We start from the raw sequence: 112,958 nt of genomic DNA, 5'->3' as shown, positions 1-112,958 counted from the left end.
ATGACGCGGAAATACACCACCGCGTTGACCTTGACCGAGACGTTGTCGCGCGAGATCACGTCCTGGCTCGGCACGTCGAACACCACCGTGCGCAGGTCGACCCGCACCATCTGCTGGATGCCGGGAATGATGATGATCAGCCCCGGCCCCTTCACTTTCCAGAAGCGTCCCAGCATGAACACCACGCCGCGCTCGTACTCGCGCAGGATGCGGATGCTGGCGACCAGCAGCGCGATGATGACAAAGACGAGGGTGATCCAGCCGAATTCAAACATGTCCATTCTCCTTTTCCGCTTCCACGTCGAGTATCAGATCGTGCCGGGCGCGCACCTGCACCCGGCTGCCGCGTTGCAGCGGTACCGCGCTGCGCACCCGCCACTGCTCGCCGTGGACGCGTGCCCAGCCTTCATGCTCCAGGTCCTCCAGAATTTCGCCAGTGGCGCCGATCATTTGTTCCGCGCCGGTGACCACCGGCCGCGCCCGCGCCCGGATCGCCATACCGGCGACAAAGAAGCTGAACAGCGCGCTCGCCAAGGCCACCGGAACGATCAGCATCCACGGGATGCCGTAGCCCGGGAGGTCAGTGTCGATCAGCATCACCGAGCCGATGATGAAGGCGACGATGCCGCCCAGCCCCAGCGCGCCGAAGCTGGGAATGAAGGCTTCCGAGATCATCAGCACGATGCCGAGGATGATCAGCGCCAGCCCGGCATAGCTGATCGGCATGACCTGCAGCGCGAACAGCGCGAGCAGCAGGCAGATGCCGCCGACCACGCCGGGAAACAGCATGCCGGGATTGGAGAATTCGTAGATCAGCCCGTAGATGCCGAGCAGCATCAGGATGTAGGCAATGCCGGGGTCGCCGATCACCGCCAGCAGGCGGCTGCGCCAGTCGGGCATGACGCGCTCGATTTCGGCCTGCGCGGTGTCGAGGGTGACGCTCCGGCCACCCGTCTGCTGGCCATCCATCGGCCGGCTTTCCATTGGGATGGCGCGGCCGTTGACCTGTCGCAGCAGGTCGCCGAGATCGGTCGCCACCAGGTCGACCACCTTCAGCTTCAGCGCGTCGGACGCTGGCAGGCTGACGGCTTCGCGCACGGCCCGTTCGGCCCATTCGACATTGCGTCCGCGCAGCTCGGCCAGCCCTCGGATGTAGGCGGCGGCGTCATGCACCGCCTTGCGCATTTTCGGATCGCCCGGCGGGGTTGCGTCGGGCTTGTCCGGCGCGGCCGGCTTGTCGCCGCCCGCCGGCGCCAGCTCGACCGGTGTCGCCGCGCCCAGGTTGGTGGCTGGCGCCATCGCCGCGATGTGGCTGGCATACAGGATGTAGGTGCCGGCGCTGGCGGCGCGGGCACCCTGCGGCGAGACATAGGTCGCCACCGGAACCCTGGAAGCCAGAATGGCCTTGATGATGTCGCGCATCGCAGTATCGAGCCCGCCCGGAGTGTCCATCTCGATCACGATCAGATGCGCCTGGTCGTCGTTCGCCTTCTTGATGCCGCGCAGCAGATAGTCGGCGCTGGCCGGGCTGATCGCCCCCTGCACCGTCAGCACCCGCACCACCGACGCACTCGCTGGGGCGGCCAGCAGCAGCGTCAGGCAGGTAAACAGGACAAGTCGGGACAGGAAGCGCAGCGGGTCGGCCATGGCTTCACTCTAGACCTAAAAAAAGATCCTGCCCCGGCTGCGAGGCTTGAAGCGGCTGATCCGAAATCGGACAGACTGTCCGGGTTCCCGGCCTGATTGCGGCCGCGGCGCGAATATACGTGCAGTCAATCCGCCGGATCGCGCTGCAGGGCCGGGTCCGGCGCGGTCGAGGTGTCCTGAGCGGGGAGGGCGGCGAGCGACTTGACCTTCAGGTGCAGCGCCGCCTTGGCGAGCAGGTGCGCGGAGACCGGCGCGGTGATGAAGAGGAAAAGCGTGACCAGCACTTCGTGCAGGCTGACGCCTTCCTCGCGCACGCTGAAGTGCACGGCGGAGGCGATCAGCAGGCAGCCGACGCCCAGCGTGGTGGCCTTGGTGGGGCCGTGCAGGCGGGTGTAGAAATCGCGCAGGCGCGCCAGCCCGAGCGAGCCGATCAAGGTGAAGATCGCGCCGGTGAGAATCAGCAGGGACAGCAGGATGTCGATCATGGTTGCCCGGTCCTCATTCGATGATGTCGCCGCGCAGCAGATACTTGCACAGCGCCACGGTGCCGACAAAGCCCATCATTGCGATCAAGAGCGCCGCCTCGAAATAGATCGCGCTGCCGAGGTGGATACCGAGCAGCACCAGGAGCGCGATGGTGTTCACGTACAGGGTGTCGAGCGCGAGGATGCGGTCGGGCGCGTCCGGGCCCTGGATCAGCCGCCAGAAGCTCAGCAGGAAGGCCAGGGCGACCAACGCATAGGCGATCGGGATGACGGTCTCCAGCATCATGCGTTCTCCTCTTCGAATACCTGTTTCAGCGGCGTCTCGTAGCGCTGCTTGATTTCGGCGACCAGCGCGGCCGCGTCGCCGGTGTCGAGCGTGTGCACGATCAGGGTGCGCTTGTCCGCGCTCAGATTGGCCGACACCGTGCCCGGCGTCAGCGAGATGGTGTTGGCCAGCAGGCCGATCGCCAGATCGGTCTTCAGCGCCAGCGGCACCTCGACGAAGGCCGGGCGCAGGCGTTTGGGGCCCTTGAGGATCAGCCAGGCGACCAGGAAACTGCCGCGCACGATGTCGATGAAGAACACGCCGAGAAAGCGCAGCAGGACGCCAGTGTGGCGAATGCGGATCCGTTCCGGCCAGAAGCGCGAAGTGGCGAAGGGAATCAGCCAGCCGAGCAGCGCGCCGAGTACGAGCGCGCCGGCGGAGAACTCGTTGACCAGCAGCAGCCACAGGAGGGCGAGCGACAGGCTCAGCAGCGGGTGCGGCAGCAGGCGTCTCATCCCCGTCCTCCCAGCACGGCGTCGATGTATTGGCGCGGGTCCAGCAGCTGCGCCGCGATGGCTGCGGCGTGATCGGACAGCGGCCCGGCCCAGATCACCATACCGATAAGCAGTCCGAGCAGGCCGACCACCGGCGCCAGCGCCGCGTTCGCGGGCGAGGTCAGCGCCGCCGAGTCGTGCGCGGTGTAGGTGCGGTAGAACAGCAGACTGCCGCTGCGCGCCAGCGCGATCACGCTCACCAGACCGGTGACCAGCACCACGCCCCACACCCACGGCAGCAGCGGCGAGTCGAGCGCGGCCTGCAGCAGCATGAACTTGCCGAGGAAGCCCGACAGCGGCGGCAGCCCGGTGATGGCCACGGCGACGATGAAGAACAGCCCGCCCAGCAGGCGTGCGCGCGGCAGGGCGGGGCCGGACTCGAAGCGGTCGTCGCGTTCGCCGCGCGCGCGGGCGATGCTGTCGGCCAGCAGGAACAGCGCGGCCGCGGCGAAGGTGGAGTGCGGCAGGTAGTAGAGACCGGCGGCGAGCGCGCCGGCGCTGCCCAGGCCGAAGGCCAGCAGCAGGGTGCCGATCGAGGCCACCACCAGATAGGCCGCCTGCTGCTTGAGCGAGGTGCTGGCCACGGCGCCGGCCATGCCGAGCGCCAGCGTAATGAGTGCGAGCGGCGCCAGCCAGGCGTCGAGCAGATCGGTCAGCGGCCCGGCCGCTTCGCCGGCCATCAGGCTATAGACGCGCAGGATGCTGTAGGCGCCGACCTTGGTCATGATCGCGAACAGCGCCGCTACCGGGGCGCTGGTGTGGGCGTAGGCGGCGGGCAGCCACAGGTAGAGCGGCAGCAGCGCGGCTTTCAACGCGAATACGCCGAACAGCAGCAGGGCGGCGGATTGCACCAGCGCCGCGTGCTCCGCCGGCGTCGCGGCCAGCTTGACCGCGAGGTCGGCCATGTTGAGCGTGCCGGTGACGCCGTACAGGGTGCCGACGGCGAACAGGAACAGGGTCGAGCCGACCAGGTTGATGACGACGTAATGCAGGCCGGCCTTGACCCGATGGCGGCCGCCGCCGTGCAGCACCAGACCGTAGGAGGCGAGCAGCAAAATCTCGAAGAAGACAAACAGGTTGAACAGGTCGCCGGTGAGGAAGGCGCCGTTCAGACCGAACAACTGCAGCTGGAACAGCACGTGGAAATGCCGGCCCTGGGTGTCGATGCCGCGCACGGCATAGCCCAGCGCAAACACCGCGAGCAGGGCCGTGGTCAGCAGCATCCACGCTGCCAGCCGGTCGGCCACCAGCACAATGCCGTAGGGCGCCACCCAGTTGCCGAGCAGGTAGACGAGATGGGTGCCGTCGGCGGTCGCGTCGTTGAGCGCGAGCGCCAGCGGGATCAGCGCCAGCGCGGCGGCGAGGCTGATGCCGCGCTGCAGCGCGAGCGGCGCGCTGCGCAGCGCCAGCAGCAGGATGCCGATTAAAAGCGGCAGCACCACCGGCAGGATGGGCAGATGGGCGAGCGCGTTCATCAATGCCGGCCCTCGGGGCTATCTTCGTGGTGACCGTCGACATGGTCGTTGCCGAGTTCGGCGCGCGCCTTGAGCGACAGCACGATGACGAAAGCGGTCATGCCGAAGCTGATGACGATGGCGGTGAGCACCAGCGCCTGCGGCAGCGGGTCGGTGTAGCCCTGGGCCGCGTCGCTGATCACCGGCGGCACGCCAATGGCGAGGCGCCCCATGACGAACAGGAACAGGTTGACGGCGTAGGACATCAGGGTGAGCCCGAGCACCACCGGAAAGGTCTGGCCGCGCAGCGCGAGGAACACGCCGCCCGCGGTGAGCACGCCGATGACGAGGGCGATGAGCGCTTCCATCAGCGGGCCTCCTTAGTGCGGGGTTCGCCGCGGTGCAGGCTGCCGAGGCCGGTGAGGATCATCAGCGTGGCGCCGACGACGACGAGGAAGACGCCAAGGTCGAACACCATCGCCGAGGCGAGCTCGAATTTTCCGACCACCGGCCAGTTCATGTAGCCGAAGGTCGAGGTGAGGAAGGGATGGTCGAAGGCCCAACTCGCCAGACCGGTGAAGGTCGCGATGCCCAAGCCCCAGGCGATCATCGGATGGCTGTCGGATGCCATGCGCTGGTGGGTCCACGCGGCGCCGTTGGCGAGGTACTGCACGATCAGCGCCACCGCGGTGATGAGGCCGGCGATGAAGCCGCCGCCCGGCTGGTTGTGGCCGCGCAACAGGATGAACACCGCCACCAGCAGCGCCAGCGGCAGCAGGATGCGGGTGAGCGTGGCCATGATCGCCGGGTGGGCATCGGCATCCCAGCTGCGGCCGGCGGCATCGCGGCTCGGCGCGTTCAGCTGCAGGCCCTGCAGCAGCGCCACGATGCCAAGGCCGGCCAGCGCCAGCACGGTGATTTCGCCGAGCGTATCGTAGCCGCGGAAGTCGACCAGGATGACGTTGACCACGTTGGTGCCGCCGCCGCCCGGCTTGCTGTTTTCGAGGAAGTAGCCGGCGATGGTGTCGTAGGGCCGGGTCAGCACCGCCCACGCCAGCGCTGCGGCACCGCTGCCAGCCACCAGCGCGATCACGCCGTCGCGCCACACGCGTCCGCGGTCTTTTTCCGGTGCCGCCTGCTGCGGCAGGAAGTAGAGCGCCAGCAGCAGCAAAACAATGGTGACGATCTCGACCGACAACTGGGTCAGCGCGAGGTCGGGGGCGGAGAACTTGATGAAGGCGAGCGACACCACCAGGCCCACCACGCCGATGGTGATGAGCGCGATGAAGCGCTGGCGGTGCCACCACACGGTAGCGAAGGTGGCGACGATCAGGGCGCCGGCGGCGATCAGGCTGACGGCGTCGAGCGGCAGGCCTTCGCGGTTGCCGGTGAGCGGCGTGTCGTTCGCCAGCCAGGGCACGATGCCTAGCGTCAGCGCGGCCAGCAGGAACAGGAACACCTGGCGCTGCAGCGAACCGGTGTCGATCAGCCGCGTGATGCCGCGGCTGAGGGCGAACAAGCCATCCTGCAGCGCGTTGAAAGCGATGCGCGCGTCGATGCGATCGAGGGTGCGCTCATGCCACGCTGTCAGCGGATGGCGCGAGAGATAGAGCAGCGCGCCGCCCACCAGCGCGAACAGACTCATGACCAGCGCCGGGTTGATGCCGTGCCACAGGGCCAAGTGATACTCGGGCAGCGCGGCCTGCAGCGTGCCCTCGGCCGCCACGGCCAACAGCGGCGCGACGGTGAGCGCGGGCGCGATGCCCACCACCAGGCACAGCACCACCAGGATTTCCACCGGCACTTTCATCCAGCGCGGTGGCTCATGCGGCGTCTTCGGCAGATCGACCGGCTCGCCGTTGAAGAACACGTCGTGGATGAAGCGGATCGAATAGGCCACCGCAAAAGCGCCGGCCAGGGTGACCAGCGCGGGCAGCAGCCAACCGCCGATATGGCCTTCGGCAATGTGCACCGCCTCGGCGAAGAACATTTCCTTCGACAGGAAGCCGTTCATCAGCGGCACGCCCGCCATCGCGGCGGCCGCCACCATGGCCAGGGTCGCGGTATAGGGCATGAACTTCCACAGGCCGTTCAGCCGCCGCATGTCGCGGGTGCCGGATTCGTGATCGATGATGCCGGCCGCCATGAACAGCGAAGCCTTGAAGATGGCGTGGTTGATGATGTGGAATACACCGGCCACCGCGGCGAGCGGCGTCGACAGGCCGAACAGCAGGGTGATCAGGCCAAGGTGGCTGATGGTCGAATAGGCCAGGAGCCCCTTCAGGTCATGCTTGAACAGCGCGACGTAGGCGCCGAGCAGGAGCGTGGCGAGCCCCGCGCCGCTCACCAGCCAGAACCATTCCGGCGTGCCCGACAGCACGGGCCACAGGCGCGCCAGCAGAAACACGCCGGCCTTCACCATGGTCGCCGAATGCAGGTAGGCCGACACCGGGGTGGGCGCGGCCATCGCGTGCGGCAGCCAGAAGTGGAAGGGGAACTGCGCCGACTTGGTGAACACGCCGAGCAGGATCAGCAGCAGCGTCGGCACGTAAAGCGGATGTTCTCGGATCAGGTCGCCGGAAGCGAACACGTCCGAGAGTTCGTAGCTGCCGACGATGTGGCCGAGCAGCAGGAAGCCGCCGAGCATCGCGAAGCCGCCCAGCCCGGTGACCGCCAGCGCCATGCGCGCGCCGTGGCGGGCTTCCTCGCGATGCTGCCAGTAGCTGATCAGCAGGAAGGACGACAGGCTGGTGAGCTCCCAGAAGATCAGCAGCTGGATCAGGTTTTCCGACAGCACGATGCCGAGCATCGAGCCCATGAACAGCATCAGATAGCTGTAGAAGCGTCCCATGCTGTCGCGCTCGGACAGGTAGTAGCGCGCGTACAGCACGATCAGCAGGCCGATGCCCAGAATCAGCCCGGCGAACAGCAGCGCGAGGCCGTCGAGGCGGAAGGACAGGTTGAGTCCCAGCGCGGGTATCCAGTCGCGCTGCTGGATCAGCATCTCGCCGGCGAAGGGCAGGTGCGCGGACGGCGCCAGCAGCGCCAGCGCCGCCAGCGTGACGGCGCCGGCCGCCCACGCCGAATGCGAGCGGCCGAAGCGGGACGCCAGCGCAACCAGGGCTGCGCCTACGAACGGGGTCATTACGGCGAAGAACAGCGTCATCGATCAGAGCGTGGGGTTGAAGCCGGTACAGGGGCCGACGGACGCGACATTCTAGCGTGACTTGCGGCCACCCAGAACCTGTGGCCCGCATCGGACCCGTGTGATGCGGCCTCAGTCGAGGCTGGGATGCGTGGCCGTCGGCCGGTCGAGGTGATAGCCCTGCGCCATGTCGACGCCAAACTGCGCCAGCATGTCGAGCGTCGCGGCATCCTCGACGAACTCCGCCACCGTGACCTTGCCGAGGCCGCGGGCGACGTCGATCATCGCCTTGACGAAGGCCTGGTTGTCGCGGTTGTTGGGCAGGTCGCGGATGAACATGCCGTCGATCTTGAGGATCTGCACGCTGAGGTACTTGAGGTAGGCGAAGGTGGAAAAGCCGGAGCCGAAATCGTCGAGACAAATCAGACAACCGGTCTGCTGCAGTGCCTCGATGAAGCGTTGCGCATCCTGCATTTCGGACACGGCCGCGGTCTCGGTCAGTTCGATGATCAGCCGCTTCGGCGCGACGCCGTGTGCCTGCAGCTGTTCCTGGATGTAGTGCGGCAGCGTGGGTTCGTCGAAGCTGCGGCCGGAGATGTTGACCGCCAGCGCCGCCAGGTCGGGATGGCTGGCCAGCGTCTCGATGCTGCGGCGAATCACCCAGCGGTCGATTTCGAGAATCTGGCCGTTTTTCTCGGCGATCGGGATGAACTGGCCGGGCATGATCAGGCGCGTGGGATCGAGCGGATCCTGCATCCGCACCAGCGCCTCCAGATGACTGAGGCTGCCGTCGCGGGTGTGGTAAATGCCCTGGAAGTGCAGTTCCAGCCCGCCCTGTGCGAGCGCCTGCGCAATGCGGCTGCTCCAGGTCATGCGCGCCAGCATGGCTTCGGCCACGTTGCGGCTGGCGTCGTAGACGGCCCAGGTGTTCTTGCCGCTGTCTTTTGCCTGATACATCGCGGTATCGGCATGCGCGACCAGATCCTCGGCGTTGTCGCCGTGCTCGGAGAACAGCGCGATGCCGATGCTGACGGTCAGGCGCAGGTTGCTGCCGCGGAAGCGGAAGGGAATCGCCGCGATGGCGTGCACCACGCGTTCGGCCAGCTGCACCGCTTCGTCGCCGCGAAGGAGTTCGACCAGGATGGCGAACTCGTCGCCGCCGACGCGCGCGAACATTTCGCCGCCGCGTACCAGGCTGGCGACTTCGCCTGCCGCCCGCACCAGCACGGTGTCGCCGGCGCGGTGGCCGAAGGTGTCGTTGATGGTCTTGAATTCGTCCAGATCGAAATACAGCAGACCGAAGCGCGCACCGCTGCGCGACGAGGCGCTGATCATGCGCTCCAGATGGTCCTGGAAACGGTGGCGGTTGTAGAGGCCGGTCAGCGCGTCGTGCTCGGCCAGGTAGATCAGCTGCTGCGCGGTCTGCCGCTCGTGGGTGATGTCCTCGTAGATCCACAGCCGGCCGATCACGCGGCCGTCGGGGTCGGACACCGGATAGGACAGCTGGGTGAGGATGCGGCCGTCATAGAGGTCGACCTCGAAGCGCTCGCTGATCTCGTGCGTGTCGAGCACATGCAGGATGTGCTTGGAGGCGTGGTCTGGGCGCGCGAAGCGATGGGTCGAGTGATCGAGCACGGCCCGGGTCGGGCGCCCCACCAGTTCGATGTCGTCCTTGATCGCCCACATGTGGCGGAACGACGGGTTGACGTATTCGACCCGGCCCTCGCGGTCCTCGAACAGGATGCCGATGCTCATCCCCGACAGCAGCGCGGCCATGCGGCCCTGCTCACGTTGGGTCAGCGCCAGCAGTTCGTGCTGGCGCTGCTCGGAGGCGCGCAGCTCTTCCAGGCTGCGCGCCAGCGCCAGTTCGGTCTGTTTCTGCTCGGTGATGTCGAAGATCACGCCGTGCCACAGCACGCTGCCGTCGGGCAGGCGCTCGGGCGAGGCGCGGCCTTCCACCCAGATTTCACCCTTGAGCGGATGGTTAATGCGGTATCGCAGTTGCCAGGGCGTGAGTTCACGCGCTGAGCGCTGGATGTAGTCGCTGATGCGCGGCAGGTCGTCCGGGTGCTTGTATTCAAAGACGATGGCGCCGTCGCTGGCGACCTCCTCGGGCGCCACGCCGAAGATGTCGCGGATGCCTTCGCTGGCGTAGGGAAAGCATGAACTGCCGTCCGGCCGCATCTGGAACTGGAAAATCATGCCGGGCGCATTGCGGCCGATCTTGTTCAAGCGTGCCAGCAGTTCGGCGCGCGCGGTGACGTCGGTGGCAATGCCGAGATAGCCCGTGATGTGGCCGCTCTCGTCGCGCAGTGCCGTCACCCCCAGGTTAACGGTCAGGCGCACGCCGTCGCTGCGGATGTAGGTCCATTCCTGCGGGACCAGGTCGCCGTGCCGGACCGGTTCGAAAAACACGTCCATCCCCTGCAACGGCCGGCCGTACTGGCGGCCCAGCTGCTCGGCGCGCGTCGCCAGTTCGGCGGCGGCGTGGAAGACCTGCGGCGTCTGCTTGTCGACCATGTCTTCCGCCCGCATGCCGAGCATTCGTTCCGCGCCCTGGTTGAACAGCGTGATCCGTCCGTTTTCGTCGGTGGCGATGATCGAAACCTGGGTGGCGGCGTCGATCACCGCCTGTAGTTGGCGGCGCGCGGTCCGGGTAGCCTCATCGGCCATCCGCCGCGCAGTCACGTCCTGGCTCATGCCGTACATCTGCCGCGGGGTGCCGCTGGCATCGCGGCGCACTTCGCCGCGCGCCGTGGTGATGCGGATTTCGCCATTGGGGCGGCGGATGCGAAATTCGGTTGCGTAGGGCGTGTGCTCGCGCATCGCATGGTTGACCTGCGCCACCACCCGGTCGCGGTCCTCGGGGTGGATCGCGTTGATGAACAGCTCGAACGTGGCGGCGACGGCGCCCGGCTCGTAGCCGTAGATGCGGTAGTGCTCGTCGGTCCAGGTGAGCGCGCCGCTGGCGATGTCCCATTCCCAGCTGCCGACATGCGCCATGGCCTGACTCTGGCTCAGCCGCTCGGCGCTTTCGCGCAGCGCGCGGTCGGCGCGCAGCTGTTCGGTGATGTCGATGAACGACGCCATCATGCAGATCGGCGTGCCGGCCTCGTCGCGCACCTGGTTGGCGGAAACCTGCGCATCGAAACAGCTGCCGTCGCGCCGCCGTGCCCGGATCGTTCCTTGCCACAGGCCATCGCGCGTCAGCGCCGCGATCCCGGTCTGGGCCTGCTGTGCGTCGGCCATGAATTCGTGCGGGTAATGGCCGAGCGCCTCGTCCGCGCTGTCCATCCCCCAGAGCGCGAGATAGGCGGGGTTGACATAGGTGATCTGCCCATCCATGCCGGAAATGGCGATGGCATTGATCGACGACTCGATGGCGGCGTCCTTGATACGCAGGGATTCGTTGGCCCGCATCAGCGCGGTGGCGTCGGTGACGTGGCCTTCCAGGTAGCGCAGCCGGCCGTCGCGGTCGTAGATGCCGCGACCGCGTTCGTAGACCCAGCGTAGGGCGCCGTCGCGCGCCTGGATCCGGTACGACAGCTCGAAATCGCGCTGCTCGCCGAGTGCCGTTTGCACGGTGTCCCACACCCGGCGGGCATCGTCGCCATGGATCAGTCCGCCCATGGTGATGCGGCGGCGGACCATGAAATCATCCGTGGTGTAGCCGGTCAGCTCCTCGACATTGCCAGCGAGGTAGACGAAGGACCAGTTGCGGTCATTGTTGCAGCGATAGACGAGGCCGCTGAGGGTGCCCAGGATGCGTTGCAGGTTGTTGTGGCTGCGGCTGCCGGCCTCGCGCACCAGCATGATGAGCGCCAGCGTGGCAAGCACCGCGCTGCCCGCGCGCAAGAGCTGGATCGGCACGCCGGTGACGGCAACAAAGTCTGCTGTGTTGGGTACCTGGATGGCCAGTTCGGATCCCGGCGAGACGACGGGCGTGAGGATGCCATAGCCGATAAGGGCGGTTGCGAGTGCGGTGAGCCAGTGTGCATGATTAGGTGTGCCGTCGGCCCGGGCAGAGGCCATCATGCTGCGCCGCAGCGCGAACAAGCTCCAGCCGCTCAGCAGGGCGCCGGGCAGGCCGACAAAATAGCGCGAGCCCGCCTCGAGGACGGCCAGTGTCGGGGAAATGACCACAGCCAGCGCGACGACCCCCAGTGCCGCTACGCCGTACACCCATACGGCAGGCAGCCGCACGCCGCTGCGCGCCAGCGTGCGGCGGCCGAATTCCAGCAGCGGCACATAGGAGACGGCGAGCAGCACGGGACTCAGTGTGGCGAGCGCGAGGCTGGGCCGGGTCAGCCGTTCCCATTCGACGAATTCGAGCACGCCGTGCAGCAGGCCGAACAGGGCCAGCAGCCACAGGTCGCGCGCAAAACGCAGGGTGGTGTCCTGCCGCGGCAGCACGTACGCCACCACGCCCAGCGTGAAAAAGGCCAGACCGTATACCTGATAGATCAGCCCGAGATGGGAGTTGGCCCAGCCGCTCATGAATGGACGAACGGAACGCGAGAAGCGGGGGCGGAAGAAACGGGAAGGCGCGCGGCGATTCGGGGCAGGTCGGGGCAGGGCGTGTGTGGGACGTCCATCGCGCGTGCGTCGTAGTGAAGTGTTGCGACGTTAACCCGCGCGCCACCAAGGGTCAAGGCCGTTTGTCTCGCAGGTGCCTAGGTCCTGGGGGGCGCGCAACTTGGCGGCCAGGCTTGCGCAGCAATAATGTTTTGTGCAAATATAAATAAGCGCTCCGCCCGTCGCCTGCGCTGGTCCGTGGGATGTCCGGGTGGATGCGCGTCCCCGCGCAGCCTGCTGCCGCTCCCCCAAATGTTCTGCCAGCGCCTTCACTCAGAGCCTGTTTCGGCGCGTGGTGTTGAAATACGAGCAGTCTTCCTGGACAGGGCGGCTGACGCTGTTCCATCACAGCGATTCTTGTTCAGCCTGATTTTCAAGCTGAATGACGTGATTTGAAGGGAATCTTTGTCCGGGCAGGCCGCCCTAGTTAAATTATTGTTCAATATTGTTTTGGTGAACGTGAACCATGAATACGCCGACTGAAATGCGCACGATGCGACCGTTCGACGACAGCTTGCCTGTGGCAGACCAGAGCGTGATCGCCTTTGGCGAAACCCTGGTCGACCAGTTCCGGGACCGCAGCGTGCTGGGCGGGGCGCCCTTCAATGTGGCGTGCCATCTGCGCGCGCTGGGGGCGGATCCGGTGCTGGTGACACGCGCCGGCAAGGATGCGCTGGGCGACCAGCTGCTGCAGGCGATGACCGAACGCGGGCTGGACATGCAAGGCGTGCAGCGCGATCCGGGGCGCCCGACCGGCCGCGTCAAGGTCACTGAAACCGAGCGTGGGCATGCCTTTGACATCCTGTCGGATCAGGCCTACGACCACATTCACCCGAGTCTGGCGCGCATGGTGGGCCTGTCCTCACATCCGCGGATCATCTACTTCGGTACGCTGTCCCAACGCAGCGATTCACGTCGTGCCTTGCATGCGCTGCTTGGCGCGGTCGACGCCTGCGCGTTTCTCGACGTCAATCTGCGCGATCCCTGGGTGGACCCGGACACGTTGCGCTGGTCGTTGCAGCAGGCCCATGTGGTCAAGCTCAACGAGGATGAACTGATCCGCATCAGCGACCTGCTCGCGCTCGATGGCGCCACGCCCCGGGCGCGGGCCGGCGTGCTGGTGTCGGGGTTCGCGCTGGAGCGCGTGGTGGTGACGTGCGGCGCCGAGGGCGCCTGGACGCTCGACCACGCTGGCCGGATTGAAGCGGTGGCCGGCGAGCCGCTGCCGCACCTGGTTGACACCGTGGGTGCAGGTGACGGCTTCGCTGCGATTTTCATGCTCGGCATGCTGCGCGGATGGCCGCTCGCGATGAGCCTGGCGCGCGCCGATGCATTTGCCCGCGCGCTGTGCCAGATCCGTGGCGCAGTGCCGGATACACCGGATTTCTACCAGCCGTTCATACGCGGCTGGAAACTTGAATAGGGAGGGGTGCGTGCGTGATCTCTACGTGCTGATGCTGAGTGTGCATGGCCTGATGCGCGGGCACGACCTGGAGCTTGGGCGCGACGCCGACACCGGCGGACAGACACTGTATGTGATCGAACTGGCGCGGGCGCTGGGGCGGCATCCGCGGGTCGAGCAGGTCGACGTGCTGACGCGCCTGATCGACGACCCCGCAGTGTCGACGGACTATGCGGCACCGACTGAAATGCTGGGAGAGCGCGCCCGCCTGGTGCGATTGCCGTGCGGCCCGCGGCGCTACCTGCGCAAGGAAAGCCTGTGGAACCATCTCGACCAGCTGGTCGATCGCACCATCAGCCATCTGCGGCAACAGCCGCGCCTGCCCGACATCATCCACAGCCATTACGCCGATGCCGGCCATGTCGGCGTGCAGCTGTCGCAGCTGCTCGGCATCCCGCTGGTGCACACCGGGCATTCGCTCGGGCGCTGCAAGCGCCAGCGCCTGCTCGACCATGGCCGCCGAGCGCAGACGATCGAACGGCAGTTCAATTTTGTGCGTCGCATCGCCGCCGAAGAAGCGGCGCTGGCGCAGGCTTCGCTGGTGGTGACCAGCACGGCGCAGGAAAGCGTCGAGCAGTACGGCCTCTACCATCATCACCAGCCGTCGCGCATGGTGGTGATTGCGCCCGGCACCGATACCTCGCGCTTTGCGCCGCCCGGACGCGAGCCGATTCCGCCGCACGTGCCGGCGTTGGTCGACCGCTTTCTCACGCAGCCGAAAAAACCGCTCATCCTCGCCATCTGCCGTCCCGAAGTGCGCAAGAACCTGGGCCGGCTGGTGGCCGCTTACGGCGAATCGCCCGAACTGCGCGAACGCGCCAACCTCGCGATCGTCGCCGGCAATCGCGACGACATCCGTACGCTGGACGAGGCACAGGCCGATGTATTGAAGGACCTGCTGCTCGACGTCGACCGCTACGACTTGTGGGGCAGCGTCGCGCTGCCGAAGCAGCATCAGTCGGACGACATCCCCGCGCTGTACCGGCTGGCGGCGCAGCGGCGTGGCGTGTTCGTCAATCCGGCGCTGACCGAGCCGTTCGGCCTGACGCTGATCGAGGCAGCGGCGAGCGGCCTGCCGGTGGTGGCCACCCGTGACGGCGGCCCGCCCGACATCCTGGCGCATTGCGAAAACGGCGTGCTGGTCGACCCGCTCGATCCCGCCGACATTGCGCGCGGCCTGCTCGCCGTGGTGTCGGACGCGCGCACCTGGCAGCGCTATGCGCGGCGCGGCATCAACGGCGTGACGCACCATTACACATGGGATGCCCACGTCGACAAATATCTGCGGGCGATCGACCGCGTGGTCTACCGCAGCCGCAAGCAGGTGCGGCGCGAACGCGTGGCACAGCAGCTGCATCACAACCCCATGCCTTACGTGCAGCGCATGCTGGTGAGCGACATCGACAACACCCTGATCGGCGACCGCGCCGGACTCGCCGCACTGGTGCGCGTGCTGCGCGAGCGGCCGCCCAGCGACGGCTTCGGGGTGGCCACCGGGCGCCACCTGCCGAGCGCGCTCGCGGAGTTGCGACAGGCGCGGGTGCCGCTGCCCGATGTGCTGATCACCGCGGTCGGCAGCGAGATCCATTACGGCCCCGAGCTCCGTCCCGATGTCGGATGGCAACGCCATATCCAGCATCTGTGGCGGCGCGACGCACTGGCTGCATTGTTCGAGGATCTGCCCGGCCTCACGCTGCAGTCGGGCGACCAGCAAAGCGAATACAAGCTGAGCTTTAATGTCGACCCGGCCACCATGCCCAGCCTGCGCCAGATCGACATACGGCTGCGCGAGCATCGCCTGCGCGCCAACCTGATTTATTCACATCAGGCCTATCTCGACGTGCTGCCGATCCGCGCGTCCAAGGGGCAGGCCATCCGCTATCTGGCCTATAAATGGAGTTTGCCGCTGCGCGCTTTCCTGGTGGCGGGCGATTCCGGCAACGACCTGGAAATGCTGGTGGGCGACACGCAGGCCGTCGTGGTGTCCAACCACAGCGTCGAATTGGAGAAGCTGCGCGGCATGGACCAGGTGTATTTCGCCGACACGCCGTGCGCGTCCGGCATTCTCGAAGGCATGGCGCATTACGGTTTTGTCGGGGAGCCCTTGCCCGTCCCGCAGCCACAGGCCGCCTGATCCCATATCCATATTCCAAGACCCCGGAGGTCGCATGATCGATGCTTTGAAAACCTGGACGGTGGACCACCGTGATCCGGTGGGCGCCTACCTGCGCCATTGCTTTGCCGAAGATCGCGCGCTGCTGCTGCAGAGCGACCTGTGCCATGTGTTCGATGCGCTGGCACGCGACTATGAGACCGACCTGAAGGGCTCACCCCTGCATCAGGCGGTGCGGCACTTTCAGGAAGGCGTGTTCCAGCAGCCGTGGGCCTATTTCGCGCTGCGCGAGGGTGCCGGCCGCTGGCATTACCTGCGCATGCACCTGGAACAGCTGGTGCCGGAGCGCGTATCGGTGAGCGAGTTTCTGGCGTTCAAGGAGACGCTGGTGAAGCCGGCGATCTCGGGCGACAGCGTGCTGGAAATCGATTTCGAACCCTTCGGCCGCCATGTGCCGCGGCTGCAGGAAACGCGTTCGATCGGGCAGGGCGTGCTGCATCTCAACCGGGCGCTGGCGAGCGCGATGTTCACCCGACCCGAGGTGGGACAGGCCAAGCTGCTGCATTTTCTGCGCATGCACAAGATCGACGGCCAGCAGCTGATGCTGGCGCCGCATATCGGCGATGTGGAGACTTTGCGCAATGCGTTGCGCGGCGCGCGCCAGCAGCTCGATGCGCTCGACCCCGACTCGCCGTGGTCGGCGTGCGCGGCGGCGCTGGGTGCGCTGGGATTCGAGCCCGGCTGGGGCGCGACGGCGGGCCGGGCGAGCGAGACCATGAGCCAGCTGGTCGACATTCTGGAGGCGCCGTCGCCTGCCGTGCTGGAGGCCTTTCTTGCACGCATCCCGATGATCTCGCGCCTGCTGATTGTGTCGCCGCACGGCTATTTCGGTCAGGACAATGTGCTGGGCCGTCCCGACACCGGCGGCCAGGTGGTCTATATCCTCGACCAGGTGCGCGCGCTGGAACACGAGATGCGCGCGCGCATGGCGATCCAGGGCGTGACGGTCGACCCGCAGATCGTCGTCGTCACCCGCCTGATCCCCGAAGCCGACGGCACCACCTGCGATCAGTCGCTGGAAAAAATCCAGGGCACCGACCATGCGTGGATCGTGCGGGTGCCTTTCCACCATGCCAACGGCGAGGTTGTCCAGCAATGGGTGTCGCGCTTCGAGATCTGGCCGTATCTGGAAACCTTCGCGCATGATGTCGAGCATGAGGTTCTGGCAAAATTCGGCGGCCGCCCGGACCTGATCATCGGCAACTATTCCGACGGCAACCTGGTTGCCAGCCTGCTGTCGACGCGCATGGGCGTTACGCAGTGCAACATCGCCCATGCGCTGGAGCAAACCAAGTACCTGCACTCGGCCCTGTACTGGGAGGGCAACGAAGCGGCCTATCACTTCGCCTGCCAGTACACCGCGGACATCATCGGCATGAACCACGCCGACTTCATCATCACCAGCACCTACCAGGAAATCGCCGGCACGCCGGACAGCATCGGCCAGTACGAAAGTTACCGCGCGTTCACGATGCCGGGGCTGTACCGCGTGGTCAACGGTATCGACCTGTTCGATCCCAAGTTCAATATCGTGTCGCCGGGCGCCGATGCCACGGTGTATTTCCCCTACACCGAGACGGCGCGCCGCATGCATTCGCTGATGCCCGAGATCGACAGGATGCTCTACGCGCCCGACCCCGGCGTGCCGTATCGCGGCCACTTCGACGATCCCGACAAGCCGCTGCTCTTCACCATGGCGCGGCTCGACCGCATCAAGAATCTGTCCGGCCTGACCGAATGGTTTGGCGCCTGCGAGCGTCTGTCCGAGTCCGCCAACCTGCTGGTGATCGGCGGCCATGTCGATGCCGCCGCCTCGGATGACGAGGAAGAACGGGCGGAGATCGACCGCATGCACGGCCTGATGGACCAGTACCGGCTGGACGGCCGCATGCGCTGGCTCGGCGCCCGCCTCGACAAGAACCTGGCCGGCGAGCTGTATCGGCATGTCGCCGATCGCCGCGGCCTTTTTGTGCAGCCCGCCTTGTTCGAGGCTTTCGGCCTCACGCTGATCGAGGCGATGGCGTCCGGTCTGCCGGTGTTCGCCACCCGCTACGGCGGCCCGCTGGAAATCATCCAGCACGGCATCTCCGGATTTCATATCGATCCCAACGAGGGCGCGGCCGCCGCGACGGCGATGGCCGATTTCCTGCAGCAATGCGAACAGGATCCGGCAAAATGGCAGCGCGTGTCCGAGGGCGCGCTGGCGCGGGTGGCGGCACGCTATACCTGGCAGCTGTATGCCGAGCGCATGATGACGCTGTCGCGCATCTACGGGTTCTGGAAGTTCGTCAGCAACCTGGAGCGTGGCGAGGCCGGCCGCTACCTGCAACTGTTTCACCACCTGCAATACCGACCGCTGGCACGCGCCGTGGGCGAACACTGAAAGGGCAGCACTCGATGTCGTATCTGGATTTAATGCAGGCGCAACTGGGCGAATGGCGCGGCCTCGCACTCACGCTGGTGAATGTCGTCATCATCCTGGCGCTGGCGTGGCTGGCGCTGCGGCTGTCACGCAAAGGATTGGCGCGTCTGCGCGCGCGCATGCAGGCGGGCGGACTGGCCGATTTTGAACGCGTCAAGCGGCTGAACACGCTGGAGCAGGTGTTCCGCTACGCCATCGCGGTGATCATCACCCTGGTCACCGGCATGCTGGTGCTGTCCGAGCTCGGCATTTCGATTGCACCGATCCTCGCTGCGGCGGGCGTGCTCGGCATCGCCATCGGTTTCGGCGCGCAAAGCCTGGTCAAGGATTATTTCACCGGGCTGTTCCTGTTGCTGGAAAACCAGGTGCGCCAGGGCGACGTGGTGGAAGTGGCCGGCAAGGGCGGGCTGGTCGAGGAAATGACGCTGCGCTACATCCGTCTGCGCGATTACGAGGGCAGCGTGCATTACGTGCCGAATGGCACCATCGACAGCGTCACCAACCGCAGCCGCGGCTTTGCCTATGCCGTGATCGACATTGGCGTGGCCTACCGCGAGGACGTCGACGAGGTTTATGCCGTAATGCGCGAAGTCGGCGTGGCGCTGCGTGCCGATCCCGAGTATGCCGGCAAGATCGAGGACGATCTGGAAATTGCCGGCGTCGACAACTGGGCGGATTCCGCGGTGGTGATCCGCTGCCGCTTCAAGGTCAAGCCGCTCGAGCAGTGGGGGGTGCGGCGCGCCTACCTCTACCATCTGAAAAAGGCCTTCGACGCCGCCGGCATCGAGATTCCGTTTCCGCACCTCACTATGTATGCCGGACAGGACAAGTCGGGGCATGCCGCAGCACTGCCGCTGCAAATGCAGCGCCAGCGCCACGAGGCGTGACGCCCAATCAGCGCACGTGCCGCACCGGCATCGCCAGCGGTTCGTCGGCGTAGCGGTAGATGTTGACGTCGCGGCCCTGCTCACGGACGTGCTCGGTCACCCCGGCGAGGTAGCGCTGGAAGCTCGGCTCCTTCTGGTAGTCCTTGCCACTGACGTAATCGAACATGCCCATGGTATGGAACACGCGGAACGCGGACTCCCAGCGGATGACTTCCTTGCCGGCGGGGTTGAACAGCACGATGCCGGGCGCGTAGTTCACGCCGAGCTCGCGCACCCAGTCGCGCACCGCCATGCGCTTGCCGTCGGGGGTGGTGATCATCTCGCGCGACCACATGTCGAAGCGCACGTTGTCGAATTTCGCCAGCGCCTTCCTCACTTCTGGGTCGGCGATCACGCGGTGGTGCAACACCTCGCAGTCGGGGCAGTCCTTCTGTTCGAAGTACACGGCGAGCGGCTTGGCGCCCTGGCCCTTGCGGCGCAGATCGGTGACGTTCTTGAGGAAAAATTCCTGCGAGATCATCTCGCCCGAGCTCTTTTTGGGCGCGCCCTTCTCGCGCTCGGCAACAAAGTCGCGGAAGGCCGTTTTCTTTTCCATCTTGCCACCGACCCAGTCGAGCGCGGCCTGCATGCGCGCCGGCGGCACGTAGCCGTTCAAGCGCAGCACGATCTCGCCCTGCTCGTCGAGGAACATCAGGCTGGGGGTGAACTGCACCTTCATCGCCGCGCCGTAGGATTTTTCGGTGTAGGTCTTGCCGTCGAGCCCGACGACTTCGCGGTCGCCCCACAGGTTCATCGCGATGACGTCGAATTTTTCACGCATCGTGGTTTCGATTTCGCGCTGCGAAAGATTGCGTTCGACCAGCGCCGAACAATAGGGACAGTTGTCTTGGTTGAACAGCAGCATGACGCGCTTGTTGGCCTTGGCGGCTTCCTTCACGTCGTCGCGTAGTACCAGGAAGCTTTCCTTGAACCACGCGGGATACTCGGTGGCCTGGGCGCCGTAGTAGGTGCCGGTGCGGGCGGGGGCCTGGCCGGGTGTGGCGGCCTGCAAGGCAAACGCTGCGAGCAGACCGGTCAATGCAAAAACGTAGCGAATCGTCATGGGGGTCTCCATCCGTTATCAATATCAGTTTTGCTGCAAACCATGTTAGCAGGCGGGGCCAGACGTAGCGTCGCACTGGTATGAATCTACATGCGGCCTTGCAAAGAGACCTTATTCTGCCTCGGCCAGTTCCTGCGTCGCGCTCAGCGGGCCAGCAGTACGATGAAACCGGCGAGCAGCGCCAGCCACAACGCACCGGCCAAGGGCCAGGCGCGCAGGCGCGATTCCAGGCGCGGCGGGCGACGCGCAGCGTGGGTGGGCAACGTGGGCAGCGCAGGGGGACGCAGGTGGGCGAGGCGCCGCGCGAGGGTAGCCAGCAGGCGCTCGAAGGGCACGAGCAGGTCGCCTGCCGGAATCTGCGGCGCGCGCAGACGCAGCCTCAGGGCGATTACGGTCAGGACGAGAGCGGCGAGGATCGGCCACAGGGCGTAAAGGAGCACGCCCGGTTGCAAGGCCGCGGTCCAGCTTGCCGACGGCGCAAGGCCTGCCGTCATCCCGGCGACGCCCGCAAGCATCAGCAGCCACGGCGCCCACAGCGATGCCGGTGCGCCGCCAGCAGTGGGCGCTTCGCGGACCCGTACCAGAAACCGCGCCATCAGCAGCGCGGTGCCGAGCACGCCGACGGCGAGCAGTACCGGCAATACGTCGGCCCACGGCGCGGGCAGCGGGGCGAGTGCGTCCTTGAGGCCGAGCTTGGCGAGCATGCCGCTGCTGAAAGGCGCGCCGGCAAGCGCGAGCGCGGGCAGCGCGAGGCCGGCGAGATGGATGAAGCTTGCGCCGTGGCGCGCGACGACGCCGAGGCCAAGGAATAGTGCCGCCTTGGCGAGGGCATGGTGGGCGGCGTAGACGACGAGCGCGGCGGCGATGAGCGGCCACAGTTCGGGCGCGACGAGTCCCGCGCCAACGCCGAGCGCGAAGTGGCCCATCTGGGCGACGCTCGAATAGGCGAGGATCGCGCCGGGCTGGCGCTGCATCAGGCCGATCACGCTGCCGCCGACGATGGCCGCGCCGCCTGCCAGCATCAGGATCTGACCGGCGTCCGGCAGCGCGGCGTCGCCGAGCGGCAGGAAGCGCAGCCAGCCGAGCAATCCCGCCTTGATCATGGCGCCGGCGAGCACCGCCGCGGCGGGCGCGGGCGCCGCGGCGTAAGCGAGCGGCAGCGAGACGTGCAACAACGGCAGTCCCACCTTCACGCCGAAGCCGAGGAGGAGGCAGGCGACCGCCCACGGATGGTCGGGCGCGAGGCCGAGCGCGAGCAGCAGGCCCGAGAGAATCAGCATTTCGCCCGCGACGGCCAGCACCAGATAGACGCGGCCGGCGCGCCGCGCGACGGCGTTGTTGTCGTGCGCGACGAGGCCGTAGGCGGCGAAGCTCATCAGCGCGTAGAAGGCATAAAAACCTGCGGCGTCGAGCGCGAGGCAGGCGCCGAGATTGCCGGCCTGGGTCAGCAGAAAGAACACGGCGAAGCGCGCGCGGCGCGGATCGTCGGCGAGCCAACCGCGCGCGTACCAGCCAGCGGCGAGCCAGATCAGCGACGTGAACAGCAGGAACACGCGACCGGTGTCGTCCACGCCCAATTGCAGGCCGGTGAGCACGTCGGGTAGTTCGAATAACAGCGGCTCACGCGCGGCGAGCGCGAGTACCAGTGCGGGCAGCGGCGCCCCCGGCGCGAGGGCCAGTGCAACGGCGCGGCTGCGCGGCAGCGCCACGAGCAGCGCGAGCAGCAGCGGCAGTGCGAGGCTGACGAGGATCAGGGTGTCCATTGCAGATACTCGCGTCCGGCAATGAGCGTGGCCCAGTCGAGCGGGCTGAACGCGCTGGCGGCGAACAGGCCGACGATCAGCGTTGCGGCGGCCGTGGCCATCGGTGGCAACAGCAGCAGCGGCGCGGTTTCCCAGCCGCGCCGCAGCGGGATGTGCTCGTGCGGCCAGGTTTCGGGTGGCGGACGGAACCAGGCGCGGTGCAGGATGGGCAGGAAATAGGCGGCGTTCAGCAGGCTCGAAACCGCAAGCACCGCCAGCACCCACGGCATGCCGGCCTCGAGCGCGCCCAGCCCGAGGTACCACTTGCTGATGAAGCCGGCGAGCGGCGGCACGCCGATCATGCCGAAGGCGCCGATCGTGAAGGCGAGCGTGGTCCAAGGCATGCGGCGGCCGACGCCGTCCATTTCGCTCACCTTGTGGATGCCCAGCGTCTCCGCGTAGTTGCCGGCGCAGAAGAACAGCGTGATTTTCATGATGCCCTGGTGCACCAGATGGACGATGCCGCCGATCGTGCCGACTGGGCCGAACAGCGTGACGCCGAGCACGATGTAGGCCACCTGGCTGACGGTGGAATAGGCGAGGCGCCTTTTCAGATCGTCCTGAAACAGCGCGCGCAGGCTGCCCCAGAGGATGGTGATCGAGGCGACGATCGCCAGCGGCAGCAGCAGCGAGAGCGACTGCGCGAACTCGATGCCGTAGACCTCGTAGACGATGCGCACGATGCCGAAGGCGCCGGCCTTCACCACGGCGACCGCGTGCAGCAGCGCCGACACCGGCGCCGGCGCCACCATCGCCAGCGGCAGCCAGCCATGCAGCGGCACCAGCGCGGCCTTGACGCCGACGCCGGCGATCAGCAGCAGGAAAATGATCTGCAATTGTCCGGCAGTGTCCGGTGGCAGCGTGGACAGCGTGCCGCCCGGCGCAAAGTCGACCTGCCCGGCCAGGCCATACAGCCACACCGTGCCGATTAGTAGCAGCGCGCCGCCGCCGAGCGTGTAGGCAAGGTAGATATGGCCGGCGCGCAGTGCTTTCTCGGTGCCGCGGTGAACCACCAGCGGATAGGTGGCGAGCGTCAGCAGTTCGTAGAACAGGAAGAAGGTGAACAGGTTGCCCGCCATCGCCACGCCGACCGTGGCGGTGACGCACAGGCTGAAGAAGCCGAAGAAGCGGCTGCGGTTCGGTGCGCCTTCCAGATAGCCGATCGCGTACAGGGTGGTGAACAGCCATAGCACTGCGGACAGGGTGACGAACAGCATCGCCAGCGCGTCGGCCTTGAGCACCAGATCAAGACCGGGCAACACGGTGTGGGTGAACACGTACTCGTGGTCGTGCAGCACGCCCCACAGCATGACGCCGATCAGCGCCAGCTTGGCGAAGGCGCCGACGAGGTTGAGCGTGGTGCGGAGCCGCACGCGCGATTCGGCGAGGAAGAAAATGAACAACCCCGGCACCAGGGAACTCAGCACCACCGCGACCGGCAGCCAGGTGTCGGCGATCATGCGCCTCTCCCGACCGCGAGCAGGTCCATCAGCGGCGCGCCGAACACGCCCAGCAGGATGGACGCCAGCGCCAGCGCGAAGGCGCTGAATTCGAGCACGCGCGGCACCGGCGTGACGCTGTCGCCCTCGGCCACCGGCAGGAAGGCGCGGCGCAGCACCTTGAACACATAGGCCGCGGTGAGCAGCCCACCGACGACCATCACCGCGACCCACCACCATTGACCGGATTCCAGCGCGGCCTGCAGCAGCAGCCACTTGGCCGAAAAACCGCCCGACGGCGGCAGGCCCATCAGCGTGACGCCGGCCATGCCGAAGGTGAATAGGGTCAGCGGCAGGCGCGCGCCGACGCCGCCGAGGCGGTTGATGTCGTCGCGCCCGGTGGCGACGATCATGCTGCCGGCGGCGGCGAACATCGCCGCCTTGGCGAGCCCGTGCGCCAAGGCCTGCATTACGCCGCCCTGCAAGGCGCTGTCGGCAGCGGCCGGCAGCGTCAGCGTGGCGAGCGGGAACAACAGGAACAGATAGCCGATCTGCGCTACGGTCGAATAGGCGACGAGCATTTTCAGCCGTGTCTGCGTCAATGCGAGCAGCGAGCCCCAGATGATCGCGGCTGCGCCCAGCGCGCCGATCAGCTGCGCGGCGTCGACCGTGGTCAACGGCTCGAACAGGTCGAGCCATAACCGCACGACGAGATAGAACGAGGCCTTGATGACAAGCGCCGAGAGCAGCGCCGACACCGGCGCCGGCGCGCCGCCGTGCGCGGGCGGCAACCAGAAGTGGAATGGGAAGAGCGCGGTCTTCAGCATCAGACCGAGCAGCATCAGCGCGGCGGCCAGCGTGACGGCAAACGGTGCCTCGTCCGTGATCAGCGGCGCCAGCACCTCGAGCGATACGCTGCCGTAGGTGCCGTAGATCAGCGCCACGCCCAAGAGATACGCGCCGGAGCCAAGCAGCGTCGCCAGCAGGTATCGCAGCGCCGCGGTCACCGGCGCAGTGCCGCCGGCGATCGCCACCAGACCCACTGCGGCGAGCCCGAGCAGTTCCAGCGTGACATAGATATTGAACAGGTCGGCGGACACGAACAGCGCGTTGAGTGCGGCGAGCATGAGCCCGGTGATCGGCCAGAACAAATCGCGCCCTTTTGTGGTCGCAGCGAAGTAGCCGCGCGCGTAAACTGCCAGCGGCAGCGCGACCGCCTGCGTCAACAGCAGCATCACGGCGGCCAGCCCGTCGGCGTAGAGATCGATGCCGAGCGGCGCGCCCCAGCCGCCGACCGCGTAGGCGCGCGCACCGGCGTCGACGAGTTGCGCCGCAAGTTGCAGCGCGAGCAGCATCTGCAAAACCAGCGCGACGATGGCGAGACGCGCGCCGCGCCCGGGGCCGAGCACGAAAGCGAGCGTGCCCCACACCAGCGGCAGCACGATCAGCCAGGGCAGGGGATCGAGCCAATCCGTCATCGAATTCCTGCCATACTGAACTGCAGTCGCAGCCTGTTCGTTTCACCCCGTCCTGAGGAGCACACCATGTCCGAACCGAACGATTTTTCCGCGAACGCCTCCACCGGCGTCCTGGGTAAGCTCACCGCCGTCAAGCTGCCGCTGTGGGTGAGCCTCGCGCTCGTGATCCTGTGGGCGATCAGCTTCGCCTGGCAGAGCCTGGCGCAGAAACGGCTGGTGGCGAAACTGGAAACCGACCGCGCGGCGATGACGGCGCAGGCCGACAATGACCGGCAGGCGCTGCTCGGCCAGCTGCGTACCCGCGCGGGGGCGGCGTCCGAGGCATCGTTGCGCGAATTTGGCACGGCGCTGGCGTGGGCGGTGCGCGGCGAGATGATCCGCAACAACCTCGACCAGGTCGACCAGTTCTTCACCGAGATCGTCAAGTTGCCCGGCACCGAACGCGCGTTGCTCGCGGGCGTCGACGGCAAGATCGCGGTGTCGACCGACCGTCGCCATCTGGGCGCGGAAGCGAGCACGCTGGTGCCGCCGGAAGCGCTGCTGCTGCCGCAGGTGACGGTGCGCAGCGAGGCAGACGGCACGCTGCTGCTGGTGGTGCCGGTAATGGGGTTGAACGACCGGCTCGGCACGGTGTTCGTGACCCGCCGCCCGGCCGACGCATTCGAAGGTCTGTAAACCGTTTCACGCATCGTCGGTCTCCGCGTCGGCGCGGTCTTCCGGCAACTGCATGCGGCCGGTGCGTTCGAGCAGTTGCCGCGCCAGCGCCAGGGCAAGCGCGGTGGCGGCGATGGCGACGACGATGCCGGTGAGCACCATCGCCTGCGGCACCGGGTCGACGCTGCCGTCGCGCTGGCCGAGGCCGACCAGGATCAGGAAGGCGCCGCTGCCGAGGATGTTGAAGGCGAGGATTTTCCGCAACAGATGCGGCAATGCCAGCAGGCCCGCGAGCCCAATGGCGAACAGCGCCGCCCCCGCTAGCGCATAAAGCAGGCCGACGCTCACGGCCGCACCTCGGTGCTGGCGAGGTAGAGCGCGGCAAGTGTGAGCCCGATCGACAGCGTCAGCGCCGCCTCGACCATCAGGATCAGGCCGCCAGCCAACGCGGGCGGATAGGTGAGCAGGGTGGCGTGGCCGAGCACCGCCGCGGCGACCGCGACGAATACCAGGAGACCTAGCGCGAGCCCGACGCGCAGCAGCAGCGTGGGCGCCACCCACGCCGGCAGCAGTCCGGCGAGGCGTAGCAGCACGCCAGCGGCGGCGAGTACCGCACCGGCTTGGAACGCGCCGCCCGGTGCGATGGCGCCGACCCACAGCAGGTAGCCCGCGACCAGCACCATCAAGGGCGCGAGCAGGCGCGCCAGCGTCTGCAGCAGCGGATGTGCCGGATGCGCGGCGCGCGCCGCGTGCGGCTTCACCAGCGCCAGCACGCCGAACAGCGCGAGCAGCAGCACGGCGATTTCGAGCAGGGTGTCGTAGCCGCGGAAATTCAGCAGCACCGCGGTGATCGGGTGCGCCACGCCGCTGGCTGCAATGTTTGCCGCGACGTCGTCGGGCAGGCGCACCGCGTGCGGCGGCAGCTCGAGCATCGCGGCGGCGAGCGCCACGCCGAACAGGGCGGCGAGCGCGACGATGGCGACCGGCAGCACGCGTCTCATGCCTCGGGCTCCCGCTTGGCGCGCAGGTGGCCGACGGCGTCGAGCAGCAGCGCGCCGGTCAGCCCGGCGCCGATCGCGGCTTCGGCGAGTGCGATGTCGGGCGCGCCGAGCCGCGCCCAGGCCAGCGCCATCAACAACCCGAACACGATGAACAGCACCACGCCGCGGAACAGGTCGGCGACGGTGAGTGCGCGCGCCGCGCTCCACACCAAGGCGGCGATGATCAGCAGATCGAAGGCGAGCGCCGCACTCATTCGCGGTCTCCCGCCCGCCAGGGCGCGATGCCGTGGCGGCGCGCGCGGCGGGCAATCAGGAAGCCGACCGTTGCGCTGGCGAGCAGCGCCAAGAGCCAGATCAGCACCAGCTTGATGCCCGTCGCCCAGCCCGGCGCGCGCAGCAAGAGGCCGAGCACGACGAGGCCGAGGCCGAGGTTGTCGGCCTTGGCGAGCGCGTGCAGGCGGGTGTAGACATCGGGGAAGCGCAACAGGCCGACGGTGCCGGCGAAGAAGAACGCCGCGCCGGCAATCAGCAGCGCCAGGCTCGCGCCCTCAACGAGACTCATCGTCCGGCACCTCCTCGCGCCAGGCGCGCCGCGCGAACGCGGCGCCGCTGATCGCCGCCAGCAGGGCAAACACAAGGGCGGCGTCGATGAATGCAGTCTGGCTCATCGCATCGGCCAGCAGCAGCAGGATTGCCACCCCGGTGGTGCCGAACAGCAGGGCGGCCAGCAGGCGGTCCGCCGGCGTCGGGCCGCGCGCCACCCGGATCAGGGCAACCAGCAGGTTCAGCAGCAGGAATACGGCGAGCGTGAGGGTTAAATTCATCCAGTCGTGTGCAGGGTGAGGCCGAGCAGGTCCGCGAGGCGGCTTTCGGCGGCGCGTACCTCGGTTTCCGTCGGTGCCCGCTCATCGAGTACATGCAGACACAGACGATTGCCCTGCAGTTCCACGCTCAAGGTGCCCGGCAGCAAGCTCAGCGTGTTGGCCAGCAGCACCCGGCCGATGCCCTCGGGTAGCCGCAGGTCGATTTCGTGAAAGCCGGGCCGCAGCCCCATGCGGGGACGTAGCGCGAACCCCGCAACCTGCGCACCGCCGCGCAGTGATTGCACGATGAAGAAGACGAGAAATCGCAGCAGGCCGATGCGCGAGACATAGGTGTTGACGGGCGGCAGCAGGTAAATACTGACCGTGGTGGCGAACGCGACGCTGACGCTGCCCACCCCCCAACTGTCGGGGCGACCGTCGGTCAGTGCCCACCACAATACGGCGAACAGGGCGCTGCGCCAGAGCACGGCGCGGACGGTGGCGAGCGTAAGCTTCATGGCGCAGGCGGCAGGTCTGCCGCGCGGGGCGGATTCCTGAAACGCACCGTATCGGGCGCATTGGTGCCGCCGGTCATGACGAAGCTCATCGCTTCTTCCATGGTCCAGTCGGTCATCACCACGTCGGCCAGCGGCAGGATTTCGATATAGCCCGAGGTCGGGTTGGGTGAAGTGGGCACGTAGACGACTGCCAGTTCTTCACCGCTGACGGCGTCCCGCATCACCTTGGTGATCAGGCCCACGGCCTTCATCTCCGGCGAGGGAAAGCTGATTAACACTACGCGCTGGCCCTGCACCGGCGGCTTGCTGACGGTATGCAGGAAACGCTTGGTGGCGCCGTAGATGGTCTGCACCAATGGTAGCCGGCCGACCCAGTATTCGAGCGTGGCGATGACTCTCTTGCCAACCACGAACGAAGCCAGGAGGCCAATCAGGTACAGCGCGGCCAGCGTGAACAGGGCAGACAGCGCGTACTGCACGTCGCTGTCGAGCAGCCAGTTCGATAGCGTGTCGGACAGCGGTCGTAACAGGGCCGCCAGCCCCTTGAGAAAAGGCACGCCGGGGCTGGCCAGCAGACCGAACAGGAAATCGAATACCAGCCAGGTTACCCACAGCGGGGCGACGGTGAAAAAACCGATCAGCAGGTAGCGGAACAGGTGCGGATTGCGGCGTCCGGGCGGTGTATTGGGCATGTGCGTATCTAGTTCGCTGGGCCGGCGATGAACACATCGCTGCTTGAGTGCGCCAGCACATGTTTGGTCACGCTGCCGAGCAGCAGTTCCTCCACCATCGACTGGCCGCGCTTGCCCATCACGATCAGGTCGGCGTCCATCGTTTGCTCGTGCCCGATAATCCGCAGGGTCGGCGCCCCATGCTCGAAATGACGCGTCAGCCGGCTGGCCGGCACCTGCAGCTGGGCGACGAAGGCGTCCATTTCGGCGATCGCCGCTTCGCGTGCCTGAATGCGGTAGGCGTGAATCTTGTCGTCCTCCATGCCGGCGAGGCGGAAGGTGGACTCCAGTTCGACCTCGAACGCATGAAACAGCACGATGTCGGCGTCGGGCAGCCAGGCGTGGGCGGCGTTGATGGCGGCGGCGGCGTGCGCGGAAAAGTCGACCGGCGCCAGAATGCGCCGGTAGGGCGATTGCGGCCGCTGCTTGACTGCCAGCAGTGGGCGCCGCGATTTGCGCAGCACGCGTTCGGTGGTCGAGCCGATCAGCAGTTCGCGCACGAAATGCGCGCCGCGCACGCCCATGACCATCAGGTCGATTTGGCGCGTGTCGGCGAGCTCAACCAGTGCGGTCAGTGCCGCGCCCTGTGCCAGCACGGTGTCGATGGTGCAGGGGTGATGCGCAGCCAGGTTGGCTGCCAGTTCGCTCAAGGCTTTTTCCGCCTGGGTGAGCACCTGGGTTTCAAGCGCGGCGGCGTTTCCCGGCAGCATGCGGCGCAGCGTATCGAATGCCGATTGGCTGACGACATGGGCGAGGGTGAGGCGGGCATCCGGATGCGCCTGCGCAAGCATCGCGGCACGCTCCAGTGCGTGCCGCGCAGGGGCGGAAAAATCGGTGGCGGCGAGCAGGGTTCGGGTCATGGCGATTCCTTGTTAGCGGACAGTTCTGCGGAAGCGATGCGGGCAGCCAGATCGAGCGCGGCAAAATCTGCAGCCTGGTTGAACGGGTGAATGACTTCGATGTTGTCGAGCTTGCCCAGACGGGCGGCCTCGTTTTCATCGCGCGCCACGATGGCGATATGACCGTCGTAATGCTGCTCCTTCAGCGCATGCAGCAGCGCGAAGTTGGACGCATAGTCGGGCAGGGTGCTGACGACCCATGGCGTGTGTGCAATAGGCAGACTTTCGATGTAGTCGGGCGCTTCGCCATCGCCGAAGCGTGCATCCATGCCCTGATTCTGCAACGCCCGCACCACCTCGGGGTCGAAATCCACGCCCAATACCCTGATGCCCTGCTGCTTGAGCGTATGGGCCAGCCGGCTGCCATAGCGTCCGAGGCCGAAAACGATGATGTCGGGCTGCACGTTGTTACGTTGTGCATGCTCGACCGCCAGTTCGCGAAAAGGGTGCAGGCGTTCGAACACACCCAGCCACGGCGCCATCCAGGTATACAAACGGTGCGAATAGATGATCATGTAGGACGACAGCGCGATCGTGATGAGGCCGACCAGCGTGGTCAGCCCGAGCGCGTTGTTGCCGATATGTCCGAGGCTGATGCCCATGGCGACGAAGATGATCGAGAACTCCGAGATCTGCGCCACCGTGAGTCCGGCGAGAAAGCCGGTCCGCTTGCGATAGCCCATGTAGCCCATGATCGCCATCACGATCAGCGGGTTGCCGATCAGCACGAACAGCGACAGCACGATCGAGGTGACGATCTCGTCGCCGAGCGTGGAAAAGTCGAGTTTCGAGCCGAGGTCGAGGAAAAAGAACAGCAGCAGAAAATCGCGGATGCTTGCCAGTCGCGCGCTGATCGCTTCCCGGTATGCCGTTGACGCCAGCGAGAAGCCGGCGAGAAATGCGCCGGCCTCCTTGCTGAAGCCGGCGGTCTCGCCCAGTGCTGCCAGCGCGGTGCCCCAGGCGATGGCGAAAATCAGCAGCAGCTCCTGCGAGCGCGCCAGGGTATGGACGATGCGCGGCAGCACATAGCGCATCAGGATGAACAGCAGCAGTGCGGCGCCGGCCAGCCGTGCCAGCAGGGTCAGGGCCAGGGTGCCGCCCCCGGTGCCCTCGTCCATGCCGCCGATCCCGCTCATGACCATCATCGCGATTACCACGGCGAGGTCCTGCACGATCAGAAACCCGACCGCGATGCGGCCATGCAGCGAGTCGAGCTCGCGCTTGTCGGACAACAGCTTGACCACGATGATGGTGCTGGAAAACGTCAGCGCTACCGCGACGTAAAGCGCCTCCATCCAGCCTTTGCCGAGCGCGATGATGATGAAGAAGCCGAACAGAATGGTGAAGGTCAGTTGCCCGAGGCCGGTGGCAAGCGCGACCGCGCCGATGTGGCGGATATGGCGCAGGTCGAGCTTGAGGCCCACCACGAACAGCAGCACGGTGATGCCGATCTGTGCCAGCAGGTCGATCTGATCGTGTGCCGTCACCAGCGAGAAGCCGGCGGGCCCGACCAGGATGCCCACCGCGATGTAGGCGATCAGCACCGGCTGGCGCAGCCGCACCGCCAGTGCGCTGACCGCGGCCGTGATGATCAGCAGCAGGGCGAATTCGGCAAACGGTTCATTCATCGGTCTGGGTTTGTTTTGTCGTCAACATATTCATTCTAGGGTACCGGCCTGTACGTCCGTACGCCCGAGTGGCTGGCTGCAGCGCCGTATTCGGAATGCATGGAAGCGCGCCGAATTGTTGCAGTATTGTTGCGGCATCAAGACATCTCGTCGAGATGGGTCGGAATCCTCAAGCCCACCTGGGTGACGTGACCGTCCGCGACCGTTCGCACCACAAATTCCAGCTTGCCCAGGCGTACGCGATCGCCCACCACCGGGTGGCTGCGCAGCTTCAATGCAAGGAAATCTTCCAGTGTCAGTCCCGTCATGGCCTCCGGCAAAGGCAGATCGTATTGCGCTGCCACCGCCGCCACCTGCGCATCCCCGCGCAGCACAAAGTCGCCATAAAACTCGCGCTTTTCCAGGTAGGTCGGCGCGGCGGGCGTCACCAGCAGATCGCTCAGGGTGGCGCCTACTTCCGCCCGGGCGAGGACGTACAGCGTATCCCCGGTGGCCAGCGGGCCTGCAGCTTCCAGGTCCAGTGCCGCGCTGTCTCGCATGACCGCGACGGGTCGCGCAGCGCCCGGCAAGCGCAGCGCGTGGGCATCCTGCCCGAGCAGCGGCGCGTCGGGCGTCAGTCGATAGCCGAACAGTGCATGTCCATTCGCCGCCCCTGCCGCCAGATCGTGGCGCTCGGTGGGTTCGGGCGCCGGCGGCACCTGCAGACGCAGGTGGCGGGCCAGGGCGGGGATGGTCCAGCCCTGCACGGTGAGCGAGATCAGCACGACGAAGAAGGCCACGTCGAGAATCAGCGTGGCCTCCGGAATCCCCGCCAGCAGCGGAAACAGGGCAAGAATGATGGGCACCGCGCCGCGCAGCCCGACCCAGGAAATGAACACCTGTTCGCGCCACGGAAAGTGGAAAGGCAGCAGACACAGCCACACCGCAAGCGGACGCGCGACGAACATCAGGACCAGCGCAATGGCAAGCGCCGCCGGCGCGTGCTGGATGAGTTCGCTCGGGGTGGCGAGCAGGCCCAGCATCAGGAACATGCCGATCTGCGCCAGCCAGGACAGGCCGTTGTGCACCTGCAGGATGTTGGTTGCCTCACGCGGACTGCGGTTGCCCACCACCACGCCGGCCAGATAGATCGCGAGGAAGCCGCTGCCGCCGAGCACCGTCGTGAGGCTGTAGAGCATCAGTCCGCCGGCGAGGATCAGCATCGGATACATGCCGCGTTCCAGCGGCAGGCGATTGGCCAGCCACACCAGCAGCCTGCCGCCGCCCAGGCCGGCAACGAGGCCGAGGCCCATCTGCTGCGCCAGCAGGCCCAGCGTCTCCCACCCCGGGCTGCGTTGGCCGGCGAGGATCAGCTCGATAAAGACAATGGTGAGCAGCGCCGCCATCGGGTCGTTGCTGCCGGATTCGATTTCCAGCGTGGCGGACACGCGCTCCTTCAGCGCCAGCCCCTTGGCGTGCAGCAGCGCGAACACCGCCGCGGCGTCGGTCGAGCCGACCACCGCGCCGACCAGCATGCCTTCCAGCAGGCCAAAATTGAGCACCCAGGCAGCGAACAGGCCCGTCACCACGCAGGTGACCAGCACGCCCAGCGTGGCCAGCATGGAGGCGGGCTTGAGGCTGGCGCGGAAAGTCTCCGCGCGCGTGTTGAGTCCGCCATCGAGCAGGATGATGGCGAGCGCGACGCTGCCGACGGTGTAGGCGATGCCGCTGTCGTCGAACTGAATGCCGCCCGGACCGTCTTCGCCGGCCAGCATGCCGACCGCCAGAAATACCAGCAGCAGCGGCATGCCGATGCGATACGACAGCGCGCTGGCGAGGATGGCCAGCAACAGCAGCACGGCGCCGGCGAGGACGAACTGGTTGATCAGATCCATGCTGCGTCAGCGCGTGGCGGTGGGCCGGTTGCCGCGGCGGATCACGGCTTTTTCGATTTCAACCACGCTGTAGACGATGAGGCCGAACAGGACGATGCGTCCCCAGGTTGCGAGGTCGAGCGGCGTGGTGGCGAACAGCGACTGCAGCAGCGGCAGGTAGGTGAACAGGCCCTGCAGCACGATCAGCACGCCGATCGCGATCAGCACCGCCCGGTTGCCGAAAAAGCCCGACCAGCCGACGACCGGCGCGGTGAGGCGGCGGCAGTTGAACAGATAGAAAATCTCGCCCATGACCAGCGCATTGATCGCGGCGGTGCGCGCCGCCTCAAGTGGCATGCCGCGCTCCAGTTCCCACAGGAACAGGCCGAGCGATCCGGCCACCAGAAACACCGTGACGAACGTGATGCGCCACAGCATGAAGCGCGTCAGCAGCGGTTCGCGCGGGTCGCGCGGCGGCTGGCGCATGGCTTCGGGCTCGGGATGCTCGAAGGCGAGCGCCAGCGCCAGCGTCACCGCCGTCACCATGTTGACCCACAGGATCTGCACCGGGGTGATCGGCAGGGTGAGCCCGAGCAGGATCGCGATCAGCACCATGCCGGCCTGCGCCGCGTTGGTGGGGAGGATGAACACGATGGCCTTTTTCAGGTTGCCGTAGACGGTGCGGCCTTCCTCGACCGCGTGCGCGATCGAGGCGAAGTTGTCGTCGGCCAGCACCATTTCTGCCGCTTCCTTGGCGGCCTCGGTGCCTTTCTTGCCCATCGCCACGCCGATGTCGGCGCGCCGCAGCGCCGGCGCGTCGTTGACGCCGTCGCCGGTCATCGCGGTGACCTCGCCCAGGCTTTGCAGGGCCTCGACCAGGCGCAGCTTGTGTTCCGGGCTGGCGCGCGCGAACACGTCGACTTCGCCCACCACTTCGCGCAGACGGGCGTCATCGAAGGTCTCGATCTCGGCACCGGTCATTGCGGTGACCGATTCGTCCAGCCCGAGCTGTTTGCCGATGGCCAGCGCGGTGGCGGCGTGGTCGCCGGTGATCATCTTGACCTTGATGCCCGCTGCACGGCAGTCGGCGACCGCACGGATGGCCTCCTCGCGCGGCGGGTCGGCCAGCCCCAGCACGGCCAGCAGGGTGAAGTCGCCGCGCTCGATGTCGTCGAAGTTGAGCGTCGTCGCGTCGTCGCTGCGCCGCACCGCCAGCGCCAGCAGCCGCATGCCTTGGGAAGCGGCCGCTTCCGTGCGGGCGTGCCAGTGCTCGGGGTCGAATGCGTTGTCGCCGTCCGCGCCGCGTTGCGTGGTGCACAGCGCCAGCACGCGCTCCGGTGCGCCCTTGAGATAGAGATAGCCGTGGCCGGCGTGGTCGTGGTTGAGCGTCGCCATGAAGCGGTGCTCGGACTCGAACGGGATGACGTCGGTGCGCGGCAGCGCCTCGCGGGTGCGGCGCAGGTCCAGCCCGGCCTTCAGCGCCAGGGTCAGCAGCGCGCCTTCGGTGGGGTCGCCGGTCAGTTGCCAGCCGTCGCCGGTTTCGCGCAGGTCGGCGTCGTTGCAGAGCAGGGCAGCGTGCGCCAGCTCCTGCAGCAGCGGCTGCGATTCCGGATCGACCTGCGCACCGGCGCGGCTGAAGCCGCCCTCGGGCGCATAACCGCTGCCCGATACGTCGAAGCTGGCGTCGGTGTCGATGACGATCTGCACCGTCATTTCATTGCGCGTCAGCGTACCGGTCTTGTCCGAGCAAATGACGCTGACCGCGCCCAGCGTTTCCACTGCGGGCAGGCGGCGGATGATGGCGTGGCGATGCGCCATGCGCGTGACGCCGATGGCGAGCGTGATGGTCATGATCGCCGGCAGGCCCTCGGGAATCGCCGCCACCGCCAGGCCCACCGCAGCGAGGAACATGTCGTTCGCCGCATAGTCGCGCACCCATACGCCAAAGCCGAACAGCAGCGCCGACAGCAGCAGGATGCCGCCTGCCAGCCACTGGCCGAAGCGCGACATCTGTTTCAGCAGCGGGGTGGTGAGTTTCTCGACGGTCGACAGCAGGGTGCTGATGCGGCCCAGCTCGGTTTCGGTGCCGGTGGCTGTTACCACGCCGGTGCCCTGACCGTAGGTGACCAGCGTGCCCGACCACGCCATGCTGGCGCGGTCGCCGAGCGCGGCGTCTTCCGCCACCGGATCGACCTGCTTGTCGACCGCGAGCGATTCGCCGGTCAGCGCGGCTTCCATCACCCTCAGGCTCTTGATGTCGATCAGGCGAAGGTCGGCCGGCACGCGGTCGCCCGAGGCCAGGTGCACGATGTCGCCGGGCACCAGGTCCTCGGCCGGAATTTCATGGCGTTCGCCGGCGCGGGTGACGATGGCGTGCGGCGACAGCATGTCGCGGATCGCATCGAGTGCCTGTTCGGCGCGGCCCTCCTGGATGAAGCCGATCACCGCATTGATGACGACCACACCGAAAATCACGCCGGAATCGAGCCAGTGGCCGAGCACGGCGGTGATGACGCCGGCTGCCAGCAGCACGTAGATCAGCACATTGTGGAACTGCAGCAGCAGTCGCTGCCAGGCTGGCTGCGATTGCGGCGGCGGCAGTCGGTTGGCGCCGTACTGCGCGCGCCGGGATTCGATCTCGGCCGGATCGAGGCCGCTGCGCGGGGTATCCAGCCGAGTCAGGGCGTCGCTGGCGGGCAGGCTGTGCCAGGGGGGCGGACGGTCGTTTGTTTGCAAGCGAGGTCTCCGTTCGGTTGGCGTACCCTTACAATTCTGGCACACCTCGATGAAATGACCGCGAGGTTCCGGATTGCGCGCGCTGGCGGCGCCCATGTCGTCATGCAGCCGTCATCTGCCAACCGCTTGCAAGTCCGGTAGATGAGCGCAAACATTACGTGGCAGGATTAAACCTTTCTACCGATCAGGCCGTCATAGAAGCTGACATGCCCATTTCGTCCAAAACCGTCTGACCCCCTCATCATGCTGCCCGAGCGTTTTCGCCGTTTCATGCCCGACCCGCACACCCTGCGCAATCACCGTGCGCTGCAGTGGATGGGGCCGATGCTGCATCACCCGCGGCTGTGGCATGTGAATCGCCGTGGCATTGCGCTGGGGCTCGCGATCGGGATTTTCTTCGGTCTGCTGATGCCGGTGGCGCAGATCCTCTTTGCCTCGGGGGCGGCCTTGCTGCTGCGCGCCAATATTCCGGCCGCCGTCGGCAGCACGCTGGTGACCAATCCGATCACGTTCGCGCCGGTGTATTACGCCGCCTATCACCTGGGCGCCTGGATGCTGGGGCACGCCAACGTGCCGGTGACCGAAGTCGACCTCGAACGCGTGGCGGCCAAGACGGCGACTGGGCTGGCGCTGTGGATGGACCGCCTGGCCACGGTGGGCGCGCCGCTGGCGCTGGGCCTGCTGACGCTGGCGATCACGCTGTCGGTGGTGATGTATTTTGCGGTGCACTGGGCCTGGCGGATGCGCATCGTGCGCGCCTGGCAGCGCCGTCGTGCGCGCCGCGCCGCGCGTTAACGCACAGGCTACGGGCTTACGACAGCGGTTTTTGCGCGGCCTGGTAGTCGACCGCGCCCATGTGCGCGATCAGCGTGGCCAGATCCTGATTCAGACGGCTCAAGGTGTCTTCGGACAGCTGGCCGAGGGCGTGCGTCAGCATGCCGGTCAGCGGCTGCGGCGCCTTGTCGAGTGCCTGTTCCCCCTTTTCGGTGAGGTAGAGCTGAACCACGCGCTGGTCGGCGTGCTTGCGCTCGCGCCGCACCAGGCCGGCCCGCTCGATCTTGTCGAGCAGGTTGCTGGCGGTGGAGGTGTGGATCGACATGGCCTGCGCCAGTTCGGACACTTTCATGCCGGGCGACTGGCGCAACGCCGACATGGCCCAGATCTGGGCGCCGCTGACCCCGCAGGCTTTCTCGACGGCCTGGAAATGCTGGCGCACCGCGCTGAAAATCACGCGAAACTGGCGCAAGGCCTCGTGGGCCGGGTTAGGCGATGGGGTCAAGATGAACGCTCCGGATAGGTCAAAACCGTCATCATGGCAGGAATCATTGCGGATCGCACATCACCTGCGACCATAGTGTCCGGACCGCATCGCGGGCGCCGGCTAGGGCCGCCGGCGGCACCCGGGCGTATTCCGCGCCGGAGAGCTTGATGGCGTGCTGCTGGCGGCGCAGCTCGCGGTAGGCGTCGGCGGCGGCCTTGGCAATGTCGGCGGGAATCAGGCCGGCGGCGCCGGCACGCAGCAGCAGTGCGATGTTGCCGACGTTGTCGGCGAGCTCGGGGTGCGCGGCGCAGTGCCGCAGCACCAGATACTGCACGCTGAATTCGACGTCGACGATGCCGCCATTGTCGTGCTTGAGGTCGAACAGATCGGAATCGTTGACGTGGCCGGCGTGCATTTTTTCGCGCATGGCCAGCACCTCCTCGCGCAGTTTTGCGGCATCGCGCGGCAGGCACAGCACCGCGCGGCGCAGCGCCTCGAAGACCGCACCGATCGCCGCGTCGCCGCAGACGAAACGCGCGCGCGTCAGCGCCTGGTGTTCCCACACCCAGGCATGGTGCAGCTGGTAGTCGCGGAAGGCCTCGGTCGAACTGACCAGCAGGCCCGAGGCGCCGTCCGGGCGCAGGCGCAGGTCGGTTTCGTAGAGCATGCCGGCCGGTGTCAGCGTGCCCAGCCAGGTGTTGATGCGCTGCGCCAGCCGCGCATAGGTTTCCTGCGCGCGTTCGTCGGCGTCGTCGTAGAGGAACACCAAGTCGAGGTCGGAGGCATAGCCGAGCTCTTTGCCGCCGAGCTTGCCGTAGCCGATGACGGCGAAGCGCGGTTCGTCGCGGTGGCGCGACTTCAGCCCGGCCCAGCAGCGCGCCAGCGTTTCATTCAACAGCGTGTCGGCCAGATACGACAGGTGATCCGACAGCGCTTCCAGCGTCAGCCGGCCGGCCACGTCCTGCGCCAGCAGGCGCAGCGTCTGCGCCCGCTTGAAGCGGCGCAGCGCATCCATCTGCGCCTCGGTGTCGCCGGGGTGGGCATCGAGTTCGTCGTGCAACTGCGCGGCCAGTTGCGTCCAGTCGGGCACACGCATCAGGTGCTGCGGCGCGATCAGTTCGTCCAGCAATTGCGGCTGCTGCGTGATCATCTGCGCGGCCCACGGGCTCGCTGCCAGCAGGCGCACCAGCTGGCGCAGCGCCGCCGGGTATTCGGCGAGCAGCGCCAGATAGGTGGAGCGGCGCGCAATCGCCTGCACCAGCGCGGCGAAACGCTCCAGCGTGACCGCCGGGTCGGGCTGGCTGCCGATGACTTCGAGCGCCGGCGGCAACAGTGCATTCAGAATGAGCTGGGTCGACTCGGCCAGCCGCGCGGTGCCGTGACGCAGCGCGTCGAGTGTCGCCAGCACCCGCTCCGGATCGTCGTAGCCGGCGTTTTCCAGCAGCGCGTGGATGGTGACGGCATTCGCCGTTCCGCAGCACACGGCGGACAGCGGATGGCTCATCTGGTCGGTCTGCGGTGCCGCGAACACCTGCTCGAAATGGCGCGTGACCTTGTTGCGGTGGTAGTCGAGCGCGGCCAGCAGGGCGGCGTGGTCGGCAAACCCCATCGCCTCGGCGAGCATCGCCTGCGATTCGGCGTCGTCTGGCATCTGCTGGGTCTGCGCGTCGTCGAGATACTGGATGCGGTGTTCCAGCCGGCGCAAAAAATCGTAAGCGGCGGCGAGTTCCTGCTGCGCATCCTCGGTCATCAGCCCGCCCTTCGCCAGTTCGTCCAGCACCGTGAGCGTGGGTCGCTGCTGCAGCGCGGCGATCTGGCCACCGCGGATGAGCTGGAACACCTGCGCGGTGAATTCGATTTCGCGGATGCCGCCCGGCCCGAGCTTGACGTTGTGCGCCATTTCACGGCGCGCCACCTCGCGGCGAATCTGCACGTGCAGGTCGCGGATCGCGGCAAAGGCGCCGAAGTCGAGGTATTTGCGGAACACGAAAGGCCGCACGATCTGCATCAGTTCGTCGTGGCGAGTCCCGGTCAGCGGGCGCGCCTTGATCCAGGCGTAGCGCTCCCACGGCCGGCCCTGCGCCACCAGATAGTCCTCCAGCATCGCGAAGCCCATCGCGAATGGGCCGGACTCGCCCCATGGACGCAGCCGCAGGTCGACGCGGAATACGTAGCCGTCGGCGGTGGCTTCCCCCAGCGCGGCGGTCAGCTTGCGCCCCACGCGGATGAAGAATTCGTGGTTGCTGATCGGCTTGACCGTGTCGTCGTCCGCCGCGGTGTCGCCTTCATCGGGGTAGAGGTAGATCAGGTCGATGTCGGACGACACGTTGAGTTCACCGCCGCCGAGCTTGCCCATGGCCACCACGACCATCTGCTGCGGCTGGCCGTTCTCGTCGCGCGGCTCGCCATGGCGGGCGGCCAGTGCGGCATGGTGGAAGTCGAGCGCCGTGCCGATGCAGACTTCGGCCAGCGTGCTCCAGGTGGCGGTCACCTCGGCCAGGTCGGCGCTGCCGGCCAGGTCGCGCGCGGTGACGATCAGCCAGACGCGCTGGCGCAGCTGCCGCAAACGCTGGTGCAGCGCCGCTTCGTCGCTGCACGGCGGCTCGGCGAGGAAGGCCTGCATCGCCTCGCGGGTCACGGCGCGATCGAACTGTGCGGCCAGGGCGTCGGCCCATTGCGCGTGTGCGGCCAGCAGGCGGCGGCCATAACGGGAACAGCGGGCGACGCGGTCGAGGGCGGGGTGGCTCATGGTGTGGGTCAGAGGGGTTGGGTTTTGATTTAGAATCGACAGCCTAACGAACACTCTATCAGCGGAGAGACTGTATGGCAGCCATCGAATCGATTCTGACCGAAACCCGTGTGTTCCCGCCTGCGGACGCGTTCGTCAAACAGGCCAACGTGTCCGGCATGGAAGCCTACCAGGCGCTGTGCCGCCAGGCCGAAACCGATTACGCGGGTTTCTGGGCCGACCAGGCGCGCCGGACCATCGCCTGGCACAAGCCATTCAGCCGCACGCTCGACGAGAGCCAGGCGCCGTTCTACAAATGGTTCGACGATGGCGAGCTCAACGTTTCCTACAACTGCCTGGATCGCAATCTGGCGACCAAGGGCGACAAGACTGCGCTGATTTTCGAGGCCGATGACGGCACGGTGACGAAAGTGACCTATAAGGAGCTGCACGCGCGCGTGTGCCAGTTCGCCAATGGCCTGAAGTCGCTCGGCGTGAATCAGGGCGACCGCGTCATCGTCTACATGCCGATGAGCATCGAAGCGGTGGTGGCGATGCAGGCGTGCGCGCGCATCGGCGCGAGCCATTCGGTGGTGTTCGGCGGTTTTTCCGCCAAGAGCCTGTTCGAGCGTATCGAGGATGCCCGCGCCAAGGTGATCATCACCGCCGACGAGTCGCTGCGCGGCGGCAAGGCGGTGCCGCTGAAGCGCGCGGTCGACGAAGCGCTGGCGATGGGCGACACCTCGTGCGTCGAGCGCGTGGTGGTGTACCGCCGCTCTGGCGGCGCGGTGAACTGGGGCGCGCGTGACCTGTGGTGGCACGAACTGGCGCAGACGCAGGCCGAGACCTGCGAACCGACTTGGGTCAACGCCGAGCATCCGCTGTTCATCCTGTATACCTCGGGCTCGACCGGCAAGCCCAAGGGCGTGCAGCATTCCAGCGGCGGCTATCTGCTCGGCGCCATCCTGTCGATGGAATGGGTGTTCGACGCCAAGCCGGATTCCGACGTCTACTGGTGCACCGCCGACGTCGGCTGGATCACCGGCCACACCTATGTCGCCTACGGCCCGCTGGCGCTGGGCATGACCGAAGTCATCTTCGAGGGCATCCCCACTTATCCGCATGCCGGCCGCTTCTGGGAAACCGTCGCCAAACACAAGGTCACCACTTTCTATACCGCGCCGACCGCGATCCGCAGCCTGATCAAGCTCGGCGCGCAGGAGCCGGCCAAGTTCGACCTGTCGTCGTTGCGCCTGCTGGGCACGGTGGGCGAGCCGATCAACCCCGAAGCCTGGATGTGGTACCACGAGGTGATCGGCGGCGGCCGCTGCCCCATCGTCGACACCTGGTGGCAGACCGAGACCGGTGCCAACATGATTTCGCCACTGCCCGGCGCGGTGCCGACCAAGCCCGGCTCCTGCACCCTGCCGCTACCCGGCATCATGGCCGCGATTACCGACGAGCACGGCCATCCGGTGGAAAAAGGGCAGGGTGGTTATCTGGTGATCCAGCGGCCGTTCCCGTCACAGCTGCGCACGCTGTGGGGCGATCCCGAGCGCTTCAGGAAAACCTATTTCCCCGAGGAACTCGGCGGCAAGACCTATCTCGCCGGCGACTCCGCGCACCGCGACGACAGTGGCTACTTCTGGATCATGGGCCGCATCGACGACGTGCTGAACGTCTCCGGCCACCGTCTGGGCACGATGGAAATCGAGTCTGCGCTGGTGTCCAACCCGCGCGTCGCCGAAGCCGCCGTGGTCGGTCGGCCACACGACATCAAGGGCGAGGCAGTGGTGGCCTACGTGGTACTGAAAGGCACGCGTCCCACCGGCGACGAGGCGAAGCAGATCGCTGTCGAGCTGCGCGACTGGGTCGGCAAGGAAATCGGACCGATCGCCAAGCCGGACGAAATCCGCTTTGGCGACAACCTGCCCAAGACCCGCTCCGGCAAGATCATGCGTCGCCTGCTGCGCGCGATCGCCAAGGGCGAGGAAATCACCCAGGACGTTTCCACGCTGGAAAACCCGGCCATCCTCGACCAGCTCAAGGAAGCGGTGAAATAAAGCGGCGGGGGCGCGTATCGGGGCTTGAATTTACTGCGCAAGCGCGCAATATTAAGAGCCGTTGGTCTTTTTACTCACGCGCGAAAGGAAATCATGTCTCATTACCATGCCGTCGTCTGGCTCGACCACAACGAAGCCCGCATCATGCACATCAGCCCGGATGACGTCGAGAAATCGGTGGTCAGCCCGGCCTCGCCGCACCGCAACCTGCACCGCAAGCGGGGCTCGGTCAGCGGCAGCCGCCAAGCCGAAGACCCGCACTATTATCACGAGGTCGTCGAGGCGCTGGCCGGCGCGACAGAGATCCTGATCGTCGGACCGGGGCAGGCCAAGCTCGAACTGATCAAGCACATCCACAGCCACGACCCCGCGACCAGCGCGCGCGTGATCGGCGTGGAAACTGTGGATCATCCGAGCGACGCGCAGCTGGTGGCGTTTGCCCGCAAGTATTTCGTGGCCAAGGACCGGCTGCTGCCGCAGTAAGGGCGTACGTCCGACCCATCAAAAAGCCCCCGTTTCGGGGGCTTTTTGATGGGCATTTGATAGGGTATTGAAATAAAAGGGAATTATTTTGAGCGCGGGCCCCGTCCTGGCCTAAAGTTTGTCGAAAAATCGACGTTACTGTTGGTAACCTGTACAAGGGCAAACCCGTCGCGAGGCGGGGACGCAAAGCTTCCGGTCTTGAATCCAAGACAGCGGGGCCGCCAAGAAAGTCCGCATGTGGCATGCGTCGCACCCCGATCAGGCAGTGTCTTGATTAAAGGAGCCCGCCATGTCACATCAATGTCCGTTTCCCGTCCGCTCGACCGATCCCCGTTCTTCCTACCGTGCCGGCAGCGTGCCGGGCCTCGCCCTCGGCCTCGCCTTGATCGCCGCCGCCCTGGCCGGATTCGGCTTTTCCGCCCCCGCGGGCGCCGAGCGGCTGTCTGAGCAGGCTGTCGCCCAGCCATACAGCGGTGGGGCAGCCGCCTTGTCGCCTTCCCTTGCCCCCTTTCTGAGATCGCCGTCCCTGCCGGCCTGACCCGCCGACAGCAGCGATGTTTCGTTGGCAACCCTGGGTTGCCGCTCTGCAGCCGTGTGTCTCCTCCTTGCGCCCTTCGGGGCGCTTTTTTTAGCTTGCCGCCCTTCGGGGCGCATTTTTTTAGGCGCGATTCAGCGCAGCGGTGATGTTGACCAGTTCCAGCACCAGCGCGTGCAGGCGCGCCGGCGACTTCAGCGCGCCGCTCTCTTCGTCGAAGGCCTTGTCTGCATGCGCCAGCGAAAACTGGCCCGGCAGTACCAGCACGCCCAGCGTGTTCAGCACCTGGCGCAGGTGGGGCAGCATGCGCATGCCGCCGAAGCTGCCGGGCGATGCGGCCAGCATGGCGGCGACCTTGTTCTGATAGGGCACCAGCCCCGATTCGCCCTGCCATTCGCGCGACACCCAGTCGAGCGTGTTCTTCAACAGCGGCGGAATCGAGCTGTTGTATTCGGGGCTGGCGATCAATAGGGCGTCATGTTCCTTGAACAACGCCTTCAGTCGCTGCGCGTTGTCGGGCAGACCGTCGCGGGCTTCAAGGTCCTCGTTCATCAGCGGCAGCGGGTAGTCGGCGAGATCGATCAGGGTGACGTCGCCGCCGGCGGCGCGGGCCGCCTCCACGGCCGCCTGTATGAGCTTGCGGTTCCAGGAGTCGCGGCGAATGCTGCCGGACAGGGCGAGGATCTTGGGCATGGTGTGTCCTTGCGTCAAAAGAGGCCGATTGTATCGGTCCGTGGCGCGCACGCGAAACCCGCGTGACCGGGCGCCGCGTCAGGATCGGGCATGACGTGGTTTCGCGGTGGCAAAACCGGCACAATGCGGTCGATGATTTGTGCATGCTGCTGCTCGCCCGGACGCGGGCGTTTTCCGATGTATGTTTGCCCACCGATGCAGGGCGGGATGACCGATGCCGGCTGAACACACTGCGCTTGCCGTCATGCGAATCGACAAGTGGCTGTGGGCCGCGCGCTTTTACAAGACGCGCAGTCTCGCCACCCAGGCCATCGAGCAGGGGCGCGTCAAGTTGAACGGCGCGCGCACCAAACCTGCGCGCGAAGTGAAACCTGGCGACCGACTTGAAGTCCAACTCGGCGAAACCGGCTGGACGCTGACGGTGCGCGCGCTGTCGATGCAGCGCGGCCCGGCGCCGGTGGCGCAGACGCTATACGAGGAAGACCCCGCCAGCATCGCGCGCCGCCAGCAGCGGGCTCAGGATCGCGCATTGACGGCCAGTCCGGCGGCGGCGATCAAGGGCCGTCCGACCAAGCGCGACCGGCGGCTGATCCACCGCTTCACCGAAGAATGAAACGCTTCCCCGCAAGGCCGGCTGCTGCCGCGAAGTGCGGGCAGCGCATAGAATCGTGTTTTCCCTGAGCATTTATTGATGACAGCACTCCCCGCGTTTTCCCCAAGCCTGCGCCGTGCAACGCGCTGGCTGGCGGTGCTTGTCGCACTGGGGGCGGTGGGTTTTTCCATCGCGGCGGCGCTGATGTATTTCTGGGTGTTGCCCAACATTGCTGACCACCGCGATACGGTGGCGAAGCTGATGTCGCGCGCGCTGGGCCAGCGGGTGACGCTGGAGGCGGTGTCGGGCGTGTGGCAGCAGGCGCGCCCCGAGTTTCGGCTGCAGGGCGTGCGTCTGCATGATGCGCAGGGACGCGCAGCGCTGTACTTGCCGGATCTGAACGCAAGATTTGCCTGGCGCTCGCTGCTGTTTCTTGAGCCGCGCTTTAACCGCATCGAACTGCAGGGGCTTGCCATCGGCGTGCGGCGCGCGCCCGACGGGCATCTCTATGTCGGTGGCATTCCGGTCAACCCGGCCGACCCCGACAGCGGTTTTGTCAGTTGGCTGCTGCGGCAGGGGCAGGTGCAGGTCAGCAGTGCCACGCTTACCTGGCGCGACGAGCGGGTCGATGCGCCGCCGCTGATCCTGAGCGCGGTCGATTTCACGCTGGACAACACACGCGCCACCCACCACATGACGATGCGCGCCGTGCCGCCGGTCAGCCTGGCGCGACCGCTGACGGCCGAGGCGAGACTGACCAGCCACGATGTCAAGGATCCCGCCACCTGGGCCGGGACCGTCCACCTCGCCGTGGCCGGCGTAGCGTTTCCGGCGCTGAAGAACTGGCTGGATTTGCCTCATCAGCCGCAACGCGGGTCGGGCGCGCTCAGGGTGCAGTTCGACGTGGCCGCTGGAAAGCTGGCTGCAGCGAACGTCGGATTCGAACTGCGATCGATCGAAACCGTGCTGGGCGAGGGCCTGCCCCCGCTGCGGCTGGCGCAGGCGCGCGGCAACGCACGCTGGACCCGCGACGCGGACGGGCAGCGGGTGACATTCGAAAACCTGCGTCTGGCACCGCCAGGTGCCGTACTCGGCAAACCCTTCAATGCCGGCCTGTACTGGGACGCGCGTGCGCATGAAATCACCGCGCAGGCATTCCGGCTGGGCGACTGGCAGGCGATGCTGCCGAACCTGCCGATGGATGCGGCATTGCGGACGCGACTGCAGGCCATGCAGCCGCAGGGCCGCGTCGACACCTTGCGGCTGCGCTGGGCCGGTGCGCAGCCGGGGCTCGACAACTTCGAGGTGGCGGCCCACGTCAGCGGGGTGGGGATCGCGGCCACCGAGGGCCTGCCTGGCCTTGCCCATCTGAGCGGGCGCATCGAAGGCGATGCGCGCGCCGGCGTATTTGAGGTCGACGCCGGTCGGCTTGGCCTGAGCCTGCCCGAATGGTTCCGTGAACCGTCGTTTGCGTTCGACCGGCTGCAGGCGCGCGGCAGCTGGAAAAAATCGAAGCGCGGCCACCGGCTGACGCTGGATGCGCTGGATTTTTCCAATGCCGATATGACGGCCGCCATCAAGGGCCACTACGAACTGATCGCGGGCCACCCCGGCGTTGCCGATCTGGAGGCGCGACTGAGCCATATCGACGGCACGGCTGCACACCACTATTTTCCGCGCGTGATCGGCGACGACACGTTCAACTGGGTCAAGCGGGGTGTGGTCGCGGGGCACACCGATGCGGCACGGATGACGCTCAAGGGCGATCTGGCGATGTTTCCGTTCGAGCAGGGCGAGGGCGTGTTTCGCTTCGAGGCGCCGATCAAGGGTGCGGTGATCGACTACATCGCGGGCTGGCCGCGCATCGAGGATATCGAGGCGAACCTGCTGTTCCAGGGCAAGGAAATGGAACTGACGGCGACCCGGGCGCGCATTTACGGTGTGGCACTGGCGCCGGTGAAGGCGTCGATCCCCGATCTGCTGCATCACGAGGAAGAGCTGCATATCGAGGGCCAGGCCAACGGACCCATCCAGGATTTCATCCGCTTTGCCAATGCCAGCCCGGTGGGCGCGCGCCTGCGCGGCTTTACCGACACCCTCGACGGTACCGGTCCGATGCGGCTTTCGCTCAAGCTGCATGTGCCGCTGCGCCACAGCCACGACACCACGCTGCAGGGACGCTTGTCCTTTCTCGGCAATACCCTGTTCCCGCCCAGCCTGTCGCGGCTTGATCGGGCGCGCGGCGACATCGATTTCACCGGAGACGGCGTGACGGCACGTAATCTTGTGGCCCAGTTCCTTGGCGGCCCACTGCGTGTCGATGCCGTCACCCGCAACGGCGATGTGCAGATTCTGGCGCAGGGCCGCGCCACGGCGGCCGGCATGACGCCGTGGATCGGTCCGGCCTGGGGCAAACACCTGAGCGGGGAGACGAACTGGCGGGGACGCATCGACCTGCTGGCATCCGGTGCGCGCCTGCGCGTCGAATCGGATCTGGCCGGGCTGGGCTCCAGCCTGCCTGCGCCGCTGGCCAAGACGGCCGCGCAGCCGATGCCGCTGCGCGTGGTGCGCGAGGCCGATGGCGACCGGCAGCGGGTCGAGGTGCAGCTGGATCAGGCTGTCAGCGCAGTCTGGCGCAGCAATGCGGCGGGCGATTTCGAACGCGGCGAGATTCGCTTCGGCGCACCGGCGACGCTGCCGACCGAGCCGGGCCTGCGCCTAGCCGGCAGCGGTCGTGCACTCGACGTGTCGGGCTGGCTGGCGCTGCTGCCGGAGGATAACGAGGCGCGGACCGGCTTGACGCTGACTTCCATCGATCTGGGATTTGAAACACTCGACCTGCTGGAACGGCGCTATCAGGATGTGCGCGTGCAGGGTCGCAGCCGCAACGGAATTTTGCGTACCCAGCTGACCGGGCAGGGCATCGACGGCATGCTGACCCATCGCCCCGCCGGAGAGCAGGCCGGCCGGATATCGGCGCAATTCAGGTTGCTGACGATACCGGAACGGGCGCAGGCAGACGACGTGGCGGGAGGCCATATCAACCTGCTTGCCGAGAATTTTCCGCGCATGGACTTGACGGTCGAGGACTTCCGCCTGCAGGCGCGCCCGATGGGGCGGCTGGAAGCGGTGGCGCATGGTGCGCCGCAGGGCCTGGTGATCGATAGCCTGCACTTGACACACCCCGACAGCGTGTTCCGCATGAGCGGCCTGTGGCGCGCCGGGGCGCAGAGCGAAACCCGTGCCGAGCTGAACCTGAGCGTGGAGGATGCGGGGCGGTTTCTAGCCCGCTTCGATTACCCCGACGCGGTGCGGCGCGGCAGGGTGGAAATTCAGGGCAACGCCACCTGGGTGGGCTCGCCGGCAGACTTCGCGTTTGACACCCTGGCGGGGCAGCTCGATTTCAAGGCGCAGGGCGGGCAGTTTCTCAAGGTCAATCCCGGTGCCGGCAAGCTGCTTGGTGTGTTGAGCCTGCAATCGCTGCCGCGCCGGCTCAACTTCGATTTCCGTGATATCTTCAATCAAGGCTATGCCTTCGACGACATCAACGCCACGCTGCGTATTGCGCGCGGGGTGGTTTACAGCGATGACTTCCGGATGCGGGGGCCGGCTGCCAAGGTCAACATGTCCGGACTGGCCGACCTCAATCAGGAATCCGTGCAGTTGCGGGTGAAAGTGATTCCCAAGCTGTCCGAAGGCCTGGCGGTGGCCGGTGCCCTGATCGGTGGGCCGCTCGCCGGGGTGGGCGCGCTGGCTGCGCAGAAGCTGTTGCGCGATCCGTTCGAGGAGGCGATCAGCCGGGAATATATGGTGACGGGGCCATGGCAGACGCCTGACGTCAAGAAATTAACCAAACCCGACACGCCGGTGTCGGAGCCGTAAGCGTGGAATCAGTGACATGACGACGAAAAAACCAGCCAAGCCCAGCGTGACGCGTAGCAAAGGTGCGCAGGTGAAAAAGCCCGCTGTTCAGGCCGGTGCAATCCGCGTGGCAGCGATCCAGATGGCTTCCGGACCCAATGTGCCGGCCAACCTGGCCGAGACCGAACGGCTGATCGAGCTGGCTGTCGAGGAAGGTGCGCGCCTGATCGTGCTACCGGAATTCTTCTGCATCATGGCGATCAAAGACAGCTATGTAGTGAAGGCGCGCGAGGCCGAAGGTCACGGCCCGATCCAGACCTTCCTGTCGCGCATGGCGAAAAAACACAAGATCTGGCTGGTCGGCGGCTCGGTGCCGCTGGAGGCCAGCGTCGCGAACAAGGTGCGCAACAGCTGCCTGGTGTACGACGAACGCGGCAAGCAGGTGGCGCGCTACGACAAGATTCACCTGTTCGGCCTCGACCTCGGCAATGAGCGTTACCAGGAAGCCAAGCTGATCGAGCCGGGCGACCAGGTCGTCGTCGTCAACAGCCCGTTCGGCCGCATTGGCCTGTCGATCTGCTACGACCTGCGTTTCCCCGAGTTGTATCGCGCGATGCCCGACGTCGACATCATCGTGGTGCCGTCGGCGTTTACCGCCACCACCGGGCGCGCGCATTTCGAAACGCTGATCCGCGCGCGCGCGATCGAAAACCTCGCCTACGTGATTGCGCCGGCGCAGGGCGGCTACCATCTGTCGGGCCGCGAAACCCACGGCGACAGCATGATCGTCGACCCCTGGGGCGTGGTGCTCGACCGCCTGCCGCGCGGGTCCGGCGTCGTCATCGCCAACATCAACTCGGCCTACCAGGCCAGTCTCAGGAAGAGCCTGCCCGCGCTGCAGCACCGCTTCATCACATGCCAGCAGATCGAGGTCGAAGTGGTCGAGCGCCGCGCGGTGGCCAAGCGCGAGCCCTCCGCCAAATAAACCAGGACACACCATGAATCCCAGCGACGCTTTCGTTCCCCTCCAGACCGCCGAACAGCTGTTCCAGTCCGCCGAGTCCACCCTGCTGACGCCGAACGGGCTCGACGCCGACAAGCTGGCACCCGTCTTCGGCCGCCTGCTCACGCATGACGTCGACTACGCCGACCTGTATTTTCAGTACAGCCGTTCCGAAGGCTGGAGCCTGGAAGAAGGCCAGGTCAAATCGGGCAGCTTCAACATCGACCAGGGCGTCGGCGTGCGCGCGATCTCAGGCGAGAAAACCGCCTTCGCCTATTCCGACGACATCAGCCTCGATGCGCTCGGCGCTGCGGCTGACGCCACCCGTGCGATTGCGCGCGCCGGCCAGAACCGCAGCGTTGGCATGGTGAAGCGCGGCGAAGGCCGCCTGCTCTACAACGCGGTCGACCCGCTGGCGAGCCTGGACGACCCGGCCAAGGTCGCGCTGCTGGAGCGGCTGGAGAAAAAAGCGCGCGCGATGGACCCGCGCGTGAAACAGGTGATGGCCAGCCTCGCCTCCGAATACGAAGTGATCTTCATCGCGCGTTCCGACGGCCACCTCGCCGCCGACGTGCGTCCGCTGGTGCGGCTGTCGCTGCAGGTCATCGCCGAGCAGGACGGTCGCCGTGAGCAGGGTTCCGGCGGCGGTGGCGGTCGCTTCGACTACAGCTATTTCACCGATGACATCCTGGAAAAATACGCGCGCCAGGCCGTGCACCAGGCCATGGTCAACCTCGACGCGCGTCCCGCGCCCGCCGGCACCATGACGGTCGTCCTCGGCTCCGGCTGGCCCGGCATCCTGCTGCACGAAGCGATCGGCCACGGCCTCGAAGGCGACTTCAACCGCAAGGGCAGCTCGGCGTTTTCCGGCCGCATCGGTGAACGCGTTGCTGCGCCGGGCGTCACGGTCGTCGACGACGGCACCATCCCGCTGCGCCGCGGTTCGCTCAACGTCGACGACGAAGGCAACCCCACCCAGCGCACTGTGCTGATCGAAGACGGCATCCTCACCGGCTACATGCAGGACATGATGAACGCGCGCCTGATGGGCATGCCGATCACCGGCAACGCCCGCCGCGAATCCTTCGCCCACCTCACCATGCCGCGCATGACCAACACGCTGATGCTGAATGGCGACAAGGACCCGCACGAAATCATCGCCTCGGTGAAGAACGGCCTCTACGCCGTCAACTTCGGCGGCGGCCAGGTCGACATCACCAGCGGCAAGTTCGTTTTTTCCGCCGCCGAGGCCTACATGATCGAAGACGGCAAGATCACCTACCCGGTCAAAGGCGCCACCCTGATCGGCAACGGCCCCGAAGTGCTGACCCGCGTCTCGATGATCGGCAACGACATGGAAATGGATTCCGGCGTGGGGACCTGCGGCAAGGAAGGGCAAAGCGTGCCGGTCGGCGTGGGACAGCCGACGTTGCGGATTGATGGGTTGACGGTGGGCGGGACGGCGTAAGCCGGCTTATTGAAAATACGGCGCAATACCCTTCGATTATTGTGCCCTACACGAGCTGACCGGTTTGATTCGGAAACGCCATATTTACAAATGAACAACATAAGCCAAAGCCCCACCATTCTCGTTGCCATACTCTCGACAACCTTGCTGATGGCAAGCTGTTCCAAGACACAAGACTCCCAAGCCTATCAGGCAGCATGTCATGGAGAACCGCTGCGAACGCTGGAGCAGCGGAATCAGGCAATGGAAGACGGCTATTTAATAAACGAACAATTTCGTTGCATAGACAAGGCGTCTTATATGGCGGGCAATGAGCAAGAAGCCAAATGGAGAGCCGCCAACACTCCCGAGGCGATCGCCAAGAGAATGCGGGACCTTGCCAAGCAGCGGGAGATCGATATGCAGCAAAGGGCGCTTGAAGCTGAGGAGCGAGCGCGCCAGGATGCGACCGAAGAAAGCAGGCTTGCAGAAGCCATGCAGAACATCGTGATACGTGATGTAGACATCAATACTGCAACAGCGGACGAGATTGCAGATGTGATAAGTGTGGGCCATGAGGCTGCGACAAAAATCATAGAAGAGCGGAACAAACGTCGTTTTAGGGACTGGGCTGATTTGGTTTATAGAGTCAATCATTTTGGCTCCGCAAAGAATGCCCTATTCGCCTCCACCTGTGGCTTGAACGTGGACGGGAAGAGTTTGGAAGGTGCTCCGCCGGATGCAAGAATGGCTGCCAATATCTATGCCACACTAGAAATGCAGAAGAAGCGAAGATACTAGCCCGCGTAGGGCGCAATAACCGAAGGGTATTGCGCCGGATGTGCGTCCACACAAACGCCCAAGCCGTCCAGTCATCACCGCCCTGGTTTTGACTTTCTTCCCCCTTACAGCCCCGCCGAAAATTGAGCCTGCCGGGCGGATCAGCGGCGAAGGTGTTTGAGCCCCGCCCACAAAAAACCAAATCAAAAACAGCAAGGTGGGGCGAGTTCTTCGTCGCCCGTCCGGCAGGCTCGGTTTTCGGGAATTCGGGGATGTCGGGGTCGCCTTTTCTTTGGTTACTTTCTTTTGGCGAGACAAAAGAAAGTGACTAGCCGCCGGGCTACCCCCGGCCAACGGTCAGTAGCACAGCGATGGATCAACCACTGGTGTGCTTCGCGCTCAACTCAACTGGATTGCTTCGCGGCGCTCGCAATGACAGGACCAAGCCTCAGGCCAGCGTGTCCAGCGGCTTCGGTTCCCCAATAAAATACCCCTGCACACAATCCACCTCCATCTCCTCCAGTTTCGCCAGCGTCTCCGCATCCTCGACAAACCCCGCCACCGTCCTGATCCCGAGGAAGCTCCCCGTCTCCATGATGGAGCGCACCAGTGCCTCGTCGATCATGCTGGTGGTGATTTCCCGCACCAGGGCGCGATCGATCTTCAGGTGGTCGAGCTTCATGCTCTTCAGGCTGGTGTAGGAACTGCTGCCTACGCCAAAATCGTCGAGGGTGAAGCGGCAGCCGTGGCGCTGCAGCTGGCGCATGAACATCTGGGTCTGGGCGTGGCCTTCGACGGCGTCGGCTTCGCTGATTTCGAAAATCAGCTTGTCGCCGGGGATGTCGCCGTGTGACAGCTCGGACAACAGAAACTTCAGGAACAGCGGGTTGATGACGGACTGGCCTGACAGATTGATCGAGAGCCCCCCGATCCGGGCAAGGCTGTCGGTGTGGTCGCGCATCCACTGCAGCACGTGCCGGACGACCCAGCGGTCGATTTCGGTGATGCGCTGCAGCCGCTCGGCCACGTCGATCAGGTCGCGCGTGGGGAAGGTGTGCTCGGCCTGGGTGACTGGGTGCAGCAGCACTTCGTAATACAGCGGGCTGTTCGCGACCGACACGTCTGTGTGCACTTCGGTGGCCTGCTGGACGTCGGCGGTGGCCACCACCGGCTGGCAGTCGAGACTGAGCTGGTTGTTGGCGAGGATGGAAGTCAGTTCGTGCGCCCATTGCGCCAGTGCCATCACGCCGCTGTCGTCTGTCTGGCTGCCATATTCAACCACCGCATTGCCCGATTCGCGCGCGCGGGCGCAGGCTGCGTTGGCGTTGTCGTAATAGGTTTCGGGACTGAGCCAGTCGCTTGCCCACATCAGGCCGGCCACTGCATGGATGCGGTAGCGGACGCCGTTGATTTCCTGCAGCTGCGCGGCGATGACGCTGACCAGCGATGCGGCCTGGGCCTGGGCGGCAGCACTGTCGGCGGCCGCGACCCAGAATGCCAGACCGGATTCGCCGGCGCGCGCGAGCAGCGCGCCGGGTGGCAGGTGTGCAGGCAACATCTGGGCGAGATCGCGCAGGATGGGAATGCGGATGTCGCTTCCAGCCGCATCGCCCGCAGGGGTGCTGATGTCGAGCTGGACGACACCGATGGCGCAGCCACTGTCGCGTGACGGGCTCCTCAGCCAGTCGCGACGGATGGAGCGGAAGAAATGCTTGCGGTTGGCGAGCCCAGTGGCGGGGTCGTGGGTGGCCTGCCACACCAGATCGCGCTGCATCTTCTGGATCATTGCACTGTAGGAACGGTCCATCAGCGGCAGTTCCAGGTCTTCGGTCCAGCGTGCTTCGCCGGACTCCAGCGATCGCAGCAGATCCTGGCGCTTGATGTCGAGCTTCTTGATGCCGCGGTAGTTGGCGAACACGTACACCGGCAGCTCGTCGCCGATCCACACCAGATTGAGCGGTGTGTCGAACGAGTTGAACAGCAGCCAGTCGCCAACCCGCAGGCGCCCGGCCAGCATGTCCTGTGCCTCGCTCAGGGGCTCGCTGGCGGCGTCGTTGAGGCGGGCGGCGATCGGGCTGTGCTGTTGCTGTGCGCTGTCCGTATCGAACAGCGCACTGGCAAGCTGGTCGACGATGCGGTCCTGCGCAAACTTGTCGGCGCAGACCTGGGTCAGCGCCTGGTCGATGCGTTGCAGCAGCGCCTGGACAGCGGCCGCGCTGGGGGGGGTGGCCCGTTCCGGGTCCAGCCAGGTGCACAGCTGGTGCAGGAACTGCCAGGCTTCGCGTGCTTCGTTGCTGTCGGCGCCATGGCGCATTTCGGCGATCAGCAGCACGTTGCGCCAGCCGCCGTTCAACAGTTCGATCACGGCGTTGGGCACCATGCGTTCGCCCATGCGCGCCAGCAGTTCGCGCAGGATGCGCTGCTTGACCCCGTCGGCGTGCTGGCGGCCTTCGCACATGGCCTGCAGGCGGGATACGCGCGCGGTGCGCTCGTTCAGGATGGGCTTCAGCACGCGCTCGAGCTGGGTGCGGGCTTCTTCGAACACGCCCGGGTTCTTGTCGGCCTCGGAATTGATGCGGTCGGTCCAGCGGCTCATCAGGCGCATCAGGCGTTGATCAGTGATCTTGCCGTCGTCTCCCGCGGCCATGCTGATGCGGTCGAGCGTGTTCAGCACCTTGTGCGCCGGATGGGAGGGCGAGCTGAGAAATTGCGGGTCGGACATCGCCAGTTTGATCAGGCTGGTTTCCAGCTGCTGAAAGAAGGGCCGCATGCCCTCGCTGACCGATTTCTCGGCGTGCATGGTGTCGAACAGCGCACCGAACATGTCGACCGAACGTTGCATTTCCTGGGTGACCGTGGCCGGCAGTGCGCCCGCAGACGCCAGACGCTGCAGCACCGGCGAGGGTGCGATACCGGGCATGCCGACCCGCGTCGGCTGAGGACTCGCGTTGGCGACGGCGCCCTGGGCGGCATGGCCGGACGCCATGGTGGCCGGGGCGCCGGCGGGTGCGGCAGCGGGCGCACCAGTGGGCGCGGATGCCGCTGCGGGCTGGCCACGGAAGAAATCCATCAGCGAGCCGGTCAGGCGACTCAGCGCGCCTTGCGATGGGGGGGCGGCATGCTCCGCAGTTTCAGTCTGTGGCGGGACATGCAGCGGCTGCGGCTGCGACTGCGACTGCGACTGCGACTGCGGCGTGGCGATGGCTTTCTGCTGCTCGACTTCGGCCTGCGAAACGGGCAGCAGTGCCAGCAGTTCGGCATAGAGCGCGGCAAGCGGCTCGGCCAGGACCTCGCGCAGCGTGGTGTAGGCCACCTGGCGTGCGCGCGCCAGTAAGGGCAGATCCTGCAGCGCGATGCGATAGGCATGGCCGATGACGGCGGGGCCAAAGGGGTTGCTGTTGCTATCGCAGGCAAAGCCGAACACCTGGCCAATGCGGGGTTCGATATCGGCAAGCTGCTCGCGGAACTGCTCTTCCAGCTTGTTGGCCTCGGACGAGGTGGCAAGCCAGTCCTCGAAATCAAGCTCGTCGACCAGTGCCAGCGCGCCATCGAGGGTGTCGCGGGTGGCCTGGGTCTGCACCGGACTCGCCTGCTTCAGCGCATCCAGCACCTGCTGAACGAAGCGGGTTTGCACGCTTGCCGCGTGGGTGCTGAACTCGTTGACAGCACCCAGCAAGCCGCTGTGTTCTGAAATGCCGGTGGCATGCAGGGCGGCAGCGCTCAGCTTTTCGCCCAGCATGCGCATCAATTGGTCATGAACCTGGAACAGGGTTTCGCTCAGCAGGGTGGTGCAGGCTTCACGTAGATGCGGGTTTGCATCGGTTGTGGGCAGGAGGGAAAAACGTCGCCGGTGTTCGGCCATGCGCAGCTTTTGCAGCGCACGCAAGGCGTCCGTCGGCTGCTGGGTGAATGCGACACCGATGCCGAGCGGGCTCAGGCGTTTGAGTTGCGCCGGAATACGGAAGCCCTGGCTACCGACCGGGGTCACGACGATCTCGACCACGGCATCGGTACGCTGGGCCAGCGACGCGATCGCGGTTTCCGGATTGGAAAATTTGAGGAACAGGCCGCCCTGGCAAAAATCGCGGATTCCACAGGCAATTTCCGCGTGTCCGGGCTGCGAGATCATGGCCGCCTGCGAAACCTGAAAACGCCTGTCGCGACGCATTTCCCGAGTGGGGTGTTGAGTGTCGGACACCTTGGCCATTGTTTCCACGCTGTTTCTCCTTATGTTTGCCTCGCCGGTCCTGGAACGAGGCGGTGGCGTGCCCGGATCGGGGTGCCCCGGCCGGCACAAAGCGCTTGGCGGGGTCTGGTCTAATTTGATAGACTGCCATGCATGATCCATGCCGGGAAGTTCTTTTTTAGCCGCTTTTATCCCACGCCACAGGCGGTCGGGAGGCGCTGAGACGAACAGCCGGCCTTGACGAAACCGCCAGCCCGCTGGCGGTTTTTTCGTTTAGGACGCCGCCGCCGCAATGCAACGCACATTTACGGAGCCAGAACATGTCTACCCGAACCGACGACACCCGCATCGAGCAAAGCGGCGAACTGCTCGCACCGATGCAGATCATGCGCGAGCTGCGTGCCAGCGAGGCCGTGCACGCGCATGTGGCGCATGCGCGCAGCGCGATCCACGACGTGCTGCGCGGGGCGGATGATCGCCTGTTCATCATCGTCGGACCGTGTTCCATTCATGACCCGGATGCTGCGCTGGATTATGCCCGCAAGTTGAAACCGCTGGCTGACGAACTCGCGCACGAGCTCATTATCGTGATGCGGGTGTATTTCGAGAAGCCGCGCACCACCGTGGGCTGGAAAGGCCTGATCAACGACCCGCATCTGAACGAGAGCTACGACATCAACGAGGGCCTGCGGCTGGCACGCAAGTTATTGCTGGAGATCAGTGAAATCGGTCTGCCATGCGCGACCGAGTTCCTCGACCTGGTGTCGCCGCAGTACATAGCCGACCTGGTGAGCTGGGGTGCAATCGGCGCGCGCACCACCGAGTCGCAGTCGCACCGCCAGCTGGCGTCCGGCCTGTCGTGCCCGGTGGGGTTCAAGAACGGTACCGATGGCAGCCTGCGGATCGCCGTGGATGCGATCAAGGCGGCAGCGGGGCGCCACCATTTCATCTCCATCACCAAGTCGGGCCACGTCGGCGTGTTCAGCACCACGGGCAACGAGGACACCCATGTGATCCTGCGCGGCGGCAAGACGCCCAACTACGACGCCGCGAGCGTCAATCTGGCGTGCGGCGAACTGGCCGCTGCCGGCCTGCGCCAGCAGTTGATGATCGATTTTTCGCACGCCAATTCGAGCAAGCAGCACCAGCGCCAGATCGATGTGGGCGCCGAGGTGGCCGCCCAGGTGGCCGGCGGCGACATGCGCATCATCGGCGCCATGGTCGAGAGCCATCTCAATGCCGGGCGCCAGGATCTGGTGCCGGGCCAGCCGCTGGAATACGCCAAGTCAATCACCGACGCCTGCATCGGCTGGGACGACACCGTGCCGCTGCTGCGCATGCTGGCCGACGCCGTGAAAAAACGCCGGCTGACCGCGCCGGCGGATGAGGAATAACCCGCATCCGGGGTAAAATACGCGTGGCGGGCCTCCCCGCATGGCTAAGTTGTGAATCGGGTCAGGTCCGGAAGGAAGCAGCCACAGCGACCGATGCCAGTGCCGGGGTTCTGGCTCGCCATTCCAGGCTGCTTTCTAACGGATACTGCGTTGTCGAGCCTTGCCGTACTGCGATGTACTGTCTGCGGCTCTCCGCCTTGTCTCCGTTAGAAAGCAACCTGGAATGGTTCCCGCTTCCACATAAACCATGACTGATCTCTTCGGCGATTCCGCATCCCCCGCACTTGCGCTGGCGCGCAAGTGGCGGCCGCGCGTGTTTGCCGACCTCAAGGGACAGGAGCATGTGGTACAGGCGCTGTCGAATGCGCTGACCCAGGGGCGGCTACACCATGCCTATCTGCTGACCGGCACGCGCGGGGTGGGCAAGACCACGCTGGCGCGGATTCTTGCCAAGTGCCTCAACTGCGAAACCGGCGTCACCAATACTCCCTGCGGCACCTGTTCGGCCTGCACCCAGATCGATGCCGGGCGCTTTGTCGACCTGCTGGAGCTCGACGCCGCGTCGAACACCGGCGTCGACAACATGCGCGAAGTGCTCGACAATGCGCAGTACGCGCCGACGGTGGGGCGCTACAAGGTCTACATCATCGACGAAGTGCACATGTTGTCGAAGCCGGCGTTCAACTCCATGCTGAAGACGCTGGAAGAGCCGCCCGCGCATGTGAAATTCATCCTCGCCACCACCGACCCACAGAAAATTCCGGTGACGGTGCTGTCGCGTTGCCTGCAGTTCAACCTGAAGCCGATGCTGCCCGCGCTGGTGGCACAGCACCTGGGCGAGGTGCTGGCGCAGGAAAACGTCGACGCCGAACCCGCTGCGCTGAATATTCTGGCGCGCGCTGCCGCCGGCAGCATGCGCGATGCGCTGTCGCTGACCGATCAGGCGATTGCCTACGGCGGCGGCAAGGTGGAGGCCGCCGCCGTCGAGGCCATGCTTGGCACGGTGCGGCGCGATTACCTGTTCGACCTGCTCGATGCGCTGGCGGCGCAGGACGGCGACGCGTTGCTGGCGCAGGCGCGCCAGTTGGCCGAGCGCGGCATCGCGTTTGACGCCGCGCTGCAGGATCTTGGCAATGTGCTGACCCAGCTGGCCTTGCTGCTGCACGCCCCCAATGCCATTGAAGCCGGCATGGACGCCGAGCGCATGCAGACCGCGGCCGCGCAGCTGGACGCCGAAACGGTGCAGCTGTATTACCAGATTGCGCTGAACGGCCGCCGCGACCTGCCGTATGCGCCGGACGAGTTTTCCGGTTTCTGCATGACGCTGCTGCGCATGCTGGCGTTCGCCGCAGGGTCGGGCGCGCCGCGTCCGGCGCCGCCCGCCCGTCCGACACCGGCGCGCGCGCCTACGCCGCAGGCCGCGGCACCGGCGGCGACGACCCGTGCGCCTGCGGCAGCCGCGCCCGTCGTGGTGCCGCGTGCCGAAGTCATTGCCGAGCCGCCCGCGTCCCCCGCTGCCGCTGCCGCTGCCGCTGCCGCTGCTGCCGCCGCCGCCGCTGCACCGCTGCAGGCGCGCGAGCCTGCGCCCACCGCAGCCTGGGACTGGCTCGCGGTGGTGGCCGCATTGCGCCTGGGCGGCATGGCCAAGATGCTCGCCGACCACTGCGAACTGGTATCGCAGACGGACAATGCGGTGACGCTGCGCGTTGGCGAAGCGGACAAACATTTGCTCGACCGCGCCTATCAGGACAAGCTGGTATCGGCGCTGCGTGACAAGCACGGCGCGGCGCTGCAGGTGACGTTCGAGATCGGCGCTGCCGCCGAACAAACGCCGCAGCAAGTGCGCACCCGCATCAAGGAAGCGCGCCAGGCCGAAGCGGTGGCCGCGATCGAATCGGATCCGTTCGTGCGCGAGCTGGTCGAACAGTTTGGCGGTCGGGTGGACGCCTCAACCATACAGCCATTAGGAGAATCAACATGATGAAGGGCGGCATCGGCAACATGATGAAGCAGGTCCAGCAGATGCAGGAGAACATGGCCAAGATGCAGGCCAAGCTCGCCGAAATCGAGGTCGAGGGCGCCAGCGGCGCCGGCATGGTCAAGGTGACGATGACCTGCAAGCACGACGTGCGCCGCGTCGTCATCGACCCAAGCCTGATGACGGACGACCGTGAAATGTTGGAAGACCTGGTGGCCGCGGCAATGAACGACGCAGTGCGCAAGGTCGAAGCCACGGTGCAGGAAAAAATGGCGGGCGTGACCGCCGGTATGCCGATTCCGCCCGGCATGAAGCTGCCGTTCTGACCCCGTGCAACCTGCCGCACTTGAAAACCTGATCGGCGCGCTGCGCGTGCTGCCCGGCGTCGGGCCCAAGTCGGCGGCACGCATGGCCTACCATCTGTTGCAGCGCGACCGCAAAGGCGCCGAGCAGCTGGCCGGCGCGCTCAAGCATGCGCTGACGCATCTGCACCACTGTCGCCTGTGCAACAATTTTTCCGAGGCGGAAGTGTGCGAGGTCTGCACCAGCCCCAAGCGCGACAAGCAACAGCTGGCAGTGGTCGAAATGCCGACCGACTTCAACATGATGGAAGCCACGCACAGCTACGCCGGCCTGTATTTCGTGCTGATGGGGCGCTTGAGCCCGCTCGACGGCATCGGCCCGCGCGAGATTCATCTCGACCGGCTGATCAGCCGCGCACTCGACGGGACGGTGGAAGAAGTCATCCTGGCGACCAACTTCACCCCCGAGGGCGAAGCCACCGCGCACACCATCGGCGAATTGCTGAAGGCGCGCGGCCTCAAGGTCAGCCGGTTGGCGCGTGGCGTGCCGGTGGGCGGCGAACTGGAATATGTCGACAGCGGCACGCTGGCGCAGGCCGTCCGCGACAGGCGGACCGTTTAATGTGGCGCGATCGGCGAGCTGACTAAAAAAACTGAAACGAATCCGGACAAAATCATGGAACTGACCGCACTCACTGCCCTATCCCCGCTCGATGGCCGCTACGGCAGCAAGACTGCTGCACTCCGCGATTTCTTCAGCGAATACGCGCTGATCAAATACCGCGTCATCGTCGAGATCGAATGGCTGAAGGCGCTGGCGGCCGAACCGGCGATCGCCGAGGTGCCGGCGTTTTCAGATGCGGCGATCGCGCTGCTCGACGGCATCGCCGACCACTTTTCGGTGGCTGACGCCGAGCGCGTCAAGGCGATCGAGGCGACCACCAACCACGACGTCAAGGCGGTCGAGTATTTTCTCAAGGAAAAAACGCAATCCAGCGCTGAAATCGCGGCGGTGTCCGAGTTCATCCATTTCGCCTGCACCTCGGAGGACATCAACAACCTGTCGCATGCGCTGATGCTGAAAGGCGCGCGCGATGCCGTGCTGCTGCCCGCGCTGGAAAAAGTCATCGCGCGCCTGACCGATCTGGCGCACGAACTGGCCGACCTGCCGATGCTGTCGCGCACCCATGGCCAGCCGGCTTCGCCGACCACGGTCGGCAAGGAGCTCGCCAACGTCGTCTACCGCCTGCGCCGTGCCTGGGATGCGATCGGCGCGGTCGAGCTGATGGGCAAGGTCAACGGCGCGGTCGGCAATTACAACGCGCATCTGTCGGCCTACCCGGACCTGGACTGGGAATATTTCGCGCGCAGCTTCGTGATGGAACTGGGCCTCTCCTTCAACCCCTACACCATCCAGATCGAACCGCACGACGCCATGGCCGAGCTGTACGATGCGATTGCGCGCACCAACACCATCCTGATCGACTTCAACCGCGACGTCTGGGGTTATATCTCGGTCGGTTACTTCAAGCAGAAAGTGAAGGCGGGCGAGGTGGGATCCTCCACCATGCCGCACAAGGTCAACCCGATCGACTTCGAGAACAGCGAAGGCAACCTGGGTCTGGCCAACGCGGTGCTGCGCCACCTGGCCGAAAAGCTGCCGGTCTCGCGCTGGCAGCGCGACCTCACCGATTCCACCGTGCTGCGCAACATGGGCGTCGGCTTCGGCTACAGCCTCCTGGCCTACGAATCCTGCCTGCGCGGACTGTCCAAGCTCGAAGCCAACCCGGCCGCACTGGCTGCCGACCTCGACGCCAACTGGGAAGTGCTGGCCGAGCCGATCCAGACCGTGATGCGCCGCTACGGCGTCGCCAATCCTTACGAACAGCTGAAGGAACTGACGCGCGGCAAGGCCGGCATGACACGCGAGACGCTGCACGCCTTCATCGACGGGCTGGCGATTCCCGATACCGAGAAGGCCCGCCTGAGAACGCTGACGCCCGGCACCTATATCGGCGTGGCGGCCGAACTGGCTCGGCAGATTTAACGGACACCTTTAAACGGAGCGCCCATGTCTGAACACGCCCTCGACGTTGGTCTCGCCGATTTCCAGCAACACGTTCTCGATGAATCGAAGCATCGCCCGGTCGTCGTCGATTTTTGGGCGCCCTGGTGCGGGCCGTGCAAATCACTCAAGCCCGTCCTGGAAAAACTCGCGGCCGAATACGGCGGCAAATTCCTGCTCGCCAAGATCAACTCCGACGACAACCAGGAGCTTGCCGTGCGCTACGGCGTGCGCGGCATCCCCAGCGTCAAGGCCTTCGTCAACGGCGAGCAGGTCGACGAGTTTTCCGGCGCGCTGCCGGAAGGCGAGGTGCGCGCCTTTCTGGATCGACTGATTCCCAGCCCGGCCGAGGAGATGCGCGCGCAGGCCGCCGGCTTGCGCGCCGCGGGCGACCTGCCTGCCGCGCTGCAGGCGCTCGCCGATGCCTCACGCGTTGATCCGGCCCATGTTGGCGTGCGCCTCGATGCGGCGGAAATCATGATGGATCTCGGCGAAGCCGACGAAGCGCGGCGATTGATCGCGAGCGTGCCGGACGATGCCGATCCGCGTGTCGCGCAGTTGAAGGCGCGGCTGCAGTTCATGGGCGTGGCAGGCGAGGATGTGGCCGCACTGACCGCACAGGTGGCAGCGAACGAAAACGATCTGGCGGCGCGGCTGAAGCTCGCCAAGCTGCTGGTCGCCGCCGGCCAGCACGAGGCGGGCATGGATCAGTTGCTGGAAATCGTCCGCCGCGACCGCGGCTTTGAAGACGATATCGGCCGCAAGACCTTGCTATCGGTATTCGATCTGCTGGGTGGCGGCGAGTTGGTCAGCCGCTACCGGCGCCAGCTTTCCAGTTTGCTGTACTGAGTTTTTCTCAGTCGATCGCCTGGTAGCGCACTGCGACGATCTCCACCTCGCGCCGTCCGTCCGGAGTCTGCACCGTGACGGTGTCGCCCTCGCGCGCTTTCATGAGTGCGCGTGCCATCGGCGAAATCCAGGCGATGCGGCCGCGGCCGGCATCGGCCTCGTCGATGCCGACGATGGCGAAGGTGGATTCGCTGCCATCCGTGTCCGCCACCGTGACGGTGGCACCGAAGAAGACCTGGTCGGAATCCTCGCGCGTCGCGGGGTCGACCACTTCCGCGTTTTCCAGTCGCTTTGACAGAAAACGGATGCGGCGATCGACTTCGCGCAGGCGCTTCTTGCCGTAGATGTAGTCGCCGTTTTCCGAGCGGTCGCCGTTGCTGGCCGCCCACGAAATGATTTCCACCAGCTTGGGCCGCTCGACTTTCCACAGCTGGCTGAATTCGGCATCCAGCTGCGCGTAGCCGGCGGGCGTCATGTAATTCTTCGACCCGGCGGGCAGGGCGGGCGCGGCGATCTCGTCCTCGTCGGCGTCGGGCGCGTCGGTTTCCTTGACGAAGGCTTTATTCATTGTGCATCAAGCCTCATGGCAGGCGCCTGGGTCATCGACCAAACAGGTGGACCAGCAGCGTCAGTGCCAGCGACAGCAGGATGACGCTTGTGAACGGAAAGTACAGGGTGCCACGGGCGCGCTTGATCCGCAGGTCGCCCGGCAGCCGGCCGAAGCCCAGCCGGTTGAGCCACGGTGTCAGCAGGCCCAGCACCAGCAGGGCCGCGATCAGGGTGAGCAACCACTTCAACATCGGTCAAGGCTGCGTCGCCGCGTCCATTTGTCGGCGCTGGGCTTCCGCCGCCTCCATGACCTGGCCTTCCACTGCGCGTGCCTTTTCCATCGCCTGGATCTGTGTCTCGAACACCGGGTTGGGTTGGCGTTCGGTTTCGGGCTGCGGCGGTGGGGTGGGGTCGCAGGCGGCAAGCAGCAGCATTCCGGCGATCATCAGAATACGTTTCATGGGGTGTTCTCCAGCAGTCCGGTGGGCAGGCCGTCGATACTGGCCTGGTTTTTCTCGCGCCAGTAGTCAAGCAGGCCGACCGGGCCTTTCTTCTCGGCCCAGCGGGCCAGTGTATCGCGCTCGCCGCGGTAGGCATACATCGGCACGGCATAGCCGCACGAGGTCTGCACCGAGTCGATGTCGAGCACGATGAGCTGGCGTTCGCCGGGCAGGGCGGGGAAATGGCGGCGCAATTCAGCCCAGCCGGCATCCTGCCTGCGCACGGCGCGGCCGCGTCCGTACAGGCGCAGGATCAGCGGGTCGGCGTCGAAGCTGCACCACATCAACGTCATGCGGCCGTCGTGCTTCAAATGCGCGGCCGTTTCGTTGCCGCTGCCGGTGAGGTCGAGGTAGGCCACGCAGGTGTCGGACAGCACGCGCAGGCTGTCCATGCCCTTGGGCGACAAATTGAGCCGGCTGTTCGCCGTGCCGGTGGCGGTGAAGAATATTTTTTGCGCGGCAATGAAGTCGCGGTGTCGCGGCTCGAGCGAAGAATAAAAACGCGCCATGTGAATACCTCTATAAATCTACTGCGCGGCCATGATCCGGGCGCGTCCGGTGCTCGGAATCCTCATGTACTCCTGTGTACATTCCGGTTCCTGCGCTCCGGGCGCACCCGGCTGATGCCCGCTCGCTACGATTTCTAGAGGCATTCATCAGTTGATGTGCTTCTTCAGAAACTCGGTGAGGATGCGCAGCCGCGTCACGCTGTCGTTCATCTCCAGCAGGTTCTGTTTGATGGAATGCTTGAGCGGCAGCACCTCGGACAGGCGATAGCCGACCCACACCGCGTTGTCGAATTCGTGCGGGGCAGCGAAATGCGCATCGCCGTATTCGTTGACGATGTGGCGCAGGATCTCGACGGCGAGTTCGAGATCGTCGGGAACGGCGGTGGCAGCTTCGCTGCTGACCGATTCCACAGTGCCGATCAACAGGCCGCTGGTTTCGGTGCGGGTACTGCGGATGACGAAGCGGTCCTGCGCCCGGGTGTCGATGTGCAGGATGCCGGTCTGCGGCATGTCCCAGTCGGTGACGTACACCCGGGTGCCGACCGGGTAGGGCACGGCGGGGGTGCCCGTCTCCTGGCCTTCGCGGATGCCGCAGATGCCGAACGGCGTGCCGTCGGCGATGGCCTGCTTGACCATGTCGAGGTAGCGCGGCTCAAAAATGCGCAGCGGCAGCTGGCCGCCGGGAAACACCACGGTATTGAGCGGAAACAGCGGCAGCGGGAACGGTTTGAGATCCCCGCTCATCGGTCCTCTCCCCAGCGCGCCATCAGCGTGTGCGCAATGCCGAGCTGATCGAGGATGCGTGCGACGATGAAGTCGACGATGGCCTCGACCGATTGCGGGCGATGATAAAAGCCGGGATTGGCCGGCAGGATCACGGCGTTCATGCGCGACAGCGTCAGCATGTTTTCCAGATGCAGCGTGGAAAACGGCGTTTCGCGCGGCACCAGGATGAGCTTTTTCTGCTCTTTCAGCATGACGTCGGCAGCGCGTTCGATCAGGTTGTCCGACATGCCATGGGCGATGGCGGCGAGCGTGCCCATCGAGCAGGGACAGACCACCATCGCATCGGCCGGGTTGGAGCCAGACGCGACCGGTGCATTCCAGTCGTCGCGACCGAACACGCGCAACTGGCCGTCGCGTGCGTTCATGCCGGACGACAGCTGTTTTTCGAGGTCGCCGGCGCGCGCCGGCAAGGCCACCCCGAGTTCCTGCTTGGCGACGATGTGGGCGGCCTGCGAAACCAGCAGGTAGACGCGCAGCTCGGCGGCCAGCAGGCACTCGAGCAGGCGCAGGCCATAGGCCATGCCGGACGCGCCGGACAGCGCCAGGGTTACGGTGCGGAGGGAGGCAGACATGACGCCGATTGTCGCCCGGATGATGCGGGGCCGGCAAGCAGACGCGCCACGATGACGCCGTTCACCGCGCCGAAAATCAGCGCGGCGGCGGCAAATACCGGCAGCAGCTTGAGCAGGGCGGCAGCCGGCAACAGCCACCAGCCGGCCAACGCGAGCTGCCCGCCGATATGGCCGAATGCCGCCAGCACCGACAGGCTGACCGGACCGAAATGGCGCTGCGGCAGATGCTGCGCAAGCCCCAGCACAAGCAGACTGGTGAGCGCGCCGGCGGCCGACAGCCAGAATCCCGGCGCGAACAGGCTGCCCAGCAGCAGGCCGCCGGCCAGGATGCGCAACGCCGATACCCAGGCGGCGGCGCGCCAGCCAAATTGCAGCAGCACCAGCAGGATGACGATATTGGCGAGGCCGGGCTTGACGCCCGGAATCGGGCTGGGAATCGCCGCTTCGACCAGCGTGAGCCCGATTGCCAGCGCTGCCAGCCGCGCGATGCGGCGGTCGTCCGGCGTGACGGGTAATTCAATAACCGAGCGTGTCATAGGCAGCGGTGCGGCCGCGGATTTCGAGGCTGACCTGATTCGGCAGGCACAGCGCCGCCTGGCCGGACTGGGTGAGCCAGCCCTGTTTCACGCACAACTGGCGCGGCGACGGGTCGACGGCCACACGGGCGCGGCCGGGTTCGATCTCGATCTCGGTGGTGCCGAGCGGGCCCTTGACGGATAGGGTGCGCGCGTGGGTGAGCGCAGTGGTCTCGACGATCTGGCCGGCGGCGCGAATCACCGCGGTGTCGCCGCGGGGACCGCCCCAGGCCACCACGGTCAGCCCGATGACGAAGCCGGCGCCGGCCAGCAGCACGCCCACGTCGCCGGCCCGCAGCATCAGCTGAGCTCGCGGTGGCGCACCAGCACCTGCTCGCGTTCGCGGAAGGCGGCGGCCAGGGTTTCGGCAAAGTAGACGCTGCGGTGCTGGCCGCCGGTGCAGCCGATGGCCACCGTCAGATAGGCACGATGGTCGCGGATGAAGCACGGCAGCCAGTTTTCGACGAAACCGCGGATGTCGGCTAGCAGCGCCATCGCGTTGGGACTGGATTCGATGTAGTCCTTCACCGGCTGGTCGCAGCCAGTGAGCGGCCGCAGCTCGGCAACGTAGTGCGGGTTGGGCAGGCAGCGCACGTCGAACACCAGGTCGGCATCGAGCGGAATGCCGTGCTTGAAACCGAAGGATTCGAACAGCAGCGTGATGCGCGAACGGTCCTGGCCGACCAGGTCCTTGATCCACATCCGCAGGGCCGCGGCGGACAAATCGCTGGTGTCGATGCGATGCGCCAGCAGCGCGATCTCACCGAGCATCTCGCGTTCCAACTGGATCGCCTCCTGCAGCGAAACGCTTTCGCTGGAGAGCGGGTGACGCCGCCGCGTTTCGGAAAAACGCTTCACCAGCGTGAGCGTCTTGGCCTCGAGGAAAATCATGCGCAGGTCAGCGCCCTGTTCCCGCAGCGCCTGAGTGACTGCCGGCAATTGCGAAAAACTTGCGCTGCTGCGCGCGTCGATGGCAATCGCGATGCGCGCGTGGCCCGCACCCTTCAGATAGTCGACCAGCGGCTGCAACATGGCGAGCGGCAGGTTGTCGACGCAGTAGTAGCCGATGTCTTCCAGCACCGCGATGGCGATGCTTTTTCCCGAGCCGGACAGACCGGAAACCAGCACGATCTGCATCAGGGGTTCTCGTTCTCGTTGATGGCCGCCTGCTGGCGCTGGATGAACTGCTCGAGCGGGTTGACGCCACGGTGCTTGAGGATGTGGTTGCGCACCGCAACCTCGACCAGCACGGCGAGGTTGCGGCCCGCCGCCACCGGGATGTGCACTTTGGGAATATCGACATCGAGAATGGTTTCGACCGACGCCACCATGTCGAGCCGGTTGAGTCCGACTTCGCCGATTTCCTGCGGCTGCACCAGTTCGACGATGAGCTTGAGGTTCTTCTTCTGCTTGACCGCCATTTCGCCGAATAGAAAGCGGATATTGAGGATGCCGAGGCCACGCACTTCGAGAAAGTCGCGGATCAGCGGTGGGCAGCTGCCTTCCAGCGTTTTGGGCGCGACGTGCTTCAGTTCGACGACGTCGTCGGCGATCAGGCGGTGGCCGCGCGTGATGAGTTCCAGCGCCAGCTCGCTCTTGCCGACGCCGGCGTCGCCCGTGAGCAGCACACCGGTGCCGAGCACTTCCAGAAACACCCCGTGCAGCGAACTGCATTCGGCCAGGCGCTGCGTCAGGTAATGCCCCAGGTAGGACATCAGGATGGGGCTCGCGAGCCCCGAGGTGAGCAGGGGCGTGCCGCTGCGCTCGGCAGTCTCGAGTAGCACTGCCGGCACGGACTCGCCGTTGGAAACGATGATGGCGGCCAGCTCGGACGAAAACAGGTGCTGGATGGCGTCTTCCAGCCCGGCCTGCGGCAGGCCCCGCAGGTAGTCCATCTCGGCGCAGCCCAGCACCTGGACGCGGTTGGGATGGACGAAATTGAGATGGCCAATCAGTGCCAGCGTTGGTTTCTGGATGGTCTCGGAGGACAGGGTGCGGTGGCCACCGCCGCGGCCGGCCAGCCATTGCAGGCCGAGCTGCTCGGCCATGTCGCGAAACAGTGTCTCGACCGAAACCTGGCTGGTGTCGTCCATGCGCGGAACGCGCCTAGCTGGACCATGCATTGAGCATGGCGAGGAGATCATCGGGGCTGGCGGCAGCCAGCATGTTGGTGCGCATGACTTCGTCGCCGAACAGTTGCGCCAGTTCGCCGAGAATCTGCAGGTGCCGTTCATTGGCGTCCTTGGGCACCAGCAAGATGAAGCACAGCGATACCGGCTGGTTGTCCGGTGCGTCGAAGTCGAGCGGGGTGCTCAGGCGATACAGCGCACCGCAGGCATCCTTCAGGCCCTTGATGCGGCCGTGCGGAATCGCGATGCCGTAGCCGAGCGCGGTCGAGCCCAGGCGTTCGCGCTCGAACAGACTGGTGAAGATGTCGGTGGATTTGAGTCCGTGGGTCTGCGCAAACAGGTCCGCGGCGTGTTCGAACAGCTTTTTCTTGCTGCTGAAACTCAGGTCCAGCAAGGTGGTGTCGAGGGAGAGGAGTGGGGCGATTAGGTTCATGCCAGTTGCACGGCCGGGCAAAGCGCCGGGGGTCCGCAAATTATACGCCCGGAGCGTGTCCGGGCTGTCCTGATCAAAAGAACCGGTTCAGGCGGTATTCTCGTTTACGTTGACCTGATGCTTGAGGCCACCGCTGCCCTGATGGACGTCCGAGGTTTTTTCCTTGTGCTTGACGATCTGGCGGTCCAGCTTGTCGGCCAGCAGGTCGATCGCGGCGTACATGTTGCCGTCTTCGCTGTGCGCGTGAAAATCATGGCCCTTCACGTGCAGGGTGGCTTCCACTTTATGTACCAGCTTGTCGACCTGCATGATCACGTTCATGTTGATGACATGGTCGAAGTGGCGTTTGACGCGATCGAGTTTTTCGGACACGTAGTCGCGGATGGCTGGGGTTACTTCCAAGTGATGGCCGGAAATTGTCAAATTCATAGCGCCTCCTAAAGCGGCTGAAAAAACGGATTGCCAGTATTGCGCTGGTTTAGGCGCGATTGTGTACGCCTAATTTCATTGTGGGACGAAAGCAGAAGACATTCAAGCAGGCCAGGCACTCCATGCCGATGGATCGTGAAAACCCTTGAATCAGAGCGAACGCCGCATGTTGGCGGGCGGAATTTGCAGTGATTCGCGGTATTTGGCGACGGTGCGGCGGGCCACCACGATGCCCTGCTGGCCGAGTACTTCCGCCAGCTGGCCGTCGGACAGCGGTTTTCCGATGTTCTCGGCGGCAACCAGCTGCTTGATCAGCGCGCGGATGGCGGTCGACGAGCAGGCGCCGCCGTTGTCGGTGGAGACGTGGCTGCCGAAAAAGTACTTCAATTCGTACAGCCCGCGTGGCGTCATCATGTACTTTTGCGTGGTGACGCGCGAAATGGTCGATTCGTGCAGTTCCACCGCGTCGGCGATCTCGCGCAGTACCAACGGACGCATCGCCACCTCGCCATGCTCGAAAAAATGCTTCTGGCGGTCGACGATGGCCTGCGACACGCGCAGGATGGTGTCGAAGCGCTGCTGCACGTTCTTGATCAGCCAGCGCGCTTCCTGCAGCTGGGTGGCCAGTTGATTTCCGCCATTCTCGCGATGGCGCGCCAGGATGTCGGCATAGACGCGGTTGACGCGCAGCTTGGGCATGGCGTCGGCATTGAGGCTGGCGATCCACATGCCCTTGATCTTGCGCACGTAGACATCGGGGATGACGTAGTGCGTTTCATCGACGCCGAAGGCCGCGCCGGGGCGCGGATTCATCGAGAGAATCAGGGTCCGCACGGTACGCAGTGTGGGGTCGTCGATGCCGAGCATTTTCTTCAGTTTGCCGACGTCGCGCGCCGCCAGCAGGTCCAGGTAATGCGTGGTCAGCCGGATGGCGTCGTCGCGCGCCGGCGTGTCGGCGGGCAGGACGCGCAGCTGCAGCGTCAGGCATTCGGCCAGGTTGCGTGCGCCGACCCCGGTCGGATCCATGTTTTGCAGGTGTTTGAGCGCAGTTTCGACCTCTTCGGGCTCGAGTTCCTCGAGTTCGTCCGCGAGACCGGCGGCAATGTCTTCCAGCGGCTGGGTAAGGAAACCGGCCTCGTCGAGGTCGTCGATCAGCGCGGCGACGATGGTTCGGTCGCGCAAGGTGAGCGGGCTGACGATCAGCTGGTTCAGCAGGTGCTCGCGCAGCGTCGCGCCGGAGACCGCGCCCTGCGCGTAATCGTTGTCTTCGTCATCGCCGCTGGCGCTGCTGTAGTCGTTCCAGTCGGCATCGTCGAGCGAGGTGGCCGGCTCGGATTCGTTGCTCGGTTCCGGCGCTGCCGCCGTTTCCGTGCCCTGTGTCTCGGCCTCGGCGGTATGGACCGGCGCTTCGGGCGGGGTTTCGTCCTCGTCCTCGCGCTCCAGCAGCGGATTGTCCTGCAGCATCTGCTCCAGTTCCTGGTTCAGTTCGAGCGTCGACAGCTGCAACAGCCGGATCGACTGCTGCAGTTGGGGCGTCAGGGTGAGGTGCTGACCGAGCTTGAGTTGGAGACTGTGCTTCATGGGATTTGACTACGGCAAAAATCGTGCCGGCTTGAGGCGAGTGTAGCGCGATTCGCGCTCGGCCTGAACTACAGGCGAAAGTTTTCGCCCAGATAAACCTTGCGCGCGTTGTCGTCCTCGATGATGCGATCCGGCGCGCCGCCAATCAGGACGCGGCCTTCGTTGATGATGTAGGCGCGGCTGCAGATGCCCAGCGTTTCGCGCACGTTGTGGTCGGTGATCAGCACGCCGATGTCACGCTCGATCAGAAAATGCACCAGTTTCTGGATATCGAGCACCGCAATGGGGTCGATGCCGGCGAACGGTTCGTCGAGCAGGACGAAGCGCGGGTTGATCGCCAGTGCGCGGGCGATTTCCACCCGGCGCCGCTCGCCGCCGGAAAGGCTGATCGCGGACGCTTCGCGCAGGTGGGCGATGTGCAGGTCTTCAAGCAGGTTTTCCAGGTGTTCCGCGCGTTCTTCAGCGGTGTATGGCTTGAGTTCGAGGATGGCCTGGATGTTCTCCTCCACCGTCATCTTGCGGAAGATCGACGGCTCCTGCGGCAGATACGACAGGCCCAGCCGCGCGCGCTGGTGGATCGTCATGTGGGTGAGGTCGTGCGTATCCAGGTGCACGCTGCCGCCGTCGGCCGCGACCAGCCCCACCACCATGTAGAAACAGGTGGTCTTGCCGGCGCCGTTGGGGCCGAGCAGGCCGACCACTTCGCCGCTGTTGACCTCGAACGAGACGTCGTGGACCACGGTGCGTTTGCCGTAGGTCTTGCGCAGATTGTGGGCCGAAATCTTGCTCATGGCTGGGGCGCGGCGGGTTGCTCGGCGCGCGGTTTCGGACGGATGACCGCGCGCACGCGGCCACTCGGGGTTTGCGCGTTGGGCTGGCCGACGACGGAGTAGAACGCGGTGTTGGCGTTGTAGGAAATCTGCGCCCCACGCAGCTCGTCGCCGCCGCGCCGCAGGCGTGCCTGGCCGATCAGTTCGAGCTGCCCGTTGACGCTGTCGTACTCGATGCGGTCGGAAAATCCCTCGATGTATTCCTCGCGGCCGTCGACTCTCTGGCGAAACGCCACCGGCCGGCCGGTGGCGCTGATCCGGTCGACGCCGTCCGCGTTCTGCGTCACCTGCACGTAATCGGCGCGCAGCATCAGCGTGCCCTGGCTGAGAATCACATTCCCCTGATAGATGCTGATCTTCTTGATGTCGTCGAGCGTGACCGTGTTCGCTTCGATGTTGACCGGCTTGTCGCGGTCGGCCTTCTCGGCATGGGCGGGCGAGACCAGCAGCGCGGCGTACAACGCTGCGGATAAAACGATTTTCAGTGTGGGCATGGTGTTCATGTTCTTCCAGAAATGTAGCGGGCATTCACCCGCCCTGTCAGCTTCATCATGCGTTGCTGGGCGTCGTACTCCATGCCGCCCGCACGCACTTCCAGCGTGTCGTCGCGCACTTCGACCGCACCCGGCGCGCGCATCTGGTCGCGCTCGGGAAACACCAGCAGGCGTCCTGTCTTCAGCGTCATCAGGGATTGCCCGGGGCGCGCCGCCCGCTCGACGACGACGTCGCCGCGCAGGTCCACTTCGCTGCCATCCGGAGAGACCGTGCCTTCACGCGCCACGGCGCTCACTTCGCCGGCCTCGTCGTTGATGCGGACGAAACGCGGCGCCTCCAGTTCGGTGCGCTTGCTGCCGGTGTAATGCTTGAGCCGGTCGGCAGACAGGCGGTATTGCGGCCGTCCCTCGAGGTCGGTGCGCAGCGCATCGAAATTTTCCATGATGCCCTCGGGTTCGGTCTGGTTTGCCAGCGTGCCCGGCGCCGGCGCCTGCACCGACCGTTCGATCCAGAAACTGAGCGCGGCCAGCAGCAGCAGCATGGCCAGGGGCAGCCACAGCGAGCCGCGTGCAATCATTTCAGATAGGGCGCCAGCGCGGCGTCCAGCGTGCCCTGTGCACGCATCAGGAATTCGCAGGCTTCGCGCACCGCGCCGTGCCCGGCCTCGCGCGTGGTGGTGTAGTGGCTGTGGGCTTTGACCAGTTCGGGTGCCGCCGGCACCGTGATCGCGAGCCCGGCGCGCCGCATCACCGGCAGGTCGACGACGTCGTCGCCCATGTAGGCGGTGACGTCGCAGTCGAGCTTGAGTTCGCGGCACAGCGCTTCGTAGACGATCAGCTTGTCGTGCGCGCCCTGATGGACGATCTCGATGCCGAGGTTTTTGGCGCGGTGCTCCACCACGCGCGAACGGCGGCCGGTGATGATGGCGAGCTGCACGCCGCTGCCGCGGAGCATTTTCAAACCGTGGCCGTCGAGCGAGTTGAAACCCTTGAATTCCTGGCCGTCGTCGGCCAGGAATAGTGTGCCGTCAGTCATCACGCCGTCGACGTCGAATGCGATCAGCCGGATTTTTTGCGCGCGGGCGAGCAGGGCGGCGGGAATCGAAACCGGCGTCATCACACCACCCCCGCCTTCAGCAGCGCGTGCATGTTGAGCGCGCCCACCAGGGTGTCGTTTGCATCGATCACCAGCAGGCCGTTGATTTTGAGCGTTTCCATTTTTTCCACCGCCGCCACGGCAAGTTCGTCCGCGCGGATCGTTTTTGGGTTGCGGGTCATCAGGTCGGCCACGCGCGCCTGCTGCAGGTCGAGCGTGTGTTCCAGCGCGCGGCGCAGGTCGCCGTCGGTGAACACGCCGGCCACGCGGCCAGCGGCATCGACCACGGCGGTCATGCCGAGTCCCTTTTGTGTGATTTCAAACAGCGCAGCCTTGAGCGAGGCGTCGAACGGAACCTGTGGCAGCGCATCGCCGCTTTGCATGATGTCGCGCACATGCACCAGCAGGCGGCGGCCGAGGCTGCCGCCGGGATGGGTGCGCGCAAAGTCGTCGGCTGAAAAACCGCGCGCGTCGAGCAGCGCCACCGCCAGCGCATCGCCCAGCGCCAGCGCCGCGGTGGTGCTGGCGGTGGGCGCCAGGTTGAGCGGACAGGCTTCCTTGTCGACCCCGGCGTGGAGATGCGCGTCGGCTTCGCGCGCCAGCGTCGAGTTCGGATTGCCGGTCATCGCGACGAGCTTGGCGCCGCGTCGCTTGATCAGCGGCACGATGCAGACGATTTCGCTGCTCTCGCCCGAGTTCGATAAAGCCAGCACCACGTCGTTGGGCGCGATCATGCCGAGGTCGCCGTGGCTGGCTTCGCCCGGGTGCATGAAAAAGGCCGGCGTGCCGGTGGATGCCAGGGTGGCAGCGATCTTGCCGCCGACGTGGCCCGACTTGCCCATGCCGGAGACCACGACGCGTCCGGTGCAGGCCAGCATCAGCGCCACGGCATCGGCAAAGCCGGCGTCGAGACGCGACGACATGACGCGCAGGGCGTCGGCCTCGATGTCGAGCACCTGGCGCGCGAGGGTGAGCAAATGTTCGGGACTGGGGGGCTGGGAGTGCATGGTCGGCAAGTATACTAAAGCCTGCCTATCCAACCGTGATTTACTCGATGCATGGCACGCTTCCGCTTGTACTGATCCTGCTGGTGGTCGCCGTGCTGGTGACCGCGGCCGCGCGCGCACTGCGCCTGCCGACCATGCTCGGCTACCTGGTCACCGGCATCGCCATCGGCCCCTTTGCGCTCGGCTGGATTCCGGACAGCGAGGAAGCGCGTTACCTCGCCGAATTCGGCGTGGTCTTCCTGATGTTCTCGATCGGCCTCGAATTCAGTCTGCCGCGTCTGATGACAATGCGCATGACCGTGTTCGGCTTCGGCGGCGCGCAGGTCGTGCTGACCATCGTGCTCACCGCCTTCATCGCCTGGCTGCTCGACCTGCCACTGCTGGCGGCGATCGCACTGGGCGGCATCATGTCGATGTCGTCCACCGCCATCGTCTCGAAGCTCCTGGCCGAGCGGCTGGAAATCCAGACCCCGCACGGACGCCAGATTTTCGGCGCGCTGCTGTTCCAGGATCTGGCGGTGGTGCCGCTGTTGATCCTGATTCCGGCCTTCGCCAAGGATGCCGACAACATGGGCTGGGTGCTCGGCCTCGCCGCGCTGAAGGCGGTGGTGGTGCTGGGCTTCCTGCTGTTCGTCGGCCAGCGCATCATGCGGCCGTGGTTCCAGTGGGTGGCGGGGCGCAAGTCGCCCGAGCTGTTCACGCTCAACCTGCTGCTGTTCACCCTCGGGCTCGCCTTTCTGACAGAAAGCGCCGGCCTGTCGCTGGCCTTGGGTGCCTTTCTCGCCGGCATGCTGATTTCCGAGACCGAATACCGCTACCAGGTCGAAGACGACATCAAGCCCTTCCGCGATGTGCTGCTGGGCTTGTTCTTCGTCACCATCGGCATGCGGCTCGACCTGATGCAGGTGATGCTGAACTGGGGCGATGTGCTGTTGCTGCTGCTGGCCATCGTGGTTGGCAAGGTGGCGCTGGTGGGCGCACTGGCCAAGGCCTTCGGCAGCAGCCGGCCTACCGCCGTGCGCACCGCGCTCGGGCTGGCGCAGGCCGGCGAATTCGGCTTCGTGCTGCTGGCGCAGGCGGCCGACCTGAAACTGCTGGGTGCCGAGATCACCCAGCCGGTGCTGGCGGCCATGGTGCTGTCGATGCTGATCGCGCCGCTCTTGATCCACCGCATGGATGCCATCACCCGGCTGCTTGCCGGCAGCGAATGGGCCGGGCGCGCCAAGCAAGTGCACGACATCGCGGTCAAGACCTTCGGCAAGGCGCAGCACGTGATCGTCTGCGGCTACGGCCGCAGCGGCCAGAACCTGGCGCGCCTGCTCGAGGCCGAGGGCATCAGCTTCGTCGCGCTCGACGCCGACCCCGAGCGGATTCGCGCGGTGGCAGCGTCCGGCGTCAGCGTCGTGTACGGCGACGCCAGCCGCCGCGAAGTGCTGGTCGCCGCCGGGCTTTCACGCGCGCAGGCCATTGTGGTGACCTACTCCGACCTGCATTCGAGCATGGCCATCCTGCGCCACGTGCGCGAACTGCGACCCGACCTCCCGGTGGTGGTGCGCACCATCGACGACACCCACATCGATGCGCTGAAAGCGGCCGGTGCGACCGAAGTGGTGTCCGAAGTGATGGAAGGCTCGCTGATGCTGGCCTCGCACGCGCTGATGCTGCTAGGGGTGCCGCTCACCCAGGTGCTGAAGCGGATCCGCGACGTGCGCGAATCGCGCTACGCGATCATGCGCGGCTTTTTCCGGGGCGCCTCGGACGCCGACAGCGAGCTGGACCAGCATGCCCAGCCGCGCCTGCATACCGTGCTGATCACGCAGGGCGCCGCGGCGGCAGGGCAGCGCCTGGACGCGCTGATGCTGGATGAATTACGGGTGGACGTGGTGGCGATTCGCCGCCAGGGAATCAAGGGGGTCGATCCGCAGCCCGACACTGATATCCGGGTGGGCGATGTGCTGGTGCTGCGCGGCGCCGCCGATGGACTGGCGGCGGCCGAATTCAGGGTGCTGCAGGGCTAGACCGGCAGCAATGGGCTTGCGTCAGGGGCGCATGCAGACGACATAGAAGTTGGAGCCGTTGTCGACATAGTTGACTGTGGGCGTTGTGGCGACCATTGCCGTGGCGCCACGCACTGAGCCGGTGATGGCGTTGCCATCGTCGAACTGGGTATCGATGGCCTGTGCAATCACGGCCGGCAGGTTATTGGTGCAGACCACGATGCCGGGCAGGCCGAAGGCGATGGTTTGCACGCCGGTAACGCCGCCCACGGCATTGGGCGGGTTGCTGTCGTTGACGGCGCCCCCCACCAGTCCCGCACGGCGCAGGTGCAGCCAGAACTGGCGCGACTCGTCGGCGGCAGTGGCGGTGTTGTAGGCGCCGGCAATTACGCCGTCGCCTACGGTACCGGTGCTGGGCGTAGGTGCGGTTATGGTCCAGCGTGCCGCTGCGCCGGCATCGTCGCCGGGCAGCGCCAGATAGCGGCCCTGATACAGGTTGATGGCGGCGGTCATCGACTGCAGGTCGTTCGACACGTTGCGGATGCGGCCTTGGGTGATAAGCTCCTGCCCCTTGAGGATGCCGCCAAGCAGCAGGCCGATGATCACCAGCACAATGGCGATCTCGATCAGCGTGAAGCCTGACTGGTGCCGCGGAAAATTGGGGTGGGACATGGTGAGTTGCTCCGTTATCGTCATTTGGTTTTGCCAATCCTGCAAAATACGTGCCAGTATGGGTCTCATGTCAACACATTGATAATCAATAACAAACAAGATAAATGTCCGCAAAAAACCCAGCTGAACTGACGAATGTGCAACGCCATTGTTGGAATTACATCAGGGTGAGTCGACCGGACGACACCCTCGCTGTGTGCGGGTGCCATGCCGTGCGTCGCTGCCGCGTGTCGTTTTGTGTCGACGTCCGGAATGCGCAGCGCCATGTCTGAGCGCGCTGAAACTGCTGCGCGCCCCGACGGGATGGCAGCGCTGATCGCGCGCTTCACCCGTGTGGCGCCCGAGCGCTGGCTGGCGCTCATGCTGCTGGCCCTGCATGTGGCGGTAGTGCTCGATGCCGACGCGACGGTGACGCGCGCTTTCCTGCTGGCGCATTACGGCCTGTTCCTGCTGTGGCAGCCGCTGGTGCGCAGCGAAACGCGCATCGAGCCGCGGCTGGCGGTGCCGGTGTTTGCGATGGCGGCCTTGCTGGTGCTGGTCGACAGCACCTGGGTGATGGCCTTGTGGCTGGCGATCCTGGCCGGGCTGGTGGGCGCGGTGGCGGCCTCGCAGCACGAGGGGCGACGGCTGGGCTACCTGCTGGCCCTCGCCTATCTGCTGGCGCTGCTACTGGCCTGGGTGCTGCCGCAAAGCCTGGGCGGCGCGGCGCTGCTGCCGGCGACGATGCAGACCGCGGCGCGCTATGGCCTGGCGCTGCTGCCGCTGATCATTCTGTTCCTGCCGGCGGCGCGGGTGCGGGGCGGGTCGTCCACGCTCGATTTCATTTACGGGCTGATGCTCTCGCTGCTGATCATGGTGATGGCGCTCGGCGTGTTCGCGGTGGTGGCGGTGGCCCAGGTGAGCTATGCCTGGGCGCTGGTGCAGACGCTGCTGGGCATGGCCGCCCTGCTGCTGGCGCTGTCGTGGCTGTGGAATCCACGCGCCGGTTTTGCCGGGCTGGGCCAGGTCACCTCGCGCTATCTGCTGTCGGTGGGGTTGCCCTTCGAAGGTTGGGCGCAGCGGCTGGCGACACGGGCCGAACGCGAGCGCGATCCCGAATCCTTCGTGCGCGATGCGCTGGCCGACCTGCACGAGCTGACCTGGATCCGCGGCGGTCACTGGCAGGCGGCGCGCGGCGAGGGGCGCTTCGGCGAGCCCGCCGAACACGGTATCAGCCACGATTTCCACGGCCTGACCGTCACCTGGCAATCGAGCCGTCCGCTGACGCCGGCGCTGGCACTGCATGTGCGCCTGCTGTCGCAGCTCCTGGGGTATTTTTATGCCGCCAAGGTGCGCGAGCAGACACTGCGCGAACAGGCCTACAGTCAGGCGATCCATGACACCGGCGCACGCCTGACCCACGACGTGAAGAACATCCTGCAGTCGCTGAAAACCCTGCTCGCCGCGGCCGAGACCGCCACCCCGGATGACAGCGAGCGCCTGCTTGCGCTGATTCGCCGCCAGCTGCCGCAACTGGCGGCACGCCTGTCGCAAACCGTCGACAAGCTGAAGCAGCCGGCCGAAACCGAGGCCGCCTACATGCCGGCGCAGGTGTGGTGGCGCGCGCTGCAAACCCGCTACGAACACGATGACGTGCGGTTTTTTGCCGAGGCGGTCGATGACACGCCGGTGCCGCAGGACTTGTTCGACAGCGTCGCCGACAACCTGCTGACCAATGCCCTGCGCAAGCGACAGAGCGAGCCCGGCGTGGCGATTGAAGTGCGGCTGGAATTGCAGCCATTGCTGGGCCTGACCGTTACCGACAGCGGCGCGCCGGCGCCCGAGCATGTGGCGCGCAACCTGTTCCTGAGCCCGGTGGCATCGGATTTCGGACTGGGGGTGGGACTCTATCAGGCCGCGCGCCAGGCGGCGCGCTCCGGGTTCCGGCTTGAGCTGCCGGAGAATCAGCCGGGACGGGTGACGTTCTGGCTGCAGGCTACGGTGGCGAATTTAGGGGACAGCCGTTCTGGCATAGCCGATTCTTGAGCGTATTGGGATGTAACCATACGATCAAATCGTCGAAATCGTCATCGAGCGGAGTGAGACTCACGAAATCCGTCTCTGTGCATGGGGCTGTCGGCACGACCAGATTTGCTCGTTCGCTGGCGGGTACTTGAGCCGGTGCCAGCGGCGTACCACCGCCCTTGTTTTGCGCGCCTCGACCATTTGGTCCGTGCGACACGACGACCACTGCAACTTGATGGGCGATGCCAGCATCGCTACAGTTTTGGCCTTTATGCACCTCCAGATCGCCAGGCGTATTGGAGTCGAACCCGGTATTAACGAGTATTAGCGACCTGTCGTTGGTGAAATCCCTTGTTACCGCGTAGGTAAAGCGATTTCCCCATGCATCGGCATTGTCCACACCCAAGGTGCGCCAGGGTAGTTTCCCGCGGGTGTTCAGACAACGCCCGGCATCACGACTGCCTTCGTCTCCTTCCGCTAAACCCGTGCCATCGTCAGGACAAGGTAAATAGGGTTGGCCGGCCGGTTGGCGCATGGCATAGCCAATGATCGCTTCTCGAATGGCATTCATGTCCGCACGGGTCTCGGCGATCCGCCGCGCCTGGATCTGTGCGGTCAGGGGAACGGCCAGCCCGCCGATCAGCAGGGTGACGATGACCAGCACGATGGCCAGTTCGATCAGGGAAAAGCCGCGTATCCGCTTCATGGGTTGGGCTCCTTGACGGCGGGCGCCGCGGGCGGGGCGGGAGCGGGGCGCAGCACCTGGTAGGGTTCGTAAACCCGCTCGTCGGCGCGGATCTGGCCGGGCTTCAGGCCGGGCACCCCGGCTGTGCCCGTCTGCGGCCGGCCGTCGACCCAGGCGGTGCCCTGACCGTCCGAGCGGATGACCACGCCATCGAAGCGCACCGGCGGCGCGCTGAACGCGGGCATGCGGGTCTCGACCCGGGTGACGTTGCGGGCGCGTGCAGCTTCCAGTTGCGCGCGTTGGGCGGGCGTATAGAACAGGCGCCCGGGATCGGCAGCGAGGCTCACGCCGCTGCCGGCCAGGGCCAGCAGACACACGGACAGCACAGCGAGACGATTGGGGCGCGGGCTCATTTGGCCTCCGGCGTATCAGCCATCACGGTATACCACAGCAGTTCGCATTCGGCGTCGAGTTCGGGGCGGTTGACAGGCTGCGGCGCGGTATCGCTGCTGCGGGTCAGGCGGCAGTGATCGACGCGGAACAGGCCGGCCGAACGGGCGCGCAGGGCATCGAGATAGCGCGGCAGGTCGGTCTCCACCAGCAGCGGCATCTTGATCACCATGCGGGTCTGCTTCAAGGGCAGGCCGCCGGCCAGCGCCGCCGGCGCAGCGGTGCGCGGCGACAGCGTATAGGTGAGTCCGTAAAGCCGGGCATCCTGATTGGCGAGTTGCGCGGCCTCGATCCAGGCAAGGCGGTTTTCCTCGCCGACGAATCCGCGCGCAACCAGGGCGTGATAGGCGCCCAGGTGCTGCTCGATCATGCGTGCCTCCGCCTGCCCCTGTGCCTGGCGCGCATGCGTGGCATCGAGCGCGGCCTGCTGGCGTTGCAGCTCGGCATGTGCTTGCGTGCGCTGCATGCTGCTCCAGACGATGCCCACGGCAGACAGCGTCACGGCAACAAGCAGCAACGCGATGCTGGTTTTGAGCGAGGCGAAGGGGGGCCGGGTCATCATGGGCGCACCTGCAGGTTCACGCTGAAACGGGTTTCCTCGGGCAATGCATTGCCCGTGGTCCGGCCGCTCAGCGTGGCGGTGGATGCGGTATTGATCGGGCTGCTCACGCGCTCGACCGACAGCACGCCGGGTGCGCTGGCCAGGGTGGCGACGAAGCCGTCGATGCGCTGCATGGCCGCGCGGTAGTTGCCGTCGAAATCGGCCAGCTGCGCATCGAGCGTGATGTCCGCGCTGCGGTCGGACAGTTGTGCCAGCGTCAGGACCTTGACCATCACCTCGGGATGGGCTGACAGCGCCTGCCCCAGCGGCACATACAGCGCGTTGAGATCGAACGGCGTCTGCTCGATCTGCTGCGCCAGCGCCAGGGTGTGGCCGAGCTGGTCGGGGCGGGTGGCAAGCGCGGGGAAATTCTTCACGATGGCGGCATGGCGGGCGTCGCCGCGTTGCGCTTCGGCCCCGATTTTCTGTGCCTCATTGAGCAGGTCCTGCGCATGCAGCCAGTAGCTGGCCGTCAGCGTGAGGCTGGCTGCGGCAATCAGGCCGGCCGCCCAGTGCAGGCCGCGCCGCCAGCGGAACTCGGTGTGTCGCTGCAGCAGTTCGGGTGGCGCCAGATTCAGCAACAAGGACTCGCCTGCAATCGCGGCCAGCGGCGCAACTTCCGGGGTGGCGGCGAGGTAGGCATCGGGAATTCGCAGCGCACGCGCGAGGCTGGCCATGTCGATCATCTGGACCCGAAACGCGGGGTCTGCATTGAGCGGCGCCTGCGCGCTGTCGAGCTGGCCGCTGGGATCGAGCAGCAGCACCTGCAGGCGCGCTTCGCGCGGCAGGATGCGCTGGCCGGTGAGGTAGAGCTGCGTTTTGGCGATTTCGTCGGCCGCGTTACCGGGAAACTGGGTCGGCGTGTCGCTGCCGATCAGACGCGAAAAGCGCAGCAGGCCGTTTTGATAGTAGGACAGCCGCAGGCTGTTGTTGAGGCGGCAGGCGAGCAGCACGTGCGGCTCCTGCGCGCGCAGCCTGGACAGCAGGTGCTGGTAGGCCACGGCCAGCGGCGTGATGCCGGCCAGCGGCACCTGTTCGCGGTGCAGCACGCTGAGCCAGGGTGTCAGCCATTCGGCATCGGGCAGCGCGGCCAGCAGGTAGCGGTCGTCGCGGCGGCCGGCCGTTTCGCGCGCCTGCCGCCAGGCGCCGGTGAAGCGCGCATTGCGGAACACCTGCTTGAGCTTGCGCGCCAGCAGTTCCGCGCGCGCGCGGCCCTGCACATGCGGCAGCACTTCGCTGCGGTAGTCCTCGTCGACGGTGTCGACCACCAGTAGCACCGGAAGCTGGGCATGGCGGACTACCAGCTGGCGGAAGGCCGCCAAGCCGGCCGTGTCGTTGGCATATTCGCCCAGCCAGTGCATTTGCCCGGGGCGCCAGTCGAGCACGCCAATCTGACGTGGTGTGGCAAGCAATATGAGGCGGTGATCGAACATGATCACAGCGGCAGATTCCCGATCAGGTCGTAAATGGGCAGCAGCACCGACACCAGGATGCCGCCGAGCAGCAGGCCGAGAATGGCGGTGAGCAGGGGTTCGAGCACCCTGAGGCCGTTCTCGATCGAATCGAGCACTTCGCGATTGTAGAAATAGGTCACGTTGTCGAGCGCCTCGTCGAGTGCGCCGGTGGTTTCGCCCACGCGCAGCATGCGCAGCACCAGCGGGGGGAACAGCGCCACCGACTGGAAGCTTTCGGACAGGCCGCGGCCGTCGGCGATTTGCTGCGCCGCGCGGCGGATGCCGCCGGCGATCACCCGGTTGCCGGCGACCATTTCACCCGCGCGCAGCGCATCGAGCACGGTGACGCCCGAGCGGTACATCATCGCCAGCGTACTGGTGAAACGCGACAGCGCGATCTTCTGCACGACCGGCCCGATGATGGGCAGCCGCAACTGGGTGCGATCCCACCATTCGCGCCCGGCCTCGCTCTGTTGTACCCACAGCGGCAGGCCGATGGCCGGAATCAGAATCAGCAGCAGAAAGACCAGCCAGTACGAACGCAGCGCGTTCGATATCGCCATCAGAATCAGCGTGGGCAGCGGCAGCACCACGCCCATGGTTTCCACCAGCGAGAGCACCTGCGGCACCAGATACACCAGCAGGAAAATGATGGCCGCGCCGACGACGGTCAGCACCATGGCAGGGTAAATCATCAGGCGCTTGGCCTTGGAGGCGACCTCTTCCTGCCACTTCAGCGATTCGGCCAGTCGATCGAACACGGCGTCCAGCAGACCGGTCTGCTCGCCCGCCCGCACGCTGTGCACGAACACCGCACCGAATACCGCGGGGTGCGCGGCCAGCGCCTGCGACAGCACCTTGCCGCCTTCCAGGTCTTCCAGCAGCGCAGTCAGCACATCGCGAAAGCCGGGCTTTTCCATGCTGTCGCGCAGGTCGCGCAAGCCTTCCAACAGCGGAATGCCGGCGCGGGTGATGTAGCGCATGTGGATGCAGAAGGTCACCAGGTCGCGCCGCGTCACGCGCTCGCGTCCGCTCGGCGCATATTGCCGCGACAGCTCGGCCAGCGTGATGAGATCGAGCCCCATGCGCTTCAGCCGCAGTTCGAGGTCGATGTCGTTGACCGCCGACAGCGTGCCTTTGACGCTGCGGCCGGTTTGATCGATGGCGCGGTAGTCGAAGAAGGGCATGGGTTAGGGGTGCCTCGCCAGGTTGTTCTGGTGTGCGACGGCTTCGCTTTTCGCCTTTGGGCGAGTCACTTTCTTTTGCGTGGCCAAAAGAAAGTAACCAAAGAAAAAGCCACCCCTGGTGTGTCGGCCTTCGGCTCCCCTGCGATGCTCGCCACCCGAGGCGGGGCTGGAACTCGCCCTGGCAGGGCACACACAACGTGCCCTGCTGCGGAGCTCAGACACCCAGCCCCTTTTTCCCTCGGCCGGCTGCGCTTCTCGGCGACACACAAGGGGCGCCCTTGCATGGGCCAGTGCTTGGCGAAGCGTGGGCATTACGCGTGAGCGGCACCCGGGGTTGTTCCCCTTCAGCGCTGCCGATTTGGCGTGTGCGGGCGGGAAAAAAGCGGAACCGTGTCCGAGCTCCGCAGCACGGGGCGTTTTGTGCCCCGTGCCAGGGCGAGTTGGTGGAGCGCCCGCACGCGCGCGCCAAATCGGGTACCCGCAGGGCAGCGATGTGGGGTCGCCTTTTCTTTGGTTACTTTGGAGAACATGCCTTGGCATGTTCGACCCTAAAAGTAGCGGCGAAGCAAAAGAAAGTAACTCGCCCAAAGGCGAAAAGCGAAGCCTCTGCTTATCCGCGAAAGGAAAAAATACCGCGAGCCCCATCCTCACACCCGCCCCGTCAAGTCCACCACCCGCGCCACTTCCGTCAACGACGTGATGCCATCCAGCACGCGCTTGACGCCATCCTCGGCCAGCGGGTGGTAGCCATGCGCGAGCGCGGCGCGGCGGATTTCGTGCAGGGGCGCATGGTTGGCCACCAGTTCGTCGAGCTCGGGGTCCATCCGCAGCAATTCGATCAGCGCCAGCCGCCCCCGGTAGCCCTTGTTGCTGCAGCGCGGGCAGCCGACAGGGCGATAGATCTGCGGCGGCTGGGCGATGTCGATGCCGAGGATGCGCGCCTCGTCTTCGTCCGGCGTGTAGGCTTCCTTGCAGTGCGCACACAGCTTGCGCACCAGCCGTTGCGCGACGACGCCGATGATGTTGCCCGACAGGATGCCGGGCTGGATGCCGATGTCCATCAGGCGCGGAAACACGCCGAGCGCTGAGTTGGTGTGCAGGGTGGTGAACACCTGGTGGCCGGTCATCGCGGCGCGGAACGCCATTTCGGCGGTGTCCTTGTCGCGGATTTCGCCGACCAGGATGATGTCCGGGTCCTGCCGCATGATCGAGCGGATGCCGTTGGCGAAATCGAGCTTGAGCGTTTCGTTGACCGAGCTCTGCCGCATCAGCGTGACCGGGTATTCAACCGGGTCTTCCAGCGTCATGATGTTGACGGTCTCGTTGTTCAGGTGCGAGAGCATCGAGTACAGCGTGGTGGTTTTCCCTGACCCTGTCGGGCCGGTGACGACCAGAATGCCTTCGGGGCGCGCCATCATCAGCTGCAGTTCGCGCAGCGCGTCGTCGGTGAAACCCATCTGCTCCAGCGGCATGATGGACTTTTCGCGGTCGAGGATGCGCAGCACCAGGTTCTCGCCGTGGATGCCGGGCTGGCTGGATACGCGGAAATCGATCGGGCGGCCGTTCAGCGTCAGCGACATGCGGCCGTCCTGTGGCGCGCGCGTCTCGGCGATGTTCATCCCCGACAGCACTTTAAGCCGCACCAGGATGCCCGGCCAGTAGGTCTTGTGCAGGCTGCGGATCTGCTCCAGCACGCCATCGATGCGGTAACGGATGCGCAGGAAGGCGTGCTCGGGCTCGAAGTGGATGTCCGATGATTCGCGCTTCACCGCGTCGGTCAAGAGCGCGCCGACCAGCCGCACCACCGGCTGGGTGTATTCCTCGGTCTCGGGGTTGAGGCTCGCGTAGTCGACTTCGCCGGTCTCGATTTCGCGCAGGATGCCGTCGAGCGAGAGGTCGAAGCCGTAGAACTTGTCGATGCATTCGAGCAGCTGCGCTTCGCTCGCCAGCAGCGTGTCGATTTCGAGCTGGCCGCCGAGCGCGGCTTTCAGCTGGTCGAGCGCGACGACGTTGAACATGTCGGTGGTCGCCAGCGTCAGCACGTTGCGCGCGGCATCGTGCGCGATCGGCAGCAGGTGGTGGCGACGGGCGAACTCCTCGGGCACCAGCTGCAGCGCCTCGGGGTCGGCCACCACCTGGGTGAGGTCGATGCCCTGGCTGCCGAGCGCATTGGCGAGCTGGTCGCGCAGCACCGCCTCGGTCATGAAGCCCAGCGCCACCAGCTGACGGCCGATCGGCAGGCCGGTCGACTTCTGTTCCTTCAGGCCGATGCGCAGCTGGTCGAGAGTGATGAGCCCCTGCGAAACCAGGGTTTCGCCCATCCGGAGTTTTTTTCTGCGCTCCATACGATTGCGCTTAACGAACCGACTTCAGCTGCCGCACGCGCGCTTCGGCCTGCGCACGGTCGAAGCGGTGCGCACTGCCGCTGGTAAGCGCCTTTTCGTAATACGTCAGTGCGGCCGGATGCTGGCGCAGCTGGTCGAGGCTGACCGCCAGGTTGAAGGCGTAATCGGCATTGCCCGGTGCACCGCGCAAGGCCTCGAAGTAAGCTGCCTGGGCGTCGTTCCAGCGCGACTGCTCGGCGTACAGGTTGCCTAGGGTCTGATAAAGCTGCGGGCTGGGGTCGCGCTCGATCAAAAGCTTGAGCCGGCTTTCGGCGGCCTGACTGTCGGTATTGCCGAGCAGATCGAGCAGCGCGCCCTGCGCGGTGGCATTGCGCGGGTCGCGTTCAAGGACTTCGCGATACAGCAGCTGCGCTTCGGCGTCGCGGTTCTGCACGCTGGCGATCGTGGCCAGTCCCAGCAGCGCATCCACGCTGCGGGTGCGGGCGGCGGCCTGGGCGTAGAGCCGCTCCGCCTCGGCCAGCGCGCCGCGCTGGTAAGCCGCATAGGCCTGGTTGAGCACGTTGCTGTGCACGTCGGCCTGCAGCAGCAGCGGCGCGGTGGGTGCGGGGCTGCGCGCCGGCGACGTGCTGCGCGGCAGATTGCGCGCCGGCGGAGCCATCGCAGGTGCGGGCTCGGCCGCAAGGCTGGCCGCTGGCGCTGGTGCTTGTGCGGGTGTAGCCGGTGCAGCTTGAGGCGTGGGTGCGGGCTCGATCGCGACAGCAGGGGGCGACGCGATTCGCACCGGCGCAGGGGTGGGTGCGACAGCGGGTGTGCTGTCGATCGGCGGGGCAACCACGACGGCAGCGGGCGGCTGCAGCGCGAAGTAGAGATAGATGCCGTAGCCCAGCGCCACCAGTGCGGCCAGCAGCGCGACGAACGGCACCAGCCTGAACTGCGGCCAGCGGAAGTTGCGCGCGCGGCGCGGCGCATCGGATGAAAGCCCGTTGCTGCCGAACAGCAGACCGGGCGGCTCCACCCATTCGCGCGCCTGGGCCGCGCCGGGCGCAAGCGGCTCGAGCTCCAGGTCGCCGTCGGCCTGGCCGTTGGGTGTGTTCCCCGTACGGCCGCCCTGGGCGGCCTCGGCCTGCTTCAAGGCCTTGAGCAGCAGACTCACGGCGAACTCCGCACGTGGGTTTCAATCAGCGCGCACTCCGCGCGCCAAGCGCTATTCATTGCGCGCTCCGCGCGCTGGGCAGCAGCCGTTGAAACTGGCGCAGCTCCTCGCTTTCCAGCGTGGGGTTGGAGACGACGATGGGGCGCAGAAAGATCACCAGTTCGGTCTGGCTGTTGATCCGTTCGTGCTGACCGAACACCGCGCCGATGCCTTCCGGACGCGACAGGCCCGGCAGGCCGTCGCGCGCGTTGTTGCGGTCGTCCTGGATCAGGCCGCCGAGTATCACGGTCTGGCCGCTGCGGATTTGCAGCAACGATTCCATCTCGCGCACCTGGATGATGGGCACCTGGTTCGGGAAGGCTGCCGGGATGCTGGGATTGGGATCCCTGACGAAGCCGACATTGCGCGAGATCGTGGGCCGCACAGTCAGCGAAACCATGCCGTTCTCGTTGATCTGCGGTGTCATCGTCATCACGATGCCGACCGGGACGGTTTGCGGCGTGGTGGTGAAGGTCGTGGTGGTGTTATTGGCATTCTGATTGGTATCAGCCTTGACGGTGAAGTACACCAGGTTGTCGACCACCTTGAGCAGCGCGGTCTGATTGTTCAGCGCCATCAGCTTTGGGCTCGACAGCACCTTGGTGTTGCCGAAGGATTCCAGCAGGTCGATCGCGGCGGTGAAGCCATTGCTGCCCGACTTGGTATAGGTGGCCTGGATGAAGGGCGTCAGCGTAGCGGCCAGCGCATTGGTGCCGCCGCCGAGGGTGTTGATGGACCAGCCGGTCGCGCCTTGCAGCGCTTTCGACCAGTCGATGCCGGCGCGGTACTGGTCTTTCAGGCTGACCTCGACGATGGTGGCCTCGATCAGCACCTGGCGCTGCGCGGACTGCATCACGCGGTCGAGATACTGCTGCACCAGCTCATGCTGCTTGGCGGTGCCCAGCACGCTGACGGTGCCCGCCACCGGGTTGGCCGCGACGTCGTGGGTGCCATCGCCCGCGGGCTGGTCGGCAAACGCCGCGGTAAACAGGCTGGCCGCGCCCGCGCCGGCCTTGCTGGCGGCCTCGGCCTGCGACACGCGCTCGGCGCGCGCGCGTTTTTCGGCATCCAGCCGCGCGGCGCGTTCCTCGGTGTTTTGGGTGACCGCGCGGGTGCCGGCGAGAATGGTGCGGATGTTGTCGGCGAGCACCGTCCACAGGTCGTTGTTGGATTCGCTGGACACCGTGGTGGTGGAGGAATTTCCGCTGGCCGAACTGCCAGCCCCCCCAGTACCGGTGCCGATGCCGCCCCCGCCGGTGCTGGCGATCTGCGCCGCCACGCCGACGCTGGACGTGGTGTTGCGCGCCACGTTGACGTAGTTGACCGCATAGGTCTTGACGTAGGGGGTGTCCGGCATGATCGACACGGTGCGGCCGTTCATTTCGTAGCGCAGATTGGCCTGCCGCGCGATGCGCTCGAGGATCGCGGGCAAGGGTTCCTGTACGGCGTTGAGCGAGACGTTGCCGGCAATGCCGGGATGCAGGTCGATGTTGTACTGGGTGTCGCGCGCGATGGAAAACAGCAGGTCTTTCACCGGCACGTCGTTGACCACCACGGTGTAGGTCGGGACCGGGGCGCTCGGTCGGGGCGGCGGCAGCGCGGGGGCGGCGCGCACCGGGGCGGGAGGCGGCGCCAGTTCGACGGGCTGGCTGGGCTGGCTGATGTGGCCGGCCGAGGTGTCGAAAGCCTGTGGCGGCACGCAACCCCCGATCAGCAGCAGGCCGGCCAGCGGCAGTCCTGTCCATCCGGAGCGTTTCAACACAGCATTCATCGACGAGCCCTTATCCTGTTGGCAAGACTACAGTGCGCATTTTGCCGACCGTGCGCAGAAACGGGTCGCCGACGGGCGAGGGTGGGAGCGTGCGCAGGACCGCCAACGCCGCCTCGCGATCGGGAAATTCGCCCGCCAGGATCATCCAGGCGGGGCTGCCCTGGCTCAGACCGTGCAGCACCCGGACAGGTTGCGGGGTGGTGGCATCGAGACTTTTCAATAATACGGCTGCGCGGGCGGCATCTTTAGTCGAAGCCAGCTGGATGACATGGGTCCCGGGCGCGGCGCTGGCCAGCCAACGCTGGGTTTGCAGCGCCCGCTCGGCGAGCGTCGGTTCGGCGACGGGCGCCGGCGCCGCCGGCGACACCGCGGCGGCAGGCGAGACGGGCTGCGGCATGCCGGGCGACAGCGTAGGCCAGGCGAGCCATGCCAGCAGGCCCAGCGCGGCGGCCGCCGCGATTCCACCGGCTGCCAGCCACAGGCGTCGTTGGGACGGCTGCGAGCGTGATGGAAGCGGCATTTCGGCATCGCCGGCGGCGGCTTCCAGGTGCGCCGGGGCGAGGCTGTGGGTTTGCCCGGCGTAGGCCGCCAAGAGCGTTTTGTCGGCCAGCACGTTGATACGGCGCGACAGGCCGCCCGAAAGCTGCGCCATGCGCGCGATCAGCGGTGGCGGAAACAGGTCGGGACCGCGATAGCCGGCCACCGCCAGCCGCGCGCGCAGGTAATCGGCGATTTCGGCTTCGGCCAGCGGCGACAGGTTGAGGCTCAGCGTGATGCGGTCCTTCAGCTGGCGGATGCGCGGCTCGGCCAGATGCACGTCGAGCTCGGGCTGGCCGAACAGCACGATCTGCAGCAGCTTGTCGGTGGCGGTCTCCAGATTGGTCAGCAGGCGCAGGAACTCGAGATGGTCGAGCGCAATGCCCTGTGCCTCCTCGACGAACACCACCACCCGGCGTCCGGCCTGATGGCGTGCCAGCAGACTGGCGTTGAGCTGCGCCAGCCGGGCCTGCCGGCCGTCGGCGGGCGCCTCGCCGAGATCGGCCAGAATCGCCGCCAGCATGTCGTCCGGGTCGAGCGTGGGATTGCCGAGATAGACGCTGTCGATCGTGTCGGGCAACTGCGCCACCAGCTTGCGGCACAGCATGGTCTTGCCGCTGCCGACTTCGCCCACCACCTTGATGATGCCCTCGCCCTGGCCGATGGCGTATTGCAGCGCTGCGAGGATTTCGCCGCGCTGGCCCCCCGCATGCCAGTACTCGGTGTTCGGCGTGATGCGGAAGGGGGCTTCTTTCAGACCGAAAAATTCAAGGTACACGGAGGGGGATTATTCAGTTCCGTACGTCTGCATACGGCTATAGAGCGTGGTGCGGTTGATCCCCAGCAGCTTGGCCGCCTGCGACAGATTGCCGTGGGTCATGGTGAGCGCGGCCTCGACGTAGGCTTTTTCCCATTGCCGCAGGGTGGCGTCGAGGTTGAAGTTGGCCAGCGTTTGCAACTGCTTGCGCGCCATGTCGATCAGCGCCTTGCTGTCGCTGGCAAGCGGGATTTCCTGCGGATAGGCCTGGTCGGTATCGAGTTCGGTTTCCAGTTGCTGAACGTCGACCGCCATGCCGGGGTATTTGGTGGTGAGGCGGATAGCAATGTTGCGCAGTTCGCGCACGTTGCCAGGGAAGTGATAGTCCGCCCACAGTTGCTGCGCGCGCGTATCGAGCGTGAACGGCTGGCTCTTGGCTTCGCGCGCGTAGAAATCGCGGAAGTGGTCGAGCAGGGTGAGCTTGTCCTCGCCCATTTCCCGCAGCGGCGGCACCGCAATGGAAAACACCGACAGCCGGTGGTAGAGGTCGGCGCGGAAGCGGCCGGCCTTGATCTCGGCGCGCAGGTCGCGGTTGGTCGCGGTGACCACGCGGGCGTTGGAAAAGCGCGGCTGGGTTTCGCCGACGCGCTGGTATTCGCCGTTTTCCAGCACGCGCAAGAGCTTGGCCTGCAGTTCCAGCGGCAGTTCGCCGATCTCGTCGAGGAACAGCGTGCCGTTCTCGGCTTCCTCGAAATAGCCGGCACGCGCGCTGGTGGCGCCGGTGAAGGCGCCCTTGGCGTAGCCGAACAGGGTCGGCTCGACCAGCGTCGGCGAAATCGCTGCGCAGTTGAGCGCCAGATAGGGCTTGGCCGCACGTGGCGACAAGCTGTGCAGGCTGGAGGCGACGCGCTCCTTGCCGCTGCCGGATTCGCCCTCGATCAACACCGGGAAGGGGGCGGCGGCGTACTGCTTGATCTGCTCGCGCAGCTTGTCCATCGCCGGGCTGGCGCCGACGATGCCGGAATCCTTGACCGGCGTTGGCACCTTGTCGGCGCTGCGCTCGGCATCCTGCACCAGCAGGGCGTTGAACAGCAGCGACTTGAGCCGCTCGGGTTCGCATGGCTTGGCGACGAAATCGATCGCGCCGAGCGCACGCGCGTGGCGCGCGTTGGCCTCGTCGCTCTGGCCCGACAGCACCAGGATCTTGATGCTGGGCGAGATGCCGAGCAGGTCGGCGATCAGGGCAAAGCCCTCGTCCGGCTTGTGTGGCTGCGGCGGCAGACCGAGGTCGACCAGCGCCAGTTGCGGCGGCTCATCCAGCTGCATCATCAGGCTCTTGACCTGGGCTCGCGACTCGGCGGCCGAGATCTCGAAGTCCTTGCCCAGAACGTAGGTAAGCGTGTCGGAAATCAGCGGGTCGTCATCGACGATCAGCAGGCTCGGTTTGTTGGTTTGGGACACATATCCTCCAGGTCCAATGGTGTCGCGACCGCGCCTGCTCTCGGGGAGAAGGGGATTATTGTGCGCGTGTCGGATTTTCGACGATTGTGCCAGAGGAACGCTGAAAGTTAAACCAGCCCGTGCGGCTGGCGGCGTCAGCCGGGCTGGGGAACCACCGTGACGCGCATCCAGCCCTCGCTGTGCTCAATCGGATTGCCCAGCGTGATGAGCCGGGGCTGGCCCATGCCGCGCAGTTCGGCGGTTTTGCCCGGCATGAAATGCACGGGGTCGAGGATGAGGCTGTCGGGGGTGCCGTCGTTGCGGGCCAGCAACAGGCTGGCGTGCGGCAGCCCCCCGCCGTTGCTGTCGAAACCGTCTACCAGATAACCCGACGGCGAGATTTCGTAGAGCGTGACCAGGGCGGGCGGCTCGCGCAGCGTTTCGACCCCGATCGAGCTGGTATCGTCGTTGATGCGCGAAATGCGGCGCACGATGCCGATTGCCCAGATCCGGGCGTCGTGCGGCTTGATGCCGATCAGGGCGCCGACCCGCAGCCAGTCCCGGTCGCGCGATTCCACAATGGCGCCGTAGCCGCATTCGCTTTCGTCGTGCATGACCCAGCGTTCGACGTCGGGCGAGACCGCGACGGTCGGAACATGCAGGTGCGAGACGCGTTCGCGGGTGCGGTCGGTGATGAAGCCATACACCTGCACATCGTCGACTTCGCTGTAGCTGAGTCCAGTGCCGTAGGGCGATGCGGTCCCGCTTTCGCTCGCCTTGAGTTGGTTGACGATGGCGTTGATGCCGTGTGCCACGTCGACCAGGCGCTTGCTTGCCTCGCGCGGCGCGCGGCGTTGCTCGCGGGTGGCGAGCGGTGCCCACTGGTGCAGCAGGTGGTGCAGCAGTTCGAGGCTTTCGCTGGTGCGTGCGCCGCTGGTCAGGCCCAGTTCCGAAGGCGCGATGTGCCCGGCGCGCAATGAGGTTTGCAGTTCGTCCAGCTTCTGCAGCAGCCCGGCCGTGCTCCAGTAGCGCAAGGGCTTGTCGTCGTTGGGCTTGCGGACATGGCGCGGCCCGTGGTCGGCCGACAGGTCGATGTAGAAAGTGTGGGTATCGGACGCGAAAGCGGTATCCAGGCTCAGCGAGTCGTGCCAGCCGCACAGCCAGCGGTCGAGCAGGTCGAGCTGGCGCGGGTAGAGCGTACCGGAGTTGGCCAGGTCGACCATCAGGATATGCAGATAGGCCGTTTCGCAGTTGCAAGTTGCCGCGTCCTCGGGATACACCCGCTGCGGTAGCCGGTGGAACTGCCCGGTTTCGGCGACGCGATACAGATTGTGCAGGCGCAGCCACAGTTTCTCGCTTGCCGGCAGGTAGCGGATCGCGCGCCACTTCAGCAGCTGGCCCATGGCGCGGATCGCGCGCAGCGTGACCAGCTGGATGTCGGCATCGTGCGGTGTCTTGCCTACTCCCTGGGTGAGATGCAGCACAAAGGCGTGGTAGCCCCGCGCCACTTCCCAATAATGGCCGTACACGGCGTGCCAGAGCTGGCTTTCCAGCGAGCGCGACATGCGCGGGTTGCGCAGGTATTGGCGCACCAGGGTGTCCTGCAGGTCGCTCGCCTTTTCGTCGAGCAACATGAAAATCATCAGTCGATCGCGCGTGTACTTTGACGAATTTTCCGCATTGAAGCGCTTGAGTTCCTGACAGATGGCCTGCTGAGCCTTGAAGGCGTCGCCGACCGGCAGATTCTCGATCCAGCGTATCGCTGCGCGCGGACTGGCCTGCGGATTGTCGCCTCCGGTGCCGAAAGGCACGAGTCGGGAAAGGTGCGAAGCAAGTTTGGCGGCCAGTGAACTCATCGTCTCAGTCTATCTATCGCAGGGATCGGAATGCATGCATACGTGCATGGCACGGATGATCGTGCAAAAACTGTTCCAACAGGTCAAGACAGCCTGCCTTGTACCCAAGCGGGCACCGAGGCGAGGGCCGCCGGCAAGGCGCCCGGCGCGTTGCCGCCGGCCATCGCCATGTCCGGTTTGCCGCCGCCCTTGCCGCCGACCTGAGTGGCGACATGGTTGACCAGATCGCCGGCCTTGATGCGGCCGGTCACGTCGGGCGTCACCGCGGCGATCAGGCTGACCTTGCCGTCGGCCACCGTACCCAGCACCAGCGCGCAGGATTGTAGCTTGTCGCGCAGCTTGTCGGCGGTCTCGCGCAGGCCCTTGGCGTCGACGCCGTCGAGTAGCGCCGCCAGCACGCGCACACCGGCGACCTCGACGGCCTGCTGCACCAGTTCGTCGCCCTGGCTGGAGGCGAGCTTCGACTTCAGGCGGTCGAGCTCCTTTTCCAGCGCGCGGCTGTGTTCCATCAATTGGGTCACGCGCTCGGCCGCTTCCGCCGGGGTGGCCTTGACCAGTTGCGCAATCGCGCCGAGGTTCTTTTCGGTTTCGCCAAGGTAGCTGAGCACGCCGGTGCCGGTGGTCGCCTCGACCCGGCGGATACCAGCGGCGACGCCGGTTTCCAGCAGGATCTTGAAAGCACCGATGTCGCCGGTGCGCGTAACGTGGGTGCCGCCGCACAATTCGCGCGAACTGCCGATGTCGAGCACCCGCACCTCGTCGCCGTATTTCTCGCCGAACAGCATCATCGCGCCGGTCTTCTGCGCCTCGTCGATCGGCATCACGCGCGCCTGGGTCGCGGTGTTGGCGAGGATCTCGGCGTTGACGCGCGCTTCCACTTCGCGGATTTGCGCGGCGCTCATCGGGCTCGGCTGCACGAAGTCGAAGCGGGTTTTTTCAGCATCCACCAGCGAGCCCTTCTGCTGCACGTGATCGCCCAGCACCTCGCGCAATGCCTTGTGCATCAGGTGGGTGACCGAGTGGTTGCGCATGGTGCGGGCGCGCGCGTCTTCGTCGACCCGCGCGAGGACAGCGTCACCGAGCGTCAGCGAGCCGGTCTTCACCACGCCGTGGTGGCCGAATACCTGCGCCTGAATTTTCAGCGTGTCCTCAACTTCGAACACGCCGTGGGTGCTCTGTAGCGCGCCGCGATCGCCGACCTGGCCGCCGGACTCGGCATAGAAGGGCGTGTGATCGAGCACGACCACGCCGAGTTCGCCTTCCCTGAGTTCGTTGACCGCGGCGCCGTTCTTGTAGAGCGCGAGCACGGTGGCGTCGCGCGTCAGCGTGTCGTAGCCGTGGAAGGTGGTCGCCGCGCCCGCGTAGTCCAGCCCGGCGCCGAGCTTGAACTTGCCGGCGGCGCGTGCCTGGTCCTTTTGCCGTTGCATCGCGGCGTCGAATGCGGCGGTGTCGACGTTCACATTCGCCTCGCGGCAGATGTCGGCGGTGAGGTCGAGCGGGAAGCCATAGGTGTCGTGTAGCTTGAACGCCAGTTCGCCGTCGAACACGCCGCCGGCGGGCAATGTCTTCAGCGTGGTTTCGAGGATGCCCATGCCGTGCTCAATGGTCTCGAAGAAGCGATCCTCTTCCTGCCGCAGGATGTCGGTGACGCGCGCCTGCGCCTTCATCAGTTCGGGGTAGGCGTCGCCCATCACCGTCGCGAGGTCGGGCACGATGCGATGGAAGAAGGCGGTGCGCGCGCCCAGTTTGTAACCATGGCGGATCGCGCGGCGGATGACGCGGCGCAGCACGTAGCCGCGCCCCTCGTTGCCGGGAATGACGCCGTCGACGATCAGGAAGGAACAGGCGCGGATATGGTCGGCAATGACCTTGAGCGAGTTGCTCGCAAGATCGCTGGTTTGCGTCTCGCGCGCGCCGGCGGCGATCAGCGCCTGGAACAGGTCGATTTCGTAGTTGGAATGCACGTGTTGCATCACCGCCGAAATGCGCTCCAGCCCCATGCCGGTGTCAACGCTGGGCTTGGGCAGCGGGTGCATCGTTCCGGATTCATCGCGGTTGAACTGCATGAACACGTTGTTCCAGATTTCGATGTAGCGGTCGCCGTCTTCATCCGGGGAGCCGGGCGGGCCGCCGTAAATGCCCTCGCCGTGGTCGTAGAAGATTTCGGTGCAGGGACCGCAGGGGCCGGTGTCGCCCATCGCCCAGAAGTTATCGCTGGCGTAGCGCGCGCCCTTGTTGTCGCCGATTCGAATGATGCGATCCTTAGGCACGCCGATGTCGTTGTGCCAGATGTCGTAGGCCTCGTCGTCTTCGGCGTACACCGTGACCCACAGCTTTTCGGTCGGCAGCTTCAAGACCTGGGTCAGGAATTCCCACGCATATTTGATCGCGTCCTGTTTGAAATAGTCGCCGAAGCTGAAGTTGCCCAGCATCTCGAAGAAGGTGTGGTGGCGCGCGGTGTAGCCAACGTTTTCCAGGTCGTTGTGCTTGCCGCCTGCGCGCACGCAGCGTTGTGACGACACCGCGCGGGTGTAGGCGCGTGTGTCCTGGCCGGTGAACACGTCCTTGAACTGCACCATGCCGGCGTTGGTGAACAGCAGGGTCGGGTCGTTGCCCGGCACCAGCGGGCTGGAGGGAACAATGGTGTGGCCCTTGGAGGCGAAGAAGTCGAGGAAGCTCTGGCGGATGGCGCTGCTTTTCATTTTTAAGGGGCTTTTGCGTGAACGGCGGACAATAAGCCATTGTATCCGTTAAAGTTCCGCCCTTACAGGCGTTTGGGGCAGGCAACATGGACGAAGCTGAAGTCATCGCGGCCATGCGGGAATGGATCGACAAGGCGGTCATCGGGCTCAACCTGTGCCCGTTCGCCAAGGCGGTCTACGTGAAGAACCAGGTGCGCTTCGTGGTCAGCACGGCCCGGCATCTGGACGGCCTGCTGGAAGACCTCGACCGCGAGCTGGATTTTCTCGCTGCCGCCGATCCCGAAGCAGTCGATACCACGCTGTTGATCCATCCCACGCTGTTGCCGGACTTTCTCGATTTCAACGATTTCATGCAGCTGGCCGAGGCCGCCATCGACGAGCACGGGCTGGACGGCGTGATCCAGATCGCCAGCTTCCACCCACGCTTCCAGTTCGAGGGCACCGCGCCCGACGACCTCGGCAACTACACCAACCGGGCGCCATACCCGACCCTGCATCTGTTGCGCGAGGCCAGCATCGCGCGCGCAGTGGCGGCCTTCCCCGAGGCCGAGACGATCTATCAGCGCAATATCGAAACCCTGCAGAACCTGGGGCTGGCGGGCTGGCAGGCCTTGTGGCGCAAGCCCTGACGGGTGCGCCAGGTCAGCCTTCCCGTTTGAACAGCAGGGCGACATTCGGGCAGGGGATTTCACATGCCCAGCCATGCTGCCGGGCCAGATGATGAAACGTCGCGGGCCGATAGAACACCACATGAGTCGGATCGCGCCGGTAATGCCAGTCGGCAAAGCGCGTGTCGTCGGTCAGGAAAGCCGTCATCACGGCCAGCACGCCGCCGGGCTTCAGCAGCTGTTCGAGCCGCCTGAATTCATCGGCGGGATGGTGAAAATGCTCGGTCACTTCGGTGCAGGAGATGAAATCGTAGGCCTGGGCAAGCACGGTCGCATCGTCGAAGTAGAACGGGTCGTACAGCGCCACGATGTGCCCCGCCTCGCGCAGCATGGCCGCCAGTACCGGCCCCGGTCCGCAGCCGTAGTCCAGCCCGTGCTGCGCGGGGGGCAGGCGGTCGAGGAGCGGCCTGGCCAGATGCCCGAGGAAGCCGCGATACGCAGCGTCATCCGGTTCGTTGCAATGCAGGCGGTATTGCGCCGCTTCGGTGGCGGCGTCCGGGCGCTGCGCGGGGTCGAGAAAAGTCGCCTCGCAGTCAACGCAGCGCCAGTAGTCGCGCGCGACGACGTGGAGAAAGAATCGCGCTGACGCGGCTTCGCAAACCGGGCAGCGCATCAGGCCGGTGGCACAGGGCAACGCATCGCCCCGTTCATTTCAGGGCATTGCCGACGACCTCGGCGACGTCTTTGGCCAGGTTCTCGCAGCGCGCGATTTGCTCCAGCGCAGTCCGTGCGTGGTCCTGCCGCACGGCATCGAACTGGCGCCAGCGGTCGAAGCTGCGCGCCAGACGCGACGCCACCTGTGGATTGATCGCCTGCAGCTCGATAATGACATCGGCCGCCAGCGCGTAGCCGCTGCCGTCGGTCGCGTGGAAATGACGCGGGTTGGCGGCGCAGAAGCTGCGCACCAGGGCGTAGACCTTGTTCGGATTCTTGAGGTCGAAGGTCGGGGACTGCATGAGTTCTCGCACCCGTGCCGCGGTGCCGGGCAGACGCGACATCGCCTGTACCTGCAGCCATTTGTCGACCACCAGTGCTTCGTCGTGCCAGCGCGCGTAGAACGCTGCCAGCGCGGTTTCGCGTTCGGGCAGGTCGAGGTTGGCCAGCGTCCCGAGCGCGGCGATGACGTCGGTCATGTTGCCGCCGGCTTCGAACTGGGCCAGCAGGCGCGGCATCACGGCGTCGCGCAGATAAGCGTTGTCGCTTTCGGCCAGATAGCCGAGGCAGAGATTGCGCAGGGCGCGGCGGCCAACCTGGGCGCCGTCCGCAGCGTAGGGTTCGGCCGGGGAGAGCGTGGTCCACACGGTCTCGAAGCGGTCGCGCAATTGCATTGCTAGGTGGCGCCGCAGGCTGACACGTGCACGGTGGATCGCCTCGGGGTCGATGATCTGACCGCGACCGGCTACGTCCTCGGCCAGCACTTGCTCGGCCGGCAGCACCAAGGCTTCGGCGGCGAGCGCAGGGTCGTGGGTGAGGCCGGCGTCGAGCACGCGGCCGCAGGCGGCGACGAAGTCTGCGGGGATCCAGCCGGCACCCTCGCCACCGGCCGCGATGCCGGCGAGCAGCACGCGGGTGGCGAGGCGCTGGCCTGCTTCCCAGCGGTTGAACGCGTCGGCGTCGTGCGCCATCAAGTGGGCGAGTTCGGCATCGGCCTGTTCGAACTCAAGCTGCACCGGCGCGGAAAAGTCGCGCAGCAGCGAGGCGACCGGCGCCGCCGCAATGTCCTCGAAAACGAAGGTCTGGGTTGCGGCGGTGAGCGACAGCACGCGCGTGGAGCCCCGCGGCGCGGTCTCGTTGGCGAGGCGCAGCGGGGCATCCGTGCCGTCGGGCAGCACCAGGCCGAGCGCCACCGGAATGTGCAGCGGGCCTTCGACGATTGGCATGCCCGCCTCCGCCAGGCGCTGTTCGTAGGCGGTGGGTGCGAGGCTTTGCGCGAGGGTGAGCGTGTAGCGACGGGCCGCTGCATCCCATGCCCCCTCGGCCTTGAGACGCGGCGTGCCGGCACGGGCATACCAACGGCGGAACTGGGTGAGGTCGACGCCGGAGGCATCCTGCATGGCGGCGACGAAATCCTCGCAGGTGACGGCCTGGCCGTCGTGGCGCTGGAAATAGAGGTCCATGCCTTTGCGAAACCCTTCGCGCCCAAGCAGCGTGTGGATCATGCGCACGACTTCGGCGCCCTTGTTGTAGACCGTGGCGGTGTAGAAATTGTTGATTTCGGCGTAGGACGCCGGGCGCACCGGATGCGCCATCGGGCCGGCGTCCTCGGGAAACTGGCCGACGCGCAGGGCGCGCACTTCCTGGATGCGGGTGACGGCGCGCGAGTGCGTGTCGGCGCCGAACTCCTGGTCGCGGAAGACGGTGAGGCCTTCCTTCAGCGACAGCTGGAACCAGTCGCGGCAGGTGACGCGATTGCCGGTCCAGTTGTGGAAATACTCGTGGCCGACGACGCGGTCGATGTTCTGGTAGTCGGTATCGGTCGCGGTGTCGGGGCGGGCCAGCACGTACTTGGTGTTGAAGATGTTGAGGCCCTTGTTCTCCATCGCCCCCATGTTGAAGTCGCCCACCGCAACGATCATGTAGTGGTCGAGGTCCATTTCGAGGCCGAAGCGTTCTTCGTCCCAGCGCATCGATTTCTTCAGCGCCGCCATGGCGTGGCCGCACTGGTCGAGCTTGCCCGGTTCGACATACACGGCGAGGCGCACGCTGCGGCCGGAACCGGTGACGAATTCATCCTCCAGCATGTCCAGCTTGGCGGCGACCAGCGCGAACAGGTAGCAGGGCTTGGGGAACGGGTCTTCCCAGCGCGCCCAGTGGCGCGAGGCGTCGTGCTCGCTGATGCCGGACGCAACCCGGTTGCCGTTCGACAGCAATTGCGGGAAGCGCTCGACATCGGCCTCGAGGGTGCAGCTGAAGCGCGCCATCACGTCGGGGCGATCGGGAAAGTAGGTGATGCGGCGGAAGCCCTCGGCCTCGCACTGGGTGAAGTAGCCGTCGCGGGAGCGGTAGAGGCCGGACAGTTGCGTGTTGCTGTCCGGCTCGATGCGCACCCCGGTTTCGAGCACGAAGGCGTCCGGCAACGGACCGGCGATGCTCAGCGTGTCGTCGGTCAGGGTATAACGCGTGGGGTCGAGCGCGGCGCCGTCGAGGCTCAGCGCCTGCAGGGCGAGGTCTTCACCATTCAGAACCAGCGCGCCGCCGGCCCCCTGCGGATTGCGCCGGCAGGCCAGCCTGGCGCGCACTTCGGCGTGGTCCGGATGGATTGTGATACGGAGATCGACCGTGTCGACCCACCAGGCGGGGGGCACATAATCCTTGAGGTAGATCGTGGTCGGGGTTTCGGTGCGCATGGGAAATTCCTGGGATAGGTCTCAGTCCAGACTATCACCCTCCGCACGTTTCGACACCGTCGTCCGCGTCATCCCGCCTGAGCGGGCGGGGCGGCCGTTTCTGGAACAGCTCGAGTGGGCACGCGCGATGCTGGCCCAAGCCGGCTTCGCGGTGACCGCCCTCCTGCGTTCCGGCCAGGTCGAGGACGTGCTGTGCGCCTACCGCACCGAGCACGCCATCGACCTGATCGTGATGGGCGCCTACGGCCATTCCAAGATTCGCGAATTCCTGGTCGGCAGCACCACTACCCGATCCGCGAGGCGAAGATCCCCCTGCTGCTGTTGCGTTGACCCCCCGGTCCGGCCGCGACTGATCCATCGAGTCGCCGCAAGGCGGGTAGAAAATACCGCTTGCCTTGTCCCGTCTTGTCCAATAATCTAACAGTCATTAGATTGTTTAATTGGAGGGTGCATCGCATGACCGATCCCAGCCGCATCATCAAGGATCGCCTCTACGCGCAGGTTGCCCGCATGGGCAAGGCCATTTCCAGCCCCAAGCGGCTGGAGCTGATCGAAATCCTCTGCCAGGGCGAAAAGACCGTCGAGCAACTCGCCGCCGACGCGCAGATTTCCATGAAGCTCGCCAGCGCCCACCTCAAGGAATTGCGCCAGGCGCAACTGGTGGAAACCCGGCGCGACGGCAAGTACATCCACTACCGGGTGTCCTCGCTGGCGGTTGGCGACTTCTGGGTGGCCTTGCGCGCGCTTGCGGAAGACCGTCTGGTCGAGCTGCAGCTGGCGCTGGCGCAGCTGGCCGAGCACAGCGACGAGCTGTCGCCGCTCACCCCCGCGGAATTGCTGCAGCGCGCCGCGCGTGGCGATGTCGTCGTGATCGACGTGCGCCCGCGCGAGGAATACGACACCGGCCATCTGCCGCATGCGCAATCGATGCCGCTGGGTGAACTGCGCGCGCGCGTCCGTGAGTTGCCGCGCAAAAAACCGGTGGTGGCGTATTGCCGCGGACCGTTCTGCCTGTGGGGCAAGGAGGCCGTCGCGCTGCTGCGTGAGCACGGCATTCACGCCATGCGTCTGCAGGATGGCGTGCCGGAATGGCGCGCGGCTGGCCGGCCTGTCGAAACAGAAAACGAATAAAGGAGACTCCCATGTTTTTCCGTCAACTCCTCACCAAAGACGCCACCCTGTCCTATTTCTTCGGTTGCGGCTCGTGCCATGTCGGCGTCGCCATCGACCCCGTGCTCGGCGACGAGCAGTGGTTCCTCGACGAAGCCGCGAAGCAGGACGTGAAGATCACCCACATCATCGACACGCACGTGCACGCCGATCATTTCTCCGGCGGCCGCAAGCTCGCCGAACTGACCGGCGCGGCCTACTGCCTGCACGCATCCAACGCCGGCCGTGTGAGCTTTCCGTTCGAGCCGCTGCTGGACAAGCAGCGCATCGAGGTCGGCAACGTCCTCGTCGACGTGATCCACACGCCCGGGCACACGCCCGATTCGATCTGCCTGGTCGTCACCGACAAGCGCCGCACCGAAGTGCCGTGGTTCGTGCTGACGGGCGACACGCTGTTCGTCGGCAGCGCCGGCCGTCCCGATCTGGCCGGTCAGGAAGCCGAGATGGCCGGGCAGCTCTACGACACGCTGCAGCAGCGTCTGCTCACGCTGCCGGCCGAGGTCGAGCTCTATCCCGGCCACACCTCGGGCAGCGCGTGCGGCGCCGGCATGTCGGGCAAGCCGATGTCGACCCTGGGTTTCGAGAAGCGCTCGAATCCGATGCTGTCGATGAGCCGCGATGAATTCGTCACCGCGCTGACCGAGACGATCCCGCCGCGCCCCGCGGAAATGGATCGCATGGTCGCGTTCAACCTCGGCCAATGAACATGCCGTTGACCCAAGACGTGGCCCATGGGGGGGACGCGTACCGCTTCGGCATCCGCCACAACCTCGCCCAGTTCTCGCACCAGCTGGTGCAGGTGTTCTTCGTCGGCCTCACCATCGGCATGTTCCGCACCGTGGTGCCGGCGCTTGCCGAATCCGAGTTCGGCGTCGCCAAGGGATCGTTCATGATGCTGATGGCCTTCGTCACCGCCTTCGGCTTCGTCAAGGGATCGCTCAATTTCGTCGCCGGGCGCATGTCCGAGCGCATGGGCCGCAAGAAGGTGCTGTTCATCGGCTGGCTGGCCGCGGTGCCGATTCCCTTCATGATCCTGTACGCGCCGAGCTGGGGCTGGATCGTCGCGGCGACCGTATTGCTGGGCGTGAACCAGGGCCTCGCCTGGTCGATGACGCAGACCTCCAAGCTCGACCTCACCACCGCCGACCAGCGCGGGCTGACCATCGGCCTCAACGAATTCTCCGGCTACTTCGGCGTCGCGGTGGCGGGCATCATCACCGGCTACCTCGCCACCGCCTACGGGCCGCGCGAAGGCCTGCTGATTTTCGGCGTGATCGTGATCGGCGCCGCCGGCCTGCTGACGCTGCTGTGGGTGAAGGACACGCTGCCGTGGGCGCATGCCGAAGGCCGCAAGCATGCCGCCGGCCAGATGACCGGCCCGACACCGCGCTATCCGACCAACATTGCGGACACCCCCAGCACCTGGGAAGTCTTCACGCTGATGTCTTGGCGCGATGCGCGCATGGCCTCGGTCAGCCAAGCCGGGCTGGTGGAGAAATTCGTCGACGCGCTGGTGTGGGTGTTCTTCCCGGTCTATCTCTACCAGCAGGGCCTCTCGCTCGCCGGCATCGGCTGGGTGGTCGGCGTCTATGGCTTCGTCTGGGGCATCTCGCAGTTCCTCACCGGCCACCTGTCCGACCGCATCGGCCGCAAGAAACCCATCGTCGCCGGCATGTGGGTGTGCGGCGCTGGCGTCGGCCTGGTGCTGTTGGGCGAGGGCGAGCTGTGGTGGTCGTTCGCCGCCGCGGTGATGGGCTTCGGCATGGCGCTCCTGTACCCCACGCTGTCTGCCGCGGTGTCCGACATCGCGCATCCCAACTGGCGCGGCTCGGCGATCGGCATCTACCGCTTCTGGCGCGACCTCGGCTACGGCATCGGCGCGCTGCTGCTGGGCGCGGTCGCGGCACTCGCCGGCGGCATCGAGGCGGGCTTCTGGTTCACCGCGGCCGCGATGTTCGTTTCCGGCCTGATCGTGCTGCTGGCGTGCGAGGAAACGCACCCGCGCCTCAATCCCGCCCGGAGTTGATTTTTTCACCCATGATGAGTCTGCACATTCGGGTCATCTCGCAGAAGCCGCCCGGCGGGCGATGCGGTCTCTACGTGGCGTATGCGGAAGTCATCGCCTCGCATCTGGGCGCCGCAAGTGAGGTTGCATTCAGCGCCGAACGCGATGCGCACGGCATGGGCTTTCCTTCGCTGCTGCTGAACGGACACGCGATCCAGCCGGCCGACGGCGTGATTCTGATGCCGGCCGACGTATGCGCTGCACTGGCCGCGGCAGGCCACGATCCGACGGCGCTGGCCCGCCTGACCGAGGCGCTCGAAGGGCCGCTCGAGCGCATGCTCGAAACCTAGCACATGCAGCCTGACGATTACGACGCTTGGTACGACACCCCGCGCGGGCGCTGGATAGGCGAAACCGAATACGCGCTGGCCACGCGAGGGCTTGCTGCGCAGCCGGGCGACAGCCTGCTCGACGTCGGCTGCGGCACCGGCTGGTTCACCCGCCGCGCCGCGGCCGACAAGCTTGTCGTCACAGGGCTCGACCCCAATGCGGCTTGGCTGGATTTCGCGCGTGCCCACAGCAGCCCGGCTTTGCGCTGGGTGGAAGGTGATGGGCGCGCGCTGCCGTTTGCCGACGCCAGCTTCGATCATGTGCTGTCGATTGCCGCCCTGTGCTTTATCGACGACGAGCGGCAGGCGGTGGCTGAAGCCTTGCGGGTGGCGCGGCGCCGCTTCGCCCTGGGCTGGCTCAACCGGTCCAGCCTGCTGTACTGGCAAAAAGGCCGTCATGGCGGCAGCGGTGCCTATCGCGGTGCGCGCTGGCACACCGCCCGCGAAGTGCGCGCTCTATTCGCCGGCTTGCCGGTGAAAAACCTGAAACTGCGCTCGGCCATTTTTCTGCCTTCAGGATCGGGGTCTGCGACCTGGCTGGAACGCGGCGTGCCCAAGACGCTACCCTGGGGCGGACTGTTGCTGGCATCCGGCGAAAAAACCTGAAGGGCCGCGCAGCATGCCTTGTAGGATTAGGCCTTTGCACCCATTGCTGCCGTCAGGCCGCCCCGTTAATGTGGTTTTCTTTCAAAGTCTGGAATGCCCATGTCGAATCAACCCCGCATCCTTGAGCTGCGCCAGGCCTTGTCAGGCGTCATCGTCGGTCAGGACACGCTGCTCGACCGTCTGGTGATCGGCCTGCTCGCCGATGGGCACGTGCTGGTCGAGGGCCTGCCGGGGCTGGCCAAGACGACGGCGGTGAAGACGCTCGCCGCCGCCATCCACGGCAGCTTCCGTCGTATCCAGTTCACCCCCGATCTGCTGCCGGGCGATCTGACCGGGACCGATATCTATCACGAGGGTCAATTCGCGTTCGTCGAAGGCCCGCTGTTCCAGGAAATCATCCTCGCCGACGAAATCAACCGCGCGCCCGCCAAGGTCCAGGCTGCGCTCCTGGAGGCGATGCAAGAACACCAGATCACGGTGGGCGGCGTGACGCGTCCGCTGCCGCCGCTGTTCATGGTGATGGCGACGCAAAATCCGCTGGAGCAGGCCGGCACTTATCCGCTGCCGGAAGCGCAGCTCGACCGCTTCCTGCTGCACGTGTCGCTGGACTATCCGAGTGATGCCGAGGAGCTGGAAATCCTGCGCCGCGATCGCGCACATCCGTCCGTGGCCGGGCGGGCGCCGCTGACGGCGGTGATCGACACCGCGACCGTGCTGGCGGCGCGCGAGGAGGTGCGGCAGGTGCATGTGTCGGACGAAGTCGAGCGCTACATCGTCACGCTGGTGCGGGCCACCCGTGCACCTGGCGAATGGCGTGCCGACTGGGCGCACGCCGTGGACGTGGGCGCCAGCCCGCGCGCCGCGCTCGCGCTGCTGCATGCGTCGGCGGCCGCGGCCTATTTGCGCGGCCGCGACTACGTGACGCCGGACGACGTGCGCGAACTGGCGGCCGACTGCCTGCGCCACCGGATCACGTTGAGCCTCGATGCGCGGCTGCAGAAACTCGACCGCGACACCTTCATCGCCGGTCTGCTCGAGGCCGTGCCGGCGCCGTGATGCCGGTGCGGCTGAAGCGGCTGCTGCGTCTGGGCGCGCAGCCGGACAGCACGGAGGCTGTCGTGCACGCGCCGCTGATTGCGGCGGCCGACATGGCCGGCCTCGCCGCGCAGGCGAGTCTGCTGGCGACGCAGCCGATGCGCGAAGTGCATGACCACCATGCCGGCGACTGGGCCTCGCGTTGGCTCGGGCGCGGCCTCGATTTCGAGGAGTCGCGGCTGTACAGTCCCGGCGACGACATCCGTGACATGGACTGGCGCACCACCGCGCGCACCGGCCGTCCGCACCTGAAGATCTACCGCGAGGAGCGCCAGCCGACGGTGCACCTGGTGATCGATCGCGGCGCCACCATGCGCTTCGGCACGCGCCGCCGGCTCAAGGTCGCGCAGGCAGCCAGGGTGGCCGCGGTGCTGTCGTTTGCCACCGCAGGACGCAACGGCGTGATCGGCGCCACCTTGTGGGATGCGCAGGATCAGGATCTGCCGCCGCGCCATGGCCGGCTGGCCGCACTCGCGCTGATCGAGCAGGCGGCGGCGCCGTGTCCGCCGCTGACCGACCCGGCATCGACCGAATCGCTGCATCATGCCGACCGCCTCGCCGCGCTCGAAGCCAGTCTGCCGCGCGGCGCGCAACTGGTGCTGGTCAGCGATTTCGGCTGGCTCACGGCCGAACACGAATCGCAGCTGGCGCGGCTGGCTGCGCGTTTCGAGGTGTGGGCGATCCAGATCATCGACGCGGCCGAGCGCGTGCTGCCGGACCTGGGACTGGTGCGTTTCCACGACATGGCGAGCGGGCAGGGCGCGTGGCTCGACACCGCGCAGGCCGCGGTGCGCGACGCCTGCCAGTCGGCCTGGACGCAGCGTCTCGACGCGCAGGCGGCGCGCTTTGCCCGCGCCGGGGTGCGCCATCAATGGGTGGGCAGCGAAGCCGACGATCTGGTCGTACCCCTGATCCATGGCTGATCCGCGCACCGAACTTGCCGACATCATCGCGCCGGTTGCGCCTGCAACAGTGGCGGCCGGCAGCAGCCTGGCGGGGTGGGGCGTTGCCGCGCTGGCGGCGGTGGCGTGCATCGCGCTGGCGGCCTGGCTGTGGCATCGCCGCCGTCATCACCGCGCGCTGCGGCGCATTGCCGCGGCTGTGGGCCTGCAACAGGCGCCGGTGCCGGCGCTCGCGGCGCAGCTCGATGCGTGGGCGCGGGAGCGCCTGGGGCTTGCGCGGATCGAGGCCGCGCAGTGCCCGCCCGGGCACGATCCTGGCGCCTGGGCAGAGTGGGCGACGCGCCTGACCCAATTGCGTTTCGCGCCGTCGCCGCCCGACGCGTATGCGGCCCTGGCCGCGCTGTGCGAAACCGCGCGCGTTTGGAAGCGCCATGTCTGACTGGATGCTGCCGCTCGGGTTTGAGCTGGCGCAGCCGCGCTGGCTGCTGCTGTGGCTCGGGGTCGCCGGCTGGTTCGGGCTGGCCTGGCGGCGCGTGTTGGCCGATCGCCAGGGCGAGGGCGCGGGACTGGTGCTCAACCACCCGGCGCTGCCGCTGGCGGCCGTGGCGTCGCTGCCCGCGCCCAGCCTGCGCCGGCCGGTTGTACTGCGCGCGCTGGCGTTTGGTCTGCTGGTGCTGGCGCTGGCGCAGCCGCGTCAGGTCGGCGACTGGATCACGCCGCCGCCGGAAGGACGCGACATGGTGCTGCTGATCGACACCTCGCTCACGATGAGCATCCGCGATTTCAGACAGGGCGATCTCGACGTCGAACGCATGACGGTGCTCAAGGACACGCTCGCCCGCTTCATCGAAGGCCGTCCCGGCGACCGCTTCGGCGTCATCGTGTTCGGCAGCGAGGTGGCGACGCTGACCCCGCCGACCTTCGATCGCCAGCACGCCATCGCGCAGATCCAGCGCATCCAGGTCGGCATGCTGGGCGGCGACACCGCGCTGGGCGACGCGCTCGGCATGGCGCTCAAGCAGGTGACGACGCGCCGCCTGCGTCCGGTGGTGATCCTGGTCAGCGACGGCGCCGACAGCAACGCCGGCACGCTGACGCCCTCCGAGGCGGTGGCGGTGGCACGCCAGGCCGGGGTCGCGATCCATACCCTGCAGTTCGGCAGCGACCCCTATGCCGCCGGCCGCGCCGCGCGCGGCGGCAATGCCGCGTTGCCCGATCCGCAACCCGACCTGATCGACCTGGCGCAATTCAGCCGCGGCCAGCATTTTGCGATCGCCAGCGCCGACGACGCCGCGCGCGTGATCCGTGCGATCGACCAGCTCGAGCCGACCCTGTCGCGTCCGGCACAGCACCGCCAGGCGCGCGAAGGGTACTGGGTGCTGCTGGCGCTGGCCGCCGCCGTGCTGGCGTGGGCGCGCTGGCTGACGCTGAGGCAGACGGCATGATGGATTTCTTGCTGCAGTTGCACTGGCGCGAACCGGGGTGGCTGGGGCTGGCGGCGGTGCCGCTGCTGCTCGGCTGGTGGCGCGGACAGCGCCGTGCGCGCCTGCTGCGCTATGCCGATGCCGCGCTGCTGCCGTGGGCGGCGAGCGCGTCCTCGGCACGCGCGGGCCATCGCATGCGCAGGGCGGTTCATGCGCTGGCGTGGCTGCTGCTGGCGCTGGCGGCAGCCGGCCCGCGCCAGCCGATAGACGTGCGCGAGGGCGAGGGCGAGGTCGTGCCGCGCCACCTGCTGACGCTGGCGGTGGTGGTCGACCTTTCGGCCTCGATGCGCGCGACCGACCTCGTCCCCCGCGGAGACGCCGCATTTCTGCGTACCGACGCCCCTGAAAAACCGTCTGCGCCGGACCGGCTGAGCCGGGCGCGCATCGAGCTGCTCGATCTGTTGCCGCGGCTGCATGGTGAACGGCTGGCCCTGATCGTCTATGCCGGCGAGGCCGGCGTGCTGCTGCCGCCGACCGACGATACGGCGCTGTTTGAACGCGCGCTCGACCAACTCGACCCGCGCCTGATCGATGCGCAGGGCAGCAACCTTGCTGCGGCGCTCGACCTCGCGCGGGCGCAGCTCGATGCTGCGCCAGGCCAGGCGAAAGCCGTGCTGCTGCTGAGCGATGTCGAAACCGACAGCGTCGACGCGGCGGCCCACGCCGCGGTCGCGGCCCTGCGCCAGGCGCGGCTGCCGCTGTTCGTGCTCGGCGTGGGCAGCGCGGACGGCGCCCCGGTGCCGCTGCCCGACGGCGGCCTGGCCGCACGCGATGGCGTGCCGCTCTTAAGCCGTATGGACAGCGCAACATATCGCCAGTGGGCCGATGCCAGCGGCGGCCGCTTTGCCGCCGTCAGCGATGGCGATGCCGACTGGGCGCAGCTCTACGACGGCGGCATCGCGCGCCTGCCGGGCGACTCGGTCGCACCCGGCGATGCGCCCGCCTGGCGCGAACACTACCCCTGGCTGCTGGCGCCTGCGCTGGCATTGCTGATGGCTGTCTCGCTGCCGCGCCGGGCAGTCGCCAGCGCCGCGCTGCTGGTGCTGGGCGCGGCGCTGGTGCCGTCACCGGTGCGGGCCGACGAGGCCACCGCCTGGCAGGCCTGGCAGCAGAAACAGTATGCCGTTGCGCAAGCCCGCTATGCCCAGATCGGCGGCTATGCCGGACAGATGGGCGCCGGCGCCGCCGCCTGGCGGCAGGGCGATTACGCGGCGGCTGTCCGGCACTTCGGCGCGGCGCTGCTGCAAGCCGGCGATGAACGCGCGCGCACCGATGCGCTGTACAACCTCGGCAACGCGCACTACGGCAACGGCAACCCGCAGGCCGCGGCTGAGGCGTTCGAAATCGTGCTGCGCCTGCGTCCCGGCGACGCCCGCGCGCGCGCCAACCTCGACCAGGCGCAGCGGTTGATTCGCCACCGCCGGGCCGATGTGGCCGCGCCAAGCGACCTGCGGGGGCGCCGCGGCTACATGGCCGAGGGCATCGTCGCGCTGGATCGTGACTCGGAGGCGCTGCCGGACCCGGAATCCGACGCGCCGGGCATGCAGCTCGATCGCGCTGCACCGGGTGATGGCGGCGCCCACGCGGCGGACGGGGTGCCCCCGCGCGCCCGTGCCCGCCTCGACCCGCGGCTTGCCGCATCCGGCCTGAAAAAACTCGATGGCCTGCAAGACCGTCCGGCGACCCTGCTGAAGAACCTGCTGAAGCAGGACGCCCGTCACGATGACACGCCGAGGCCGCCATGGTGAGGCCGGCCAAGACACGACGGATTCTGCCCCTGCTGCTGGCTGCGGCGTGGAGCAGCGGTGCGCTTGCGGCCGCGCTCGAGGCGCGGCTGGACCGTTCCGCATCGCTGCTGGGCGAGGCGGTCAGCCTGACGATCGAAGCGCGCGGACTCGAACTAGATCAACTCGACCTGACGTCGCTGGAAACCGAATTCGAGATTTTTGCGCGCACGCTGAGTCGCGCGCCGGCCAGCGAAACCCTGGTGCTGACGCTGTATCCGCGCGCGAGCGGCGCGCTGCGCATTCCGCCCTTGCAGGTGGGCGCGCAGCATACCGCCGCCTTGCCGCTCAGCGTGGCAACCCGGCGCGAGGACCGGTCGCCGGTCGCCATCCAGGTGCAGATGACGCCGGCGGCGCCGTGGGTCGGCGAGCCCGCACGCCTGAGTTTGTCGGTCTGCGACAACGATGGCTTGCGCTGGCAGCGCCCGGTTCTGCCGACCGAGAGTGGCCGCGAGCTGCGCGCGCTGAACGAGGACGAGGGTCCCGACGAGGTGGCCGGCGAGCGCTGCACCCGCACGCGTTTTCACTGGACGCTGGTCCCCACCCGCGGCGGCGCGGCGCGCGTCGTCATGCCTATGCTCGACGCCGGCCTGTTCGGCCAGCGCCTGCGCTATCCGGGACCGGCGCTGGAGTATGTGGCCGGCGCCCTGCCGGCCTGGCTGCCGGAGACCATCCCGCCGGTTGCGCCGCGCGTGAAGGCCGCGCCCTTGCCCGCGCGCTGGCCGCTGCAGCGACCGCTGGCCTGGCAGATCGACATCGAGGGGGCGTACAGCGCGGACGGCCTCAAGTCCCTGCTGGCGATGCAGTTGCGCGAGACGCCCGAACTCGGCGTCTATCCGCCGCTGATCGAAGCCCTGGCGCCGTCCGATCCGGCCTCGACGCGTACCCGCCACCGCGTCACCCTGACGCTGCAGCCGCGCGCCCGCGGCGAGCTGGAACTGCCGGTGCTGAGCCTGCCATGGTACGACCCAGTGCGCGAACGACTCGACCGCCGCGCGGTATCGGCGCAGTCAATCACGGTATTCGATCCGCGCCTGCAGACCGTGGGCCGCGCTGGGGCCGGGCTGGTCGGTCTGGCGCTGCTGGGGGTGTTGGGCCGGCTTCTGCAGCGGGCGTTGCGCTGGCGCTTGTGGCGGCGGCGGGGGCTGCAGGCCATTCGCCAGGCACAGGACGCCGCGCAGCTGATGCAGGCGGTGCGCCGGTTTTCCCTGCTTGGGCACGCGCCCGCGCCCAGCCTGGGCGCCTGGCTGGATCGCCTGCAGCAGGAAACGGGCGCCTTGAGCGCGGTGGACGCGGTGCGCCGGCTGGAGCAGCAGCAGTTCGGCATTGCGCCCGTTGATCTGCCCGCGCTGCGACAGGCGTTCGTCGACGCGCTGGCGCGGGTGCGGCCGCGCCGCCCGAGAATCTGACGCGGCCGCCGGTAAATAGCGGACGAAAAAAAGGGGCGCGAGGCCCCTTTTCTTGTGCTGCAGTTCCAGTTCAGGACACGCCGCCCTTGTAGTCGGCGATACCGGGGTTGGACTTGCCGACACCGACGATCTTGGGTTCATTCAGCTTCAGACCCTTGATCACTTTCTTGTCGCGCAAGTAGGTGGCGACGACTTCCCAGATCGGCTCGCCGTCTGCACCTTCAGCCACCGGCGCCCAGCCTGCAACCTTGTAGTTCTTGTTGGCCACTACCGGTTTGCCCTTGATGGTCATGCGGGTGATCCGGCTGCCCATCTTGGCGTTGGGTGCCATGGTGTACTCGATGCCGCCCACACGCACCATGTCGCCACCCTGCTGGTAGTAGGGGTCGGCATTGAACAGGTTGTCGGCGACGTCTTCCATGATGACCTTGATCATCTCGCCGCTCATGTTGGTGAGCGTGGTCTGCGGATAGGTGATCGCGGTCTGGTCCATCAGCCGTTCCATCGTGATGGGATCCCCCGGCAGCAGCGTGGTGCCCCAGCGGAAGCCCGGCGAGAACGCAGCGTCCGCGCCCTTGACGTCCATCATCGCGTCGACCAGCAGCTGGTCCCAGGTGCCGTTGAAGTTGCCGCGGCGGTAGAGGAAATCGTCGGTGACGGCGAGCGTTTCATTGAGCTTCTTCTCGTAGGGTGCGCGCACCTTCTTGATGTAGGCATCCATCGCCGGATCGGCCGGCAGTAGGTTGGAGAACACCGGCAACAGACGGTATTTGAAGCTTTGCACCTTGCCACCGCGCACGTCGAAGTCCATCACGCCGAGGAACTTGCCGTTGGAGCCCGCGTTGGTGACCAGCGTGACGCCCTTGGCGTTCTTGACCTTGACCGGCTGCGGCACGCCGTCGTGGGTGTGGCCGCCGAAGATGGCGTCGATGCCGGTGACGCGGCTGGCCATCTTGAGGTCGACGTCCATGCCGTTGTGCGACAGCACCACGACGACCTTGGCACCTTTCGCGCGTGCGTCATCGACCCATTTCTGCATGTTGTCGTCGCGGATGCCGAAGCTCCAGTCCGGCACCATCCAGCGCGGGTTGGCGATCGGCGTGTAGGGGAAGGCCTGACCGACGATGGCGATTTTCACGCCATTCTGTTCCTTCATGGTGTAGGGCTTGAACACCTGGTCGCCGAAATCGTTGGTGATGATGTTCTGCGCGACGAAATCGATGCCGGCTTTCTTGAAATCCCTGTTGACGATTTCCATCACGCGGTCGGCACCAAAAGTCGATTCCCAGTGCGGGGTCATGATGTTGACGCCCAGCTGGATGCAGGCATCGACCATGTCTTGTGCATCGGTCCACAGCGAGGTGGCCGAGCCCTGCCAGGTATCGCCGCCGTCGAGCAGCAGTGCGCCTGGGCGCTGCGCGCGAATCTTGTCGACCAGGGTTTTCAGGTGGGCGAAGCCACCGACCTTGCCGTAGACCTTGGCGGCCTCGGTGAAATCGAGGTAGGTGAAGGCATGGGCCTCGGCCGAGCCGGGCTTGATGCCGTAATGTTTCAGGAGGTTCTGCCCGACCAGGTGCGGCACCTTGCCGAACGCGCCGCCGACGCCGAGGTTGACGTTGGGCTCGCGGAACCACACCGGCAGCAGCTGGGCGTGGCAGTCGGTGAAATGCATGAACGAGACATTGCCATGACGGGGCACATCATAGAAGTTGGCCGGGGCCTTGCCCGCCAGAGCGGACTTGCTGTCAATTGCCATGCCGGACGCAGCGGCGACGGCCAGCAATTGCAGAAATTCGCGACGGTTCATATGCATGGGGGGTCTCCTGAAAACGAATGAAAATTGATTTTATGTATTGTCGGTGCTGGCGGTATACCCGTAAATAGTAGCTCCAGCTCAGCAATCCGGGTTAATTAGAGTGCGAACCAAAAAGAAAAAGCCCGGTCGCCCGGGCTTTTTCTGCTGGGCGACCGCTTACTTGCGGAACACCGAGGCTTTCATCGGCAGACCGTTGGACAACGCGGAGTGGAAGTACTCCAGGTTGTTCATCATGGTGCTGCCCTGGTCCGGCGAAATCGCGCGAACCGAGCGGTAGCAACCGACATAGCGCTGCTGCAGCAGCACCAGGTTGTCGCCGCCGCGGAACACCGGCCAGTGCACGGCATGGCCAACGGCAGGCGAGATCAGCTCGGAACGCAGCTTGACGCCGCCGTTCTGCACGTGGCAGCTGGCGCAGGCGAAGTTGAGCTGGCCCTTGCGCTGGTAAAAGCTCTTCTTGCCGTCGTTATACGCTGCCATGGCCTTGGGACCTTCGGCCTTGATGTTCATCAGCATGCCGTCGGACAGGGTGCGCATATAGGCAGTCAGGTAGCCCATGGTCTTGGTGTCGCCCACCTTGTAAGCCTCTTCGCCATTGGCGACGCGGCAGTCGTTTAGGGCGTCGATCAGCGTGACGACCTTGCCCTTGGCTTCGTTGAACATCGGGTAGTTGCCTGCGATCATCTTGCCGCCGTTGGGCATGCAGCTGGCGTAGGTCTTGCCGTTCTTGAACGGGGTTTCCCACAGCTTGCGACCGGCCTCGACCATTGAGTCGAAAGGCGGGAACTCCATGATGGCGTCGTACTGCGCCTTGGCGTCGGGCTCGAACGCCAGCGCGCCGTAGACATAATCCTCAAGCTTGATGTTTGGATACTTCTCCGTGTAGTACTTGACCATTTCCTGACGGTCCTTCTCCGGCGAAGCGTATGCCGTGGCAGCGCCCAGGGCGATGCCCAGACCCACCATTCCCGTCAGCAGTTTCGTAATCATTTGTTGTTTCATGCCGTCCTCCAGAAACCTGATGAATAAAGCGGGAGCGGGGCGTCACGCCCCGCCCGTTTGCTGCCGTCTTAGCCGATGGTGGCTTCGGCGCTGTTTTTGTCGCCCTTGTTGTCGACCCAGTTGACGACGACCTTGTCGCCGGCCTTGGGGCCCTTGACCTTGAAGCCGAGGTAGGGGTTGCGCGACACGGCGGGGCCGAGTTCGGCCG

The 112,958-nt window shown here is 66.1% G+C and carries 99 protein-coding genes, 2 other RNA genes and 1 riboswitch (1 of these 102 running past the window's edge); of the genes, 37 read left to right on the top strand and 64 right to left on the bottom strand.

Annotated elements, in window-relative coordinates; genetic code table 11:
- The 9 genes from Q8R61_RS14605 to Q8R61_RS14565 form a co-directional block, all read right to left on the bottom strand.
- Nucleotides 1–275 carry the 5' end (the start) of a slipin family protein gene (locus Q8R61_RS14605; protein WP_305538558.1) on the bottom strand. 484 nt of this gene lie to the left of the window's left edge, so 275 of the gene's 759 nt are visible here — the first part of the coding sequence; the start codon lies at nt 273–275; the stop codon falls past the left edge of the window.
- Nucleotides 268–1,647 carry a nodulation protein NfeD gene (locus Q8R61_RS14600; RefSeq protein ID WP_305538555.1) on the bottom strand — a complete coding sequence of 460 codons (1,380 nt, stop codon included), beginning with the start codon at nt 1,645–1,647 and terminating at the stop codon, nt 268–270. Before Q8R61_RS14600 ends, Q8R61_RS14605 begins: the two co-directional genes overlap by 8 nt.
- A 125-nt stretch (nt 1,648–1,772) precedes the next feature.
- Nucleotides 1,773–2,132 (bottom strand): Na+/H+ antiporter subunit G, encoded by a 360-nt coding sequence (locus Q8R61_RS14595; RefSeq protein ID WP_305538553.1) that lies wholly within the window; start codon nt 2,130–2,132, stop codon nt 1,773–1,775.
- Nucleotides 2,133–2,145: 13 nt separating this feature from the next.
- Nucleotides 2,146–2,415 (bottom strand): K+/H+ antiporter subunit F, encoded by a 270-nt coding sequence (locus Q8R61_RS14590; protein WP_305538622.1) that lies wholly within the window; start codon nt 2,413–2,415, stop codon nt 2,146–2,148.
- Nucleotides 2,415–2,912, bottom strand: a complete 498-nt coding sequence (locus Q8R61_RS14585) for a Na+/H+ antiporter subunit E (protein WP_305538551.1) — start codon at nt 2,910–2,912, stop codon at nt 2,415–2,417. Before Q8R61_RS14585 ends, Q8R61_RS14590 begins: the two co-directional genes overlap by 1 nt.
- Complete coding sequence (locus Q8R61_RS14580) at nt 2,909–4,426, bottom strand: monovalent cation/H+ antiporter subunit D (RefSeq protein WP_305538549.1); 1,518 nt, start codon at nt 4,424–4,426, stop codon at nt 2,909–2,911. Before Q8R61_RS14580 ends, Q8R61_RS14585 begins: the two co-directional genes overlap by 4 nt.
- A complete protein-coding gene (locus Q8R61_RS14575) occupies nt 4,426–4,773 on the bottom strand; it encodes a Na+/H+ antiporter subunit C (RefSeq protein ID WP_305538547.1) in 348 nt (115 codons plus the stop codon). Before Q8R61_RS14575 ends, Q8R61_RS14580 begins: the two co-directional genes overlap by 1 nt.
- Nucleotides 4,773–7,571 (bottom strand): monovalent cation/H+ antiporter subunit A, encoded by a 2,799-nt coding sequence (locus Q8R61_RS14570; protein WP_305538545.1) that lies wholly within the window; start codon nt 7,569–7,571, stop codon nt 4,773–4,775. The genes Q8R61_RS14575 and Q8R61_RS14570 overlap by 1 nt, the downstream gene beginning before the upstream one ends.
- Nucleotides 7,572–7,682: 111 nt before the next feature.
- Nucleotides 7,683–12,047, bottom strand: coding sequence for an EAL domain-containing protein (locus Q8R61_RS14565; protein ID WP_305538543.1), 4,365 nt, complete (start codon nt 12,045–12,047; stop codon nt 7,683–7,685).
- A 544-nt stretch (nt 12,048–12,591) separates the two neighbouring features.
- Between Q8R61_RS14565 and Q8R61_RS14560 the strand changes: the two genes are divergently transcribed.
- The 4 genes from Q8R61_RS14560 to Q8R61_RS14545 are packed head-to-tail and all read left to right on the top strand — an operon-like array spanning nt 12,592 to nt 19,069.
- Nucleotides 12,592–13,548 (top strand): carbohydrate kinase, encoded by a 957-nt coding sequence (locus Q8R61_RS14560; RefSeq protein WP_305538541.1) that lies wholly within the window; start codon nt 12,592–12,594, stop codon nt 13,546–13,548.
- A gap of 10 nt (nt 13,549–13,558) precedes the next feature.
- Nucleotides 13,559–15,721, top strand: coding sequence for an HAD-IIB family hydrolase (locus Q8R61_RS14555; protein ID WP_305538539.1), 2,163 nt, complete (start codon nt 13,559–13,561; stop codon nt 15,719–15,721).
- A gap of 34 nt (nt 15,722–15,755) precedes the next feature.
- Nucleotides 15,756–18,143, top strand: coding sequence for a sucrose synthase (locus Q8R61_RS14550; protein ID WP_305538537.1), 2,388 nt, complete (start codon nt 15,756–15,758; stop codon nt 18,141–18,143).
- A 14-nt stretch (nt 18,144–18,157) separates the two neighbouring features.
- Nucleotides 18,158–19,069, top strand: coding sequence for a mechanosensitive ion channel family protein (locus tag Q8R61_RS14545; protein WP_305538535.1), 912 nt, complete (start codon nt 18,158–18,160; stop codon nt 19,067–19,069).
- A gap of 7 nt (nt 19,070–19,076) precedes the next feature.
- On the opposite strand, the gene Q8R61_RS14540 is transcribed toward Q8R61_RS14545, so the two are convergent.
- The 4 genes from Q8R61_RS14540 to Q8R61_RS14525 all read right to left on the bottom strand — a co-directional run bounded on the left by Q8R61_RS14540 (nt 19,077) and on the right by Q8R61_RS14525 (nt 24,890).
- Complete coding sequence (locus Q8R61_RS14540) at nt 19,077–20,171, bottom strand: thioredoxin fold domain-containing protein (protein ID WP_305538533.1); 1,095 nt, start codon at nt 20,169–20,171, stop codon at nt 19,077–19,079.
- A gap of 143 nt (nt 20,172–20,314) precedes the next feature.
- Nucleotides 20,315–21,934 carry a proton-conducting transporter membrane subunit gene (locus tag Q8R61_RS14535; protein ID WP_305538531.1) on the bottom strand — a complete coding sequence of 540 codons (1,620 nt, stop codon included), beginning with the start codon at nt 21,932–21,934 and terminating at the stop codon, nt 20,315–20,317.
- Nucleotides 21,922–23,433, bottom strand: coding sequence for a complex I subunit 5 family protein (locus tag Q8R61_RS14530; protein WP_305538530.1), 1,512 nt, complete (start codon nt 23,431–23,433; stop codon nt 21,922–21,924). Before Q8R61_RS14530 ends, Q8R61_RS14535 begins: the two co-directional genes overlap by 13 nt.
- Nucleotides 23,430–24,890, bottom strand: coding sequence for a complex I subunit 5 family protein (locus Q8R61_RS14525; RefSeq protein ID WP_305538528.1), 1,461 nt, complete (start codon nt 24,888–24,890; stop codon nt 23,430–23,432). Before Q8R61_RS14525 ends, Q8R61_RS14530 begins: the two co-directional genes overlap by 4 nt.
- 66 nt (nt 24,891–24,956) lie before the next feature.
- On the opposite strand from Q8R61_RS14525, the gene Q8R61_RS14520 reads away from it, so the two are divergent.
- Nucleotides 24,957–25,565, top strand: coding sequence for a hypothetical protein (locus Q8R61_RS14520; RefSeq protein WP_305538526.1), 609 nt, complete (start codon nt 24,957–24,959; stop codon nt 25,563–25,565).
- A gap of 6 nt (nt 25,566–25,571) precedes the next feature.
- On the opposite strand, the gene Q8R61_RS14515 is transcribed toward Q8R61_RS14520, so the two are convergent.
- The 11 genes from Q8R61_RS14515 to Q8R61_RS14465 all read right to left on the bottom strand — a co-directional run bounded on the left by Q8R61_RS14515 (nt 25,572) and on the right by Q8R61_RS14465 (nt 35,713).
- Nucleotides 25,572–25,892 carry an NADH-quinone oxidoreductase subunit K gene (locus Q8R61_RS14515; protein ID WP_305538524.1) on the bottom strand — a complete coding sequence of 107 codons (321 nt, stop codon included), beginning with the start codon at nt 25,890–25,892 and terminating at the stop codon, nt 25,572–25,574.
- Entirely contained in the window at nt 25,889–26,545 is a 657-nt protein-coding gene (locus Q8R61_RS14510; RefSeq protein WP_305538522.1) for an MnhB domain-containing protein, read from the bottom strand. The genes Q8R61_RS14515 and Q8R61_RS14510 overlap by 4 nt, the downstream gene beginning before the upstream one ends.
- Entirely contained in the window at nt 26,542–26,799 is a 258-nt protein-coding gene (locus Q8R61_RS14505; protein ID WP_305538520.1) for a DUF4040 domain-containing protein, read from the bottom strand. Before Q8R61_RS14505 ends, Q8R61_RS14510 begins: the two co-directional genes overlap by 4 nt.
- Nucleotides 26,796–27,107 (bottom strand): monovalent cation/H(+) antiporter subunit G, encoded by a 312-nt coding sequence (gene mnhG, locus Q8R61_RS14500; protein ID WP_305538518.1) that lies wholly within the window; start codon nt 27,105–27,107, stop codon nt 26,796–26,798. The genes Q8R61_RS14505 and mnhG overlap by 4 nt, the downstream gene beginning before the upstream one ends.
- Nucleotides 27,094–27,369: a monovalent cation/H+ antiporter complex subunit F gene (locus tag Q8R61_RS14495; protein WP_305538516.1), complete on the bottom strand. Its 276-nt coding sequence runs from the start codon at nt 27,367–27,369 to the stop codon at nt 27,094–27,096. Before Q8R61_RS14495 ends, mnhG begins: the two co-directional genes overlap by 14 nt.
- Nucleotides 27,366–27,866, bottom strand: a complete 501-nt coding sequence (locus Q8R61_RS14490; RefSeq protein WP_305538514.1) for a Na+/H+ antiporter subunit E — start codon at nt 27,864–27,866, stop codon at nt 27,366–27,368. Before Q8R61_RS14490 ends, Q8R61_RS14495 begins: the two co-directional genes overlap by 4 nt.
- Nucleotides 27,863–28,558: a DUF502 domain-containing protein gene (locus Q8R61_RS14485; RefSeq protein WP_305538512.1), complete on the bottom strand. Its 696-nt coding sequence runs from the start codon at nt 28,556–28,558 to the stop codon at nt 27,863–27,865. Before Q8R61_RS14485 ends, Q8R61_RS14490 begins: the two co-directional genes overlap by 4 nt.
- An 8-nt stretch (nt 28,559–28,566) precedes the next feature.
- The gene (locus Q8R61_RS14480) at nt 28,567–29,457 is read right to left on the bottom strand and encodes a universal stress protein (protein WP_305538510.1); all 891 of its coding nucleotides are present in this window, start codon (nt 29,455–29,457) and stop codon (nt 28,567–28,569) included.
- Nucleotides 29,454–31,124 carry a cation:proton antiporter gene (locus Q8R61_RS14475; RefSeq protein WP_305538508.1) on the bottom strand — a complete coding sequence of 557 codons (1,671 nt, stop codon included), beginning with the start codon at nt 31,122–31,124 and terminating at the stop codon, nt 29,454–29,456. Before Q8R61_RS14475 ends, Q8R61_RS14480 begins: the two co-directional genes overlap by 4 nt.
- 137 nt (nt 31,125–31,261) lie before the next feature.
- A complete protein-coding gene (locus Q8R61_RS14470; RefSeq protein WP_305538506.1) occupies nt 31,262–32,998 on the bottom strand; it encodes a potassium/proton antiporter in 1,737 nt (578 codons plus the stop codon).
- A gap of 6 nt (nt 32,999–33,004) precedes the next feature.
- Nucleotides 33,005–35,713 carry a cation-transporting P-type ATPase gene (locus tag Q8R61_RS14465; protein WP_305538504.1) on the bottom strand — a complete coding sequence of 903 codons (2,709 nt, stop codon included), beginning with the start codon at nt 35,711–35,713 and terminating at the stop codon, nt 33,005–33,007.
- Between the two features lie 243 nt (nt 35,714–35,956).
- Between Q8R61_RS14465 and Q8R61_RS14460 the strand changes: the two genes are divergently transcribed.
- On the top strand, nt 35,957–36,508 hold the full coding sequence (locus Q8R61_RS14460; RefSeq protein ID WP_305538502.1) for a DUF2062 domain-containing protein: 552 nt from the start codon (nt 35,957–35,959) through the stop codon (nt 36,506–36,508).
- A 16-nt stretch (nt 36,509–36,524) separates the two neighbouring features.
- On the opposite strand, the gene Q8R61_RS14455 is transcribed toward Q8R61_RS14460, so the two are convergent.
- Both Q8R61_RS14455 and glnE read right to left on the bottom strand, forming a co-directional pair.
- Nucleotides 36,525–36,992, bottom strand: a complete 468-nt coding sequence (locus Q8R61_RS14455; RefSeq protein ID WP_305538500.1) for a MarR family winged helix-turn-helix transcriptional regulator — start codon at nt 36,990–36,992, stop codon at nt 36,525–36,527.
- A 43-nt stretch (nt 36,993–37,035) separates the two neighbouring features.
- The gene (gene glnE, locus Q8R61_RS14450) at nt 37,036–39,723 is read right to left on the bottom strand and encodes a bifunctional [glutamate--ammonia ligase]-adenylyl-L-tyrosine phosphorylase/[glutamate--ammonia-ligase] adenylyltransferase (protein ID WP_305538498.1); all 2,688 of its coding nucleotides are present in this window, start codon (nt 39,721–39,723) and stop codon (nt 37,036–37,038) included.
- 74 nt (nt 39,724–39,797) lie between these two features.
- Here glnE and acs point away from each other — a divergent pair, with 74 nt between their 5' ends.
- The 3 genes from acs to Q8R61_RS14435 all read left to right on the top strand — a co-directional run bounded on the left by acs (nt 39,798) and on the right by Q8R61_RS14435 (nt 42,786).
- Nucleotides 39,798–41,765 carry an acetate--CoA ligase gene (acs, locus tag Q8R61_RS14445; RefSeq protein WP_305538496.1) on the top strand — a complete coding sequence of 656 codons (1,968 nt, stop codon included), beginning with the start codon at nt 39,798–39,800 and terminating at the stop codon, nt 41,763–41,765.
- Nucleotides 41,766–41,858: 93 nt separating this feature from the next.
- Nucleotides 41,859–42,248 (top strand): translational machinery protein, encoded by a 390-nt coding sequence (locus Q8R61_RS14440; RefSeq protein ID WP_305538494.1) that lies wholly within the window; start codon nt 41,859–41,861, stop codon nt 42,246–42,248.
- A 148-nt stretch (nt 42,249–42,396) separates the two neighbouring features.
- A riboswitch (cyclic di-GMP riboswitch) is annotated at nt 42,397–42,474 on the top strand.
- A gap of 63 nt (nt 42,475–42,537) precedes the next feature.
- A complete protein-coding gene (locus Q8R61_RS14435; RefSeq protein WP_305538492.1) occupies nt 42,538–42,786 on the top strand; it encodes a hypothetical protein in 249 nt (82 codons plus the stop codon).
- A gap of 120 nt (nt 42,787–42,906) precedes the next feature.
- Here Q8R61_RS14435 and Q8R61_RS14430 read toward each other — a convergent pair whose 3' ends face one another.
- Entirely contained in the window at nt 42,907–43,476 is a 570-nt protein-coding gene (locus Q8R61_RS14430) for an NADPH-dependent FMN reductase (RefSeq protein ID WP_305538490.1), read from the bottom strand.
- A gap of 214 nt (nt 43,477–43,690) precedes the next feature.
- Between Q8R61_RS14430 and Q8R61_RS14425 the strand changes: the two genes are divergently transcribed.
- The 5 genes from Q8R61_RS14425 (at nt 43,691) to Q8R61_RS14405 (ending at nt 51,180) form a co-directional block, all read left to right on the top strand.
- A complete protein-coding gene (locus Q8R61_RS14425) occupies nt 43,691–44,089 on the top strand; it encodes an RNA-binding S4 domain-containing protein (RefSeq protein WP_305538488.1) in 399 nt (132 codons plus the stop codon).
- Nucleotides 44,090–44,167: 78 nt separating this feature from the next.
- Nucleotides 44,168–47,950 carry a YhdP family protein gene (locus Q8R61_RS14420; RefSeq protein WP_305538486.1) on the top strand — a complete coding sequence of 1,261 codons (3,783 nt, stop codon included), beginning with the start codon at nt 44,168–44,170 and terminating at the stop codon, nt 47,948–47,950.
- Between the two features lie 16 nt (nt 47,951–47,966).
- The gene (locus Q8R61_RS14415) at nt 47,967–48,914 is read left to right on the top strand and encodes a carbon-nitrogen hydrolase family protein (protein WP_305538484.1); all 948 of its coding nucleotides are present in this window, start codon (nt 47,967–47,969) and stop codon (nt 48,912–48,914) included.
- A 13-nt stretch (nt 48,915–48,927) separates the two neighbouring features.
- On the top strand, nt 48,928–50,400 hold the full coding sequence (gene tldD / locus Q8R61_RS14410) for a metalloprotease TldD (protein ID WP_305538482.1): 1,473 nt from the start codon (nt 48,928–48,930) through the stop codon (nt 50,398–50,400).
- 90 nt (nt 50,401–50,490) lie between these two features.
- Entirely contained in the window at nt 50,491–51,180 is a 690-nt protein-coding gene (locus tag Q8R61_RS14405; RefSeq protein ID WP_305538480.1) for a helix-hairpin-helix domain-containing protein, read from the top strand.
- 427 nt (nt 51,181–51,607) lie between these two features.
- Here Q8R61_RS14405 and Q8R61_RS14400 read toward each other — a convergent pair whose 3' ends face one another.
- Nucleotides 51,608–55,366, bottom strand: coding sequence for a DUF1631 family protein (locus tag Q8R61_RS14400; RefSeq protein WP_305538620.1), 3,759 nt, complete (start codon nt 55,364–55,366; stop codon nt 51,608–51,610).
- A 299-nt stretch (nt 55,367–55,665) separates the two neighbouring features.
- Between Q8R61_RS14400 and Q8R61_RS14395 the strand changes: the two genes are divergently transcribed.
- From Q8R61_RS14395 to Q8R61_RS14365, 7 genes are all read left to right on the top strand, one after another.
- On the top strand, nt 55,666–56,739 hold the full coding sequence (locus tag Q8R61_RS14395; protein ID WP_305538478.1) for a 3-deoxy-7-phosphoheptulonate synthase: 1,074 nt from the start codon (nt 55,666–55,668) through the stop codon (nt 56,737–56,739).
- A 25-nt stretch (nt 56,740–56,764) separates the two neighbouring features.
- An RNA gene (ffs, locus tag Q8R61_RS14390) (signal recognition particle sRNA small type) lies at nt 56,765–56,862 on the top strand.
- 124 nt (nt 56,863–56,986) lie between these two features.
- A complete protein-coding gene (dnaX, locus tag Q8R61_RS14385; RefSeq protein ID WP_305538476.1) occupies nt 56,987–58,720 on the top strand; it encodes a DNA polymerase III subunit gamma/tau in 1,734 nt (577 codons plus the stop codon).
- Entirely contained in the window at nt 58,717–59,043 is a 327-nt protein-coding gene (locus Q8R61_RS14380) for a YbaB/EbfC family nucleoid-associated protein (protein WP_371133653.1), read from the top strand. Before dnaX ends, Q8R61_RS14380 begins: the two co-directional genes overlap by 4 nt.
- A gap of 4 nt (nt 59,044–59,047) precedes the next feature.
- Nucleotides 59,048–59,641: a recombination mediator RecR gene (gene recR / locus Q8R61_RS14375; RefSeq protein WP_305538474.1), complete on the top strand. Its 594-nt coding sequence runs from the start codon at nt 59,048–59,050 to the stop codon at nt 59,639–59,641.
- A 54-nt stretch (nt 59,642–59,695) separates the two neighbouring features.
- Entirely contained in the window at nt 59,696–61,066 is a 1,371-nt protein-coding gene (gene purB, locus Q8R61_RS14370; RefSeq protein ID WP_305538472.1) for an adenylosuccinate lyase, read from the top strand.
- Nucleotides 61,067–61,090: 24 nt separating this feature from the next.
- Entirely contained in the window at nt 61,091–61,933 is an 843-nt protein-coding gene (locus tag Q8R61_RS14365; protein ID WP_305538470.1) for a co-chaperone YbbN, read from the top strand.
- Nucleotides 61,934–61,940: 7 nt separating this feature from the next.
- Here Q8R61_RS14365 and greB read toward each other — a convergent pair whose 3' ends face one another.
- The 4 genes from greB to Q8R61_RS14345 are packed head-to-tail and all read right to left on the bottom strand — an operon-like array spanning nt 61,941 to nt 63,491.
- On the bottom strand, nt 61,941–62,501 hold the full coding sequence (gene greB / locus Q8R61_RS14360) for a transcription elongation factor GreB (protein WP_305538468.1): 561 nt from the start codon (nt 62,499–62,501) through the stop codon (nt 61,941–61,943).
- A 31-nt stretch (nt 62,502–62,532) separates the two neighbouring features.
- Nucleotides 62,533–62,733, bottom strand: coding sequence for a DUF2905 domain-containing protein (locus tag Q8R61_RS14355; protein WP_305538466.1), 201 nt, complete (start codon nt 62,731–62,733; stop codon nt 62,533–62,535).
- A gap of 3 nt (nt 62,734–62,736) precedes the next feature.
- Nucleotides 62,737–62,943, bottom strand: a complete 207-nt coding sequence (locus Q8R61_RS14350; RefSeq protein WP_305538464.1) for a hypothetical protein — start codon at nt 62,941–62,943, stop codon at nt 62,737–62,739.
- A complete protein-coding gene (locus Q8R61_RS14345) occupies nt 62,940–63,491 on the bottom strand; it encodes a pyridoxamine 5'-phosphate oxidase family protein (protein ID WP_305538462.1) in 552 nt (183 codons plus the stop codon). Before Q8R61_RS14345 ends, Q8R61_RS14350 begins: the two co-directional genes overlap by 4 nt.
- Before the next feature lie 64 nt (nt 63,492–63,555).
- Here Q8R61_RS14345 and Q8R61_RS14340 point away from each other — a divergent pair.
- Nucleotides 63,556–63,633: non-coding RNA, sX9 sRNA (locus Q8R61_RS14340), on the top strand.
- A gap of 5 nt (nt 63,634–63,638) precedes the next feature.
- Here the strand turns inward: Q8R61_RS14340 and Q8R61_RS14335 are convergent.
- The 14 genes from Q8R61_RS14335 to Q8R61_RS14270 form a co-directional block, all read right to left on the bottom strand.
- Entirely contained in the window at nt 63,639–64,235 is a 597-nt protein-coding gene (locus tag Q8R61_RS14335) for an LON peptidase substrate-binding domain-containing protein (RefSeq protein WP_305538460.1), read from the bottom strand.
- A complete protein-coding gene (locus Q8R61_RS14330) occupies nt 64,232–64,849 on the bottom strand; it encodes a flavin prenyltransferase UbiX (protein ID WP_305538458.1) in 618 nt (205 codons plus the stop codon). The genes Q8R61_RS14335 and Q8R61_RS14330 overlap by 4 nt, the downstream gene beginning before the upstream one ends.
- On the bottom strand, nt 64,825–65,385 hold the full coding sequence (locus Q8R61_RS14325) for a Gx transporter family protein (RefSeq protein WP_305538456.1): 561 nt from the start codon (nt 65,383–65,385) through the stop codon (nt 64,825–64,827). Before Q8R61_RS14325 ends, Q8R61_RS14330 begins: the two co-directional genes overlap by 25 nt.
- Nucleotides 65,366–65,725 (bottom strand): NusG domain II-containing protein, encoded by a 360-nt coding sequence (locus Q8R61_RS14320; RefSeq protein WP_305538454.1) that lies wholly within the window; start codon nt 65,723–65,725, stop codon nt 65,366–65,368. Before Q8R61_RS14320 ends, Q8R61_RS14325 begins: the two co-directional genes overlap by 20 nt.
- Entirely contained in the window at nt 65,725–66,561 is an 837-nt protein-coding gene (rapZ, locus tag Q8R61_RS14315) for an RNase adapter RapZ (protein ID WP_305538452.1), read from the bottom strand. Before rapZ ends, Q8R61_RS14320 begins: the two co-directional genes overlap by 1 nt.
- Entirely contained in the window at nt 66,561–67,517 is a 957-nt protein-coding gene (hprK, locus tag Q8R61_RS14310; protein WP_305538450.1) for an HPr(Ser) kinase/phosphatase, read from the bottom strand. The genes rapZ and hprK overlap by 1 nt, the downstream gene beginning before the upstream one ends.
- A 13-nt stretch (nt 67,518–67,530) precedes the next feature.
- On the bottom strand, nt 67,531–67,986 hold the full coding sequence (locus Q8R61_RS14305) for a PTS sugar transporter subunit IIA (RefSeq protein ID WP_305538448.1): 456 nt from the start codon (nt 67,984–67,986) through the stop codon (nt 67,531–67,533).
- Nucleotides 67,987–68,073: 87 nt separating this feature from the next.
- Nucleotides 68,074–68,415 (bottom strand): ribosome hibernation-promoting factor, HPF/YfiA family, encoded by a 342-nt coding sequence (hpf, locus tag Q8R61_RS14300; RefSeq protein ID WP_305538446.1) that lies wholly within the window; start codon nt 68,413–68,415, stop codon nt 68,074–68,076.
- A 150-nt stretch (nt 68,416–68,565) separates the two neighbouring features.
- Nucleotides 68,566–69,996, bottom strand: coding sequence for an RNA polymerase factor sigma-54 (locus Q8R61_RS14295; RefSeq protein WP_305538444.1), 1,431 nt, complete (start codon nt 69,994–69,996; stop codon nt 68,566–68,568).
- Between the two features lie 68 nt (nt 69,997–70,064).
- Nucleotides 70,065–70,787, bottom strand: a complete 723-nt coding sequence (gene lptB, locus Q8R61_RS14290; RefSeq protein ID WP_305538442.1) for an LPS export ABC transporter ATP-binding protein — start codon at nt 70,785–70,787, stop codon at nt 70,065–70,067.
- Entirely contained in the window at nt 70,784–71,329 is a 546-nt protein-coding gene (lptA, locus tag Q8R61_RS14285) for a lipopolysaccharide transport periplasmic protein LptA (protein WP_305538440.1), read from the bottom strand. Before lptA ends, lptB begins: the two co-directional genes overlap by 4 nt.
- Nucleotides 71,326–71,898, bottom strand: coding sequence for an LPS export ABC transporter periplasmic protein LptC (gene lptC, locus Q8R61_RS14280; RefSeq protein WP_305538438.1), 573 nt, complete (start codon nt 71,896–71,898; stop codon nt 71,326–71,328). Before lptC ends, lptA begins: the two co-directional genes overlap by 4 nt.
- Nucleotides 71,895–72,437 carry an HAD family hydrolase gene (locus Q8R61_RS14275; RefSeq protein WP_305538436.1) on the bottom strand — a complete coding sequence of 181 codons (543 nt, stop codon included), beginning with the start codon at nt 72,435–72,437 and terminating at the stop codon, nt 71,895–71,897. Before Q8R61_RS14275 ends, lptC begins: the two co-directional genes overlap by 4 nt.
- Nucleotides 72,437–73,423: an SIS domain-containing protein gene (locus Q8R61_RS14270; RefSeq protein WP_305538434.1), complete on the bottom strand. Its 987-nt coding sequence runs from the start codon at nt 73,421–73,423 to the stop codon at nt 72,437–72,439. The genes Q8R61_RS14275 and Q8R61_RS14270 overlap by 1 nt, the downstream gene beginning before the upstream one ends.
- Before the next feature lie 47 nt (nt 73,424–73,470).
- Here Q8R61_RS14270 and Q8R61_RS14265 point away from each other — a divergent pair, with 47 nt between their 5' ends.
- A complete protein-coding gene (locus tag Q8R61_RS14265; RefSeq protein ID WP_305538432.1) occupies nt 73,471–75,441 on the top strand; it encodes a monovalent cation:proton antiporter family protein in 1,971 nt (656 codons plus the stop codon).
- Between the two features lie 21 nt (nt 75,442–75,462).
- On the opposite strand, the gene Q8R61_RS14260 is transcribed toward Q8R61_RS14265, so the two are convergent.
- Nucleotides 75,463–76,092, bottom strand: coding sequence for a prepilin-type N-terminal cleavage/methylation domain-containing protein (locus Q8R61_RS14260; RefSeq protein ID WP_305538431.1), 630 nt, complete (start codon nt 76,090–76,092; stop codon nt 75,463–75,465).
- 264 nt (nt 76,093–76,356) lie between these two features.
- Here Q8R61_RS14260 and Q8R61_RS14255 point away from each other — a divergent pair, with 264 nt between their 5' ends.
- A complete protein-coding gene (locus Q8R61_RS14255) occupies nt 76,357–78,117 on the top strand; it encodes a HAMP domain-containing sensor histidine kinase (protein ID WP_305538429.1) in 1,761 nt (586 codons plus the stop codon).
- Here Q8R61_RS14255 and Q8R61_RS14250 read toward each other — a convergent pair.
- The 12 genes from Q8R61_RS14250 to alaS form a co-directional block, all read right to left on the bottom strand.
- Nucleotides 78,068–78,802, bottom strand: a complete 735-nt coding sequence (locus Q8R61_RS14250) for a type II secretion system protein (protein WP_305538427.1) — start codon at nt 78,800–78,802, stop codon at nt 78,068–78,070. The two genes, Q8R61_RS14255 and Q8R61_RS14250, sit on opposite strands and share 50 nt — an antisense overlap.
- Nucleotides 78,799–79,194 carry a hypothetical protein gene (locus Q8R61_RS14245; protein WP_305538425.1) on the bottom strand — a complete coding sequence of 132 codons (396 nt, stop codon included), beginning with the start codon at nt 79,192–79,194 and terminating at the stop codon, nt 78,799–78,801. Before Q8R61_RS14245 ends, Q8R61_RS14250 begins: the two co-directional genes overlap by 4 nt.
- Nucleotides 79,191–79,793, bottom strand: a complete 603-nt coding sequence (locus Q8R61_RS14240; protein WP_305538423.1) for a hypothetical protein — start codon at nt 79,791–79,793, stop codon at nt 79,191–79,193. The genes Q8R61_RS14245 and Q8R61_RS14240 overlap by 4 nt, the downstream gene beginning before the upstream one ends.
- Nucleotides 79,790–81,265 (bottom strand): monoheme cytochrome SoxX, encoded by a 1,476-nt coding sequence (locus tag Q8R61_RS14235; RefSeq protein ID WP_305538421.1) that lies wholly within the window; start codon nt 81,263–81,265, stop codon nt 79,790–79,792. Before Q8R61_RS14235 ends, Q8R61_RS14240 begins: the two co-directional genes overlap by 4 nt.
- Before the next feature lie 2 nt (nt 81,266–81,267).
- A complete protein-coding gene (locus tag Q8R61_RS14230) occupies nt 81,268–82,473 on the bottom strand; it encodes a type II secretion system F family protein (protein ID WP_305538419.1) in 1,206 nt (401 codons plus the stop codon).
- A 647-nt stretch (nt 82,474–83,120) separates the two neighbouring features.
- Nucleotides 83,121–84,818 (bottom strand): GspE/PulE family protein, encoded by a 1,698-nt coding sequence (locus Q8R61_RS14225; RefSeq protein WP_305538417.1) that lies wholly within the window; start codon nt 84,816–84,818, stop codon nt 83,121–83,123.
- A 10-nt stretch (nt 84,819–84,828) separates the two neighbouring features.
- Nucleotides 84,829–85,971 carry a tetratricopeptide repeat protein gene (locus Q8R61_RS14220; protein WP_305538415.1) on the bottom strand — a complete coding sequence of 381 codons (1,143 nt, stop codon included), beginning with the start codon at nt 85,969–85,971 and terminating at the stop codon, nt 84,829–84,831.
- A gap of 55 nt (nt 85,972–86,026) precedes the next feature.
- Nucleotides 86,027–87,772: a secretin and TonB N-terminal domain-containing protein gene (locus Q8R61_RS14215; protein WP_305538616.1), complete on the bottom strand. Its 1,746-nt coding sequence runs from the start codon at nt 87,770–87,772 to the stop codon at nt 86,027–86,029.
- Between the two features lie 19 nt (nt 87,773–87,791).
- Nucleotides 87,792–89,096, bottom strand: a complete 1,305-nt coding sequence (locus Q8R61_RS14210) for an AAA family ATPase (protein ID WP_305538413.1) — start codon at nt 89,094–89,096, stop codon at nt 87,792–87,794.
- A gap of 9 nt (nt 89,097–89,105) precedes the next feature.
- The gene (locus Q8R61_RS14205) at nt 89,106–90,536 is read right to left on the bottom strand and encodes a sigma-54 dependent transcriptional regulator (RefSeq protein WP_305538411.1); all 1,431 of its coding nucleotides are present in this window, start codon (nt 90,534–90,536) and stop codon (nt 89,106–89,108) included.
- Between the two features lie 134 nt (nt 90,537–90,670).
- Nucleotides 90,671–92,371: a hypothetical protein gene (locus Q8R61_RS14200; RefSeq protein WP_305538409.1), complete on the bottom strand. Its 1,701-nt coding sequence runs from the start codon at nt 92,369–92,371 to the stop codon at nt 90,671–90,673.
- A gap of 83 nt (nt 92,372–92,454) precedes the next feature.
- Complete coding sequence (gene alaS, locus Q8R61_RS14195) at nt 92,455–95,073, bottom strand: alanine--tRNA ligase (RefSeq protein WP_305538407.1); 2,619 nt, start codon at nt 95,071–95,073, stop codon at nt 92,455–92,457.
- 86 nt (nt 95,074–95,159) lie between these two features.
- Here alaS and Q8R61_RS14190 point away from each other — a divergent pair, with 86 nt between their 5' ends.
- Nucleotides 95,160–95,702 (top strand): DUF1415 domain-containing protein, encoded by a 543-nt coding sequence (locus tag Q8R61_RS14190; protein WP_305538405.1) that lies wholly within the window; start codon nt 95,160–95,162, stop codon nt 95,700–95,702.
- 13 nt (nt 95,703–95,715) lie between these two features.
- On the opposite strand, the gene Q8R61_RS14185 is transcribed toward Q8R61_RS14190, so the two are convergent.
- Together Q8R61_RS14185 and pepN are read right to left on the bottom strand one after the other, a co-directional pair.
- Complete coding sequence (locus Q8R61_RS14185; protein ID WP_305538403.1) at nt 95,716–96,375, bottom strand: class I SAM-dependent methyltransferase; 660 nt, start codon at nt 96,373–96,375, stop codon at nt 95,716–95,718.
- 13 nt (nt 96,376–96,388) lie between these two features.
- Nucleotides 96,389–99,088 (bottom strand): aminopeptidase N, encoded by a 2,700-nt coding sequence (pepN, locus tag Q8R61_RS14180; protein ID WP_305538401.1) that lies wholly within the window; start codon nt 99,086–99,088, stop codon nt 96,389–96,391.
- Here pepN and Q8R61_RS14955 point away from each other — a divergent pair.
- From Q8R61_RS14955 to Q8R61_RS14125, 12 genes are all read left to right on the top strand, one after another.
- The gene (locus tag Q8R61_RS14955) at nt 99,087–99,509 is read left to right on the top strand and encodes a universal stress protein (RefSeq protein WP_371133651.1); all 423 of its coding nucleotides are present in this window, start codon (nt 99,087–99,089) and stop codon (nt 99,507–99,509) included. The two genes, pepN and Q8R61_RS14955, sit on opposite strands and share 2 nt — an antisense overlap.
- Nucleotides 99,510–99,544: 35 nt before the next feature.
- Complete coding sequence (locus tag Q8R61_RS14175; protein ID WP_305538399.1) at nt 99,545–100,219, top strand: metalloregulator ArsR/SmtB family transcription factor; 675 nt, start codon at nt 99,545–99,547, stop codon at nt 100,217–100,219.
- A gap of 11 nt (nt 100,220–100,230) precedes the next feature.
- Complete coding sequence (locus tag Q8R61_RS14170) at nt 100,231–100,962, top strand: MBL fold metallo-hydrolase (protein ID WP_305538397.1); 732 nt, start codon at nt 100,231–100,233, stop codon at nt 100,960–100,962.
- A 2-nt stretch (nt 100,963–100,964) separates the two neighbouring features.
- Nucleotides 100,965–102,284: an MFS transporter gene (locus tag Q8R61_RS14165; protein WP_305538395.1), complete on the top strand. Its 1,320-nt coding sequence runs from the start codon at nt 100,965–100,967 to the stop codon at nt 102,282–102,284.
- 11 nt (nt 102,285–102,295) lie between these two features.
- A complete protein-coding gene (locus Q8R61_RS14160) occupies nt 102,296–102,613 on the top strand; it encodes a hypothetical protein (RefSeq protein WP_305538393.1) in 318 nt (105 codons plus the stop codon).
- A 3-nt stretch (nt 102,614–102,616) separates the two neighbouring features.
- Nucleotides 102,617–103,258, top strand: coding sequence for a class I SAM-dependent methyltransferase (locus Q8R61_RS14155; protein WP_305538391.1), 642 nt, complete (start codon nt 102,617–102,619; stop codon nt 103,256–103,258).
- Nucleotides 103,259–103,357: 99 nt separating this feature from the next.
- Nucleotides 103,358–104,314 carry a MoxR family ATPase gene (locus tag Q8R61_RS14150; protein ID WP_305538389.1) on the top strand — a complete coding sequence of 319 codons (957 nt, stop codon included), beginning with the start codon at nt 103,358–103,360 and terminating at the stop codon, nt 104,312–104,314.
- Entirely contained in the window at nt 104,314–105,276 is a 963-nt protein-coding gene (locus Q8R61_RS14145) for a DUF58 domain-containing protein (protein ID WP_305538387.1), read from the top strand. The genes Q8R61_RS14150 and Q8R61_RS14145 overlap by 1 nt, the downstream gene beginning before the upstream one ends.
- Nucleotides 105,269–105,694 (top strand): hypothetical protein, encoded by a 426-nt coding sequence (locus tag Q8R61_RS14140; protein ID WP_305538385.1) that lies wholly within the window; start codon nt 105,269–105,271, stop codon nt 105,692–105,694. Before Q8R61_RS14145 ends, Q8R61_RS14140 begins: the two co-directional genes overlap by 8 nt.
- A complete protein-coding gene (locus Q8R61_RS14135; RefSeq protein ID WP_305538383.1) occupies nt 105,687–106,700 on the top strand; it encodes a VWA domain-containing protein in 1,014 nt (337 codons plus the stop codon). The genes Q8R61_RS14140 and Q8R61_RS14135 overlap by 8 nt, the downstream gene beginning before the upstream one ends.
- Nucleotides 106,697–108,487 carry a VWA domain-containing protein gene (locus Q8R61_RS14130; protein WP_305538381.1) on the top strand — a complete coding sequence of 597 codons (1,791 nt, stop codon included), beginning with the start codon at nt 106,697–106,699 and terminating at the stop codon, nt 108,485–108,487. Before Q8R61_RS14135 ends, Q8R61_RS14130 begins: the two co-directional genes overlap by 4 nt.
- Nucleotides 108,481–109,932 (top strand): hypothetical protein, encoded by a 1,452-nt coding sequence (locus Q8R61_RS14125; RefSeq protein WP_305538379.1) that lies wholly within the window; start codon nt 108,481–108,483, stop codon nt 109,930–109,932. The genes Q8R61_RS14130 and Q8R61_RS14125 overlap by 7 nt, the downstream gene beginning before the upstream one ends.
- A 70-nt stretch (nt 109,933–110,002) precedes the next feature.
- Here the strand turns inward: Q8R61_RS14125 and soxB are convergent, their stop codons facing one another.
- From soxB to Q8R61_RS14110, 3 genes are all read right to left on the bottom strand, one after another.
- Nucleotides 110,003–111,745, bottom strand: a complete 1,743-nt coding sequence (gene soxB / locus Q8R61_RS14120) for a thiosulfohydrolase SoxB (RefSeq protein ID WP_305538377.1) — start codon at nt 111,743–111,745, stop codon at nt 110,003–110,005.
- 159 nt (nt 111,746–111,904) lie between these two features.
- Entirely contained in the window at nt 111,905–112,738 is an 834-nt protein-coding gene (gene soxA, locus Q8R61_RS14115) for a sulfur oxidation c-type cytochrome SoxA (protein ID WP_305538375.1), read from the bottom strand.
- Between the two features lie 80 nt (nt 112,739–112,818).
- Nucleotides 112,819–112,958 (bottom strand): thiosulfate oxidation carrier complex protein SoxZ (locus Q8R61_RS14110; protein WP_305538190.1); only part of this gene is annotated, 140 nt, incomplete at its 5' end.

It is taken from the genome of Thiobacillus sp. (genome assembly GCF_030696885.1).
Taxonomy (GTDB): domain Bacteria; phylum Pseudomonadota; class Gammaproteobacteria; order Burkholderiales; family Thiobacillaceae; genus Thiobacillus.
Note: the sequence above shows the minus strand (reverse complement) of the source record. Positions and strands in the feature narration are given on the sequence as shown.

What these genes read in the sequence shown, in the direction of transcription:
- pepN (WP_305538401.1), bottom strand. Translation starts at nt 99,088, where the DNA reads ATGCGCACCGAAACCCCGACCACGATCTACCTCAAGGATTATGTGCCC.
- Q8R61_RS14480 (WP_305538510.1), bottom strand. Translation starts at nt 29,457, where the DNA reads ATGACCCGAACCCTGCTCGCCGCCACCGATTTTTCCGCCCCTGCGCGG.
- Q8R61_RS14485 (WP_305538512.1), bottom strand. Translation starts at nt 28,558, where the DNA reads ATGCCCAATACACCGCCCGGACGCCGCAATCCGCACCTGTTCCGCTAC.
- Q8R61_RS14535 (WP_305538531.1), bottom strand. Translation starts at nt 21,934, where the DNA reads ATGGACACCCTGATCCTCGTCAGCCTCGCACTGCCGCTGCTGCTCGCG.
- acs (WP_305538496.1), top strand. Translation starts at nt 39,798, where the DNA reads ATGGCAGCCATCGAATCGATTCTGACCGAAACCCGTGTGTTCCCGCCT.
- lptB (WP_305538442.1), bottom strand. Translation starts at nt 70,787, where the DNA reads ATGAGCAAGATTTCGGCCCACAATCTGCGCAAGACCTACGGCAAACGC.
- Q8R61_RS14955 (WP_371133651.1), top strand. Translation starts at nt 99,087, where the DNA reads ATGGGAAATTCCTGGGATAGGTCTCAGTCCAGACTATCACCCTCCGCA.
- Q8R61_RS14160 (WP_305538393.1), top strand. Translation starts at nt 102,296, where the DNA reads ATGATGAGTCTGCACATTCGGGTCATCTCGCAGAAGCCGCCCGGCGGG.
- Q8R61_RS14380 (WP_371133653.1), top strand. Translation starts at nt 58,717, where the DNA reads ATGATGAAGGGCGGCATCGGCAACATGATGAAGCAGGTCCAGCAGATG.
- Q8R61_RS14345 (WP_305538462.1), bottom strand. Translation starts at nt 63,491, where the DNA reads ATGGCGCGTTTTTATTCTTCGCTCGAGCCGCGACACCGCGACTTCATT.
- Q8R61_RS14400 (WP_305538620.1), bottom strand. Translation starts at nt 55,366, where the DNA reads ATGGCCAAGGTGTCCGACACTCAACACCCCACTCGGGAAATGCGTCGC.
- Q8R61_RS14260 (WP_305538431.1), bottom strand. Translation starts at nt 76,092, where the DNA reads ATGTCCCACCCCAATTTTCCGCGGCACCAGTCAGGCTTCACGCTGATC.
- Q8R61_RS14475 (WP_305538508.1), bottom strand. Translation starts at nt 31,124, where the DNA reads ATGAATGAACCGTTTGCCGAATTCGCCCTGCTGCTGATCATCACGGCC.
- Q8R61_RS14270 (WP_305538434.1), bottom strand. Translation starts at nt 73,423, where the DNA reads ATGCACTCCCAGCCCCCCAGTCCCGAACATTTGCTCACCCTCGCGCGC.
- Q8R61_RS14255 (WP_305538429.1), top strand. Translation starts at nt 76,357, where the DNA reads ATGTCTGAGCGCGCTGAAACTGCTGCGCGCCCCGACGGGATGGCAGCG.
- Q8R61_RS14510 (WP_305538522.1), bottom strand. Translation starts at nt 26,545, where the DNA reads ATGAGACGCGTGCTGCCGGTCGCCATCGTCGCGCTCGCCGCCCTGTTC.
- Q8R61_RS14505 (WP_305538520.1), bottom strand. Translation starts at nt 26,799, where the DNA reads ATGAGTGCGGCGCTCGCCTTCGATCTGCTGATCATCGCCGCCTTGGTG.
- Q8R61_RS14425 (WP_305538488.1), top strand. Translation starts at nt 43,691, where the DNA reads ATGCCGGCTGAACACACTGCGCTTGCCGTCATGCGAATCGACAAGTGG.
- Q8R61_RS14140 (WP_305538385.1), top strand. Translation starts at nt 105,269, where the DNA reads ATGGCTGATCCGCGCACCGAACTTGCCGACATCATCGCGCCGGTTGCG.
- Q8R61_RS14580 (WP_305538549.1), bottom strand. Translation starts at nt 4,426, where the DNA reads ATGAACGCGCTCGCCCATCTGCCCATCCTGCCGGTGGTGCTGCCGCTT.
- Q8R61_RS14295 (WP_305538444.1), bottom strand. Translation starts at nt 69,996, where the DNA reads ATGAAGCACAGTCTCCAACTCAAGCTCGGTCAGCACCTCACCCTGACG.
- Q8R61_RS14495 (WP_305538516.1), bottom strand. Translation starts at nt 27,369, where the DNA reads ATGAATTTAACCCTCACGCTCGCCGTATTCCTGCTGCTGAACCTGCTG.
- Q8R61_RS14420 (WP_305538486.1), top strand. Translation starts at nt 44,168, where the DNA reads ATGACAGCACTCCCCGCGTTTTCCCCAAGCCTGCGCCGTGCAACGCGC.
- soxB (WP_305538377.1), bottom strand. Translation starts at nt 111,745, where the DNA reads ATGCATATGAACCGTCGCGAATTTCTGCAATTGCTGGCCGTCGCCGCT.
- Q8R61_RS14595 (WP_305538553.1), bottom strand. Translation starts at nt 2,132, where the DNA reads ATGATCGACATCCTGCTGTCCCTGCTGATTCTCACCGGCGCGATCTTC.
- lptA (WP_305538440.1), bottom strand. Translation starts at nt 71,329, where the DNA reads ATGAACACCATGCCCACACTGAAAATCGTTTTATCCGCAGCGTTGTAC.
- Q8R61_RS14490 (WP_305538514.1), bottom strand. Translation starts at nt 27,866, where the DNA reads ATGAAGCTTACGCTCGCCACCGTCCGCGCCGTGCTCTGGCGCAGCGCC.
- Q8R61_RS14550 (WP_305538537.1), top strand. Translation starts at nt 15,756, where the DNA reads ATGATCGATGCTTTGAAAACCTGGACGGTGGACCACCGTGATCCGGTG.
- tldD (WP_305538482.1), top strand. Translation starts at nt 48,928, where the DNA reads ATGAATCCCAGCGACGCTTTCGTTCCCCTCCAGACCGCCGAACAGCTG.
- hprK (WP_305538450.1), bottom strand. Translation starts at nt 67,517, where the DNA reads ATGGACGACACCAGCCAGGTTTCGGTCGAGACACTGTTTCGCGACATG.
- Q8R61_RS14265 (WP_305538432.1), top strand. Translation starts at nt 73,471, where the DNA reads ATGCATGGCACGCTTCCGCTTGTACTGATCCTGCTGGTGGTCGCCGTG.
- Q8R61_RS14585 (WP_305538551.1), bottom strand. Translation starts at nt 2,912, where the DNA reads ATGAGACGCCTGCTGCCGCACCCGCTGCTGAGCCTGTCGCTCGCCCTC.
- Q8R61_RS14320 (WP_305538454.1), bottom strand. Translation starts at nt 65,725, where the DNA reads ATGCTGCGGGCCGGCGACGTGGGCGTGCTGCTGGCCGGCGCCGGCTTC.
- Q8R61_RS14155 (WP_305538391.1), top strand. Translation starts at nt 102,617, where the DNA reads ATGCAGCCTGACGATTACGACGCTTGGTACGACACCCCGCGCGGGCGC.
- Q8R61_RS14250 (WP_305538427.1), bottom strand. Translation starts at nt 78,802, where the DNA reads ATGAAGCGGATACGCGGCTTTTCCCTGATCGAACTGGCCATCGTGCTG.
- mnhG (WP_305538518.1), bottom strand. Translation starts at nt 27,107, where the DNA reads ATGAGTCTCGTTGAGGGCGCGAGCCTGGCGCTGCTGATTGCCGGCGCG.
- Q8R61_RS14600 (WP_305538555.1), bottom strand. Translation starts at nt 1,647, where the DNA reads ATGGCCGACCCGCTGCGCTTCCTGTCCCGACTTGTCCTGTTTACCTGC.
- Q8R61_RS14240 (WP_305538423.1), bottom strand. Translation starts at nt 79,793, where the DNA reads ATGATGACCCGGCCCCCCTTCGCCTCGCTCAAAACCAGCATCGCGTTG.
- dnaX (WP_305538476.1), top strand. Translation starts at nt 56,987, where the DNA reads ATGACTGATCTCTTCGGCGATTCCGCATCCCCCGCACTTGCGCTGGCG.
- Q8R61_RS14560 (WP_305538541.1), top strand. Translation starts at nt 12,592, where the DNA reads ATGAATACGCCGACTGAAATGCGCACGATGCGACCGTTCGACGACAGC.
- Q8R61_RS14520 (WP_305538526.1), top strand. Translation starts at nt 24,957, where the DNA reads ATGTCCGAACCGAACGATTTTTCCGCGAACGCCTCCACCGGCGTCCTG.
- Q8R61_RS14190 (WP_305538405.1), top strand. Translation starts at nt 95,160, where the DNA reads ATGGACGAAGCTGAAGTCATCGCGGCCATGCGGGAATGGATCGACAAG.
- hpf (WP_305538446.1), bottom strand. Translation starts at nt 68,415, where the DNA reads ATGAATTTGACAATTTCCGGCCATCACTTGGAAGTAACCCCAGCCATC.
- Q8R61_RS14565 (WP_305538543.1), bottom strand. Translation starts at nt 12,047, where the DNA reads ATGAGCGGCTGGGCCAACTCCCATCTCGGGCTGATCTATCAGGTATAC.
- Q8R61_RS14335 (WP_305538460.1), bottom strand. Translation starts at nt 64,235, where the DNA reads ATGAGCGGGGATCTCAAACCGTTCCCGCTGCCGCTGTTTCCGCTCAAT.
- Q8R61_RS14355 (WP_305538466.1), bottom strand. Translation starts at nt 62,733, where the DNA reads ATGTTGAAGTGGTTGCTCACCCTGATCGCGGCCCTGCTGGTGCTGGGC.
- Q8R61_RS14430 (WP_305538490.1), bottom strand. Translation starts at nt 43,476, where the DNA reads ATGCCCAAGATCCTCGCCCTGTCCGGCAGCATTCGCCGCGACTCCTGG.
- Q8R61_RS14145 (WP_305538387.1), top strand. Translation starts at nt 104,314, where the DNA reads ATGCCGGTGCGGCTGAAGCGGCTGCTGCGTCTGGGCGCGCAGCCGGAC.
- rapZ (WP_305538452.1), bottom strand. Translation starts at nt 66,561, where the DNA reads ATGCAGATCGTGCTGGTTTCCGGTCTGTCCGGCTCGGGAAAAAGCATC.
- Q8R61_RS14530 (WP_305538530.1), bottom strand. Translation starts at nt 23,433, where the DNA reads ATGATCGCCGACACCTGGCTGCCGGTCGCGGTGGTGCTGAGTTCCCTG.
- Q8R61_RS14525 (WP_305538528.1), bottom strand. Translation starts at nt 24,890, where the DNA reads ATGACGGATTGGCTCGATCCCCTGCCCTGGCTGATCGTGCTGCCGCTG.
- Q8R61_RS14130 (WP_305538381.1), top strand. Translation starts at nt 106,697, where the DNA reads ATGATGGATTTCTTGCTGCAGTTGCACTGGCGCGAACCGGGGTGGCTG.
- Q8R61_RS14325 (WP_305538456.1), bottom strand. Translation starts at nt 65,385, where the DNA reads ATGACACGCTCGGTTATTGAATTACCCGTCACGCCGGACGACCGCCGC.
- Q8R61_RS14150 (WP_305538389.1), top strand. Translation starts at nt 103,358, where the DNA reads ATGTCGAATCAACCCCGCATCCTTGAGCTGCGCCAGGCCTTGTCAGGC.
- Q8R61_RS14305 (WP_305538448.1), bottom strand. Translation starts at nt 67,986, where the DNA reads ATGAACCTAATCGCCCCACTCCTCTCCCTCGACACCACCTTGCTGGAC.
- Q8R61_RS14225 (WP_305538417.1), bottom strand. Translation starts at nt 84,818, where the DNA reads ATGGAGCGCAGAAAAAAACTCCGGATGGGCGAAACCCTGGTTTCGCAG.
- Q8R61_RS14165 (WP_305538395.1), top strand. Translation starts at nt 100,965, where the DNA reads ATGCCGTTGACCCAAGACGTGGCCCATGGGGGGGACGCGTACCGCTTC.
- alaS (WP_305538407.1), bottom strand. Translation starts at nt 95,073, where the DNA reads ATGAAAAGCAGCGCCATCCGCCAGAGCTTCCTCGACTTCTTCGCCTCC.
- Q8R61_RS14435 (WP_305538492.1), top strand. Translation starts at nt 42,538, where the DNA reads ATGTCACATCAATGTCCGTTTCCCGTCCGCTCGACCGATCCCCGTTCT.
- Q8R61_RS14275 (WP_305538436.1), bottom strand. Translation starts at nt 72,437, where the DNA reads ATGACGCCGGTTTCGATTCCCGCCGCCCTGCTCGCCCGCGCGCAAAAA.
- Q8R61_RS14395 (WP_305538478.1), top strand. Translation starts at nt 55,666, where the DNA reads ATGTCTACCCGAACCGACGACACCCGCATCGAGCAAAGCGGCGAACTG.
- Q8R61_RS14245 (WP_305538425.1), bottom strand. Translation starts at nt 79,194, where the DNA reads ATGAGCCCGCGCCCCAATCGTCTCGCTGTGCTGTCCGTGTGTCTGCTG.
- lptC (WP_305538438.1), bottom strand. Translation starts at nt 71,898, where the DNA reads ATGATTGCACGCGGCTCGCTGTGGCTGCCCCTGGCCATGCTGCTGCTG.
- Q8R61_RS14440 (WP_305538494.1), top strand. Translation starts at nt 41,859, where the DNA reads ATGTCTCATTACCATGCCGTCGTCTGGCTCGACCACAACGAAGCCCGC.
- Q8R61_RS14460 (WP_305538502.1), top strand. Translation starts at nt 35,957, where the DNA reads ATGCTGCCCGAGCGTTTTCGCCGTTTCATGCCCGACCCGCACACCCTG.
- Q8R61_RS14230 (WP_305538419.1), bottom strand. Translation starts at nt 82,473, where the DNA reads ATGCCCTTCTTCGACTACCGCGCCATCGATCAAACCGGCCGCAGCGTC.
- Q8R61_RS14470 (WP_305538506.1), bottom strand. Translation starts at nt 32,998, where the DNA reads ATGGATCTGATCAACCAGTTCGTCCTCGCCGGCGCCGTGCTGCTGTTG.
- Q8R61_RS14125 (WP_305538379.1), top strand. Translation starts at nt 108,481, where the DNA reads ATGGTGAGGCCGGCCAAGACACGACGGATTCTGCCCCTGCTGCTGGCT.
- Q8R61_RS14175 (WP_305538399.1), top strand. Translation starts at nt 99,545, where the DNA reads ATGACCGATCCCAGCCGCATCATCAAGGATCGCCTCTACGCGCAGGTT.
- Q8R61_RS14170 (WP_305538397.1), top strand. Translation starts at nt 100,231, where the DNA reads ATGTTTTTCCGTCAACTCCTCACCAAAGACGCCACCCTGTCCTATTTC.
- Q8R61_RS14235 (WP_305538421.1), bottom strand. Translation starts at nt 81,265, where the DNA reads ATGTTCGATCACCGCCTCATATTGCTTGCCACACCACGTCAGATTGGC.
- Q8R61_RS14545 (WP_305538535.1), top strand. Translation starts at nt 18,158, where the DNA reads ATGTCGTATCTGGATTTAATGCAGGCGCAACTGGGCGAATGGCGCGGC.
- Q8R61_RS14330 (WP_305538458.1), bottom strand. Translation starts at nt 64,849, where the DNA reads ATGTCTGCCTCCCTCCGCACCGTAACCCTGGCGCTGTCCGGCGCGTCC.
- Q8R61_RS14570 (WP_305538545.1), bottom strand. Translation starts at nt 7,571, where the DNA reads ATGACGCTGTTCTTCGCCGTAATGACCCCGTTCGTAGGCGCAGCCCTG.
- Q8R61_RS14350 (WP_305538464.1), bottom strand. Translation starts at nt 62,943, where the DNA reads ATGAAACGTATTCTGATGATCGCCGGAATGCTGCTGCTTGCCGCCTGC.
- purB (WP_305538472.1), top strand. Translation starts at nt 59,696, where the DNA reads ATGGAACTGACCGCACTCACTGCCCTATCCCCGCTCGATGGCCGCTAC.
- Q8R61_RS14575 (WP_305538547.1), bottom strand. Translation starts at nt 4,773, where the DNA reads ATGGAAGCGCTCATCGCCCTCGTCATCGGCGTGCTCACCGCGGGCGGC.
- Q8R61_RS14365 (WP_305538470.1), top strand. Translation starts at nt 61,091, where the DNA reads ATGTCTGAACACGCCCTCGACGTTGGTCTCGCCGATTTCCAGCAACAC.
- Q8R61_RS14405 (WP_305538480.1), top strand. Translation starts at nt 50,491, where the DNA reads ATGAACAACATAAGCCAAAGCCCCACCATTCTCGTTGCCATACTCTCG.
- Q8R61_RS14590 (WP_305538622.1), bottom strand. Translation starts at nt 2,415, where the DNA reads ATGCTGGAGACCGTCATCCCGATCGCCTATGCGTTGGTCGCCCTGGCC.
- glnE (WP_305538498.1), bottom strand. Translation starts at nt 39,723, where the DNA reads ATGAGCCACCCCGCCCTCGACCGCGTCGCCCGCTGTTCCCGTTATGGC.
- Q8R61_RS14415 (WP_305538484.1), top strand. Translation starts at nt 47,967, where the DNA reads ATGACGACGAAAAAACCAGCCAAGCCCAGCGTGACGCGTAGCAAAGGT.
- Q8R61_RS14135 (WP_305538383.1), top strand. Translation starts at nt 105,687, where the DNA reads ATGTCTGACTGGATGCTGCCGCTCGGGTTTGAGCTGGCGCAGCCGCGC.
- greB (WP_305538468.1), bottom strand. Translation starts at nt 62,501, where the DNA reads ATGAATAAAGCCTTCGTCAAGGAAACCGACGCGCCCGACGCCGACGAG.
- soxA (WP_305538375.1), bottom strand. Translation starts at nt 112,738, where the DNA reads ATGATTACGAAACTGCTGACGGGAATGGTGGGTCTGGGCATCGCCCTG.
- Q8R61_RS14200 (WP_305538409.1), bottom strand. Translation starts at nt 92,371, where the DNA reads ATGAGTTCACTGGCCGCCAAACTTGCTTCGCACCTTTCCCGACTCGTG.
- Q8R61_RS14540 (WP_305538533.1), bottom strand. Translation starts at nt 20,171, where the DNA reads ATGACGATTCGCTACGTTTTTGCATTGACCGGTCTGCTCGCAGCGTTT.